108 protein-coding genes, 2 tRNA genes and 2 pseudogenes (2 of these 112 running past the window's edge) are annotated in these 112,971 nt (G+C 66.6%); 65 read left to right on the top strand and 47 right to left on the bottom strand.

Annotation, left to right across the window (positions count from 1 at the left end; genetic code table 11):
• On the top strand, positions 1-1,066 hold the 3' portion of the coding sequence (locus tag L1965_RS02240) for a pseudouridine synthase (RefSeq protein ID WP_235754769.1). The gene continues 419 nt to the left of window position 1, outside the view; the window shows 1,066 of its 1,485 coding nt (coding positions 420-1,485); its start codon lies off the left edge, out of view; the stop codon is at positions 1,064-1,066.
• Positions 1,067-1,118: 52 nt separating this feature from the next.
• Here the strand turns inward: L1965_RS02240 and hemP are convergent, their stop codons facing one another.
• Complete coding sequence (gene hemP / locus L1965_RS02235) at positions 1,119-1,295, bottom strand: hemin uptake protein HemP (protein ID WP_235754990.1); 177 nt, start codon at positions 1,293-1,295, stop codon at positions 1,119-1,121.
• A 414-nt stretch (positions 1,296-1,709) separates the two neighbouring features.
• On the opposite strand from hemP, the pseudogene L1965_RS16020 reads away from it, so the two are divergent.
• Positions 1,710-2,312: pseudogene (locus L1965_RS16020) on the top strand (metal ABC transporter permease); the annotation flags it as partial.
• An 85-nt stretch (positions 2,313-2,397) separates the two neighbouring features.
• A complete protein-coding gene (locus L1965_RS02220; RefSeq protein ID WP_439332033.1) occupies positions 2,398-2,601 on the top strand; it encodes a hypothetical protein in 204 nt (67 codons plus the stop codon).
• A gap of 191 nt (positions 2,602-2,792) precedes the next feature.
• On the opposite strand, the gene L1965_RS02215 is transcribed toward L1965_RS02220, so the two are convergent.
• The 4 genes from L1965_RS02215 to L1965_RS02200 all read right to left on the bottom strand — a co-directional run bounded on the left by L1965_RS02215 (position 2,793) and on the right by L1965_RS02200 (position 8,082).
• Positions 2,793-3,452, bottom strand: a complete 660-nt coding sequence (locus L1965_RS02215) for a YjbF family lipoprotein (RefSeq protein ID WP_235754767.1) — start codon at positions 3,450-3,452, stop codon at positions 2,793-2,795.
• The gene (locus L1965_RS02210) at positions 3,449-5,641 is read right to left on the bottom strand and encodes a YjbH domain-containing protein (RefSeq protein WP_235754766.1); all 2,193 of its coding nucleotides are present in this window, start codon (positions 5,639-5,641) and stop codon (positions 3,449-3,451) included. The genes L1965_RS02215 and L1965_RS02210 overlap by 4 nt, the downstream gene beginning before the upstream one ends.
• Positions 5,642-5,758: 117 nt before the next feature.
• Complete coding sequence (locus L1965_RS02205) at positions 5,759-6,592, bottom strand: COG3650 family protein (protein WP_235754765.1); 834 nt, start codon at positions 6,590-6,592, stop codon at positions 5,759-5,761.
• A 107-nt stretch (positions 6,593-6,699) separates the two neighbouring features.
• Entirely contained in the window at positions 6,700-8,082 is a 1,383-nt protein-coding gene (locus L1965_RS02200; RefSeq protein WP_235754764.1) for an L-serine ammonia-lyase, read from the bottom strand.
• A gap of 229 nt (positions 8,083-8,311) precedes the next feature.
• Between L1965_RS02200 and dusB the strand changes: the two genes are divergently transcribed.
• The 10 genes from dusB to L1965_RS02150 all read left to right on the top strand — a co-directional run bounded on the left by dusB (position 8,312) and on the right by L1965_RS02150 (position 21,601).
• Positions 8,312-9,313: a tRNA dihydrouridine synthase DusB gene (gene dusB, locus L1965_RS02195; RefSeq protein WP_235754763.1), complete on the top strand. Its 1,002-nt coding sequence runs from the start codon at positions 8,312-8,314 to the stop codon at positions 9,311-9,313.
• Entirely contained in the window at positions 9,310-10,428 is a 1,119-nt protein-coding gene (locus L1965_RS02190) for a two-component system sensor histidine kinase NtrB (protein ID WP_235754762.1), read from the top strand. Before dusB ends, L1965_RS02190 begins: the two co-directional genes overlap by 4 nt.
• A gap of 11 nt (positions 10,429-10,439) precedes the next feature.
• A complete protein-coding gene (locus tag L1965_RS02185) occupies positions 10,440-11,885 on the top strand; it encodes a response regulator (RefSeq protein ID WP_235754761.1) in 1,446 nt (481 codons plus the stop codon).
• A gap of 73 nt (positions 11,886-11,958) precedes the next feature.
• Complete coding sequence (locus L1965_RS02180; protein ID WP_235754760.1) at positions 11,959-14,223, top strand: sensor histidine kinase NtrY-like; 2,265 nt, start codon at positions 11,959-11,961, stop codon at positions 14,221-14,223.
• On the top strand, positions 14,220-15,611 hold the full coding sequence (gene ntrX / locus L1965_RS02175) for a nitrogen assimilation response regulator NtrX (RefSeq protein ID WP_235754759.1): 1,392 nt from the start codon (positions 14,220-14,222) through the stop codon (positions 15,609-15,611). Before L1965_RS02180 ends, ntrX begins: the two co-directional genes overlap by 4 nt.
• Before the next feature lie 579 nt (positions 15,612-16,190).
• The gene (trkA, locus tag L1965_RS02170) at positions 16,191-17,567 is read left to right on the top strand and encodes a Trk system potassium transporter TrkA (protein WP_235754758.1); all 1,377 of its coding nucleotides are present in this window, start codon (positions 16,191-16,193) and stop codon (positions 17,565-17,567) included.
• Positions 17,568-17,589: 22 nt separating this feature from the next.
• On the top strand, positions 17,590-19,206 hold the full coding sequence (locus L1965_RS02165; protein WP_235754757.1) for a potassium transporter TrkG: 1,617 nt from the start codon (positions 17,590-17,592) through the stop codon (positions 19,204-19,206).
• A 172-nt stretch (positions 19,207-19,378) separates the two neighbouring features.
• On the top strand, positions 19,379-19,612 hold the full coding sequence (gene hfq, locus L1965_RS02160) for an RNA chaperone Hfq (RefSeq protein WP_235754756.1): 234 nt from the start codon (positions 19,379-19,381) through the stop codon (positions 19,610-19,612).
• Entirely contained in the window at positions 19,613-20,944 is a 1,332-nt protein-coding gene (hflX, locus tag L1965_RS02155; protein ID WP_235754755.1) for a GTPase HflX, read from the top strand.
• Positions 20,945-21,001: 57 nt separating this feature from the next.
• Positions 21,002-21,601 (top strand): class I SAM-dependent methyltransferase, encoded by a 600-nt coding sequence (locus L1965_RS02150; RefSeq protein WP_235754754.1) that lies wholly within the window; start codon positions 21,002-21,004, stop codon positions 21,599-21,601.
• On the opposite strand, the gene L1965_RS02145 is transcribed toward L1965_RS02150, so the two are convergent.
• The 11 genes from L1965_RS02145 to L1965_RS02095 form a co-directional block, all read right to left on the bottom strand.
• Positions 21,598-22,509, bottom strand: coding sequence for a carbohydrate kinase family protein (locus tag L1965_RS02145; protein ID WP_235754753.1), 912 nt, complete (start codon positions 22,507-22,509; stop codon positions 21,598-21,600). The two genes, L1965_RS02150 and L1965_RS02145, sit on opposite strands and share 4 nt — an antisense overlap.
• 17 nt (positions 22,510-22,526) lie before the next feature.
• Positions 22,527-23,768: a TFIIB-type zinc ribbon-containing protein gene (locus L1965_RS02140; RefSeq protein ID WP_235754752.1), complete on the bottom strand. Its 1,242-nt coding sequence runs from the start codon at positions 23,766-23,768 to the stop codon at positions 22,527-22,529.
• Positions 23,769-23,770: 2 nt separating this feature from the next.
• On the bottom strand, positions 23,771-24,901 hold the full coding sequence (locus tag L1965_RS02135; RefSeq protein WP_235754751.1) for an SPFH domain-containing protein: 1,131 nt from the start codon (positions 24,899-24,901) through the stop codon (positions 23,771-23,773).
• Between the two features lie 102 nt (positions 24,902-25,003).
• The gene (locus tag L1965_RS02130; RefSeq protein WP_235754750.1) at positions 25,004-25,840 is read right to left on the bottom strand and encodes an alpha/beta fold hydrolase; all 837 of its coding nucleotides are present in this window, start codon (positions 25,838-25,840) and stop codon (positions 25,004-25,006) included.
• On the bottom strand, positions 25,837-26,142 hold the full coding sequence (locus L1965_RS02125) for a DUF421 domain-containing protein (protein WP_235754749.1): 306 nt from the start codon (positions 26,140-26,142) through the stop codon (positions 25,837-25,839). Before L1965_RS02125 ends, L1965_RS02130 begins: the two co-directional genes overlap by 4 nt.
• A gap of 15 nt (positions 26,143-26,157) precedes the next feature.
• The gene (locus L1965_RS02120; protein ID WP_235754748.1) at positions 26,158-26,958 is read right to left on the bottom strand and encodes an enoyl-ACP reductase FabI; all 801 of its coding nucleotides are present in this window, start codon (positions 26,956-26,958) and stop codon (positions 26,158-26,160) included.
• Between the two features lie 28 nt (positions 26,959-26,986).
• On the bottom strand, positions 26,987-28,216 hold the full coding sequence (gene fabB / locus L1965_RS02115; protein WP_235754747.1) for a beta-ketoacyl-ACP synthase I: 1,230 nt from the start codon (positions 28,214-28,216) through the stop codon (positions 26,987-26,989).
• A gap of 23 nt (positions 28,217-28,239) precedes the next feature.
• The gene (fabA, locus tag L1965_RS02110; RefSeq protein ID WP_235754746.1) at positions 28,240-28,749 is read right to left on the bottom strand and encodes a bifunctional 3-hydroxydecanoyl-ACP dehydratase/trans-2-decenoyl-ACP isomerase; all 510 of its coding nucleotides are present in this window, start codon (positions 28,747-28,749) and stop codon (positions 28,240-28,242) included.
• Positions 28,750-28,864: 115 nt separating this feature from the next.
• Complete coding sequence (locus L1965_RS02105) at positions 28,865-29,164, bottom strand: alkylphosphonate utilization protein (RefSeq protein ID WP_235754745.1); 300 nt, start codon at positions 29,162-29,164, stop codon at positions 28,865-28,867.
• Positions 29,165-29,258: 94 nt separating this feature from the next.
• The gene (locus L1965_RS02100) at positions 29,259-30,089 is read right to left on the bottom strand and encodes a glycosyltransferase family 2 protein (protein WP_235754744.1); all 831 of its coding nucleotides are present in this window, start codon (positions 30,087-30,089) and stop codon (positions 29,259-29,261) included.
• A gap of 38 nt (positions 30,090-30,127) precedes the next feature.
• Positions 30,128-30,856 (bottom strand): hypothetical protein, encoded by a 729-nt coding sequence (locus L1965_RS02095; RefSeq protein ID WP_235754743.1) that lies wholly within the window; start codon positions 30,854-30,856, stop codon positions 30,128-30,130.
• A 172-nt stretch (positions 30,857-31,028) separates the two neighbouring features.
• On the opposite strand from L1965_RS02095, the gene infC reads away from it, so the two are divergent.
• The 4 genes from infC (at position 31,029) to L1965_RS02075 (ending at position 35,418) form a co-directional block, all read left to right on the top strand.
• Positions 31,029-31,610: a translation initiation factor IF-3 gene (gene infC / locus L1965_RS16015; protein WP_338421461.1), complete on the top strand. Its 582-nt coding sequence runs from the start codon at positions 31,029-31,031 to the stop codon at positions 31,608-31,610.
• A gap of 70 nt (positions 31,611-31,680) precedes the next feature.
• Positions 31,681-32,154 (top strand): dUTP diphosphatase, encoded by a 474-nt coding sequence (gene dut, locus L1965_RS02085; RefSeq protein ID WP_235754741.1) that lies wholly within the window; start codon positions 31,681-31,683, stop codon positions 32,152-32,154.
• Positions 32,155-32,171: 17 nt separating this feature from the next.
• Positions 32,172-33,227, top strand: a complete 1,056-nt coding sequence (locus L1965_RS02080) for a HesA/MoeB/ThiF family protein (RefSeq protein ID WP_439332042.1) — start codon at positions 32,172-32,174, stop codon at positions 33,225-33,227.
• Positions 33,228-33,393: 166 nt separating this feature from the next.
• Complete coding sequence (locus tag L1965_RS02075) at positions 33,394-35,418, top strand: M3 family metallopeptidase (protein ID WP_235754739.1); 2,025 nt, start codon at positions 33,394-33,396, stop codon at positions 35,416-35,418.
• A 40-nt stretch (positions 35,419-35,458) separates the two neighbouring features.
• Here the strand turns inward: L1965_RS02075 and L1965_RS02070 are convergent, their stop codons facing one another.
• A complete protein-coding gene (locus tag L1965_RS02070) occupies positions 35,459-35,944 on the bottom strand; it encodes an SH3 domain-containing protein (RefSeq protein ID WP_235754989.1) in 486 nt (161 codons plus the stop codon).
• 355 nt (positions 35,945-36,299) lie between these two features.
• Between L1965_RS02070 and L1965_RS02065 the strand changes: the two genes are divergently transcribed.
• Entirely contained in the window at positions 36,300-37,301 is a 1,002-nt protein-coding gene (locus L1965_RS02065) for a 2-hydroxyacid dehydrogenase (protein ID WP_235754738.1), read from the top strand.
• 6 nt (positions 37,302-37,307) lie between these two features.
• Positions 37,308-38,483: an MFS transporter gene (locus L1965_RS02060; RefSeq protein WP_235754737.1), complete on the top strand. Its 1,176-nt coding sequence runs from the start codon at positions 37,308-37,310 to the stop codon at positions 38,481-38,483.
• 115 nt (positions 38,484-38,598) lie between these two features.
• On the opposite strand, the gene L1965_RS02055 is transcribed toward L1965_RS02060, so the two are convergent.
• From L1965_RS02055 to panC, 3 genes are all read right to left on the bottom strand, one after another.
• Positions 38,599-38,802, bottom strand: coding sequence for a hypothetical protein (locus L1965_RS02055; RefSeq protein WP_235754736.1), 204 nt, complete (start codon positions 38,800-38,802; stop codon positions 38,599-38,601).
• A gap of 178 nt (positions 38,803-38,980) precedes the next feature.
• Entirely contained in the window at positions 38,981-39,790 is an 810-nt protein-coding gene (gene panB, locus L1965_RS02050; protein WP_235754735.1) for a 3-methyl-2-oxobutanoate hydroxymethyltransferase, read from the bottom strand.
• 9 nt (positions 39,791-39,799) lie between these two features.
• Positions 39,800-40,657, bottom strand: a complete 858-nt coding sequence (gene panC, locus L1965_RS02045; protein WP_235754734.1) for a pantoate--beta-alanine ligase — start codon at positions 40,655-40,657, stop codon at positions 39,800-39,802.
• Positions 40,658-40,833: 176 nt separating this feature from the next.
• Here panC and L1965_RS02040 point away from each other — a divergent pair, with 176 nt between their 5' ends.
• Positions 40,834-43,335, top strand: a complete 2,502-nt coding sequence (locus L1965_RS02040; RefSeq protein ID WP_235754733.1) for a GcvT family protein — start codon at positions 40,834-40,836, stop codon at positions 43,333-43,335.
• Positions 43,336-43,756: 421 nt separating this feature from the next.
• Here L1965_RS02040 and L1965_RS02035 read toward each other — a convergent pair.
• The 3 genes from L1965_RS02035 to uvrA all read right to left on the bottom strand — a co-directional run bounded on the left by L1965_RS02035 (position 43,757) and on the right by uvrA (position 47,173).
• Positions 43,757-43,831 (bottom strand) — tRNA-Gly (locus tag L1965_RS02035).
• 121 nt (positions 43,832-43,952) lie between these two features.
• Positions 43,953-44,318, bottom strand: coding sequence for a DUF4260 domain-containing protein (locus L1965_RS02030; RefSeq protein WP_235754732.1), 366 nt, complete (start codon positions 44,316-44,318; stop codon positions 43,953-43,955).
• Positions 44,315-47,173 (bottom strand): excinuclease ABC subunit UvrA, encoded by a 2,859-nt coding sequence (gene uvrA, locus L1965_RS02025; RefSeq protein ID WP_235754731.1) that lies wholly within the window; start codon positions 47,171-47,173, stop codon positions 44,315-44,317. Before uvrA ends, L1965_RS02030 begins: the two co-directional genes overlap by 4 nt.
• Positions 47,174-47,548: 375 nt before the next feature.
• Between uvrA and L1965_RS02020 the strand changes: the two genes are divergently transcribed.
• Positions 47,549-50,983, top strand: coding sequence for a pyruvate carboxylase (locus L1965_RS02020; protein WP_235754730.1), 3,435 nt, complete (start codon positions 47,549-47,551; stop codon positions 50,981-50,983).
• Positions 50,984-51,053: 70 nt separating this feature from the next.
• Here L1965_RS02020 and L1965_RS02015 read toward each other — a convergent pair whose 3' ends face one another.
• Positions 51,054-51,668, bottom strand: coding sequence for a TetR/AcrR family transcriptional regulator (locus L1965_RS02015; RefSeq protein WP_235754729.1), 615 nt, complete (start codon positions 51,666-51,668; stop codon positions 51,054-51,056).
• Between the two features lie 91 nt (positions 51,669-51,759).
• Between L1965_RS02015 and L1965_RS02010 the strand changes: the two genes are divergently transcribed.
• The 27 genes from L1965_RS02010 to L1965_RS01880 all read left to right on the top strand — a co-directional run bounded on the left by L1965_RS02010 (position 51,760) and on the right by L1965_RS01880 (position 76,253).
• Positions 51,760-52,278 carry an anthrone oxygenase family protein gene (locus tag L1965_RS02010; RefSeq protein ID WP_235754728.1) on the top strand — a complete coding sequence of 173 codons (519 nt, stop codon included), beginning with the start codon at positions 51,760-51,762 and terminating at the stop codon, positions 52,276-52,278.
• Positions 52,279-52,448: 170 nt separating this feature from the next.
• Positions 52,449-52,814: an NADH-quinone oxidoreductase subunit A gene (locus L1965_RS02005; protein ID WP_235754727.1), complete on the top strand. Its 366-nt coding sequence runs from the start codon at positions 52,449-52,451 to the stop codon at positions 52,812-52,814.
• Complete coding sequence (locus tag L1965_RS02000) at positions 52,805-53,338, top strand: NuoB/complex I 20 kDa subunit family protein (RefSeq protein ID WP_235754726.1); 534 nt, start codon at positions 52,805-52,807, stop codon at positions 53,336-53,338. The genes L1965_RS02005 and L1965_RS02000 overlap by 10 nt, the downstream gene beginning before the upstream one ends.
• A gap of 3 nt (positions 53,339-53,341) precedes the next feature.
• Positions 53,342-53,962 carry an NADH-quinone oxidoreductase subunit C gene (locus L1965_RS01995; RefSeq protein WP_235754725.1) on the top strand — a complete coding sequence of 207 codons (621 nt, stop codon included), beginning with the start codon at positions 53,342-53,344 and terminating at the stop codon, positions 53,960-53,962.
• The gene (locus tag L1965_RS01990) at positions 53,959-55,203 is read left to right on the top strand and encodes an NADH-quinone oxidoreductase subunit D (protein WP_235754724.1); all 1,245 of its coding nucleotides are present in this window, start codon (positions 53,959-53,961) and stop codon (positions 55,201-55,203) included. The genes L1965_RS01995 and L1965_RS01990 overlap by 4 nt, the downstream gene beginning before the upstream one ends.
• Positions 55,203-55,553, top strand: coding sequence for a hypothetical protein (locus L1965_RS01985; RefSeq protein WP_235754723.1), 351 nt, complete (start codon positions 55,203-55,205; stop codon positions 55,551-55,553). Before L1965_RS01990 ends, L1965_RS01985 begins: the two co-directional genes overlap by 1 nt.
• A gap of 7 nt (positions 55,554-55,560) precedes the next feature.
• Positions 55,561-56,814, top strand: coding sequence for an NADH-quinone oxidoreductase subunit E (locus tag L1965_RS01980; RefSeq protein ID WP_235754722.1), 1,254 nt, complete (start codon positions 55,561-55,563; stop codon positions 56,812-56,814).
• A gap of 42 nt (positions 56,815-56,856) precedes the next feature.
• The gene (locus L1965_RS01975) at positions 56,857-57,576 is read left to right on the top strand and encodes a helix-hairpin-helix domain-containing protein (protein WP_235754721.1); all 720 of its coding nucleotides are present in this window, start codon (positions 56,857-56,859) and stop codon (positions 57,574-57,576) included.
• Positions 57,576-57,791, top strand: coding sequence for a DUF5337 family protein (locus L1965_RS01970; protein ID WP_235754720.1), 216 nt, complete (start codon positions 57,576-57,578; stop codon positions 57,789-57,791). The genes L1965_RS01975 and L1965_RS01970 overlap by 1 nt, the downstream gene beginning before the upstream one ends.
• A gap of 28 nt (positions 57,792-57,819) precedes the next feature.
• Positions 57,820-59,115 (top strand): NADH-quinone oxidoreductase subunit NuoF, encoded by a 1,296-nt coding sequence (gene nuoF / locus L1965_RS01965; protein ID WP_235754719.1) that lies wholly within the window; start codon positions 57,820-57,822, stop codon positions 59,113-59,115.
• 104 nt (positions 59,116-59,219) lie between these two features.
• Complete coding sequence (locus tag L1965_RS01960; RefSeq protein ID WP_235754718.1) at positions 59,220-59,648, top strand: DUF5333 domain-containing protein; 429 nt, start codon at positions 59,220-59,222, stop codon at positions 59,646-59,648.
• Positions 59,649-59,658: 10 nt separating this feature from the next.
• Positions 59,659-61,680, top strand: coding sequence for an NADH-quinone oxidoreductase subunit NuoG (gene nuoG / locus L1965_RS01955; RefSeq protein WP_235754988.1), 2,022 nt, complete (start codon positions 59,659-59,661; stop codon positions 61,678-61,680).
• A 4-nt stretch (positions 61,681-61,684) separates the two neighbouring features.
• Positions 61,685-62,455, top strand: coding sequence for a YNQ4 family lipoprotein (locus L1965_RS01950; protein ID WP_235754717.1), 771 nt, complete (start codon positions 61,685-61,687; stop codon positions 62,453-62,455).
• Positions 62,456-62,469: 14 nt separating this feature from the next.
• Entirely contained in the window at positions 62,470-63,501 is a 1,032-nt protein-coding gene (gene nuoH / locus L1965_RS01945) for an NADH-quinone oxidoreductase subunit NuoH (RefSeq protein ID WP_235754716.1), read from the top strand.
• Positions 63,502-63,504: 3 nt separating this feature from the next.
• Positions 63,505-63,996 (top strand): NADH-quinone oxidoreductase subunit NuoI, encoded by a 492-nt coding sequence (nuoI, locus tag L1965_RS01940; RefSeq protein ID WP_235754715.1) that lies wholly within the window; start codon positions 63,505-63,507, stop codon positions 63,994-63,996.
• Positions 63,993-64,406, top strand: coding sequence for a carboxymuconolactone decarboxylase family protein (locus tag L1965_RS01935; RefSeq protein WP_235754714.1), 414 nt, complete (start codon positions 63,993-63,995; stop codon positions 64,404-64,406). The genes nuoI and L1965_RS01935 overlap by 4 nt, the downstream gene beginning before the upstream one ends.
• On the top strand, positions 64,403-65,005 hold the full coding sequence (locus L1965_RS01930; protein WP_235754713.1) for an NADH-quinone oxidoreductase subunit J: 603 nt from the start codon (positions 64,403-64,405) through the stop codon (positions 65,003-65,005). Before L1965_RS01935 ends, L1965_RS01930 begins: the two co-directional genes overlap by 4 nt.
• 75 nt (positions 65,006-65,080) lie before the next feature.
• Complete coding sequence (gene nuoK / locus L1965_RS01925; protein WP_235754712.1) at positions 65,081-65,386, top strand: NADH-quinone oxidoreductase subunit NuoK; 306 nt, start codon at positions 65,081-65,083, stop codon at positions 65,384-65,386.
• Positions 65,387-65,392: 6 nt separating this feature from the next.
• Entirely contained in the window at positions 65,393-67,459 is a 2,067-nt protein-coding gene (gene nuoL / locus L1965_RS01920) for an NADH-quinone oxidoreductase subunit L (RefSeq protein ID WP_235754711.1), read from the top strand.
• 1 nt (position 67,460) lies between these two features.
• On the top strand, positions 67,461-69,029 hold the full coding sequence (locus L1965_RS01915) for an NADH-quinone oxidoreductase subunit M (RefSeq protein ID WP_235754710.1): 1,569 nt from the start codon (positions 67,461-67,463) through the stop codon (positions 69,027-69,029).
• A gap of 10 nt (positions 69,030-69,039) precedes the next feature.
• Positions 69,040-70,563, top strand: coding sequence for an NADH-quinone oxidoreductase subunit NuoN (gene nuoN / locus L1965_RS01910; protein WP_235754709.1), 1,524 nt, complete (start codon positions 69,040-69,042; stop codon positions 70,561-70,563).
• Positions 70,556-71,329 (top strand): biotin--[acetyl-CoA-carboxylase] ligase, encoded by a 774-nt coding sequence (locus L1965_RS01905; protein ID WP_235754708.1) that lies wholly within the window; start codon positions 70,556-70,558, stop codon positions 71,327-71,329. Before nuoN ends, L1965_RS01905 begins: the two co-directional genes overlap by 8 nt.
• A 5-nt stretch (positions 71,330-71,334) precedes the next feature.
• Positions 71,335-72,114: a type III pantothenate kinase gene (locus L1965_RS01900; RefSeq protein WP_235754707.1), complete on the top strand. Its 780-nt coding sequence runs from the start codon at positions 71,335-71,337 to the stop codon at positions 72,112-72,114.
• Complete coding sequence (locus L1965_RS01895) at positions 72,107-73,783, top strand: ribonuclease J (protein WP_235754706.1); 1,677 nt, start codon at positions 72,107-72,109, stop codon at positions 73,781-73,783. Before L1965_RS01900 ends, L1965_RS01895 begins: the two co-directional genes overlap by 8 nt.
• Positions 73,784-73,930: 147 nt before the next feature.
• Positions 73,931-74,665, top strand: coding sequence for a tRNA (guanine(46)-N(7))-methyltransferase TrmB (gene trmB, locus L1965_RS01890; RefSeq protein WP_439332032.1), 735 nt, complete (start codon positions 73,931-73,933; stop codon positions 74,663-74,665).
• A 92-nt stretch (positions 74,666-74,757) separates the two neighbouring features.
• A complete protein-coding gene (locus L1965_RS01885; RefSeq protein WP_235754705.1) occupies positions 74,758-75,654 on the top strand; it encodes a 2-dehydro-3-deoxygalactonokinase in 897 nt (298 codons plus the stop codon).
• Entirely contained in the window at positions 75,651-76,253 is a 603-nt protein-coding gene (locus L1965_RS01880; protein ID WP_235754704.1) for a 2-dehydro-3-deoxy-6-phosphogalactonate aldolase, read from the top strand. The genes L1965_RS01885 and L1965_RS01880 overlap by 4 nt, the downstream gene beginning before the upstream one ends.
• A gap of 16 nt (positions 76,254-76,269) precedes the next feature.
• Here the strand turns inward: L1965_RS01880 and L1965_RS01875 are convergent, their stop codons facing one another.
• From L1965_RS01875 to L1965_RS01820, 12 genes are all read right to left on the bottom strand, one after another.
• Positions 76,270-77,214, bottom strand: a complete 945-nt coding sequence (locus L1965_RS01875) for an AEC family transporter (RefSeq protein ID WP_235754703.1) — start codon at positions 77,212-77,214, stop codon at positions 76,270-76,272.
• A complete protein-coding gene (locus tag L1965_RS01870; protein ID WP_235754702.1) occupies positions 77,211-78,035 on the bottom strand; it encodes an MBL fold metallo-hydrolase in 825 nt (274 codons plus the stop codon). Before L1965_RS01870 ends, L1965_RS01875 begins: the two co-directional genes overlap by 4 nt.
• A complete protein-coding gene (locus L1965_RS01865; RefSeq protein ID WP_235754701.1) occupies positions 78,032-78,838 on the bottom strand; it encodes a TatD family hydrolase in 807 nt (268 codons plus the stop codon). Before L1965_RS01865 ends, L1965_RS01870 begins: the two co-directional genes overlap by 4 nt.
• A 3-nt stretch (positions 78,839-78,841) precedes the next feature.
• A complete protein-coding gene (locus L1965_RS01860) occupies positions 78,842-79,954 on the bottom strand; it encodes a DNA polymerase III subunit delta' (protein WP_338421459.1) in 1,113 nt (370 codons plus the stop codon).
• Positions 79,951-80,547: a dTMP kinase gene (tmk, locus tag L1965_RS01855; RefSeq protein WP_235754700.1), complete on the bottom strand. Its 597-nt coding sequence runs from the start codon at positions 80,545-80,547 to the stop codon at positions 79,951-79,953. The genes L1965_RS01860 and tmk overlap by 4 nt, the downstream gene beginning before the upstream one ends.
• Positions 80,547-81,692: a D-alanyl-D-alanine carboxypeptidase family protein gene (locus L1965_RS01850; protein WP_235754699.1), complete on the bottom strand. Its 1,146-nt coding sequence runs from the start codon at positions 81,690-81,692 to the stop codon at positions 80,547-80,549. The genes tmk and L1965_RS01850 overlap by 1 nt, the downstream gene beginning before the upstream one ends.
• 115 nt (positions 81,693-81,807) lie before the next feature.
• Positions 81,808-82,482 (bottom strand): DUF2270 domain-containing protein, encoded by a 675-nt coding sequence (locus tag L1965_RS01845; RefSeq protein ID WP_235754698.1) that lies wholly within the window; start codon positions 82,480-82,482, stop codon positions 81,808-81,810.
• Between the two features lie 330 nt (positions 82,483-82,812).
• A complete protein-coding gene (locus tag L1965_RS01840) occupies positions 82,813-84,063 on the bottom strand; it encodes a DEAD/DEAH box helicase (protein ID WP_235754985.1) in 1,251 nt (416 codons plus the stop codon).
• A gap of 362 nt (positions 84,064-84,425) precedes the next feature.
• Positions 84,426-84,875 carry a D-aminoacyl-tRNA deacylase gene (dtd, locus tag L1965_RS01835; protein WP_235754697.1) on the bottom strand — a complete coding sequence of 150 codons (450 nt, stop codon included), beginning with the start codon at positions 84,873-84,875 and terminating at the stop codon, positions 84,426-84,428.
• Positions 84,872-85,288, bottom strand: a complete 417-nt coding sequence (locus tag L1965_RS01830) for a DUF6691 family protein (protein WP_235754696.1) — start codon at positions 85,286-85,288, stop codon at positions 84,872-84,874. Before L1965_RS01830 ends, dtd begins: the two co-directional genes overlap by 4 nt.
• Positions 85,285-85,710, bottom strand: coding sequence for a YeeE/YedE family protein (locus L1965_RS01825; RefSeq protein ID WP_235754984.1), 426 nt, complete (start codon positions 85,708-85,710; stop codon positions 85,285-85,287). Before L1965_RS01825 ends, L1965_RS01830 begins: the two co-directional genes overlap by 4 nt.
• 70 nt (positions 85,711-85,780) lie before the next feature.
• Positions 85,781-86,008: a hypothetical protein gene (locus L1965_RS01820; protein WP_235754695.1), complete on the bottom strand. Its 228-nt coding sequence runs from the start codon at positions 86,006-86,008 to the stop codon at positions 85,781-85,783.
• 166 nt (positions 86,009-86,174) lie between these two features.
• Here L1965_RS01820 and L1965_RS01815 point away from each other — a divergent pair, with 166 nt between their 5' ends.
• A complete protein-coding gene (locus tag L1965_RS01815; protein ID WP_235754694.1) occupies positions 86,175-86,426 on the top strand; it encodes a DUF2312 domain-containing protein in 252 nt (83 codons plus the stop codon).
• Positions 86,427-86,538: 112 nt separating this feature from the next.
• On the opposite strand, the gene L1965_RS01810 is transcribed toward L1965_RS01815, so the two are convergent.
• A complete protein-coding gene (locus L1965_RS01810) occupies positions 86,539-87,411 on the bottom strand; it encodes a hypothetical protein (RefSeq protein ID WP_235754693.1) in 873 nt (290 codons plus the stop codon).
• A 216-nt stretch (positions 87,412-87,627) separates the two neighbouring features.
• On the opposite strand from L1965_RS01810, the gene L1965_RS01805 reads away from it, so the two are divergent.
• The 6 genes and pseudogenes from L1965_RS01805 to L1965_RS01775 all read left to right on the top strand — a co-directional run bounded on the left by L1965_RS01805 (position 87,628) and on the right by L1965_RS01775 (position 94,303).
• Entirely contained in the window at positions 87,628-89,235 is a 1,608-nt protein-coding gene (locus L1965_RS01805; RefSeq protein WP_235754983.1) for an ABC transporter permease, read from the top strand.
• Positions 89,236-89,309: 74 nt separating this feature from the next.
• Positions 89,310-89,382, top strand: a tRNA-Thr gene (locus L1965_RS01800).
• A gap of 117 nt (positions 89,383-89,499) precedes the next feature.
• Entirely contained in the window at positions 89,500-90,321 is an 822-nt protein-coding gene (locus tag L1965_RS01795; protein WP_235754692.1) for a TIGR00282 family metallophosphoesterase, read from the top strand.
• 96 nt (positions 90,322-90,417) lie between these two features.
• On the top strand, positions 90,418-92,196 hold the full coding sequence (locus tag L1965_RS01790; RefSeq protein ID WP_235754691.1) for an SLC13 family permease: 1,779 nt from the start codon (positions 90,418-90,420) through the stop codon (positions 92,194-92,196).
• A 250-nt stretch (positions 92,197-92,446) separates the two neighbouring features.
• Positions 92,447-93,762 (top strand): annotated as a pseudogene (locus tag L1965_RS16150) (acetamidase/formamidase family protein).
• A 100-nt stretch (positions 93,763-93,862) separates the two neighbouring features.
• The gene (locus tag L1965_RS01775) at positions 93,863-94,303 is read left to right on the top strand and encodes a DUF1810 domain-containing protein (RefSeq protein ID WP_235754689.1); all 441 of its coding nucleotides are present in this window, start codon (positions 93,863-93,865) and stop codon (positions 94,301-94,303) included.
• Positions 94,304-94,401: 98 nt separating this feature from the next.
• Here L1965_RS01775 and L1965_RS01770 read toward each other — a convergent pair whose 3' ends face one another.
• The 7 genes from L1965_RS01770 to purC form a co-directional block, all read right to left on the bottom strand.
• Entirely contained in the window at positions 94,402-95,733 is a 1,332-nt protein-coding gene (locus tag L1965_RS01770; RefSeq protein WP_235754688.1) for a glutamine synthetase family protein, read from the bottom strand.
• Positions 95,734-96,558: an ABC transporter permease gene (locus L1965_RS01765; protein WP_235754687.1), complete on the bottom strand. Its 825-nt coding sequence runs from the start codon at positions 96,556-96,558 to the stop codon at positions 95,734-95,736.
• Positions 96,555-97,433: an ABC transporter permease gene (locus L1965_RS01760; RefSeq protein ID WP_235754686.1), complete on the bottom strand. Its 879-nt coding sequence runs from the start codon at positions 97,431-97,433 to the stop codon at positions 96,555-96,557. The genes L1965_RS01765 and L1965_RS01760 overlap by 4 nt, the downstream gene beginning before the upstream one ends.
• A 57-nt stretch (positions 97,434-97,490) precedes the next feature.
• Entirely contained in the window at positions 97,491-98,216 is a 726-nt protein-coding gene (locus L1965_RS01755; protein WP_235754685.1) for a transporter substrate-binding domain-containing protein, read from the bottom strand.
• 37 nt (positions 98,217-98,253) lie between these two features.
• A complete protein-coding gene (locus L1965_RS01750; protein ID WP_235754684.1) occupies positions 98,254-99,084 on the bottom strand; it encodes an ABC transporter ATP-binding protein in 831 nt (276 codons plus the stop codon).
• An 80-nt stretch (positions 99,085-99,164) separates the two neighbouring features.
• Complete coding sequence (gene purS, locus L1965_RS01745) at positions 99,165-99,404, bottom strand: phosphoribosylformylglycinamidine synthase subunit PurS (RefSeq protein WP_235754683.1); 240 nt, start codon at positions 99,402-99,404, stop codon at positions 99,165-99,167.
• A gap of 14 nt (positions 99,405-99,418) precedes the next feature.
• Positions 99,419-100,180, bottom strand: coding sequence for a phosphoribosylaminoimidazolesuccinocarboxamide synthase (purC, locus tag L1965_RS01740; protein ID WP_235754682.1), 762 nt, complete (start codon positions 100,178-100,180; stop codon positions 99,419-99,421).
• Positions 100,181-100,308: 128 nt separating this feature from the next.
• On the opposite strand from purC, the gene L1965_RS01735 reads away from it, so the two are divergent.
• Positions 100,309-100,626 carry a DUF1476 domain-containing protein gene (locus L1965_RS01735; RefSeq protein ID WP_235754681.1) on the top strand — a complete coding sequence of 106 codons (318 nt, stop codon included), beginning with the start codon at positions 100,309-100,311 and terminating at the stop codon, positions 100,624-100,626.
• Positions 100,627-100,770: 144 nt separating this feature from the next.
• Here the strand turns inward: L1965_RS01735 and L1965_RS01730 are convergent, their stop codons facing one another.
• Together L1965_RS01730 and L1965_RS01725 are read right to left on the bottom strand one after the other, a co-directional pair.
• Positions 100,771-101,667 (bottom strand): DMT family transporter, encoded by an 897-nt coding sequence (locus L1965_RS01730; RefSeq protein WP_235754680.1) that lies wholly within the window; start codon positions 101,665-101,667, stop codon positions 100,771-100,773.
• A 53-nt stretch (positions 101,668-101,720) separates the two neighbouring features.
• Entirely contained in the window at positions 101,721-102,314 is a 594-nt protein-coding gene (locus L1965_RS01725) for a LysE/ArgO family amino acid transporter (protein ID WP_235754679.1), read from the bottom strand.
• A gap of 80 nt (positions 102,315-102,394) precedes the next feature.
• Between L1965_RS01725 and L1965_RS01720 the strand changes: the two genes are divergently transcribed.
• A complete protein-coding gene (locus L1965_RS01720; protein ID WP_235754678.1) occupies positions 102,395-103,258 on the top strand; it encodes a LysR family transcriptional regulator ArgP in 864 nt (287 codons plus the stop codon).
• Positions 103,259-103,435: 177 nt separating this feature from the next.
• Here the strand turns inward: L1965_RS01720 and L1965_RS01715 are convergent, their stop codons facing one another.
• Entirely contained in the window at positions 103,436-104,179 is a 744-nt protein-coding gene (locus L1965_RS01715; RefSeq protein ID WP_235754677.1) for a YebC/PmpR family DNA-binding transcriptional regulator, read from the bottom strand.
• 138 nt (positions 104,180-104,317) lie between these two features.
• Between L1965_RS01715 and L1965_RS01710 the strand changes: the two genes are divergently transcribed.
• The 8 genes from L1965_RS01710 to murB form a co-directional block, all read left to right on the top strand.
• The gene (locus L1965_RS01710; protein ID WP_235754676.1) at positions 104,318-106,093 is read left to right on the top strand and encodes an SLC13 family permease; all 1,776 of its coding nucleotides are present in this window, start codon (positions 104,318-104,320) and stop codon (positions 106,091-106,093) included.
• A 159-nt stretch (positions 106,094-106,252) separates the two neighbouring features.
• The gene (ftsW, locus tag L1965_RS01705; RefSeq protein WP_235754675.1) at positions 106,253-107,416 is read left to right on the top strand and encodes a putative lipid II flippase FtsW; all 1,164 of its coding nucleotides are present in this window, start codon (positions 106,253-106,255) and stop codon (positions 107,414-107,416) included.
• Positions 107,416-108,501 carry a UDP-N-acetylglucosamine--N-acetylmuramyl-(pentapeptide) pyrophosphoryl-undecaprenol N-acetylglucosamine transferase gene (locus L1965_RS01700; RefSeq protein ID WP_235754674.1) on the top strand — a complete coding sequence of 362 codons (1,086 nt, stop codon included), beginning with the start codon at positions 107,416-107,418 and terminating at the stop codon, positions 108,499-108,501. Before ftsW ends, L1965_RS01700 begins: the two co-directional genes overlap by 1 nt.
• Positions 108,498-109,925 carry a UDP-N-acetylmuramate--L-alanine ligase gene (gene murC, locus L1965_RS01695; RefSeq protein ID WP_235754673.1) on the top strand — a complete coding sequence of 476 codons (1,428 nt, stop codon included), beginning with the start codon at positions 108,498-108,500 and terminating at the stop codon, positions 109,923-109,925. The genes L1965_RS01700 and murC overlap by 4 nt, the downstream gene beginning before the upstream one ends.
• A complete protein-coding gene (locus L1965_RS01690) occupies positions 109,922-110,182 on the top strand; it encodes a DUF2484 family protein (RefSeq protein ID WP_235754672.1) in 261 nt (86 codons plus the stop codon). Before murC ends, L1965_RS01690 begins: the two co-directional genes overlap by 4 nt.
• A gap of 9 nt (positions 110,183-110,191) precedes the next feature.
• The gene (locus tag L1965_RS01685; RefSeq protein WP_235754671.1) at positions 110,192-110,539 is read left to right on the top strand and encodes a hypothetical protein; all 348 of its coding nucleotides are present in this window, start codon (positions 110,192-110,194) and stop codon (positions 110,537-110,539) included.
• A 49-nt stretch (positions 110,540-110,588) separates the two neighbouring features.
• A complete protein-coding gene (locus L1965_RS01680; protein ID WP_235754670.1) occupies positions 110,589-112,085 on the top strand; it encodes a hypothetical protein in 1,497 nt (498 codons plus the stop codon).
• A 233-nt stretch (positions 112,086-112,318) separates the two neighbouring features.
• Positions 112,319-112,971: the 5' portion of a UDP-N-acetylmuramate dehydrogenase gene (gene murB / locus L1965_RS01675; protein ID WP_235754669.1), read on the top strand. The gene runs 292 nt beyond the window's last position; only the first 653 of its 945 coding nucleotides appear in the window; its start codon is at positions 112,319-112,321; its stop codon lies beyond the right edge, outside the window.

Here is a 112,971-nt window from a genome sequence, read left to right as displayed (position 1 = left end):
GCTGGAACTGCCCGCGACCGGCTGGTTGCGTCGCTATCGCGTGCGTGTGAACGGCAACCCCAGCGACATGACCTTCGCGCCCTTGCGCCGTGGCGTAGCCATCGATGGCGAGGATTTCGCACCGATGGAGATCAAGCTGGACAGCCAGCAGGGGGCGAACGCCTGGCTGACCGTCGGCATCCGCGAGGGCCGGAACCGAGAGATCCGGCGCGCGATGACGCATGTGGGGCTGCAGGTGAACCGGCTCATCCGCATCGGCTACGGTCCCTTCAAGCTGACCGGGCTGGAAAAGAATCAGGTTTCCGAGGTCAAGCGCCGCGTCTTGCGTGACCAGCTGGGCGGGCTGCTGACCGGCGAGGTGACCGAGAAGGACCGCGAGCTGCGTCCGCATGGCGCCGAGGGGGCCCGCAAACCCCGCGGGGCCGGCGACGAGCGCGGCGGGCCGCGTCAGCCCTTCCGCAAGTCGGAAGACGGAGCAGAGCGGCCGCGCCGCCATGATGATGCTGGCGGACGCCCGGCCGGCCCGAGGCCGGATCGTGCGCCCCGCTGGAGCAAGGATGGCGATGCGCCGCGCGGCCCGCGCCGCGATGACCGGGATGGCCAGAAGCCGCGCAGTTTCCGCGGCGGGGCCAAGCCCGCAGGCGAAGAGCCGCGCGGCGGCAAGCCCTGGGAAAAGGCGGATCGCCCGCGTGGCCCGCGTGCCGAGACCGGCGACCAGGCCGAGCGTCCGCGCCGCAGCTTTGCCGCGCGCACGGGCGGTGGGCAGGGCGACGAGCGTGCGGCGCCGCGCTATGACAAGCCGGCAGGCAAACCGGCAGGCAAACCGGCAGGCAAGCCCGGGACAGGTGGCAGCGGCTTTGCCAAGCCGGGCCGGCGCCCCGAGGGCGGCAAGCCGGCGTTCAAGGGGCCGCGCCCTGCGGGTCAGGGCGACGACACGTCGCGCACTGCCGGACCCAAGCCGGCGGGGCGGCCGGGAGGGTTCAAGCGATCGGGCCGCCCGGGGACGAATCCGGCCGGCAAGCCCGGCGGTCGCCCCACGGGAAAGCCGCGCAGCCCGCGTTCGTGACGCGGATGCGGTCTGGCCCTCTGTCTGCACCGGGCGCCTTTGCGCCCGGTCTTCATTTCGTCAGGATCAGTTTTCCGGCGCGCGTGATCCTGAGCTGATAGATCTGATCCTCCAGCACGATCAGGGCCTGATTGCCGCCGCGCGTCAGTTGATTCGCGTCATGCTGGGGGAGGCGCGCCAAGGCGCTGGTCGCGGAGGGTGAGAAATCGGCAGGGCGGGCGGCGGTCATGGTCAGCCTCTCTTGAATGTCGGACAGCAACACCCGAAAGCTGACAAATACCGTCAGAAATGTCAAAGTAAAATAGTCGGGATTTTCGCCGCGCCGCGCCGCAACCCGATCGCTCAACTCCTGGAAAGGCAATCTGTCAGCGCGTCGGCAAGCGCCTGCCGCGTATCGCGGTAGAGGTCGGGGCCCGGGTTCAGCGTTGCCCCGGTCGCGGCATCCGTGCCCTCGATCGCCGTCGCAATCAGCCGGGGATCGTGAGCATGTTCGGGAAAGGCGCAACGGGGCCCAGGCCGCGCGATCTTTTCCCGGACCAGGTTCAGCCGTGCCGCCGAGGGGGTGGTCGCATCTCCAGTGAGACCGCGATCGCTGGCCGCAGCCTGCCGTGCCGGGTGACCCCTTGCCTGCCAGTCCCATGCTCTTGATGCCGCCGAGGAGCGCTTGGCCGCACAGGGCGCAAGGCTGACACCCGTGCGCCGCCGCACGTTGGAAATCCTTCTGGAGGCGCACCGGGCGATGCGGGCCTGCGAGATGCTGGACCGACTGGCGGCCGAAGGTTTCGGGTGGCAGCCGCACGTCGCCTGTCGGGCGTTTGATTTTCGGGTCCAGTATGGTCTGGCGCACCGGCCGCAGCGACTGGTCCTGTCGGTCGCCCTTGCGGTGGTGGTCGCGCGGTCGATTCGCGTGGTCGGATCCCTGCCGATTTCGGCGATGCTGATCGTGCCCGCGGCGGCCGCGCGCGGATTTGCGCCGACGCCCGAAAGAATGGCGGTCGTTGCCGCCGCGATCGCGTCGGCATCCGTGCCTGGAGGGCTGGCGGCAAGCCTGTATCTGGACAGTCCGGCGGGCTCGTCCATCGTCACCGCCGCGGCGCTATCTTTCGTCCCCGGACAGTTTTTCGTCGCAATTAGTGCAATGCTGACGCAGGTTTACGCAGCGTCACACGCAGGTGAAGCCGAACCGTCGCCGATGTGCTGGCCAATATGCAACAGTGGACCCAAGCCGGTGGTGGAATTGATTTAATGCTGCTTTTCAACCGTCCGGTATTGTGTAACTGTCTCATCGATGTTGCCGGAGACGGCAGCTTTCAACGAAACGGAGCATGATCATGACCAAATTCGCTACATTCGCTGCCGCACTCGGCCTGACCGCAACTTCGGCTCTGGCCGGTGGCTACGTTGCCCCGATCGTCGACGTCGAGCCCGTCGTGGTGGAAGAACAGGCCGCCTCGTCGAACGCAGGCCTGGTTGTTCCCGCCCTGCTTCTGCTGGGCGTGATCGCCGCCATCGCCTCGGATGACGACGACAGCTGATTTCTGAACCGATCGGATCTTCCGATCTGTTCAAGGGGGCTGACCTTCGGGTCGGCCCCCTTTTCTTTGCCTCTGACGCCCGGGCCGCTGCGTGCCACCGGCGACCGCGCATGACGGGAAACCGGGCCCAGATGAAAGAACCGGCCCTCGACGGGGCCGGTTCTTTCCTGGATGCAACGACCGGGGCTTTCTCAGGGTCGCAGGGTCTGTACCGTCACATAGCCAAGCGCGGGTCCGATCCACTGGCGCGAGACGACGATCTGTCCGCCCTGCACCAGATAGCTGTTCTGGAAATCGGCGCCATGTCCCCGGCAGCTTTCGACGATCACGCCTGGCTTGCCGCCCGCACCCACCGTGCAGTTGAATTGCAACGGGCGTTCCAGCCCGTCGCCGCTGAAATAGCGCATCACGCGCTGGCCGTTGCCCGACGCGCCCGACCGGATCAGAGCTTCGGTTTCCGGTTCGGCCACCGAAAGGTCGTTGCCCAGTCCTCGCGTGCCGACCAGCATGCCGCCGCGCAGGATCAACGCCTCTTCCGCCGGCGTCATGTAGGTGCGCGTTCCACCGTTCTGCCCGGTCATCGCCATGATCTGGGTCTTTCCAAGCGATTCAAAGCCGGCCAGGATCAGCGGGCCGGGATTCACGCGCAGCGCCTCGGCTGCGCGCTCATCCGGGGACTTTTCGGGCGCGGTCGGCTGGCCGGACGCCCGGCGCGCGGCAACCGCCTGCTGCGCGGTCTGTGCCAGAACGCCAAGGGGGCCGGAGCCGGTTTCGTCCTCACTGCCGTTGCCGCAGGCGGACAGCGAGGCCAGCGCAACCGCCGCCAGCGTCATCTTGCGTGCAGGTTTCATCGCCAGAACCTCCCCCAGCCTTCATAAAGTTTGACGGAATGGCTGTCGCGCACGCGGTCATAGAGGCGGCCGTTCACGTTCAACTGCGCGCCACCGTCGCGCGACAGGGATCTCAGCGTGGTCGTCGTGCGCTCACGCGAGGGCTGTCCGGTGGCCCAGCTCAGCGGGATCGACAGGGTTATGCCCTTGTCGAAGCTGCCCTCGCCGAATTCCTCGGCCGAAAGGTCGGTCTTGGTCACGAAGGCCCCGATCTGCCAGCCATTCGCGAACTCGCGGGTCAGCGTCAGCGTGGCCCCCTTGTCGCCGGCCAGATACTTGCCAAGATCAAGCTGCGCCGTGAACCCTTGGGTCAATTCGTAGTAGGCCGAGACATGGCCCATCGTCACCTCGTAGTCGCGGAAGTCCACCAGCTGATCGAAGTCACGCTTGCGGACCCGGTTGACCTCGGCCCCGAACGCCAGCGGCGAGTCGGCGGGCTTCCACAACACCTCGGCCGAGACGCCGCCATAGGCGCGCTCCAGCAGGCCGCCGGTCACCCGGGTGTAGATGTTTCTCGCAGGCTTGGCATACCAGGCCAGGGTCAGTTCCGGGATCACCGGATCGCTGTTGCCGGTATACATCCGCGTGTCCGAGCGGACGCGCGGCACGCCCTCGGGCGTGGTCTCGAGGGCGGGATCGGCGAGATACTCTTCGGGCGTGTAATACTGGCCACGCGTGCCGGGCAGCCCGATGGCGGGCCCGCGCTGGTCGATATTGCCGAAAGCGCGCTGGCGCAGGGCGCCGGTTGCCACCAGCCCCGGCAAGATCTCGTAGCTGGCGCGGGCCTCGCCGCCGACTTCGTAGGTCAGTCCGTCCTCGGCGCTGAAGATGCCCAGGTCCAGATAGGGTTTCAGGCTCCAGCGGAAACGCGGATACACGCCCTCGCTGCGGACCAGATCGCCCGGAAAGGGGTCCGCGTCGGTGACGGCCGAGGCGGCCGCGATCCGACCCGCCTCGGTATTCTCAAGCCGTTCGACATCCGATCGGCGCAGCGTGACCGACGAGGTCGGCACCCCATCCGAGGTCGATGTGATCACCAGCGTCTCGACCGAGGCTGGCAGCGCGCGGGTCATCAGCCGCGCGGTGCGGCCCACCGCCTCGGCCTGGTTGATATAGCGCTGGTTGCGGATCCGAACCTCGGCGCGGTTCGCGGACAGCGCCATGGACTGCAGGATCTGACCTTCCTTGGCCAGCGCATCGCCAAGCGCCTTCTGGATCGCGGGCTGGGCCGTCGGGTCCTGGGACCATTGGCCCGACCATCCTTCGGGATCGGCTGCGGGTGACGGCCTCGGACGCACGGGCGCCGGCGCCTTCTCCAGCCCTGACGGGTACGGAGCATCGCGCGGATTCAGCAGAACCGAGAACTGCGCCCCGAACGTCTTGCCGCCAATGGTGTAAAGGCCCAGCTCGTAATTGCGGCCCGGGCGGTAATAGGCCGCGAGGTTGACGTTGCTGTCCGGCGCCTCGCCTTGCTGGAATTCCCGGCCATTGCTGTAGGTGGCGACGTAGTTGTCGTTGGAGTATTCGGCCACCAGGCTGAGCCTGTCATTGACCTGCCAGCTGATCGAGCCGAACGGCTTGGCACCGCCCGTGAACAGTTGATCCAGGTTCGGTGTCCCGCCCTCATCGTTCACGTCGATGGTCCGGTTCCTGCCGGCCAGAGTGCCCCAGCCCAGCCCGGCCGAGGCGCGGACGGTCGGCGTGATGTTCCGGGTCGCGACAATATACTCGCCCGAATAGACGCCGGTCCCGAGAAAGTCGCGCAGCCCGACCGCGACCGCCGGTCGCCAGCCCTGCTCATCCACGATCTGGTAGCGCAGGTCGAGCGAGCGATCCGAGATATAGCCTTCGCGTCGAAAGTCGTTGATGCCGTCGATCCGGGAATAGCGAAGCACGGTGGTCAGACCGGGCAGTGCCTGGAAGGTGACATTGCCCCGCCGACCGTAATCGGACCACGACACGGTCGCGCCAAGCGTCCCGTCGGGCAGCGTTTCGGCGGTGGGGGTGTCGATGCCGCCTGGCAGGCCATAGGTCGACATGTTGCGCCCAAGCATCGGGTCGGCGACTGCGACAGAGGATACCGAGCCAGCAAGCATCGCGGCGGGAAGAACCGTTGCCATCAGGCGTCTGACAAGAAGGGATCGGCGCATCGGATATCCTCGTTCAGCGTTTGTCAGCATCATAGTCGCAAAGCCCGGCCGATGCAGCCCGCCGGCGTATCTTGGCCGGCAGAGTGCGTCATCTGCGCCGCATGGGTTGCAACGCCATCATTCGTCCGTCGTCTCGGCCTCCGCCGGCGCCGACGGCTGGGCCGGAATGGTCGGCGGGGTCGAGGGCAGCCGCATCGGAAGGTCCGGCAGGGGCGTCATGCCGCCATCCGTCGCGGGCGCGCTGGTTCCGGTCGCCGGTGCCGTGCTGGCCGGCCCGGTCGTGCTGTCGGGTGCGGTCACGGCGGGTGCTTCGGGGGCCGGGGTTTCGGCGGGTGCAGAGGTCGGCACCGGTGCGGCGGTCGGGCGGGTGGCGGCCGGTTTCGGCGCGGCTGTGCGGGTCGTGCGCGGCGCGGCCGGGGCGGGCGCCGTCGTCGCCGAAACGGCCGCCGCGACCTCGGCCGAAGCCGGACCCGCGCAGCCGCGATTGGTGCGGCCCGAAACCTTCAGTTCGGCCGACATCGGGAATCGCTCGCCGGACATGCTGTCCTGGCAGGGGGTGCCGCGAACCGTGAGGGCAAAGGGCCGACCATTCAGCACGCCAATATATTCGACGCCTTCGGCGAAGGCCAGGCGCGAGACACGCACCGCGCGCCCCCGCTGGTTGTCGGGTGTCTTGTAGATCGCCGTGCTGCCTGCGGCATCCACCGCCCAGAACGGCTCGTTGCCACGGGCGCTGAAGGCCGCGGTGTTGTAGGTCATGGCCTCTGCCGTCGAGAGAGGCCGTGCTTCGGCGCCGGTCTCGATCGGCTGGTCCAGAGGCGACACGCCCGGTGGTCCCTTGTGGCCTTCGGCCTGGGGCTCTTCCTGTTGGCCCAGTCCGGGAAGGCCGGTGCCTTCGCAGGCGGCGACGGACAGGGTCAGAAGGGCAATGAGTGCAAGACGCGAGGACATCGGGCGGCCTTTTCGGTATGGATCACTGTTCGCCAAGCGTTAGCAACCGCCGGTCTCAGGGGCAAGCGCCGCGCCCTGACAATGGCGACAGATCGCCGCAACCGGGCTCAGCAGTTCGGTACGTTCACCGCAAGCCCGCCAAGTGAGGTTTCCTTGTACTTCTCGCTCATGTCGCGGCCGGTCTGGCGCATCGTCTCGATCGCGGCGTCCAGCGGCACGAAATGCGTGCCGTCGCCGCGCATGGCCAGGCTGGCCGCGCTGACAGCCTTGATGGCGCCCAGTCCGTTGCGTTCGATGCACGGCACCTGCACCAGGCCCCTCACCGGATCGCAGGTCATTCCCAGATGGTGCTCCAGCGCGATCTCTGCTGCGTTCTCGACCTGCTGGGGCGTGCCCCCCAGCACCGCGGCCAGTCCGGCCGCGGCCATGGCGGCCGCACTGCCCACCTCGGCCTGACAGCCGCATTCCGCGCCCGAGATCGAGGCGTTGTGCTTGATGAGCCCGCCGACGGCCGCTGCCGTCAGCAGGAAGTCCGGCAATTCGCGCTCGGTCGCGCCGGGCACATGGTCCAGCCAGTAGCGGATGACGGACGGAAGGGTGCCGGCGGCGCCATTGGTCGGGGCGGTCACGACCTGGCCGCCGGCGGCATTCTCCTCGTTGACGGCCATCGCATAGGTCGACATCCAGTCGTTGATGACGTGCGGAGCCGTCAGGTTCATGCCGCGCTCTGCCATCAGCTTTTCGTGGATCGCGCGGGCACGCCGACGCACGTTCAGACCGCCGGGCAGGGTGCCGCCGGTCGTCAGCCCGCGATCCATGCAGTCGCGCATCACTTGCCAGATCCGCGCAATCCCGTCGCGCAGCTCGGCCTCGCTGCGGAAGACCAGCTCGTTGGCGCGCTTCATCTGGGCGATGGACAGGCCCGATCTTTCAGCCATCGCCAGCATCTCTTCGGCGCTGGCGAACGGGTAGGGAACGCTGGACGACGCATCGCTGCGGTCCTCGTCACCCTTGCGGGCCAGTTCCTCTTCGGTCAGCACGAAGCCACCGCCGACCGAATAATAGACCTGACGAAAGATCACGTCGCCCTGCGCGTCGGTCGCCGAAAGCGTCATGCCGTTCGCGTGACCGGGCAGCGCGTGGTCATAGTCGAAGCGCAGGTCGGTGTCGGGGTCGAACTGCATCGGGCCCAGGCCTTCGGGGGTCAGCAGATGCGTCTCGCGATTGGCGGCCAGCGCGGCCTCGGCGGCCTCGGCATCCATGCTGTCGGGCACGAATCCCGCAAGACCGAGAATGGTCGCGCGGTCGGTGGCGTGTCCCTTTCCGGTAAAGGCAAGGCTGCCGTGCAGGCTGGCCTTCAGCCCGTGGGCCCGGAACGGCTGCTGGCGAAGCGCGTCCAGAAACCGCGCTCCCGCGACCATCGGCCCCATGGTGTGGGAAGACGACGGACCGACGCCCACCTTGAACAGATCAAACACCGACAGAAACATGCGGCCCCCTTGCGACTTCGCTGGCATCTAATCAGCAGCGGGGCGGCGATACCACCACGGATGCGACGCTTGCACGGGATAGTTGCGACATGGGCGAGGGCTCGCCACTGCCTGAAAAAGTTGCTAACTGTCTAATTAATGTGCAATAGCGGTCGGGCCGCAGGCGGCCGGGGCCGGGGCCGGGGTGCGGTCCTTGCGGCGCGGCCGAGCCAGGGTGAAGGAACATATCATGCATTTGCCCGCCCCGATCATCCTTGGCGACACGCGACTGGGACCGCCGGTGTTTCTGGCACCGATGGCGGGGATTACCGACCTGCCGTTCCGGCGGGCCGTGGCGCGCCATGGGGCCGGATTGATGGTCAGCGAAATGGTCACCTCGACCGAGATCGTGACGCACCGACCCTCGACGCGGGCTTCGGTGCGCGCCAAGGCCCTGACCGAGGGCGCCCTGCCCGTCAGTGTCCAGATCGCCGGCCGCGAGGCCGGGGCCATGGCCGAGACCGCGCGCATCGTCGAGGCAATGGGCGCGCGGATCATCGACATCAACATGGGCTGCCCGGCCAGGAAGGTGACCGGCGGCTTGTCGGGGGCGGCGCTGATGCGCGATCTGGACCATGCGCTTGGTCTGATCGACGCGGTGGTCGGCGCGGTCAGCGTACCGGTGACGCTGAAGATGCGGCTTGGCTGGGACGATGACAGCCTGAACGCTCCCGAACTGGCGCGGCGCGCGACCGACGCCGGGGTGCGGATGCTGACCGTCCATGGCCGGACGCGCGCGCAGTTCTACAAGGGTCGCGCCGACTGGTCGCGGATTGCCGAGGTCGCGAATATTCCCAACCGACCGCCGCTGGTCGCCAACGGCGATATCGTGGACGCGCAGGCGGCGCTGGCGGCAATCGCTGCCTCGGGCGCCGAAGCGGTCATGGTGGGGCGGGGCGCGCAGGGTGCGCCCTGGCGGCTGGCGAGGATCGCCCACCAGATCTGGGGCACGCCGGCACCCGACATTCCCACCGGCGCGGCCTTGGCCGATGCGGTCCAGGAGCATTACGAGGATATCCTCGCTTTCTATGGCGCCCAGCTTGGGCTGCGCGTCGCCCGCAAGCATCTTGGCTGGTATGCCGAAGCCAACGGCGCCCCCTTGCGCGCCGAGATGCTGCGCGCCGACAGCCCCGCGGCGGCGATCGCGCTGATCCGGCGGGGATTCGCAGATGCCGGGGGGATGGCGGCATGACCTGCCCGCGGCCGGCCGATTTCCGCGAGGCTCGCCCCGGTCCCGGCTGGGAGGCGCTGCCGCTGCCGACGCTGATCCTTGACCAGAAGGGGCGCGTCGCGGCCATGAACGATGCGGCCGAGATCTGGCTGAACCTCTCGCGCAATTCGACCATCGGCAAGGCGTTCGAGGGGGACCCCATCGCCAAGCGGCTGAGGGTCAGCCCCTCGCTTCGCCCGCTGATCGGCCGGGTCCTGAGCAGCGACGAGGCCCTGTATCAGGCCGATGTCCGCTTCGAGATCGGCGACCGTGCGGGTGGCCACCAGGACCGGCACGCCGCCGTCCATGCGGGACCGGCGGGCGATTCCGGAGGCGCGGTGATCTTGCTTCTGGTGCCTCTGGAGGATGCCGGGCTGCACCATCAAAGCCGCGCCGTCCGGACCGCGGCCCGCAGCGCCATCGGCATGGCCGAAATGCTGGCACATGAGATCAAGAACCCGCTGGCGGGCATCCGCGGCGCCGCGCAGGTGATGGCCATGAACGCCTCGCCCGACGACCGCGAGATGGCCGAGATGATCGTCAGCGAAACGCGCCGCATCGTGACTCTGCTGGAGCAGGTGGAACGATTCGGGGACACCTCGGCGCCCAGGCTGGTGCCGGTCAATATCCACGACGTTCTGGAGAAGGTCCGCCGTTCGGCGCAGGTCGGATTTGCCAAGCGCGTCCGGATCCTGGCCGATTACGACCCCTCGCTGCCGCCCGCCCTGGCCGATCCCGACCAGCTGACACAGGTCTGCCTGAACCTTGTGAAGAATGCGGCCGAGGCGCTGGCAGGCGTCGCAAGGCCGACCATCCGGCTGCACAGCGCATATGACCACACGCTGCGCCTGCCACCGGAGGACGGCGATCCGGGCGGCCGGCCGTTGCCCTTGCAGATCGTGATCGAGGATAACGGCCCCGGGCTGCCCCCGGCGATCGCAGACCAGATCTTCGAACCTTTCGTGTCGGGGCGCGAGAACGGCACCGGGCTGGGGCTTGCTCTGGTCAGCAAGATCATCACCGACCACGGGGCGCTGATCCGGGTGGACAGCCGACCGGGACGCACCGCATTTCGCATTTCCCTGCCCAAGGCATAAGGACCCAGACCATGGACGGAACCGTTCTGATCGCTGACGATGATCGCACCATCCGCACCGTGCTGACACAGGCGCTGACGCGTGCCGGTTGCCGGGTCCACGCGACAGGCAGCCTGGCGCAGCTGTCGAAATGGGTGGAGGAGGGGCGCGGCGATCTGGTCATCACCGACGTGATGATGCCCGACGGCAACGGCATCGATCGTATCCCCGCCATCCGAGAGGCGCGGCCCGATCTGCCGGTGATCGTGATCTCGGCCCAGAACACCATCGTCACCGCCATCCGCGCGACCGAGGCAGAGGCGTTCGAATACCTGCCCAAGCCCTTCGACCTGCCCGACCTGATGAGCAAGGCCAATCAGGCCCTGTCGCGCAAGCCGCGCAAGTCCGATCCTGTCCCGGACGCCGCGCCGGCCCCGCGCGTCGCCGCCGATCCCGCGATGCCGCTGATCGGACATGCGCCGGCGATGCAGGCGCTGTTCCGGATGGTCGCCCGGGTGCTGAACGCCGACCTGCCGGTTCTGATCGCCGGCGAACCGGGGGTCGGCAAGTCCACCATCGCGCGGTCTTTCCACGAATTGTCGGATCGGCGCGAGGCGGGTCTGGCGTTCCTGACCTCGGCCGATGCCGGCGAGGACGCCGTCAGCCGTGCCGCCGAGAAGGCGCGTGCCGGGACCCTGGTGATCGAGAACCCGGCCGGGTTCGACACGGCTGCCCAGGCGCGGCTGATCGGTCTGATCGAGGCGATGGAATCAAGCCCTGAACGGACCAGCGCGCCGCGCATCGTGGCGACGACCGGTCCCGATCCGCAGGCCGATGTGTCGTCCGGGCGCCTGCGCTCGGATCTTTATTACCGGCTGGCCGGGGTGACGGTGGCGGTGCCGCCGCTGCGGGCCCGCGTCGATGACATCCTGCCGCTGGCCTCGCATCTGCTGGCACGCGCCGTGGCACAAGGCCTTCCGGACCGAAGCCTTGCTGACGAGGCGTCGGCCCTGCTGCGCGCCCATCCCTTTCCGGGCAATGTCCGCGAACTGGAAAACATGATGCGCCGTCTGGCCCTGACCGCAAGCGGCCAGGTCATTACCGCTGCCGAGATGCGCGAGGCGCTGAGCCAGCAGTCGGTGCCGCACGCCCCGGCATTGTCCTCGGTGCCTGCGGCGCCGGTCGATACCGGCGCCGCAGGCACCACGCCTCTGGCGTCGGGCCATGGCCGGCTGTCCGATTCGGTCGAGGCCCATCTGCAACGCTATTTCGACCTGCACGGCGACGCGCTGCCGCCGCCGGGCCTCTACGACCGGATCCTGCGCGAGGTCGAACGCCCGTTGTTGCAGGTCGCGCTGGACGCAACCGGCGGGAATCAGCTGCGTTGCGCCGATTTGCTGGGGATAAACCGCAATACCCTGCGCAAAAAGCTGACCGAGCTGAATATCGAGGTGACACGCCGCCGCAAACTGATGTAAAACCGCCACAGGTGGCAGGGCCGGAGTTACGGCGCTGCAACAGCAAAGCCGCGCAAGACGGCGAGTGGGGAATATGGCAGCGTCCGCATCAGGGCTGAGCTGGGACAGGCTGGCACGCATCAGGCTGCCACGGCGATGGCGGGGCGTCCTGGCCTGGGGCGTGCTGGTCATCGGCGCTATCCTGGTCGCCGCGACCATGACGGTGCTGGGGCCGCTCAGCCACGGCGTGGAAAGCCGCATGCTGCGGCTGATCCTGCTGTTGGACCTTCTTTATCTGATCTGCCTGATCGGTCTTGTGGTCGCGCGGATGGCGCGGCTGATAACGGCGCGTCGAGCCTCGGCGGCGGGGTCGCGCCTGCACGCCCGGCTGGTCACCGTCTTTGTCGGCCTGGCGCTGGTGCCAACCGTCCTGGTGGCATTGTTCGCGGGGCTTCTGGTCAATATCGGCCTGGAAGGCTGGTTCTCGGACCGGGTCCAGCAGGTCGTCATGACATCGCAGGCCGCCGCGGAAGCCTATCAGGAAGAGCATCGCCACGACCTGACCGAGGATGCCCGCGCCCTTGCGGGCGTGCTGACGCAGGCAGGCCGCGCCAACCCGATGATCGACGATGGCGAAATGCGACAGCTTCTGGTGCAGGGGCAGGCGCTGATCCAGCGTGGCCTGCGCGAGGCCTATATCATCAACGGTGCCGGACAGATCCGGGCGCGCGGCGAACGCAGCTACCTGTTCTGGTACGAGGCGCCGGCAAGCGATCAGTTCGACGAGGCGCAAACCGACGGGCTGGTGCTGATCGAGGACTGGCAGAACAACGAATTCCGCGCCTTGGTCGCGTTGCCGCCACTGGCTGACCGCTACCTGTACGTCACCCGCGATGTGGATGGAAATCTGCTGGGGTTGCTGGACGATACGCGCGCAACGGTCGGCGACTACCGGCGGCTCGAGGAAACCCGAGGCCAGGTCCTGTTCGAGTTCTCGCTGGTCTATCTGGGATTTGCCCTGCTGCTGGTCGCGGCCGCCGTCTGGCTGGGTCTGTGGTTCGCGTCGCGACTGTCCCGGCCGATCGGCGCGCTGGCGGTGGCCAGCGAGCAGGTCGGTCGCGGCGATCTGGATGTCCAGGTCCCCGAACCGGACACCGGCGACGAGATCCAGACGCTTGGCGAAAGCTTCAACCGCATGACCCGGCAGTTGAAGGCGCAGCGCGAGGAACTGATCGAAAGCTATCGCGCCAGCGACGAGCAGCGCCGTCTGTTCGTCAACGTGCTGACCTCGGTCACCTCCGGCGTGATCGGACTGGATGCGGCGGGCGAGATCGACTTTGTCAACCGTTCCGCGACCCGGCTGCTGGGGCTGGACCCCAAAAGCGACATCGACGCGCTGCTGTCCGAAGTCGTGCCGGAATTCGCCCCGCTTTTCGAGAAGTTGTCGGCTTCGGTCGCCGAAGCGGTGCAGGACGAGGTGCGATTGTCGCGCGAAGGGCGGGTCGAAAGCCTGCTGGTCCGCATGGCAGTGCGGCGCGGTGCCGCCGGCGGTCTGGAAGGCTATGTCGTGGCCTTCGACGACGTGACCGAACTGGTCAGCGCGCAGCGCATGGCCGCGTGGGGCGACGTCGCCCGCAGGGTCGCGCACGAGATCAAGAATCCGCTGACGCCGATCCAGCTTTCGGCGGAAAGACTGCGCCGGAAATTCGGCCCGCTGGCCGGGCCCGAGGACAAGGCTTCGCTGGATCAGTATGTCGATGTGATCATCCGCCAGACCAGCGATCTGCGCAGGATCGTCGACGAGTTCAGCCGCTTTGCGCGCATGCCGGAGCCGGACCGGGCCGAAACCGATCTTGCCGCCCTGCTGCACGAGACAGTGCTGCTGCAGCAGGACGCGCTGAAAGGCGCCCTCGACGCGCGCATCCCCGATCAGCCGGTGATCGTGGATTGCGACGCCGGAATGCTGCGGCAGGCATTCACCAACCTCATCAAGAACGCCGGCGAGGCGGTCGAGGAACGCGCACAGGACAGTCCCGAGGGCTGGGTGCCGCATATCCAGGTCGAGCTGGCCGCCGACCATGACAGCGTGACCATCCGCATCACCGATAACGGAGCGGGGCTGCCGGCCGACCGGTCACGCCTGTTCGAGCCCTATGTGACCCTGAAGTCCCAGGGCACCGGGCTTGGGCTGCCCATCGTCAAGAAGATCGTCGAGGAACACGGCGGCAGCCTGTCGCTGACCGACGCGCCCGGCCGTGACGGCGCCATGGCCGAGATCCGATTGCCGCGCGAGCGCCACCCGGTGCGCGGCGCCACACGCAGGACCAGACAAGAAAAAGACGAGGCGGGAACGACATGAACGACATTCTGATCGTCGATGACGAGCGCGACATCCGCGAACTGATCGCGGACATCCTGAAGGACGAGGGGTTCGATATCCGGCTGGCGTCCAATTCCGACGAGGCCGTGGCGGCGCTGAACGAGAAGGAACCGGCCCTCATGGTGCTGGATATCTGGCTGAAGGACAGCCGGATGGACGGCATCGACATCCTCAAGCAGGTCAAGCGCAACAATCCGGATGTGCCGGTGATCATCATCTCGGGTCACGGCAACATAGAGATCGCGGTCGCCGCGATCCGGCAGGGTGCCTATGACTTCATCGAGAAGCCTTTCAACATCGACCAGCTGATGGTGGTGGTGAACCGTGCGATGGAGACCAGCCGCCTGCGACGCGAGAACAGCAGCTTGCGTCGTGGCGGGGACCGAGCGACCGAAATGCTGGGCCAGTCGGCCGCGTTCAAGCGGCTGCGCGACAATCTTGACAAGGTGGCCAAGTCGAATGGCCGGGTGATGCTGACCGGCGAGCCCGGATCAGGCAAGGAACTGGCAGCGCGCTATATCCACGCGCACAGCCCGCGTGCCTCGGCGGCCTTCATCACCGTGCCCTGCGCCAGCATCGAACCCGAGCGCATGGAAGAGGTGCTGTTCGGACGCGAAAGCGCCGAGCGTGGCATCGAGCCTGGCCTGCTGGAACAGGCGCATGGCGGGGTGATCTATTTCGACGAGGTCGGCGACATGCCGCTGGGGACCCAGCCCAAGATCCTGCGGGTGCTGACCGAACAGCAGTTCAGCCGCGCCGGAGGCAGCGACAAGGTGCGGGTGGATCTGCGGGTGATCTCATCCACCAACCGGATCCTGACGGCCGAGATCGCGGCCGGCCGGTTCCGGCAGGAACTGTATGACAGGCTGAACGTCGTGCCGGTCGCGGTGCCCTCGCTGGCCGAGCGGCGTGAGGACATCGCGCTGCTGGCCCGGCACTTCATCGAACAGTTCAACAGCACCCAGGGCCTGCCGGCGCGCGAGCTGCCCGAGGAAAGCGTCGCCGCGCTGCAGGCGATGCGATGGCCGGGCAATGTGCGGCAGCTTCGCAACGTGATCGAGCGGGTCCTGATCCTGGCCGAGGAAAGCGGCCCGATCCAGCCGACCGAGCTGGAGCCGCAGGGGACGACGCCCGAGAATGGCGACACGCTGAGTCTGGGGCCGCAGATCACGGCAATGGCGCTGCGCGAGGCGCGCGAGATGTTCGAGCGCGAATACCTGCTGGCTCAGATAAACCGCTTCGGCGGAAATATCAGCCGAACGGCCCAGTTCGTGGGAATGGAACGCAGCGCCCTGCATCGCAAGCTCAAGTCGCTTGGGGTCGTCGGCGGCCTGCGCACTGACGAGGAGATGTTGACCGGCAAGTGACGGGGCCGCTTCCGGCGTCAAGGCGACGCGTATCGGACGGGGAAAATCGAACGTGGTCGGCGACGCACTGCCAATCTAGCGCCGCCGACCACGCCCAAGCCAGCCTGACTGGTGACGGCGTTCGGGGGAAACAAACATGATGCTAGGCGGTGAACGGCGGCGGGAGCAGACGAAACCGCGGCCGGTCACCCTTGGCATTCTCCATCTCCGTTCTGACGGCTGTCTTGGCCCGGGTTGTTTTAAGCGGCAAGGACTCGACATGCGGTCGAGACGAAGCGGCGCGGATTGCCTGATATCAGGATCGCGCGTGACCGGATGCATCTGTGCGATCTGGCGGACAGGATATCGGCATTCGCATTCGGTCGTCTGCCTCATCTCTTTCTGGCTTGGGTCAAGTTTACCCATGGTTAACTATTAAGCGCTAGCTGGTCACGTTTCAAGGGTCGCAGAGCGGACGCCATGATGCTCGGTCGTGACCGCTGCGTGGCCGTGGCGGTGCATGCGAGGATGGTTGCGCGAGACGACGGCGCGCCTTAGGCAAGGATCAAGGCGGTTCGCCGCATCGGCACGAGGGCTGGGATGAAGATCATCATCTGCGGGACGGGACAGGTCGGCTGGCAGATCGCCCGGCATCTGTCAGGCGAACGAAACGACGTGACGGTCATCGACAACAACAGCGAGCTGGTCCGCCGGGCGACCGATGCTCTGGATGTGCAGGGAGTCACCGGATTTGCCAGCCATCCAGACGTGCTGGACAGGGCCGGGGCGCGCGACGCGGACCTGATCATCGCCGCGACCTATTCGGATGAGGTGAACATGGTCACCTGCCAGGTCGCGCATTCGGTCTTCCAGATCCCCCGCAAGATCGCCCGACTGCGCAGCAGCGCCTATCTGGACGCGATCTATTCCGATCTCTACCGCACCGATCACCTGCCTATCGACGTGGTCATCAGCCCCGAACGCGAGGTCGCCAAGGCCGCGCTGCAACGCCTGTCAGCCCCCTCGACCTTCGATGTCGAGACGTTTCTGGGCGGCAAGATGCATCTGCTGGGCATCCTGCTGGAAGAGGATTGCCCGGCGCTGAACACCCCGCTGCGGCAACTGAACGAGATTTTCTCCAGCCTGCGCGCGATCGTGACGGGCGTGCGGCGCGACCGGCGGCTGTTCGCACCCGAGGCGGGCGATCAGTTGTTCGCGGGCGACCAGATCTATATCTTCAGTCATGCCGAGGATGTGAACCGGACGCTCGAGATCTTCGGCAAGCCGCCGCAAAAACAGGAACGCGTGGTCATTATCGGTGCAGGCAATGTGGGCCTGGCCGTTGCGCGGACGCTGGAAGCTCGGGCTGACCGGATCCGGGCCAAGCTGATCGAACGCGACAGGGCGCGCGCAGAATACGCCGCCGACCGGCTGGAACGGACCATCGTGCTGAACGGTGACGGATTGTCGGCGGAACTGCTGGAAGAGGCCGCCGTGCCTAGCGCCGATGCGGTGCTTGCCGTGACCGACGACGACAAGACGAATATCCTTGCAGCGGTCCGGGCCAAGCAGGCCGGCGCCAAGATGGCCATCTCGCTCATCAACGACCCGACGCTGGTGCCACTGATGGGGGCGCTGGATATCGATGCCTACATCAATCCGCGCGCCACCACGGTTTCGACCATTCTGCGCCATATCCGGCATGGCCGCGTGCGCGACATCTACTCGATCGGGGACGCCGAGGCCGAGGTGATGGAGGCGCAGGTGCTGTCGACCTCGCCGATGTCGGGGCGGGCGATCCGCGATATCGAGTTTCCCGAGGGCGTGCTGATCGGCGCGGTGCAGAAGGGCGACCGCATCATCAAGCCGTCGTCCGACACCCGCATCGAAGAGGGCGATCTCGTGCTGATCTTCGCGCTGACCAAGGACGTGCCGGAGGTCGAGCGCCTTCTGCAGGTCTCGATCGACTTCTTCTGAGGCCGCGCCGTTGTCGCCGCTCATGCGCCAACCCTTCCTGGTCCAGCTGTCCGTCATCGCGGCGCTGTCGATGCTGGTTCCCGCAGCCTATGCCTCGGTGGTGAACGAGAACGCGATCGCGCGCCATTTCTTCTATTCGGCGCTGATGATCCTGATCCTCTCGGGGATGATCGGGCTGGCGACGATTGCCAATCCGCGCCGCGGCCGGGCCCGCGACACGTTGCTGAGCATGCTGGCGGCCATGGCGTTGCTGCCGCTGATCCTTGCGGTGCCCTTTGCCGAAAGTCTGCCCGATACCGGGATGTTCAACGCCTGGTGGGAGATGGTGTCGTCGCTGACCACCACCGGCGCGTCGCTGTATTCCGCAGATCTGCTGCCCGCGCCGCTGCATCTGTGGCGCGCGCTGGTCGGCTGGATGGGCGGGTTCTTCATGCTGGTGTCGGCCATTGCCGTCCTCGCGCCTCTTCGGGTGGGCGGGTTCGAGATCATGTCCAGTCCCTATGGTCGCGATGAGCGGTTCCAGAAGCTTCCCGAATCGTCCGACCCGCGCGCGTTGCAGCCGCATCTGTCCGCGCCGGAATTCCGCACCGAACTGAACGATCCCGCCTTTCGACTGCTGCGCAGCGCCCAGAAAGTGCTGCCCGTCTATGCCGGTCTGACCCTGCTGATGTGGCTTGTCCTGCTGCTGCTTGGCGACGACTCGCTGGTGGCGCTGTGCCGCGCGATGGGCACGCTGGCGACCAGCGGGATTTCGCCGGTCATCGGGCCGGCCGGCGAAAGCTCGGGTGTGGCCGGCGAGATGGTGGTGTTCCTGTTCCTGATCCCGGCCCTGTCGCGACGCTTCTGGCCGGGCGGCGGAGAACTGCGCGCGACCGAGCGCATGATCGAGGATCCCGAACTGAAGATGGCGGCCGGACTGGTGACGCTGGTCACCCTCGTGCTGTTCATGCGGCATTTCCTGGGCGCGATCGAGGCTGCCGGCGAGGGTCCGGCCGCGCCCCTCATCATGGCCGATCTGCGGAACGCGCTGTCGGCTTTCTGGGGCGGGCTTTTCAATGCCCTCAGCTATCTGACCACGACGGGCTGGAACTCGGTGGATTGGCAGGGTTCGCGCGCATGGTCCGGGCTGACCTCTCCCGGCCTGATCCTGGCGGGGCTGGCGATGATGGGCGGCGGGGTCGCCACCACCGCGGGCGGCGTCAAGCTGCTGCGGGTCTATGCGCTGGCCCGGCACGGAGAGCGCGAGATGGAGCGGATCATCCATCCCAGTTCGGTCGCAGGCGGCGGGCGGATTGCGCGTCGGCTGCGCCGCGAAGGCGCTTATCTGGCGTTCATCTTCTTCATGCTGTTTGCCATGTCCATCGCGGTCACCGTCGCGCTGGTGTCGATCAAGCAGATCGAGTTCGAAACGGCGACGATCCTGTCGATCGCCGCGCTGACCAATACCGGCCCGCTTGCCGCCGCGATCCCGCTGACTCCGGCCTTTGACGGCACCGCCGGAATCGCCTCGGCGCCGTGGCAGGGCTGGTCGGGCCTGCCGGCGATGACCAAGACGATCCTGGCCTTCGCGATGATCGTGGGGCGGCTGGAAACGCTGGCCATCATCGCGCTGTTCTCGCCGGATTTCTGGCGCCGCTAGGCTGCGTCGACGGGGATCCTGTTCCGGGCGCGATACGGCACGGCACTTTCAGCGACAGCCGCAGCCGGGCCCGTGCGATTGATTTTTCCCTGGTCCGCCCGATCTTGCATGGCCCCGTTGGCTGACATAGATGTTGGGAAAGCCTCAGGAAACCACCAGCAGGACAGTGCGTATGGCCAATGACAAGCAGAATTTGCAGGATGCCTTTCTGAACCACGTCCGCAAGGCGAAAGTGCCGGTGACGATTTTCCTTATAAATGGCGTCAAGCTTCAGGGCGTGATCACCTGGTTCGACAATTTCTGCGTCCTTCTGCGTCGGGACGGCCAGTCGCAGCTGGTCTACAAGCACGCGATCAGCACGATCATGCCGGGCCAGCCGATTTCGCTTTACGAAAGCGAGGACTGATTGGCCGAACCGACCGCGACCGAGGCGCGTCCCACGCGCGCCTTCGTGATCCATCCCGATCTGGGTCATTCCCGCACCCAGCGACGGCTGCCCGAAAACGCGCTGGACGAAGCCGTTGCCCTGGCTCGGGCGCTGCCGGGAACCGAGATCGTCGGCGCCGAGGTCGCACGGCTGCGCGATCCCAATCCTGGCACGCTGTTCGGCAAGGGCAAGCTGGCCGAGATCGGTGACAGGCTGCGCGATGCAGAGGCCGAGCTTGTGCTGGTCGATGGTCCCGTCACGCCCGTTCAGCAGCGCAATCTGGAGAAGGACTGGGACGTCAAGCTTCTGGACCGGACCGGCCTGATCCTCGAGATCTTCGCCGACAGGGCGCGCACCCGCGAAGGTGTGTTGCAGGTCGAACTGGCCGCGCTGTCCTATCAGCGCACGAGGCTGGTTCGCGCGTGGACCCATCTTGAACGCCAGCGCGGCGGGTTGGGCTTCGTTGGCGGACCCGGCGAGACGCAGATCGAGGCCGACCGCCGGGCTATCGACGACCAGATGACGCGACTGCGGCGGCAGCTTGAGCGAGTGGTCAAGACGCGCACGCTGCACCGTGCCGCCCGCGCCCGGGTTCCTTACCCGATCGTGGCACTGGTCGGATATACCAACGCAGGCAAGTCGACGCTGTTCAACCGCATGACCGGCGCCGAGGTGATGGCCAAGGACATGCTGTTCGCGACCCTGGACCCGACCATGCGCGCCGTGCGCCTGCCCGATGCCGGTGGCGGCGGCGGCGGTCGCAAGATCATTCTTTCCGATACCGTCGGCTTCATCAGCGACCTGCCGACCGAACTGGTCGCGGCGTTCCGCGCCACGCTTGAGGAAGTTCTCGAGGCCGACCTGATCCTGCATGTGCGCGACATCAGCCACCCGGAAACCGAGGAACAGGCGGCCGACGTGGCCGAGATCCTGGACAGCCTGGGCGTGGATGAAGACGTCGAACTGATCGAGGTCTGGAACAAGATCGACGCGCTGAGCGCCGACACCCGGGCCGCCTTGCGCCGCACCGATGCCCGTACCGAAGGCGTCCAGGCCGTCAGCGCCCTGACGGGCGAGGGCATGGAGGATCTTGTCCGGGCCATCGACGCGCATCTGTCCAGAGCCCTCGACGAGCCGCGACATGCGGCCGCCGTGACCCTTGATTTCGCGGACGGGCGCCGTCGCGCCTGGCTTCACGAGGCCGGCGTGGTCGAGCGCGAGGAGGCGGGGGAAAACGGGCTGGTCCTGCACCTGAACTGGACGGCGCGGCAGCAGGCGGGCTTCGAGGCACTGGAGCAGCCCGAAGACTGACGGCCTCCCCGGGAACCGGTTCCGGGATATGTGGCGCAACGCAAAGGCTGGCAAGGCATGGACTGGAACGAGAGGTTCGGCGACGAAAGCTATCATTACGGCGAAGCCCCGGCGACGTTCGTAAAAACCCATATGAGGCATCTGGGCGACGCGGCGCGGGTGCTGACCATCGCCGAGGGAGAGGGGCGCAACGCCGTCTGGCTGGCCGCCCAGGGCTATCGGGTGACGGCTGTCGAACCGACAGAGGCAGGCCGCAGGAAGGCGCTGGACCTGGCTGCGCGGCACGCTGTGTCGATCGAGTGGCGGGCAGAGGACCTGGCCGAATTTGCCTGGCCGGACGAAGCCTTCGACGCCGCTCTTGGTTGCTTCTTCCAGTTCGCCGGGCCCGAATTCAGGGCGCGTATTCTCGTCGGCCTGGGCCGTTCCGTGCGGCCCGGGGGGCAGGTGTTTCTGCACGGCTTCAGCACGCGACAAATGGCCAACAGTTCGGGAGGGCCCAGGGTCGAGGCCCAGTTGTGGACCGTGCCGATGATCCTTGCGTCGTTTCCCGGCTGGCAGGTGATCCGCGCCGAAGACCATGACGCGATTCTGGATGAGGGGCAGGGCCATGCCGGGCTTGCAGCCCTGATCGACGTGATCGTGAAAAAACCGGCCTAGGCAGGCATTTCATGCGCCCAGGGCGGGTTGGCGCCGGGCCGCGAGACCGTGATTGCGGCGGCCTGTGCGCCAAGCGTCAAGGCGGCACGGATCTGATCAGCGGTGATCGCGCCGAGCCCGTCCTTTGACAGCACGCCCTGGCGGCGCAGGCTGGCCAGCACGCCCGCATTGAAGGTATCGCCCGCCCCGATCGTGTCGGCCACGCTGGTTCTGACGGCGGGGGCGATGACTGTCTCTCCGGACCAGTATGCGCGCGCGCCCGACGCCCCGCCGGTCTGGAGGACGAGTTTCGGCCCGGCCTCATGCAGCCTCTTCGCGGCCTCGTCATGGGCCAGGTCCGGATAGAGCCAGTCCAGATCGTCCCCCGACAGCTTGACGATGTCGGTCATCGGCAGCAGGCGATCAAGCCGGGCGCGAAAGGCGTCGGCGTCCGTGATGAAGAACGGCCGGATGTTGGGGTCGATCATCACCGGCAGCCGTTCGCGGTTCTGCGCGGTCAGCGCTTCGATCGCCGCGCCGCACGGATCGGGCACAAGGCTGATCCCCCCGATGAACAGCGCTTCGATGTCGTCGGGCAACGGGGGCAGATCCTCGGGCGACAGCATCCGGCCGGCGGACCCCTCGTCGTAGAAGGAATAGCGTGCGTCACCGTCGTTGAGCGTCACCACCGCCAGCGTGGTCAACCGATCCGAGCGCGGGCAAAGGCTGGTGTCGACGCCAGCCTCGACGAGCGGTTCCAGCAAGACATCGCCAAAGGCATCGCGGCTGATCGGCCACAAATAGGCCGTCGGTTCGCCCAGGCGCCCCAGCGCGACGGTCGTGTTATAGACCGCGCCGCCCGCAAGGGGCCGGAACATGCCATCTGACGGCACCATGTCGATCAGCGATTCGCCCGCGCACAGGATCATGACTCGTCCCTTTCACCCTAATAGCCCTGGATCACATGGTCCGCGCCCGGTATGCCCGCGCCCGGTGGCACGCCAGCGTCCAGCTGGATGTAACCCGCTGCATGGGCGAAATACAGGAAAACCGCTAGCGCAACCAGCGCCACGGCAATCGCGGCCGCGATTTTCCAGACAGACCACGGACGATCGCCCAGCACGCGCCCGGACTGTCCGTTGACCAGGAAGCGATAGCTTTTCCCGTTATAGCGATATGCGGCCGTCCAGACGGGCAGAAGAACATGCTTGAAGGTTTCGTTGCTGTATTCCGTGCGGATCTGCGCGACGCGCTGTTCGTCGCCGCCGATATCGCGGCGCGCGTCGTTGTGGATCACGGCTGCCATATGCTGGCGCGCGGTGCCATGACCGTCAGAGAGCGGGATGGTGTAGCCCTCGGCCTCGAACCCGGACAGATAGCCGGGACGATAGGGGCGCAGATGCGACAGGTCCCACGGCGTCAGACCATCGGAGAAACGTCGCGGCAGCGAGGCAGACGCCAGCACCAGGACATCATTGAAGTCACGCGCGACATGGCCCGATGCTGCGCGCCAGCGAATCCGGCGCACCTGCTGTGCGACACGCTGGCTGCGGCCGTTGACCTGCCGCGTCACGTAGACGGTTTCGTGATACGCATCGCCGCGCTGGCCTGAATACGCCGATCGCGTTCGCGCGTCGAACGTCCAGTAAGGCGTATAGATGCCGCGCATCTTGCGCCCGCGCCGTGCATAGGCAACGAGGCCGGATGGCGCAAACCATAGCCGACCCAGCCAGTCCTCCATCGCCGCATGAGCCTGCGCCTCGCTCAGCAGGAATGGCAGCAGGCCTTGCGGCTTGATGCGTCGCGCGGCCCCGGTGTCGGCGACGACGGGCGTGGCGCAGAAGGGGCAGGCGCTGGCGTGGCTGGCACCCGCCATCTGGATGCGCGCGCCGCAATTGGGGCAGGCGAGGCTGCGCGTTTCCTCGGCCAGATCGGATGTGGAATCCAGATGCAAGCCCTGTTCCAGCGGCAATTCGACCAGTTCCGGCGATTTGTGCCCGGCGTCCCATTGCAGCGCCCGTCCCGCCGGGGGGGCGATGACGATCGCCGCATCGCCGACCGCGCCCTCGCCGATGCGCTGCCGATGTCCGCAATAGTCGCAGATCAGCGCCTGCTGACCCGGGCGGAAACGCAGGCTGGCCCCACAGTTCTCGCAGGGGTAGCGGTACTCGGTCGGCGGCGAGCTCATGGTCAGCCGGGCAAGGGCGGCGGCATGGTGGTGAACAACTGCGCCAGCTCCGGGACGTCATCCGCCTGCATCCAGCCGTCCTGACCTGGCGTCCAGACCAGCGTCTCGCGCGCGAACCTGCCCTCGGTCGCCATGCGGCCCAGATGTCCGCGACCGTAAGGCCCCTGTGCCGCGCCGTCCAGCGCGACATGCCAGACCGTCTCGACCTGCTTGCCGGGCAAGGGGGGCGGCGCCCCGGCCGTGACCGTTGCGGGCTGGCCCTGGGAAACAGCCTGGGGACCCCAGGGGCCGGGGCGCGCCATGCCCATGCCCATCGCGGCCCCCATCGCCGCGCCCATGCCGGCCCCGGCGCCGCCGGTGTTCTGGCTGGCGTTCAACATCGCTTCGCTGGCGGCGTATTGGCCGAAGCGGTCAAGATCGCCGATGATCCCCATGGAGGTCCGCTTGTCCAGCGCCTTCTCGACCGCTTCGGGCATGCTGATATTCTCGATATAGAATTCGGGGATCGTCAGCCCGTATGCGGCGATCACCGGCTCGATCGCCTTGGCGACCATCCTGCCCAACTGGTCGGTGTTCGCCGCCATGTCCAGCACCGGGATGCCGGACCCCGCGATCATGCGCGAGAATTCCTGCGTGATCACGTTGCGGATTTGGAAACTGATCTCGTCGCGGGTGAATTCGCCGTCGGTGCCGACAATTTCGGACATGAACCGCGCCGGCTGGGTCACGCGCATCGAATAGGTTCCGAAGGCGCGCAGGCGGACGGGACCGAATTCAGGGTCGCGCGCGATCACCGGGTTCTTGGTGCCCCATTTCAGGTCGGTGAATCGCGTCGTGTTGACGTAGTAGATTTCCGACTTGAACGGGCTGCGGAACCCGTGATCCCAGTGCTGCAGCCGCGTCAGGATCGGCATGTTGTTGGTTTCCAGCAGATAGAGGCCGGGGCCGAACACATCCGCCAGTTGTCCCTCATGGACGAAGACGGCAGCCTGTCCTTCGCGGACGGTCAGCTTGGCGCCATATTTGATCGCCTTGCCGACGGTGGGGAAGCGGTAGACCATCGTGTCGCGGCTGTCATCTGTCCATTCGATGATCTCGATGAACTCGCCGCCGAGAATGTCGAAGATGCTCATGCGATGAGCCTTTCCTGCCTGGGCCGTGCCGAGGGCATTCAGGGCCGGGACGGGCGGATTGTCAATCGCCGCGGGCCGATCGTCGGGTCGCGCATGCGCGCCTCAGCCCTGCGGTGCGGACAGCGCAGCGAGCCAGCTTCGCAACGCCGCCAGGCTTTCCGGCTCGTCCAGCCAGGGCACATGGGCGCGGCCCGGGATCTCGGCATGGATCAGGTCCGGGCGGCGGCGCTGCATCTCGAGCGCGACCTCTGGCGACAGCAGGTCGGAATTCGCGCCGCGGATCAGCGCGACCGGCAGGCCGGCCGTGGCGTCCCAGAGTGGCCAGAGATCGGGGGACTCGTCCGCGAATGCGGCAAGGAATGCCTCGCGCAGGGCGGGATCATAGCGGATCCGCAGCCCGTCGGGCGTTTCGGCATAGTGCCTCTGTGCGTCGGCCAGCCAGCGGCCTTCCGGCACATCGGCAAAGCCCGGCATCGCAGCGGGCAGTTTCGCGGCCAGCTCTGCATGCGTCGCCGCTTTCGGATTGCGGCCGACATAGTCCATGATCCGCTCAAGCCCGCCGCGATCGATCACCGGACCGACATCGTTGAGGCACAACCCCAGCAGGCGGTCATGAGCCACCGCCGCCAGCAGAAGCCCGATCAGTCCGCCGCGCGATGTGCCCAGCACCGCGGCCTGGCCGATCCCCAGATGATCCAGCAGGGCCAGCGCGTCGCGCCCTTCCTGAGGGACGTTGTAGGTGTCGGGGCCGGTCCAGTCCGACTGCCCGCGCCCACGATAATCCATGCGGATCAAACGCAGATCGGGCAGATGCGGGGCGAGATAGTCGAAATCCGCCATGTTGCGCGTCAGACCGGCCAGGCACAGCACGGGCAGGCCTGCGCCCTGGTCGCGATAGGCGATGCGTGCGCCATCCTCGGTGGTGAAGAACCGTGTCATGAAACTCTCCCTGGATTGCGCGGCGGTTCTGTTTCGGCAGCCTGTGGGACCTCGCTGATCCCCGGTCTTGCACTGTGCGCCAGCGTTGCGCTGACGGACAGGGAAAGCGACGCCAGGAACGAGCCGATGGCGACCGTCACGACAACGTCGAAGACTTGCCGTCGGGACAGTGTCCGCCTGCCACTGACCCGCGGCAACAGGATCAACGGGGCATGGGCCAGCCCGGCCGACAGCAGCGTCTCGGCCAGCCCGGGCCGGTTCCTCATCGCGGCGGCGGACAGCGTTTCGATGGCGAACTCCAAGCGACGGTCGGGAGGTTACAGGTTCTCGCTTTGCGGCATGCCCAGCACGTGGTAGCCGCCATCGACCGTCACGATCTCGCCGGTGGTGCAGGCGCCCCAGTCAGAAAGCAGCCAGCAGGCGGTACCGCCGATCGCCTCGAGCGTGGCGTTGGCGCGCAGTGGCGCGTTCGCCTCGGTATGGCGAAACGTCTTGCGCGCGCCGCCGATCGCTGCGCCGGCCAGCGTCTTCATTGGGCCCGGAGAGATCGCATTGACGCGGATGCCGTCGGGACCCAGATCATTGGCCAGATAGCGGACGCTGGATTCAAGGGCCGCCTTGGCCACGCCCATGACGTTGTAGAAAGGTGTTACCCGGTTCGACCCGCCATAGGTCAGCGTGATGATCGATCCGCCCCCCTGATCGTTGGCGGTCATCATCGGATGTGCGCGCCGCGCGACTTCGATCAGCGAATAGCAGCTGATGTCCAGGCTGCGCTTGAAGTTGGCGCGGCTGGTGTTCATGAACCGGCCCGTCAGCTCATCCTTGCTGGAAAAGGCGATGGCATGGATCAGGAAATCCAGCCGGCCCCAGCGCTTGGCGATGGTTGCGAACGCGGCGTCCAGCGAGGCGTCGTCGCCGACATCCACATCGACAAGCAGATCCGATCCGACCGAAGCAGCCAGAGGCTCTACCCGCTTGCCGAAGGCCTCGCCCTGATAGCTGAAGGCCAATTCCGCACCCTCGGCGGCGGCGGCCCGTGCGATGCCCCACGCGATGGAGCGCTCATTGGCGACCCCCATCACAAGCCCGCGCTTGTTCTTCAGAAGATCGCCCATGTTCTGCCCTCTGCGTCGTTTTATTATGTTATTCCAGATATCTGGACATCAACAGCGTGGCGTTGGTGCCACCGAAGCCAAAGCTGTTCGACAGCACCGAATCCAGACCCGCGTCGTCCACCCGGCTGGTGGCAATCTCGCTTGGCTGCAACTCGGGGTCCAGTGTCTGCACATTCGCCGAGGCGGCGATGAAGTCATGCTGCAACATCAGCAGGCAATAGATCGCCTCGTGGACGCCGGTCGCGCCAAGGCTGTGACCGGTCAGCGATTTGGTGGAACTGACCGGCGGCGTGCTTCCTTCGCCAAAGACGCGGCGCAGGGCCTTGATCTCGCCCAGATCGCCGACCGGGGTCGAGGTGCCGTGGGCGTTGACATAGCTGACCTTGCGCCCCTCGGGCAGCGTCGCCAGCGCGACCCGCATCGACCGTTCGCCACCCTCGCCGGACGGCGCGACCATGTCATAGCCGTCGCTGGTGGCGCCGTAGCCGGTCACCTCGGCATAGATCTTGGCGCCGCGCGCCTTGGCGTGTTCCAGTTCTTCCAGCACGACGACACCGCCGCCGCCCGCGATCACGAACCCGTCGCGGGTCGCGTCATAGGGGCGCGAGGCTGTTTCGGGCGTATCGTTGTATTTCGACGACATCGCACCCATCGCGTCGAACAGGCAGGACAGGGTCCAGTCCAGCTCCTCGCCGCCGCCGGCAAAGACGATGTCCTGCTTGCCCATCTGGATCTGCTCGACGCCGTTGCCGATGCAATGCGCGCTGGTCGAACAGGCCGAGGTGATCGAATAGTTCACGCCCTTGATCTTGAACGGCGTGGCCAGGCAGGCCGAGTTGGTCGAGGACATGCAGCGCGTGACCATGAACGGGCCCATGCGCTTGGGCGCGCCCTTTTCGATGACGATCTGATGGGCTTCGAAGAAGTTCGACGTGGAGGGTCCGCCCGATCCCATGATCAGCCCGCTGCGCGGGTTCGACACGTCGCTGTCCTCGAGCCCGCTATCCTTGATCGCCTGTTCCATGGCGATGAAGTTGTAGGCCGCACCCGGCCCCATGAAGCGCAGGTTGCGCTTGTCGATATGATCCTCGAGCACGATCTGCGGCATGCCGTGGATCTGGCTGCGGAAGCCGTGTTCGGCATATTCGGGCGCAAAGACGATGCCCGAGCGTCCGGTGCGCAGGCTGTCGGTTACCTCGGCTGCGTTGTTGCCGATGGGCGAAACGATGCCGAGCCCGGTGATGACGACGCGTCGCATGGGAAGGCCTCCTCCAAAAAATGTCAATTGGCCGACAGCGCGACCTTCATGTCCTTGACCTGATAGATGATCTCGCCATCGGCCTCGACCCGGCCGTCGGCAACGCCCATCGTCAGCCGGCGGGTCTGAACGGCCTTGGTGAAATCGACGAAGTAGCGAAGCAGCGTGCGGTCCGGGCGGACCATGCCGGTCAGCTTGACCTCACCCACGCCAAGCGCATAGCCGCGCCCCTGCCAGCCACGCCAGCCCAGGTTGAAGCCGGTCAGCTGCCACAGCCCGTCCAGACCAAGACAGCCCGGCATGATGGGATTGCCGGGGAAATGGCATGCGAAGAACCACAGATCGGGCTTTATGTCGAACTCGGCGACGACATGGCCCTTGCCGTGCGGCCCGCCGTCGCCGGAAATCTCGGTGATGCGGTCCATCATCAGCATGGGCGGCTCGGGCAGTTGGGCGTTGCCTTCTCCGAACAGCTCGCCGCGCGCGCAGGCAAGCAGATCGTCGCGGTCAAAGCTGGTCTGGGTCATTGCCATGCAGTCTTGCCTTCCATCCGGGCACAGTGCCGTCCCGTTTCCAAGTTCAGGTTGGTCTATCATTCGCCGCAAAGCCCGTGCAAGTCAAAGCGATGCGGGCCCGCCGCCGGGTCCCTCAGCGTTTGCGGACGAACTCTGCCCGCAGCACCAGCCCCCGGATCGAGTCGTGGCGGCCCTCGATGTGGCGCGGATCGTCGGTCAGCCGGATCGACTTGATGACGGTTCCCTGTTTCAGCGTCTGGCCTGCGCCCTTGACCTTCAGGTCCTTGATCAGCACGACCGCGTCGCCGTCCGCCAGAAAGTTGCCGGCGGCGTCCCGCACCTCGACCGCAGCGGCCGGTTGGGCATCGGTGGCCGCGGCCGGTCGCCATTCGCCGGTCGCCTCGTCGTAGATATAGTCGTCGTCACCGGTCATTGTCCCGCCCCCGTTGCCAGCCTGGTCGCGGGGGGATCCGGCCAGCTGGCACGGGCGCTGCTACAGCGCCGCGGTCCCGGGCGCAACGCGGGGCTCAGAACCACTGGCCCGGCTCCATCAGGCCAAGATCCATGAATTGCTGCGCGCTCCAGTCGAACCGGTGGGAATTGCGCCAGGTGAAGCTGCGGATCGAATCGCGCGATCCGGGATTCGTCGCCAGCGCCTTGGCGACCCGGAACGAGGCGATGGCCGATGTCGGGTTGTGGTGCCAGGGGCAGGAATAGGTATTGTATTCTGGGATGTTGAAATGATGATCCGCACCGATTGTCAGCCCCTTCCGGGCCCGGAACAGCGCGATGCGGTCGATCCGACGTCGGTCAGCGGGCAGATGTTCCTCGAACCGCCAGCGCAACCCGCCGTGAAAGGCAAGCTGGCGATCGAGGGGCCGACCATCGGGTCCGGACAGGCCAAGCGCGTAATAACCGGTGCGGTCGAACATCGGCTCTTGCAGATCGACCGAGTCGGGGCATCTTTCCAGATCGGGAGTATAGAGATCGATCACATAGCTCAGCATCGCATCGCGACGTTCCTCGCCGTGGAATGCCAGCATTTCCCCGATCCGCCGATGTTCACAGAACGGAAAGAACAGGAATTCGGCGTTGAAGCAGTAATAGAGCCATGTGCCGACCGGCACCGCGCCGATCACCGCGTTGACGGCCTCGAGATGGGCCGCCGGCTGGCGCGTGTCCCAGCCCAGATTGGTGATTCGGCCCGCGCCATCCTCGGGCAGGATGATGGGCTCGGGCGAAAGCGCCAGGATATGGCGGAAACCAAGCTCAAGATGGTGCTGCAACGTCTCGCGGATCGCGGCTTCGTCCTCGATGAGGATGATCGCAAGAGGGCCAGCTCCGATCGCTTCGGGCATGCGGCGAAGAAAATCCTTCAACGCCGGAAACGCGGGCGTCACTTCATCACCGCCTTGACCTGATCCAGAGCCGCGCGCAGCAGTTCGGGATTCGTCGCCGCCGTCTCGACCAGCCGGCGCAGTGTCGCCTTTTGCGGTTCGCTGATCTGGGCGTCGTTGATGATCCTCGTGACCTGTGCGGCATCAAATCCTTCGGGCGTCAGCAGCGCCTCGATCTGGGCCGCGGCCGCGGTCGCGTCGGCAGCCCTTGCGGTGGCCTCGGCGGCATCCTCGGCGGCGTCGGCGGTTTCGGCGGCAGCATCCTGTTCCGCAATCGTGCCGGTGGCCGCGTCCGCGGCGGCATCGGCGGCCCGGGCGGCGGCGGCGATCGCAGCCTCGGCCGCGGCCTCGGCCTCGGTCGCGGCGGCGCCGGCCGAGGGGACGCGTGCGTCCTGAGAGGCGCGGACGGCCTCGGCTGCCGCGTCCGCCGCGATGGCCGCCGCGTCCGCCGCCGCGTCCGCGGCATCGCCGACCTCGTCTGCGGGCACCGGTTTGCCGCCCGGAACCCGTGCGACCGTCTCCGAGACCGCGTCGGCCGTCGCCTGGGTTTCGCGGGCGGTGATCCCGGCAATCCCGGCCGCCTCGCCGGCCGCCGTGTCGGGCGTGGTCAGGTCGGATTGCTGCCGGTCAGCCTGCGGGACGTCCGGAACCTGATGGCTCGCGGACCACCACCACCAGCCGCCAAGCGCCACAAAGAGAATCAGGATCAGGGGCAAGAGCGTTCGCATGGCAGAGTTGTCCTTTCGCCCGGCCGAAGCCGCGTTGAGGGCGCTTATCGCACAGGGTGAAAACGCCGAAAAGCCATCAGCGGTCCGCGAAAGCCGCCGATTTCCCGCCTCAAGCCGTCATAAGCGCGGCCTGGCCGTTCAAATCCGGTTGAATCGCCGCGTCCGTGGGCTTATTTTCCATCCATTCCGCCATGGCCATAAAAGGAGTTCCGCCATAGCTCGTCGACCTCATAACGCACCGCCCACCCGCGATACCGGACCCCGCATCAATGAACGGATCCGTGTGTCCGAGATCCGCCTGATCGGCCCCGAGGGCGAAAATGTCGGCGTCGTGCCGCCTTCGGTCGGCCTTGATATGGCAAGGGACAGCGGGCTGGACCTGGTCGAGATCTCGCCCAACGCGACGCCGCCGGTCTGCAAGGTCATGGACCTTGGCAAGTTCAAGTACGAACAGCAGAAGCGCGAGGCCGAAGCGCGCAAGAAGCAGAAGGTCATCGACATCAAGGAGGTGAAGTTCCGTCCCGGAACCGACACCCATGATTACGACGTCAAGATGCGCAACGTGATGAAGTTCCTGGAAGGTGGCGACAAGGTGAAGGTCACCTTGCGGTTTCGGGGTCGCGAGATGGCCCACCAGGATCTTGGGCTGGACCTGCTGAACCGTGTCCGCGACGATGTCGGCGAGGCCGGCAAGGTCGAGGCGATGCCGAAGCTGGAAGGCCGCCAGATGGTGATGATGATCGCGCCACGCTGACCGCGTGCGGGACAATCGATACCGGGCCGCGCAGGCATCGCCGCGCGGCCTTTTTCTTGAGGGGACCGGGATGACGACGCAGGCACCCGTGATCGGGATGAAGCGGACCGGCGACGCGGATGCGGGGATCGCGCTGCCGTGCTATGCGACGGCCGGTGCCGCCGGCGCGGATCTGCGGGCCAATTTTCCCGCCGGACAGCGCGACGGGGTCGAGATTGCGCCCGGCCAGCGCGCCCTGATCCCGACCGGGCTTGTGCTGGCGATCCCGCCTGGCTGGGAGGTGCAGGTCCGGCCACGGTCGGGGCTTGCACTCAAGCACGGCGTGACGGTGACCAATGCGCCGGGCACGATCGACAGCGACTATCGCGGTCCGCTTGGGGTGATCCTGATCAATCTGGGCCAGCAACCGTATCGCGTCGCGCATGGTGATCGCATCGCCCAGATCGTCGCGGCACCGGCCCCTCGGGCGGAATTCGCCGAGGTCGAAGCCGTCACCGGGACCGCGCGCGGTTCGGGCGGCTTCGGCTCGACCGGGACCGTCTGATGCTGGGCTTGTGGCTCATGGCCGGCCTCGTCTTGCTGGCGCTGGTGCTGCGCCAGCCAAGGCGGCTGATCCTGCTGATCCTGGGATGTCTCTGGCTGATCTATGTGTTGCTGCTTGCCACGCTGCCGCAGTCGGAGTTGGCCCGGGCCATCGGCGGAAGCGCCGCCCAGTGGCTGGTGGCCGGAGGCGTCGTCGCGCTGATCCTTGCCTATCGCGGGATCCTGTCCCGCCTGCGTCTGCGCGCGCCACAGCCGGTCGGGCCAGCGCCGCGTCCGGATCCGCGGGGCAACGATATGGCGATGTCGGATGCCGAACTGGACCGCTATGCCCGCCATCTTGTCCTGCGCGAGATCGGCGGACCGGGCCAGATGCGCCTGCGCGGCGCGCGCGTGCTGGTCGCGGGTGCCGGCGGGTTGGGCGCCCCGGTCTGCCTCTATCTGGCGGCGGCGGGGGTCGGGCGGATCACGCTGGCCGATGATGATGTCGTCAGCTTGTCGAACTTGCAGCGTCAGGTCATCTTTCGGGCCGACCAGCGGGGCGAGGCGAAGGCGCTTGCGGCCGCGCAGGCCCTGGACGCGTTGAATCCGCATGTGACGGTAAGGCCGATCCTGCGCCGGATCGATGCGGCGGATGTCGCGCTGATCGGGGACCACGATCTGGTCATCGACGGCACCGACAGCTTTGCCGCGCGCGAGGCGATCAACCGGGCATGCGTCACGGCGGGGGTGCCGCTGATTGCGGGGGCCATCGCCCAGTGGGAAGGCCAGGTCACCCTTTACGACCCGGCTCAAGGCGGGCCTTGCCTGTCCTGTCTGTTCCCCCTCGCGCCTGCGCCGGGGCTGGCGCCGGCCTGCGCCGAGGCCGGCGTGGTGGGCGCATTGCCGGGCGTCGTCGGCAGCCTGATGGCGCTTGAGGCGATCAAGCACCTGACCGGCGCAGGGCAGGGGCTTCGCGGGCGGATGCTGATCTTCGACGGCCTCCATGGCGAAACCAGGATGATCCGGACCGCGCGGCGTGAAGGCTGCGATGTCTGTGGCCAGCCGTCGGCTGCCGCCATGGCGCCGGGCAGTTGAGACCTGGCTTGGAATTGCCGGCGCGGCGGCGCAGGCCGGGGCCCGTGCTGGCCTGGTCGATGGGTGACTGCATCTTCGCGACGCCGCTTCGGCTGTGGATTCCGGCCGGGTCTGGAAACTGGCAGGGTCGCGGCATAGGGTCAGCCTCAACGACAGGAGGTTTGCGATGAATCCCGAACTCACCGAGTGGACCGGCCCCGAGGGGCTGCCCCGTTTCGACCTGATCTCGGACGAGGATTTCGCACCCGGCTTCGATCACTGGCTTGCGGATGCCGAGGCGGCGATGGAGGCGATCGCGGCCAGCCCCGAGCCCGCAACCTTTCGCAACACCGTGGCCGCGATCGAGACGGCCGAGGTCCGGCTGAACCGGGTGCTGTCGATCTTCTACACGCTCGCTGCGGTGGATTCGAATCCGGTCCGGCAGGCCCTTCAACGCGACTTCGCGCCGCGCCTGGCCGATTACGGAAGCAGGACCAGCATGGACCCGCGCCTTTACGCGCGTGTGAAGACCGTCGCCGAAGGGGCCGCGTCGCTGGCGCCCGAGGATCGCCGCATCACCGAACTGGCGCTGCGCGACCTGACGCGCGCCGGCGCCGGGCTGGAGGGCGAGGCGCGCCGGCGGATGGGCGAGATCCGCAGCCGGATGGCGGTGCTGACAACCGAATTCGCCCAGAACGTGCTGACGGACGAACGCGAATACGTGCTGCCGGTGCCGGATGACCGGCTTGATGGCCTGCCCGACTGGCTGATCGCGTCGATGCGGACCGCGGCGCGGGAACGCGGACGGGACGGGCAGGTGCTGACGCTGAACCGGTCGCTGATCGTGCCGTTCCTGGAACATGCCGGCGACCGGGCCCTGCGCGAGGTGGCCTTCAGGGCGTGGGCGGCGCGGGGCTCGGGCGAGGGCGCGGGCGGCGCGGACAGCGACAACCTGCCGATCGTGGCCGAGATCCTGTCGCTGCGCCATGAGCGCGCGCGGCTGCTGGGATACCAGGATTTCGCAGCCTGGAAGCTGGAACCCGAGATGGCGGGCAATGCCGACCGCGTGCAGCAATTGCTGGGGAAGGTCTGGGGACCCGCCACGACACGCGCGGCCGAGGACGAGGCCAGTCTGACCGCGATGGCCCGCGAGGATGGTGTGAACGGCGCGCTGGAAGCCTGGGACTGGCGACTTTACGCGGAACGCCTGCGTCGGCGCGAACACGAGGTCGATCCCTCGGCGGTGAAGCCGTATCTGACGCTGGATGCGATGCTGGGCGCGGTGTTCGACGTGGCACAACGCCTGTTCGGGCTGGAGTTCCAGCCGCTGAGCGCACCCCTTTGGTCGCCCGATGTCAGGGCGTGGAAGGTGACGCGGGACGGCCGGCTGATGGCCATCTTTCTGGGCGATTTCTTCGCGCGCCCGTCAAAGCGTTCGGGGGCATGGTGCTCGTCGCTTCAGGTGCAGCACAAGATCGGCCAGGGGCAGCGCGCGATCGTCGTCAATGTCTGCAACTTCACCCCTCCCGAAGCGCCCGGCCAGCCCGCCTTCCTGTCATGGGACGACGCGCATACGCTGTTTCACGAATTCGGGCATGCGACCCATCATATCCTGTCGGATGTGACATGGCCCTCGATCTCGGGGACATCGGTGGCGCAGGATTTCGTGGAACTTCCCAGCCAGCTTTACGAACACTGGCTGGAACAGCCGCAGGTGCTGGACGCCCATGCCCGGCATGTCCACACCGGCGCGCCGATGCCCGCCGATCTGCGGGACCGGGTGATCGCGGCGGGAAAGGCGGATGCGGGCTTCGCGACCACCGAATATCTTGAAAGCGCGCTGGTCGATCTGGAATTTCATCGCCGCGTGCCGCCTGCCGATCCGATCGCGCTGCAGGCCGAGATCCTGGAGCAGCTGGGCGCCCCGCGAGCCATCCCGATGCGGCACGCGACGCCGCATTTCGCCCATGTCTTCGCCGGCGACAGCTATGCCAGCGGGTATTACAGCTACATGTGGTCCGAGGTGATGGACGCCGACGCCTTCGCGGCCTTCGAGGAAACCGGCGACATCTTCGACCCCGCCACCGCGCGGCGGCTGGAACGGACCATCCTGTCGCGCGGAGGCTCGGCTCCGGCGGAGGAATTGTGGATGGCGTTCCGGCAGCGGATGCCCGGCGTCGATGCCTTGCTGAAAGGTCGCGGACTGGGATGACCGCACGGGGAAATGGCGAACGGCCGCGCCAGCGGCCGGGTCAATCGCGGATTTCGATACGGTCGACGCCCCAGATCGCGGATTTCGGCACCCAGCCGCGCTGACCGCCGCCGGAGATGCGACACCAGTCGCGATTGCACTCTCCCAGCCGGACGATCGCGCCGGATTCGGCCACGGCGGCCACATCCGCATCCTCACTGGGCCGGGTGCGCAATTCCGTCATGTCCTGCGTCACCAGCGCGGTGCGGACGCCCGACAGCAGCGCGTAATGCACCCATCCGCCTGCGCCGTCCTTGTCCTCGACCCGCCGCCAATGGCCGAATTCGGCGACGACGCGCAGCGGCATACCGGCATGGCGGAACACCCAGTCGATCCGGTGCGACAGGCTGGGACCGCGCCGGGCATTGCCCTCGTTGCCCTTCAGGCTGACATAGCGCGGCAGCGGCAGATTGGTGACCGGCCCGCGCATTTGGTCATCATCGCTGGCCTGGACACGCACCACCCGCGCATTCGCCGAAGGTCCCATCGGCGTCAGTGTGACGACCGCGCCAGCCGAATCGCCGCCATCACGTCCCGCCGCCCCGGCAGCAGCGGGCGGCGACATCCCGAGAATGAGCAAAGCAACCGCCGCCACGATCATCGCATGGAGTCTGCCAAGCGCCCGTCTGTCCATATGCCGTCCGTTCCTGCCTGGCCGGTTGCCCGACTTGCCCCACATCCATTCAGCAGACGCGGATCCGGGCATGCCGCCATATCGGTAGCCGTTTGCCGGACGCGCCCGTGTGGGGTCTTGTGCCTGCCCCATATCGCGGGCAGTTTGCCAAAAGCCGCCCGGCAATGGAAGTGTGCCACCCACACGACTTCGAGAAAGTGAGGTTCCCATGCACAGCACCCAGCCTTCGCGCCAGAAGTTGCGCGTTTCGGTCACCCGCCGCCTGCCCGAGCCTGTCGAGACCCGCATGAAGGAGTTGTTCGACGTCGTGCTGCGCGAGGATGACCGCAAGATGTCGCGCGAGGAACTGGTGTCCGCCATGCAGGGCAGTGATGTGCTGGTCCCGACACTCACCGACCATATCGACGCCAACATGCTGGCGCAGGCGGGCGAGCGGCTGAAGCTGATCGCGAATTACGGTGCCGGTGTGGATCATATCGATGTGCTTTCGGCACGCCAGCGCGGGGTGCTGGTATCGAACACGCCCGGCGTCGTGACCGAGGACACCGCCGACATGACCATCGCGCTGATCCTGGCGGTGACCCGAAAGATCCCCGAGGGCCTTGCCGAGATGCAGGCCGGTCGCTGGGGCGGGTGGGCCCCGACGGCGCATCTGGGCGGTCGGGTCGGGGGCCGCCGGCTGGGCATCCTGGGTATGGGCCGGATCGGGCAGGCCGTGGCGCGGCGTGCGAACGCCTTCGGCATGCAGGTCCACTACCACAACCGCAAGCGGCTGCGCCCCGAGGTCGAGGAAGAATTGCACGCGACCTATTGGGAAAGCCTTGACCAGATGCTGGCACGAATGGATGTGATCAGCGTCAACGCGCCCCACACGCCATCGACCTTTCACCTGCTGAACGCGCGGCGGCTGAAGCTGCTGAAACCGTCGGCGGTGGTCGTGAATACCTCGCGGGGCGAGGTGATCGACGAGAACGCGCTGACCCGGATGCTGCGCGCGGGCGAGATCTCGGGCGCGGGGCTGGATGTGTTCGAGCACGGGCACGAGATCAACCCGCGCTTGCGCGAACTGCCCAATGTCGTGCTGCTGCCGCATATGAGCAGCGCAACGGTCGAGGGGCGGACCGAAATGGGTGAGAAGGTCATCATCAACATCAAGACCTTTGCCGACGGACACCGGCCCCCCGATCTTGTCGTGCCGTCAATGCTGTAGGCAGCCATGGTGCCACGAACGCCGGCGCGGCTTGCCGTTTCGGGCCTGTTCTTCCTGAACGGTCTGATGGTCGGAAGCTGGGCGCCCAAGCTGCCGGTGCTGATGCAGCGGCTCGAGATTTCCGAAGCCGTGGCCGGGGTGATCGTGCTGATGCTCGGGCTTGGCGCGATCACGATCATGCCGGTCTTCGGCGCGCTGACGGCCAGCCGAGGCTCGGCCTGGGCTTTGCGGTTGGCGGCCATGCTTGCGACACCCACGCTGGCGCTGATCTCGCTGGCTCCGACCCTGCCGACGGTGATCGGGGCGGTGTTCCTGTTCGGCGGCATGATCGGCGGGATGGACATCGCGATGAACGCCAACGCGGTCGCGGTCGAGCGGGCAAGGCAGCGCGCGATCATGTCGTCCTGCCACGGCTTCTGGAGCCTGGGCGGGCTGGCCGGGGCGGGCGCCGGAGGGATCGCGATCACCTGGCTGGGCGATGTCGGCCATGCGCTGGTGGTGACGCTGCTGCTGGCGGGCGCGTTGGCGCTGGCGCTGCCCAGGGTGCTGCGGGACGCGCCATCGCCCACCGAGCCGGCGGCCGTCCGCCTGCGGCTGCCGCGATCACCCCTGCCTTATGTGATCGGCCTGATGGCGCTGTGCTGCATGGTGCCCGAGGGCGCGATCCTCGACTGGGCCGCCGTCTATCTGCGACGCGAGATGGGCGTGTCGCTGTCGCTGGCCGGGTGGGGCTTTGCGGCCTGCGCGGGCACGATGGCGGTGATGCGCTTTCTGGGCGACCTTCTGCGCCGGCGCTGGGGCGCTGTGCGGACGCTGCGTTTCAGTGCGCTGATCGCTATGGCCGGGCTGATCCTGGCGGGGCTGGCGACGGGGCCGGCGCTGGCGATCGCGGGATTCGCGCTGGCCGGACTGGGGATCGCCAACCTGGTGCCGATCGCCTTTTCGGCGGCCGGGAACCTGCCGGGCATGGCGCGGGGCATCGGCCTGTCGGTCGTGACCACGATGGGCTATTCGGGCATCCTGCTGGCCCCGGGAACGATCGGCTGGATGGCCGAGAGAACCAGCTTTGCCTCCATCTATCTGGGTCTTGCGGTGCTGCTGGCGGTGCCGCTTCTGCTGGCCCCGCTGGTGGGTTCGGCCGATTTCGAGAAGGAGGGCGCCCCGACCCCGAGCCCCGTCTGAGGCGCAGCGCAAGGCCGACGCCGGCGCCGACCCCGGTCGCGACGGCGAGGGCGATCCGAACCGTCAGGGCCGGGGTCGCAGCAACATCGCCCGGCCGCGGCGTGGACGGGGCCCGTCACGGGATATCGCCGTCGGCGCGAAGATGGGTGGCGGTCCGGGCGATGGCGCCGGCCGCCGGCCGCCCCGCAAACCGTGCCGAACCGATATGCGCGACGCGCTGGGCAGCCGGTTGCGCCTTCGGGCGATGCCGTCCCGCAATCATCCGGTCGGCGACCAGTCCCGAAACCAGCGATTCGATGCCCGCGAGACGGGCGATCATGAGAGCGGAGACACCAGGCCCACGGCGTGATCCGCGGCGGGGCGAAAGAGGGCAGAGTCGAACACGGCGTACCGAAATGCGAGGTGATCCCGTCAACCGGCAGGTCAAGAAAGGCGTCTGTGGGAATGCTGCGGCCTGGTCGCCTTGAAGGCTTCAGGCGATGGTTTTCGGGGATGTCTCAGCGATAGGTCTGGTCGGGCGCCGGAAAGCTGCGGTCGCGGACAGCGGCGGCGTAGGCTGCGATGGCGTCTTCGGCGCGCGGGCCGAGATCGCCGAACTTCCTGACGAAGCGCGGGACGCGGCCGGACAGGCCCAGCATGTCGTCCAGCACCAGGATCTGACCGTCGCAGCCCGCCGAGGCGCCGATGCCGATGGTCGGGATCGCCACGGCTTCGGTGATCTGGTCGGCGAGTCCCTCCATCACCCCCTCGACCACCAGGCTGAAGGCCCCGGCACTGGCCACCGCCTGCGCATCGCCGATATGGGCCGGCCAGCTGGCCTGATCGCGGCCCTGGGTCTTGAAGCCGCCCATGGTGTTGGTCGCCTGGGGCGTCAGGCCGACATGACCCATGACCGGGATGCCGCGTTCGACGAGGAAGCGGATGGTTTCGGCCATCCGCGCCCCGCCTTCCAGCTTGACCGCGCCGCAGCCGGTTTCGGCCATGAGCCGGGCTGCGTTGTGAAAAGCCTGCCGGGGGCTTTCCTCGTAGCTGCCGAAGGGCATGTCGATCACGACCATCGCGCGGGCGCTGCCGCGCATCACTGCCTGCCCGTGCAGGATCATCATGTCCAGCGTGACGCCGATGGTGGATGGCAGGCCGTGGACCACCATGCCGAGGCTGTCGCCGACCAGGATAAGGTCTGCGTGGGCATCGACCATCGCGGCCATCGGGGCGGTATAGGCGGTCAGTGCCACGATCGGCGTGCCGCCCTTTCGCGCGGCAATCCGCGGCGCGGTGATGCGGGTGATCGGGGCCTGTGCGGACATCGGCGGCTCCTATGGATGGGCGACGCGCTGGTCGATCAGCAACACGTCGCCGAAGCGGACGGCCAGCAGTATGACGACCGGCCGGACGATGGCGGCTATGCGGGACAGGTCGTCGGCATCGCGAACGTCGATCGAGCCGATGGTGGCACGCGGTTCGGCCCGCAGGATGCGCCGGATCGCGGTCCGGACGGCGGCGGGGGTGGCGCCCCGGGCGACCAGTTGCTGGCCGTGATCCAGCGCCTTGTTCAGCACCGGCGCGGCGGCGCGGTCCGCGGGTGTCAGGCGGCGGTTGCGCGAGGACATCGCAAGACCGTCGGGTTCGCGCACCGTGGGCACGGCGATGACCCGTACCGGAATGTCCAGATCCGCCACCAGCCGCCGCACGATGGTCAGCTGTTGATAATCCTTCTCGCCGAAGGCCGTGGCGTCGGGCCCGACGATGTTCAGCAGCTTGGTGACGATTGTCGTCATGCCGCGGAAATGGCCCGGCCGCAGCCGGCCCATCAGGATGCGCGACAGGCCGGTGACCTCGACCACGGTCTGGGCGCCGGGCCGGTAGATGTCTCGGACGCCTGGCAGGAAGGCCGCGTCACAGCCCGCCCGGCGCAGCATGGCCAGGTCGGTTTCCTCGTCCCGCGGATATGTCTCGAGGTCGGCCGGCTGGTTGAACTGCATCGGGTTGACGAAGATCGAGGTGACGATGCGGCCACCGCCATGCGCGTCCAGCCAGTCGCGGGCCTGCGCCAGCAGATGCAGATGCCCTTCATGCAGCGCGCCCATCGTGGCCACCAGAGCCACGCGCTGGCCGTCGGCCCGCCATGCGGCAACGCAGTCCCGGATCGTCTGCGTGCTGCGGCAGATCTGCATCGAGTCGTCCTCCTCCGCCCTTTGGGTGAGGCGCAAGTTACAGGGCTCGCGCGGATTCGCACAAGCGCTGCGTTGCAGCATGTCGTTTTTCGCCGCCAAAGGTCGGGGCGATGGGACCGGCGCGCGGTGGCTCTGTCAGATACGGGGCTGGAACAGGCCAGAGGAGTCGCCCGGGAATGAAAACGCATGTGAAGGTACTTGTCGTCGGGGGTGGCGCGGTCGGATGTGGCATCGCCTATCATCTGGCGAAGGCGGGATGGGAAACGTTGCTGGTCGAACGCGACGAGCTGACCGCGGGCTCGACCTGGCATGCGGCCGGGCTGCTGCCGCTGTTCAACATGGGTTATGCGACCAGCCATATCCACGATTATTCGGTCAGACTGTATGCCGGACTTGAGGCCGAGACCGGGCTGAACGCCGGGTTCACGCGCTGCGGCAACCTGCGCATGGCGCAGACCGATGCGCGAATGGACGAATACATGCTGTATTCCGCCACCGCCGAGACGATCGGGATCGAGCACGAGTTCCTCACCCCGCAGCAGATCAAGGACCGCTGGCCGCTGGTCAATATCGACGGGCTGAAAGGGGCGCTGTTCCACCCGACCGACGGCTATATCAACCCCGCCGACGTGACCCAGGCGATGGCCAAGGGCGCGCGCATGGCCGGCTGCTCGATCGAACGCAAGGTGCAGGTCAACGGTTATGCCTGGACCGGGTCGGAATGGATCGTCACCTGCGAGAAGATGACCGAGAGGGGCGGCAACCTGATCCCTTCGGGCGAGACCTTCGAGATCCGGGCCGAGCATGTGGTGACCGCGACCGGAAACCACGCGCAGCGCACCGCGCGGCTGCTGGGCATCAAGATCCCGGCGATCCCGGTCGAGCATCAGTTCATCGTGACCGAGCCCGATCCCGCGCTGCTGAAATGGCGCGCCGAGGGCAACCCGGAACACCCGGTGCTGCGTGACGCCGACGCCAAGTGGTATGTCCGCGAAGAGCGCGGCGGCTGGATCCTTGGACCCTACGAGGAAGGCGCGCCCGCGCGGTTCCCCTATGAGGTTCCCGACAGTTTCCGCGCCGATCTGTTCCCGCTGGACCTGGAGCGGATCGAAGAGGAATACATGTCGATGATCCATCGGCTGCCGACCACCGAAGAGGTCGGTCTGAAGGACGACTTCAACGGCCCGATCTGCTATACGCCCGACGGCAACCCGCTGGTCGGCCCGGCGCCCGGTCTGCGCAACATGTGGCTGGCCGAGGGCTTCAGCTTCGGCATCACGGCCGCGGGCGGCGTGGGCCACTACCTGACCCAGATGATGACCCAGGGCGAGGCCGAGATCGATATGGCCAGCCTTGATCCGCGCCGTTACGGGTCCTGGATGACGACCGAATATGCGGTCAAGAAGAACGAGGAAAGCTACGCCCACGTCTTCGTGCTGCATCACCCCGACGAAGAGCGCGAGGCGGCCCGGCCGCTGCGGACCTCGCCGGCCTATGACCGGCAGAAGGCACGGGGCGCGCAGTTCGGCCATGTCAACGGCTGGGATCGCCCGAACTATTACGGCCCGGTCGATGCGCCTGCCGATTTCGACCACAACGCGCGCAGCTTCCGGCGCGGCGGCTGGTGGCAATATGCCAAGGCCGAGGCCGATGCGATCCGCAACGCCGCCGGGCTGATCGACGCCACGGCCTTTGCCAAGCACATGGTGACCGGACCGGGCGCGACGGCGTTCCTCGACTGGCTGACCACCAACAAGCTGCCCAAGGTCGGGCGCATCAACCTGACCTACGCGCTGACAGAAACCGGCACGACGCGCACGGAATACACGATCGTGCGGCTGGAGGAGGACAGATACTACCTCGTCTCGGCTGGCGCGTGGGAGGATTACGACGCCGACAACCTGATCAAGTCGGCCGAGGATTTCATGGCTGCGGGCGGGGCCTATGTCGCGATCCAGAACGTCACCACGCAATGGGGCGTCTTCGCCCTTGCCGGACCGAAATCGCGCGAGATCCTGGCGGGCCTGATCCGCGACGCGCAGCCCGAAACGGCCCTGTCGAACAAGCGCTTCCCGTGGTTGTCGGCGCGCCGGATCGAGCTGGGGATGGTGCCGGTGAACGCGATCCGCGTCGCCTATACCGGCGAGCTGGGTTGGGAACTGCACCACCCGATCGAGATGCAGAACCACCTGTTCGACCGGCTGATGGAGGCCGGCGAGCCGCTGGGCATGAAGCTGGTCGGCGGTCGCGCGCAGAACTGGTTGCGGCAGGAGAAATCCTATCGCGCCTTCGGCACCGAGCTGGGCCGCGATGCGACGCCGCTGGAGGCCGGGCTGGACCGTTTCGTGGACCTCTCCAAGGACTTCCGGGGCAAGGCCGCGATGGAAGCGACCGGCATCCGCAGCAAATGCGTCACCCTGCTGATCGACGGGCCGGCGGATGCCGATCCCTGGGGCCGCGAGGCGCTGTTCCTGGACGGCGAGAAGGTCGGGCGGCTGACCTCGGGCGGCTATTCCGTCGCCTTCGGCAAGCAGATCGGCATGGGCTATGTCCGCCCTGACCTGACCGAGCCCGGCACCAGGCTGGAGCTGCGGATGTTCCGTGAATTGTGGGACGCCGAGGTGACCGAGGACAGCCCCTATGATCCGCAGAACGCCCGCATCCGGGTCGACGGCTAGAGCCCCGCGGATCAGCAAGACGGACATTTTCGCATGGCGCGCAACGTGGGCGCCATGCGAAGAAAAGACCCGATCCACCACGTCGGCATGTGGCTGGCCATGGCGACCAGCGCCTCTCGCTACGCGGCCGCAACCGGCGCGTCGGACAGATCGGTCGCCGGATCGCGCGACCCGACGGCTCGGCCGATTCAGGCGCGCGGAACAGATGGTCCCGATGCGCCAGATCGACCGGGATCATGATCTCGCCAGACATCGGTCCTGTCTTGCCACGTCGTCCGGGCGCCTGGCAGGGTGCGGATGTTCGCGGCTGTCCCGGCAGGCCGCTTGCGCCTTGCGACGGATTCGCTAATCCGTCCGGTCTGGTCTGCAATCGGGAACGCAACGCAAAAGGCCGGACGCAAGGGTCCGGCCTTTTTGTATCTGGAGCGGGCGATGAGATTCGAACTCACGACCCTAACCTTGGCAAGGTTATGCTCTACCCCTGAGCTACGCCCGCATCCGATCCCGAAGAACTGCGCCTTCGGTGAGCGGTGATTTATGGGACCGGGCCGGAGGGTGCAAGGGGGATTCTTGTGTCAGCGCAGATTTTTTGTCTCCGAGAAACCCCGGGGCGTGGCTCAGTCGGGGCCGATGCGGCCCAGATGGGTGACGCGAAATCCGGCGCTGGTTTTCAGCCCATAGCCAAGCGCCCGGTCGAAGCCGACATGCGCCATCCAGATGCCGCCGGCGGCGATCAGTGTCGGCTGGCCCGTCAGCAGGCCCAGCAGCGCCAGGATCAGCCCGTTGGCATAAAGATGCGCGGCATTGTAGATCACGGCGCCGATCCGGGCTCCGCCCAGATAGCCCAGCATCGAGATATCGGGCGCCAGCAGCGCCAGCGGCCAGACCCAGAGCGGCCAGCCCGGCTGGGTAACGCCGGTCAGCGCGATTGCGCCGGCGAAGACCAGCGCACCCTCGATCCGCTGCCACAGCACGGGGTTCATTCGGCAGCGCGCAGGCGGGCGGGTTGCAGCATGTCGGCCAGGTAGTGGCCGGTATGGCTGTCCTCGATCCTGGCGACCTGTTCCGGGGTGCCGGTGGCGACGATCCGGCCGCCGCCGTCGCCGCCTTCGGGACCGATGTCGATGATCCAGTCGGCGGTCTTGATGACATCGAGGTTGTGTTCGATGACCACGACCGTGTTGCCCTGATCGACCAGGCTGTGCAGCACCTCGAGCAGCTTGCGCACATCCTCGAAATGCAGCCCGGTGGTCGGCTCGTCCAAGATATACAGGGTGCGCCCGGTGGCGCGGCGCGACAATTCCTTGGACAGCTTGACCCGCTGCGCCTCGCCGCCCGACAGCGTGGTGGCCTGCTGGCCGACCTTGATGTAGCCAAGCCCCACCTGCATGAGCGCGTCCATCTTTTCGCGGATCGAAGGCACGGCGGCGAAGAAGGTCTGCGCATCCTCGACCGTCATGTCCAGCACGTCGGCGATGGATTTGCCCTTGAACCTGATCTCGAGCGTTTCGCGATTGTAGCGCTTGCCCTTGCAGGTCTCGCATTCGACATAGACGTCCGGAAGGAAATGCATCTCGATCTTGATGACGCCGTCGCCCTGGCAGGCCTCGCAGCGCCCGCCCTTGACGTTGAAGCTGAAGCGCCCGGGCTTGTAGCCGCGCGCCTTCGCCTCGGGCAGGCCGGCGAACCAGTCGCGGATCGGCGTGAAGGCGCCGGTATAGGTCGCGGGGTTGCTGCGCGGCGTGCGGCCGATCGGGCGCTGGTCGATGTCGATGACCTTGTCCAGATGTTCCAGCCCCTTGATCGTCTCGCAGGGCGCGGGCGTCTGGCGGGCGCCGTTCAGGCGCAGGGACGCGGTCTTGAACAGCGTCTCGATGGTCAGGGTGGACTTGCCGCCGCCCGAGACGCCGGTGACGCAGACGAATTTCCCCAGCGGGAAATCGGCGGTGACGTCCTTGAGGTTGTTTCCGGTCGCCTTGACCACGCTGACCGACTTGCCGCTGCCCTTGCGGCGTTCGGCCGGCACCGGGATCTGGCGCAGGCCCGACAGGTACTGCCCAGTCAGGCTGGCGGGATCGGCGGCAATCTGGTCGGGCGTGCCCTGGCTGACCACCGTGCCGCCATGGACGCCCGCGCCGGGCCCCATGTCAAAGACATAGTCGGCGTGGCGGATCGCGTCCTCGTCATGTTCGACCACGATGACCGAATTGCCCTGATCGCGCAGGTTCATCAGCGTTCGCAGAAGCCGGTCATTGTCGCGCTGGTGCAGCCCGATCGAGGGTTCGTCCAGCACATAAAGGACGCCGGTCAAGCCGCTGCCGATCTGGCTTGCCAGCCGGATGCGCTGGCTTTCGCCACCCGACAACGTCCCTGCCGCCCGGCTGAGCGTCAGGTAGTTCAGGCCGACATTCACAAGGAAACCAAGGCGTTCTCGGATCTCCTTCAGAATCGCGACGGCGATTTCGTTCTTTTGCCTCGACAGGTGGTTGGGGGCATCCTTGACCCAGTCAAGCGCGTCCTGGATGGACAGTTGCACGACCTGGCCCACGTGGTTCCCGGCGATCCGGACGGCCAGCGCCTCGGGTTTCAGGCGGTAGCCGGCGCAGGCACCGCAGGGACGGTTGTTCTGGTATCTTTCGAATTCCTCGCGGACCCACTGGCTGTCGGATTCGCGCAGCCGGCGTTCCATGTTGGGGATCACGCCCTCGAAGACGCGGCTGATCTCGTAGACGCGGCCGGCATCATCGAAGCGGAACCTGATCTCGTCCGTGCCCGACCCGCGCAGGAACATCTGCCGGACATGGTCCGGCAGGTCCTTCCACGGGGTCTTCTTGTCAAAGCCGTAATGCCTGGCCAGCGCGTTGACGGTCTGGGTCATATAGGCCGACTTGGACTTGGCCCAGGGCAGGATCGCGCCCTTGTCCACCGACAGCGCGGCGTCAGGCACCACAAGGCGTTCGTCGAAGAACAGCTCGACGCCCAGCCCGTCGCAGACCGGGCAGGCCCCGAAGGGCGCGTTGAACGAAAACAGCCGCGGCTCGATTTCGGGTATGGTGAAACCGCTGACCGGGCAGGCGAAGTTCTCGCTGAAGGTGATGCGCTCGGGATCGCCTTCGGCCGGCGCGGTTTCCAGCACGGCGATACCGTCGGCCAGATCCAGTGCGGTGCGCAGACTGTCGGCCAGTCGCGTCTCCAGCCCTTCGCGGACCACGATGCGGTCCACGACCACGTCGATATTGTGGCGGAACTTCTTGTCCAGGGTCGGCGGCTCGTCCAGGTCGTGGAATACGCCGTTCACCTTGATGCGCTGGAATCCCTGCTTCCGCAGCTCGAGGAACTCCTTGCGGTATTCGCCCTTGCGGTCGCGGACGATGGGGGCCAGCAGATAGGCGCGGCTGCCCTCCTCCATGGCCATGATCCGGTCGACCATGTCCTGCACCTGCTGCGCCTCGATCGGCAGGCCGGTGGCGGGACTGTAGGGGGTGCCGGCGCGGGCGAAAAGCAGTCGCAGGTAATCGTAGATTTCCGTGACGGTTCCGACGGTCGAACGGGGATTCTTCGACGTCGTCTTCTGTTCGATGCTGATGGCCGGCGACAGGCCGCTGATGTGGTCGACGTCGGGCTTGCCCATCATGTCAAGGAACTGGCGCGCATAGGCCGACAGGCTTTCGACATAGCGACGCTGGCCCTCGGCATAGATCGTGTCGAAGGCCAGGCTGGACTTGCCGCTGCCCGACAGGCCGGTGATGACGACCAGACTGTCGCGCGGAATGTCCATGTCCACGCTTTTCAGATTGTGCTCGCGCGCGCCGCGAACCTCGATGAACTTCTGTTCCATGAGCGAGCCCTTGACCGACCAAGGGCATCACATAGTCAGGCCGGGTGGAAAAGCAACCGCTGAATAGGAACGGAAACAGAACCGACCGGCAAGCGAGCGGGGTAAAGTCGATCCGCGCCGATTCCGCCCGGCTCGCCACGACCGCGGCTTCGCGACGCGCCCGCCCCGTCGCCGATGGCGTTCGACGGCGCCAGCCAGTCTGCGGCCGCGTCGCAGCGCGCGGCACGAATGCCGCGAATTCGCCTTTTTCGGGGCTCGTCTTCGGCTAGACATCCTGTATCGTCCCGCGCGACAGGACGCGGCGCGCAATTTGCTAGCGCTTGCGCTGCGATGCGGCATGGCTAGGATGCGGCAGGCGGAATTAGGGGGACCAGCATGTTCAAGAAGATCCTTGTGGCGAACCGTGGCGAGATCGCGATCCGTGTGATGCGGGCGGCCAACGAGTTGGGCAAACGAACCGTTGCGGTGTTTGCCGAGGAGGACAAGCTGGGCCTTCACCGGTTCAAGGCCGACGAGGCCTACCGGATCGGCGAGGGGCTGGGCCCGGTGGCGGCCTATCTGTCGATCCCCGAGATCATTCGCGTGGCCAGGGAATGCGGCGCCGACGCGATCCATCCGGGCTATGGCCTGCTGTCCGAGAATCCGGATTTCGTCGATGCCTGCACCCGTGCCGGGATCACCTTCATCGGTCCCAAGGCCGAGACGATGCGCGCCCTGGGTGACAAGGCCAGCGCGCGGCAGGTGGCGATCGCCGCCGGCGTGCCGGTCATTCCGGCGACAGAGGTCATGGGCGAGGATTTCGACGCCATCAAGAAAGAGGCCGCCGAGATCGGCTATCCGCTGATGCTGAAGGCCAGCTGGGGCGGCGGCGGGCGCGGCATGCGTCCGATCAACTCTGAATCCGAACTGGTCGAGAAGGTGCGCGAAGGTCGGCGCGAGGCCGAGGCCGCGTTCGGCAATGGCGAGGGCTATCTGGAAAAGATGATCCTGCGTGCACGCCATGTCGAGGTGCAGTTGCTGGGCGACACGCATGGCGGGCTGTATCACCTCTATGAACGCGACTGCACCGTGCAGCGCCGCAACCAGAAGGTCGTCGAGCGCGCGCCCGCCCCCTACCTGACCGAGGAACAGCGGGCCGAGGTCTGTGCGCTGGCGCTGAAGATCGGGCAGGCGGTCGGCTATCAGAACGCCGGCACCGTCGAGTTCCTGATGGATATGGACGACGACCAGTTCTATTTCATCGAGGTCAATCCGCGTGTGCAGGTCGAACATACCGTGACCGAAGAGGTGACGGGCATCGACATCGTGCAGGCCCAGATCAGGATTGCCGAGGGCGCGACGCTGGCGCAGGCGACCGGCGCCCCCAGCCAGGCCGAGATCACCCTGTCGGGGCACGCGCTGCAATGCCGGGTCACGACCGAGGATCCGCAGAACAACTTCATTCCGGATTATGGCCGGATCACCGCCTATCGCAGCGCGACCGGCATGGGGATCCGCCTCGATGGGGGCACGGCCTATGCGGGCGGCGTCATCACCCGCTACTACGATTCGCTGCTGGTCAAGGTCACCGCCTGGGCGCAGACGCCCGATCAGGCGATCAAGCGGATGGACCGGGCGCTGCGCGAGTTCCGGGTGCGCGGGGTCAGCACGAATATCGACTTCGTCATCAACCTGCTGAAACACCCCACCTTCCTGAACGACACCTACACGACCAAGTTCATCGACACGACGGACGACCTGTTCACCTTCAGGAAGCGGCGCGACCGGGCCACCAAGATCCTGACCTATCTGGCCGACATCTCCGTGAACGGTCATCCCGAGACGGCGGGCCGGCCGCTGCCGCCGGCACAGGCCCGGCCGCCGGTGCCGCCCAGACCGAAGGCCGACCCGGCCCCTGGCACAAGGCAGATGCTGGAAGAGAAGGGCGCGCAGGCGGTGGCCGACTGGATGGCCGCGCAGAAGCAATTGCTGATCACCGACACGACGATGCGCGACGGGCACCAGTCCTTGCTGGCCACGCGGATGCGGTCGATCGACATGATCCGGGTTGCGCCCAGCTATGCCGCGAATCTTCCGCAGCTGTTCAGCGTCGAATGCTGGGGCGGGGCGACCTTCGACGTCGCCTACCGGTTCTTGCAGGAATGCCCATGGCAGCGCCTGCGCGACATCCGTGCCAAGATGCCGAACCTGATGACGCAGATGCTGCTGCGGGCCAGCAACGGTGTTGGCTACACCAACTATCCCGACAACGTGGTGCAGTCCTTCGTGGGGCAGGCCGCGGCATCGGGCGTCGATGTGTTCCGGGTCTTCGACAGTCTCAACTGGGTCGAGAACATGCGCGTCGCGATGGACGCGGTGATCGAATCGGGCAAGATCTGCGAGGGCACGGTCTGCTATACCGGCAACATGCTGGATCCGGATCGGTCCAAGTACGACCTGAACTATTATGTCCGGACGGCGCAGGATCTGAAAGCCGCCGGTGCCCATGTGCTGGGGCTGAAGGACATGGCGGGGCTGTTGAAGCCCGCCGCCGCCTTGATCCTGATCAGGGCGCTGAAGGAAGAGGTCGGGCTTCCCGTCCATTTCCACACCCACGACACCAGCGGCATGGGCGGCGCGACGATCCTTGCCGCCGCCGCGGCGGGCGTCGATGCGGTCGATTGCGCGATGGATGCGCTGTCGGGGAACACCTCGCAGCCGACGATGGGCAGCGTGGTCGAGGCGCTGGCCCAGACCGACCGCGCGACCGGTCTGGATATCGCCGCGATCCGGGCGATCAGCAATTACTGGGAACGCGTCCGCGAAAACTACGCGGCGTTCGAATCCGGCCTGCAATCGCCGGCATCCGAGGTCTATCTGCACGAAATGCCGGGCGGGCAGTTCACCAACCTGAAATCGCAGGCCCGCAGCATGGGCCTTGAGGATCGCTGGCACGAGGTCGCGCAGGCCTATGCCGATGTGAACCAGATGTTCGGCGATATCGTGAAGGTCACACCGTCCTCCAAGGTGGTGGGCGACATGGCGCTGATGATGGTGTCGCAGAACCTGACGCCCGAAGATGTCATGAATCCCGACAAGGAGATGTCGTTCCCGGATTCGGTTGTGGACATGATGCGCGGCAATCTGGGACAGCCCCCCGGTGGCTGGCCCGACGCGATCCAGAAGAAGGTCCTGAAGGGCGAGACGCCGATCACCGACAGGCCCGGCGCGCATCTGGAGCCCGTCGATCTGGCGCAAGCCCGCGCCGATCTGCAGAAACAGCTTGAGGGCAAGGCGGTCGATGACGAGGACCTGAACGGGTATCTGATGTATCCCAAGGTTTTCCTCGATTACATGGGCCGCCACCGCATCTATGGTCCGGTCCGCACGCTGCCGACGCGCAACTTTTTCTATGGCATGGAACCGGGGCAGGAGATCACGGCAGAGATCGACCCCGGCAAGATCCTCGAGATCCGCCTGCAGGCGCTCAGCGAGACCGACGAGAAGGGCGAGGTGAAGGTCTTTTTCGAACTGAACGGTCAGCCGCGCAGCATCCGCGTGCCGAACCGCAAGGTTGCGGCGACGGCGGCGGCACGTCCCAAGGCCGATCCGGGGAACGAGCGCCATGTCGGCGCGCCGATGCCCGGCGTCGTGGCCTCGGTCGCGGTCAGTCAGGGGCAGGCGGTCAAGCAGGGCGACATGCTTCTGACCATCGAGGCGATGAAGATGGAAACCGGCATTCACGCCGACCGCGACGGCACGATCAAGGCGGTCCATGTCGCGGCCGGTCAGCAGATCGACGCCAAGGAACTGATGGTCGAATTCGAGTGACCTGGCGCGCCCTGCGGGGCGGCCGAAGGGTCCGGCGCCGCCCGTTCGCGGGCGGCGTCCTTTCATGCGGTCACGGGCGTGTGGCCGGATCGGCGCAGAGCGCATGCAGACGCGCCAGCGCCAGGGTTGCGCGGGATCGGCAACTCTGTGCGCCGGGCGCGGGGATCAACCCGATCACGCGGCGATGCTGCAGGTCCCCGGCCAGCAGGTCCAGATACAGCGCCAATGCCGCTTCGGCGTCGTCGAAATCCAGTTCGCCCCGGTTGCGCGCCTCCAGCAGAAGCTGTGCGATCAGGGGTCCGACCGTCTGGCGTCCGGCCTGGGCGATGGCTTGCGCCAGTTCGCCGCCCGGGTCGGCCGCGGCTGCGCGGTTCAGGGCGACGGCGCGGGGATGGGTCAGCAAGGCCAGCAGGTCCGGCCCGACCGCCGCCAGTGCCTCCAGCGGCGGCGCCTGCAACGCGATGCGGGTCTGCAGCGCCTCGCGCACGGCCTGAGCGTTGCGCGCCACCAGCGAATGAAACAACCCGGTCTTGTCGCCATACCAGTTGTAAAGCGTCTCGTTCGAGGCCCTGGCCTCGCGGGCGATCGCCTGGACGGTGGCGCCGGCAAACCCCTTGCGTTCCAGGACCCGATACGCGGCCAATTCGATCTGCTCCTGCCGCCTGCCGCGCCTTTCGTCGTCCATCGGGTGCCTCCTGAACAGCTTGACCGAATCCGTAACTGGCATTACGGATGGCCGCAAGCGTAACGATAATTACGGATGCGGAGGCGGTGAGATGATCGGGATTCAGTGGTGCTGCGCTTTCCTGTCCCTGCTGCTGGCGGGGGCGTTGTTCGGGTTTTTTTATGCGTGGGTGTGTTCGACGATGTGGGGCTTGGACAACGCCACCCCCGGCGTGGCGATCGCGGCCATGCAGGCGATGAACGAGTCGGTGCGCAACGCCGTCTTTGCGCCAGCCTTCTTTGGCACCGGCCCGGCGCTGCTGGTCACCGCCGCGCTGTTCGCGGCGGCGCAGGACGGGCGGGCTGCGCTGTTCTTCGCCGCGGCAGGGCTGATCTGCCTTCTGGGGGCGTTTCTGCCGACGATGGCGGTCAACGTGCCGATGAATGAGGCATTGGCGCGGATCGCCCTGCCGCTGCCCGAGGTCGAGGCGGCACGCATCTGGGCCGCGTATTCGCCGCGCTGGCAGATCTGGAACACGATCCGATGCGTGGCGATGGGTGCCAGTCTGTTGCTGACGGGGCTGGGGATCGCCGTCGCGGCGCGGCACGGCGTCGCGCCCCGCATCGCTTGAAGCTGCGTGCGCTGCCGCAAACCGCGTGCATCGGGCATTAAGCCCTGCCTTTCGAGGGCTTGTGCCGATCTGCCGACCGTTGACCCGGCTGGCCGTCGGGTCTAAACCGACCCTAGCCAACCCGTCGCGGGCAGCCACTGACCCCCGCGACCCACAAGGGGATCTTGCCCGTGGAAACTCTGCTGCAGGAATATCTGCCCATTCTTGTCTTCGCGGCAATGGCCGGCGCGCTTGCCTTGGTGCTGATCCTGGCCGCGCTGGTGATCGCGATCCGCAATCCGGACCCTGAAAAGGTCAGCGCCTATGAGTGCGGGTTCAACGCTTTCGACGATGCGCGGATGAAATTCGACGTCCGGTTCTACCTGGTGTCGATCCTGTTCATCATCTTCGACCTGGAAGTGGCCTTCCTGTTCCCGTGGGCGACCAGCTTCGCCGGGCTCAGCGACGCGGCCTTCTGGTCGATGATGGTCTTCCTTGGCGTGCTGACGGTTGGCTTTGCCTATGAATGGAAGAAGGGGGCACTGGAATGGGCGTGATGGCCGGGGCCAACACCGCGGGCGCGGACCGCGAATTCGCCACCAAGGCGCTGAATTCGCAATTGCAGGACAAGGGTTTCCTGCTGACCACGACCGAGGACATCATAAACTGGGCCCGAAACGGCAGCCTTCACTGGATGACCTTTGGCCTGGCCTGCTGCGCGGTCGAGATGATGCAGGCGTCGATGCCGCGCTATGACGTGGAGCGCTTCGGCACCGCGCCGCGCGCCTCGCCGCGCCAGTCGGACCTGATGATCGTGGCGGGCACGTTGACCAACAAGATGGCGCCGGCGCTGCGCAAGGTCTATGACCAGATGCCCGAGCCGCGCTATGTGATCTCGATGGGCAGCTGCGCCAATGGCGGCGGCTACTATCACTACAGCTATTCCGTGGTGCGTGGTTGCGACCGGATCGTGCCGGTGGACATCTATGTGCCCGGCTGCCCGCCCACCGCCGAGGCGTTGCTATACGGCATCCTGCAACTTCAGCGCCGGATCCGCCGTACCGGCACGCTGGTGAGGTAAGCCATGTCAGTCTATCCTGATCTCGTCGCGCTTGAACAGTTGGGCGAACACATCAAGATGCGGCGCAGCGCCGAGGTGCTGAACGCGCATGTCGCCTTCGACGAACTGACCGTCACCTCGACCGTCAGCGGAATCGTCGACCTGGTCGAGTTCCTTCGCACGGATTCAAGCTGCCGTTTCTCGACCCTGGTGGACATCACCGCGGTCGATTACCCGCAGAGGTCGCAGCGCTTCGACGTGGTCTGGCATTTCCTGTCGATGTATCAGAACCACCGCGTGCGCCTGAAGGTCGCGATCCGCGAGGACGAGATCGTGCCGTCGCTGATCAAGATCCACCCCTCGGCCAACTGGTTCGAGCGCGAGATCTTCGACATGTACGGCATCCTGTTCTCGGGCCATCCCGATCTGCGCCGCATCCTGACCGATTACGGCTTTCGCGGTCATCCGCTGCGCAAGGATTTCCCGACGACCGGCTATGTCGAGGTGCGCTATGACGACGCCGAAAAGCGCGTTGTCTATGAGCCGGTGAACCTTGTTCAGGAGTACCGGCAGTTCGATTTCCTCTCGCCCTGGGAGGGCGCGAAATACGTGCTGCCGGGCGACGAGAAGCAGGGGACGAAATGATGGACGGCGACATCCGCACCAACAGCTACGACGATGGCAGCCAGGATCTACTGACCGGCGAGCAGCGCATCCGCAACTTCAACATCAATTTCGGTCCGCAGCACCCCGCCGCGCATGGCGTGTTGAGGCTCGTCCTGGAACTGGACGGCGAGGTGGTCGAACGCTGCGATCCGCATATCGGCCTGCTGCATCGCGGCACCGAGAAGCTGATGGAAAGCCGGACCTATCTTCAGAACCTGCCCTATTTCGACCGGCTCGATTACGTCGCGCCGATGAACCAGGAACACGCCTGGTGCCTGGCCATCGAACGGCTGACGGGAACCGAGGTGCCGCGCCGCGGCAGCCTGATCCGGGTCCTCTATTCCGAGATCGGCCGCATCCTCAGCCATCTGCTGAACGTCACCACGCAGGCCATGGATGTGGGCGCGCTGACCCCGCCCCTGTGGGGCTTCGAGGAACGCGAGAAGCTGATGGTGTTCTATGAGCGCGCCTGCGGGGCGCGGCTGCACAGCGCCTATTTCCGTCCCGGAGGCGTCCACCAGGACCTGCCGCCCGAACTGCTCGACGATATCGAGGCCTGGTGCGATCCGTTTATCTCGGTGCTGGATGATCTGGACGGGCTGTTGACCGAGAACCGGATCTTCAAGCAGCGCAATGTCGATATCGGTGTCGTGCAGCAGCAGGATGCGCTGGACTGGGGCTATTCCGGCGTCATGGTCCGCGGCTCGGGCATGGCATGGGATCTGCGCCGCAGCCAGCCCTACGAGTGCTATGACGAATTCGAATTCCAGATCCCCGTCGGCAAGAACGGCGATTGTTACGACCGTTACCTGTGCCGCATGGAAGAGATGCGGCAGTCCGTCCTCATCATGCGACAGGCCATCACCAAGCTGCGCGAGCCTGACGGGCAGGGCGACGTTGTGACCCGTGGCAAGCTGTCCCCGCCCAAGCGGGGCGAGATGAAGCGCGACATGGAAAGCCTGATCCACCACTTCAAGCTGTACACCGAGGGATTTCGCGTCCCGGCTGGCGAGGTTTATGCGGCGGTCGAGGCGCCGAAGGGCGAATTCGGCGTCTATCTGGTCAGCGACGGCACCAACAGGCCTTATCGCGCCAAGATCCGCGCACCCGGTTTCCTGCATCTTCAGTCGATCGACTGGATGGCCAAGGGGCACATGCTGGCCGATGTCTCGGCGATCATCGGGACCATGGATATCGTCTTCGGTGAGGTCGATCGCTGATGCTGCAGGGGCTGGTTCAGATCATCGGCTGGGTCGCGGCGATCGGCCTGGGCCTTGTCACGCTGCTTCTGGCGACAAACCGGAAGTCGGGGCTGCGGATGATCGGGCATCGGGTCGAGATGCTGCCGCAGGCCATGCTGGTCCGCTATGGCGGCATGACGCTGCTGGCCGCGATCGCTGCCTGGCTGGGCCTGCCGACCGTCCTGTTCGCCATCCTGCTTGCCTTCGCGGTGATCGGATTTGGCGACGCCTATATTTACCGTCGGGTCGGTCATCCGTTCCGGCTTCACCTGTTCGCTGGAGGCATCGCACTGGTCGGTGCGCTGCTGGCCCTGATCGTCAAGAGCTGAGGACTTCATGCTGCGCCGCCTTTCCCCCGTTCAGCCCGACAGCTTCGAATTCACGCCCGCCAATCTGGACTGGGCCAAGGCCCAGATAAGCAAGTATCCCGAGGGTCGCCAGCAATCGGCGATCATTCCGGTGCTGTGGCGCGCGCAGGAACAGGAGGGCTGGCTGTCTCGGCCGGCCATCGAATATTGCGCGACCTTGCTGGGCATGGCCTATATCCGGGCCCTGGAAGTTGCGACATTCTACTTCATGTTCCAGCTGCAACCCGTTGGCAGCGTGGCAAATATCCAGATATGCGGCACCACGAGCTGCATGATCTGCGGCGCCGAGGACCTGATCGAGGTTTGCAAGCGCAAGATTGCGCCTTCGCCGCACACCGTCTCGGCCGATGGCAAGTTCAGTTGGGAAGAGGTGGAATGCCTCGGCGCCTGTGCCAATGCGCCCATGGCCCAGATCGGCAAGGACTATTACGAGGACCTGACGCCGCAGAAGCTGGAATCGCTGATCGATGCGTTCTCGGCCGGGCAGGTTCCGCTGCCGGGGCCGCAGAATGGCCGCTTCTCCTCCGAGCCGATGGCCGGACTGACCAGCCTGACGGATCAGAAGGGCAGTGAGCTGAATGCCAGCGCCGCGCTGGCGCGTCGGCATGGCGAGACGGTCAAGCGCATCGACGGGACCGAGGTGCCGATCCTGACCAAATGGTTGCGTCGCGAGCGCCCCGAGGCCGCGGCCGACGATCAGAGCGGCGTGGATACAGCGCCCCAGATCGAACCGCTCCCCTCGGATGGAGAGTTGAGCGACAAGACCGGCGTGACGCGACAGCAGGCGCAGGCCGCCTCGGCCGCGCGCCCGCGATCGGACCGCGAACCGGCCGGAGTGCGTGGTCAGGAGGCGGATGTGTCTGACGCATCGGGGAGCGGGGCCCGCGAGGCCGGCGTCGCCACCGATGCTGCCGACGACGCGGGCCGCCGGCCCGAGGGGCTCGATGCCCCGAGGGGCGGCAGCGCCGATGACCTGAAGCAGATCCGGGGCGTGGCACCCAAGCTCGAGGCGCTGCTGAACGAGATGGGCTTCTGGCATTTCAGCCAGATCGCGGCCTGGGATCACGAAGAGCTTGCCTGGGTCGACTCCAACCTGGAAGGATTCAAGGGACGGGCCACCCGCGACGACTGGGTCGGGCAGGCGTCGGCCCTTGTCCGGGGCGGCGATGGCGAATCGGCGCAGGCTGCGGCCGAGGATGGCCGCACCGAAGGCGAGGAGTGACGCGAGGCGCGCCCGAGGGGGCTTCTGAACGGGGATAGGATCATGTCGACCGCGAACTGTACCAGAACCTGCTGGATCGCCGGAGCCGGGCTTGGGCTTCTGGTCTGGATCTTCACATCCGGGATCGGCCCGCTGCGGTGGTTCGAGGGGCTTTTTCTGGGCCTGTTGACCGTCGGGCTGTTCGGCGTGTTCCTGATCTGGTTCCTGTGTCGGGGCGTCGCCGCGATCGATAGCGCGGACTGGTCTCCCGAAGATCACCCGACGACAGCCGGACAGGATCAGCCCATGCGCCCGCGCGGCGTCGCATCCGAGGCGGCGGGCGGTTTCCTAGGTTCGCCCGAGGGCGATCAGGAAGATCCCGTCGCGCCATCGGGCGATGCACAGGCGCCTTCGGTCCGTCATGCGCCTGCGGGATCGGATCGCAACGACATCTATGGTGCGACATCCAGGACACGGCCTGACGACCAAAGCTCTGGCGACAGGGGTGCGGTCGCCGTCGGCGGGAGCAGCTCAAGCCCGGATGATCTGAAGGAAATCAAGGGTATAGGCGACAAGATCGAAGAGGCGCTGCACCAGCACGGGGTCACCGGGTTCGCCCAGATCGCCGACTGGGACGAGGCCGAGATCGACCGCATGGGCGAATTGCTGGGACGCTCGGCCGGGCGCATACGCAGTGAGGACTGGGTCGCGCAGGCCCGCATGCTGGCCGAGCGCGGCACGACGGGATTTCCAAGGCGCGTCGAAGAGGGCAAGGTCTACTGATGGCAGGACCGCGAGACCACGATTCAGGGCAGATGCGGCTTGCGGCCGTGGTCATCGCGGTCGCGATGGTCACGTGGATCGCGGTGCAGTGGCTTGGCAGCCATTATGGCCTGGCGTCGAAATGGGCCTATCTGGCCGATCTTGCCGCCATCGGCGCTTTTGTCTGGTCGCTCGTCGTGACCTGGCGTATCTGGCGGCGCAGAAACAATGCGTAACGCCCGGATGATAAGGATCGTAAGTTAGATGCTGAAAGACCAGGATCGCATTTTCACCAACCTATACGGCATGGGCGACCGCAGCCTGAATGGCGCCAAGAAGCGCGGCCACTGGGACGGCACGGCCGCCATCATCGCGCGCGGCCGCGACAAGATCATCGACGAGATGAAGGCGTCCGGATTGCGCGGGCGGGGCGGGGCGGGCTTTCCGACCGGCCTCAAATGGTCCTTCATGCCCAAGGAATCCGATGGACGACCGGCCTATCTGGTCATCAATGCCGACGAATCCGAACCCGCGACCTGCAAGGATCGCGAGATCATGCGCCACGATCCGCACACGCTGATCGAAGGTGCGCTGATCGCCAGTTTCGCGATGAACGCCCATGCCTGCTATATCTACCTGCGCGGCGAATATATCCGCGAGCGCGAGGAGCTTCAGGCCGCCATCGACGAATGCTATGACGCGGGCCTTCTGGGCGCGAACGCGGCCGGTTCCGGCTGGGATTTCGACCTTTACCTGCATCACGGCGCCGGCGCTTATATCTGCGGCGAGGAAACCGCCCTGCTGGAAAGCCTCGAGGGCAAGAAGGGCATGCCGCGGATGAAGCCTCCGTTCCCGGCGGGGGCGGGCCTCTATGGCTGCCCGACCACGGTGAACAACGTCGAATCGATCGCTGTGGTGCCGACGATCCTGCGCCGCGGTGCCGAGTGGTTCGCAGGCTTCGGGCGACCCAACAATGCCGGCATCAAGCTGTATGGCCTGACCGGTCATGTCGCCAATCCCTGTGTGGTCGAAGAGGCCATGTCGATCCCGCTGAAGGAACTGATCGAGAAGCATGGCGGCGGCGTGCGCGGCGGCTGGAAAAACCTCAAGGCGGTGATTCCCGGTGGCGCGTCCTGCCCGGTCATCACGGCCGAACAGGCCGAATCGGCGATCATGGATTACGATGGCATGCGCGAGGTGAAATCCAGTTTCGGCACCGCCTGCATGATCGTGATGGACAAGGATACCGATGTCATCAAGGCGGTCTGGCGGCTGTCGAAATTCTTCAAGCATGAAAGCTGCGGGCAGTGTACGCCATGTCGCGAGGGCACCGGCTGGATGATGCGTGTGATGCAGCGCCTGGTCACGGGCGAGGCCGAGATCGAAGAGATCGACATGCTTCTGGACGTCACGAAGCAGGTCGAGGGTCACACGATCTGTGCGCTGGGTGATGCGGCGGCCTGGCCGATCCAGGGGCTGATCCGCAATTTCCGCGAGGAAATCGAGGATCGCATCAAGGCGAAGCGCACCGGACGCACGGGGGCATTGGCGGCTGAATGACGGCGGGGCGCAACATCGCCGGCAACGCGCGCACGGGGTCGTGTGGGGCCATGCATGGCCGGGGCTGTTATGACTGGCGTCATGGCAGAACAGAGAGACATGTGATGACCCGACCGACTCACGTCGCCCGCAACCGCATGGTGGCCGCGCTGGCCGCGACCATGACCCTGGCCGCGACGCCGGCCGCCGCGCTGGAACCGCTGGCCCAGGAAAGATACATCAACGACCGTCTGGTCGCGGCGCGGATCGCGGACCGGATACGGCGCGAATGTCCCACGATCGACGGGCGGATCGTCTATGCCTTCATGCAGGCCCGTGAATTGAAGTCCTATGCCCGCGGCAAGGGCTATTCCGAGGCCGAGATCGAGGCGTTCCTGGACAGCCGCGCCGACAAGGACCGCATCTATGCCGTGGCCGAGAAATACATGGCCGGCAAGGGCGTCGTGGCGGGCGACGCCGAAAGCTATTGCCGCCTCGGGCGGGACGAAATCGCACGGAATACGGTCACCGGATCGCTTCTGAGTGCCAAGTAAGGATGGAATGATGGCCGAATTGCGGACAATCAAGATCGACGGCAAGGAAATCGAGGTCGATCCCAACCTGACGCTCATCCAGGCCTGCGAGCAGGCCGGGGTCGAAATTCCGCGCTTCTGCTATCACGAACGCCTGTCGATCGCCGGCAACTGCCGGATGTGTCTGGTCGAGGTCGTGGGCGGCCCGCCCAAGCCGGCCGCCTCGTGTGCGATGCAGGTCAAGGATCTGCGGCCGGGGCCCGAGGGCGCACCGTCCGAGATCCGCACGAACAGCCCGATGGTCAAGAAGGCCCGCGAGGGCGTGATGGAGTTCTTGCTGATCAACCACCCGCTGGATTGCCCGATCTGCGACCAGGGCGGTGAATGCGATCTGCAGGATCAGGCCATGGCCTATGGCGTGGATTTCAGCCGCTACCGGGAACCCAAGCGGGCCTCGGAGGAACTGGATCTGGGTCCGCTGGTCGAAACCCACATGACGCGCTGCATCTCGTGCACGCGCTGTGTCCGGTTCACCACCGAGGTCGCCGGCATCAGCCAGATGGGCCAGACCGGGCGCGGCGAAGACAGCGAGATCACCAGCTATCTGAACCAGACGCTGGCCTCGAACATTCAGGGAAACATCATCGATCTGTGCCCGGTCGGCGCTCTGGTCAGCAAGCCCTATGCGTTCACCGCGCGGCCCTGGGAACTGACCAAGACCGAAACCATCGACGTGATGGACGCGCTGTGCAGCAATATTCGCGTCGATACCAAGGGCCGCGAGGTCATGCGGATCCTGCCTCGCAATCATGACGGGGTGAACGAGGAATGGATCAGCGACAAGACCCGGTTTGTCTGGGACGGTCTGCGCCGCCAGCGGCTTGACCGGCCCTATATCCGCGAGAACGGGAAGTTGCGCCCGGCAAGCTGGCCCGAGGCGCTGTCCGCCACCGCCCGCGCGATGACCGGCAAGAAGTTGGCCGCCCTGGTCGGCGATCTGGCCCCGGTCGAAGCGGTCTTCAGCCTGAAGACGCTGGTCGAGGGGCTGGGTGGCAATGTGGAATGCCGCACCGACGGCGCGCGGTTGCCGGCCGGCAACCGCTCGGCCTATGTGGGCACCGCCCGGATCGAGGATATCGACAGCGCCCGGATGATCCAGCTGATCGGCACCAACCCGCGCGACGAGGCGCCGGTGCTGAATGCGCGCATCCGCAAGGCCTGGGCGCATGGCGCGCAGATCGGGCTGATCGGCGAGGCGGTCGACCTGACCTATGACTACCACCATCTCGGCAATGACCGCGCGGCGCTGGAAAGCCTGTGCTCGAAGACGGTCAGCGACGAGACGCGCGAGACGCCCTCGCTGGTGATCGTCGGACAGGGTGCGATCCGCGAGGCCGATGGCGAAGCCGTGCTGGCCCATGCGATGAAGCTGGCCGAGAATTCGAACGCGAAGCTGCTGATCCTGCATATGGCGGCCGCGCGTGTGGGTGCCATGGATGTCGGCGCGGTGACCGAGGGCGGACTGGCCGCCGCGATCGACGGGGCCGAGGTGATCTTCAATCTGGGTGCCGATGAGGTCGAAATCGCGGATGGCGCCTTCGTCATCTATCAGGGCAGCCACGGCGACCGTGGTGCCCATCGCGCCGACATCATCCTGCCGGCCGCCTGCTACACCGAGGAAAACGGCCTGTTCGTGAACACCGAGGGCCGCCCGCAGCTTGCCATGCGCGCGAATTTCGCGCCGGGCGAGGCCAAGGAAAACTGGGCGATCCTGCGTGCATTGTCGGCGGAGCTGGGCCAGCAACTGCCCTGGGACAGCCTGGCGCAGTTGCGCCGCGCGCTGATCGAGGCCGTGCCGCATCTTGGCAAGATCGACGTGGTGCCGGACAACGAATGGCAGCAAGTGGCGATGGCGGATCTTGGCAAGGCCGGCTTCGTCTATCCGGTGAAGGATTTCTACCTCACCAACCCCATCGCGCGCAGCTCGCCCCTGATGGCCGAGTTGTCGCGCATGGCCATGGCGCGCAGGGCGCCCGCCATGGCGGCAGAGTAGCGCCATGCGAGCCGTTCTTCGCAAGCCCCTGATGATCGGTGTCGCGGCTGTGGCGGTCACGGCGCTGGCTGGCTGCCTTGCCGACAGCAAGGATGATGGCCGGCCAAGGTCCAAGCCCGCCCAGATGACTGCGAAGATCGCCACGCCCGATCGTGGCACGGGCGAGGCCAGGCTGACATCGGCGCGGATCTCGACCAAGTCGGGGGAAATCCTGATTCTGGAACCCGATGGCAGCGTCACCACGATGGAGCTGGACAGCGCCGAAGGCCGCGACGCCTTTGCCCTGACCGAGGCGGATCTTGCGGCGTTGAACGCGAATCTGGATCTGAATCTGGGTGGGTTGGTGGCCAGGAACCTGCCGCGCACGAAGACCGCGCAGGAAAAAGCCATCGAGGAGTTCGCCAAGCGGACGCAGCCCGCGCTGCCCGAATGGAAGAACGGCGCCGTGATCGATCCCGCCCTGTTCATCGGCACGCGGGTGGTGACGCTGAACAAGGGTGGCAAGGGCGATCTGGTCGAGGTGACGGCGAATCTGCGCGAAGGGGTGGACGGCGATATCGCCTTTTCGTATGCCACATGCGCGTTGGCCGGTTGGGCCAAGGCCGAGGGCGCGCGATATGGTCGCCACATCCGTACGCTGCAACAAGAGCGTAACGGCAAGTTGCTGGTCGGTGCGGCGTTCACGATCTCGGACGACAAGCCGCTGGGTTTGCGGGTGATGGAAACGAATGAGACCTTGCGCGAATGCAAGGCACGCGGCATTCCCGCGGCGTAGAAGGGACGGGCGACATGTCTGAATTCTGGGGATCCACTCTGGGCATCGCGATCATCCTGCTGGCGCAGGGTCTTGCGCTGATTGCCTTCGTGATGCTGTCGCTGATCTATCTCGTCTATGGCGATCGCAAGGTCTGGGCGGCCGTGCAGATGCGGCGCGGACCGAACGTCGTCGGACCGTGGGGCCTGTTGCAGACCTTTGCGGACGCGCTGAAATACGTCGTCAAGGAAATCGTCGTGCCTGCCGGCGCGGACAAGTTCGTGTTCTTCCTGGCGCCGTTCCTGTCGATGACGCTGGCGCTGACCGCCTTCGTCGCGATTCCGTTCGCGCCGGGCTGGGTGATGGCCGACATCAATGTCGGCATCCTGTTCATCTTTGCCGTCTCGTCGCTTGAGGTATACGGCGTCATCATGGGAGGCTGGGCCTCGAACTCGAAATACCCTTTCCTGGGCTCGCTGCGTTCCGCGGCGCAGATGATCTCGTATGAGGTGAGCCTGGGCCTGATCATCATCGGCATCATCATCTCGGCCGGATCGATGAACCTGACCGCCATCGTCGAGGCGCAGAGCGGGGCAGGGCTGCTGTCGTGGTTCTGGTTGCCGCACCTGCCGATGCTGGTTCTGTTCTTCGTGAGCTGCCTGGCCGAAACGAACCGCCCGCCCTTCGACCTGCCAGAGGCCGAGTCGGAACTGGTCGCGGGGTTCATGGTCGAATATTCCTCGACCCCGTATCTGCTGTTCATGGCCGGCGAGTACATCGCCATGTGGTTGATGTGCGCGCTGATCAGCCTGCTGTTCTTCGGCGGCTGGCTGTCGCCGATCCCCGGCATCCCGGACGGGGCGCTGTGGATGTTCCTGAAGATGGTCTTCTGGTTCTTCATGTTCGCCATGGTGAAGGCGATCGTGCCGCGCTATCGCTATGATCAGCTGATGCGCATCGGCTGGAAGGTGTTCCTGCCGCTGTCGCTTGGCTGGGTCGTGGTCGTGGCATTCCTTGCGAAATTCGAAGTCTTCGGGACCTTCTGGGCCCGGTGGGCAGGAGTATAAGACATGGCATTCGACATCGCGCGCGCCACCAAGTATTTCCTGATGATGGACTTCATCAAGGGCTTTGGTCTGGGGATGAAGTACTTCTTCGCCCCCAAGGCGACGCTGAACTATCCGCATGAAAAGGGCCCGCTTTCGCCGCGGTTTCGTGGCGAGCACGCCTTGCGGCGCTATCCCAACGGCGAAGAGCGCTGCATCGCCTGCAAGCTGTGCGAGGCGATCTGTCCCGCGCAGGCTATCACCATCGACGCCGAACCGCGCGAGGATGGCAGCCGGCGCACCACGCGCTATGACATCGACATGACGAAATGCATCTATTGCGGCTTCTGCCAGGAGGCCTGCCCGGTCGATGCCATCGTCGAGGGCCCGAATTTCGAATTCTCGACCGAAACCCGCGAGGAACTGTTCTACGACAAGCAGAAGCTTCTGGATAACGGCGCCCGTTGGGAGGCCGAGATCGCCCGCAACCTCGCCATCGACGCGCCCTACCGATGACCGACGCCTTCCAGAAGATGTTCCAGCAGATGCTGCAGTCCGGGCAGGAAATGGCGCGTGCCTTCAATCCCGCGCTTGAGCACATGGACACGCAAGCCTACGAAAAGCTGTTCCCGACCATGTCGTCGGACATGCTGGAAATGTGGTTCGGAAAGACCTTCAACCGCGATGGCCTTGACGCGCGCACGCGGCTTCTGGTGACGGTCGCCGCCATGACGGTGCAGGGCGCACACGCCGAGCCGCAGCTGCGGCTGACCATCCGCCACGCGGTCCAGGCCGGCGCCACCCCGCGCGAAATCGCCGAAGTGATCTATCAGATGGGGATGTTCGGCGGTATTCCGGCCATGCAGAAGGCGCTGGAAATCGCTCAGGGCGTGTTTTCCGAATCCGAAGGGAGCCAGACCGAATGATCACCTTTGCATTCTACCTGTTCGCGATCTCGGTCTGCATTGCCGGCTTCATGGTGGTGCTGGCGCGCAACCCCGTCCATTCGGTGTTGTGGCTGATCCTGGCGTTCCTGTCGGCGGCGGGGCTGTTCGTTCTGCTGGGCGCCGAGTTCGTGGCCATGCTGCTGGTCATCGTCTATGTCGGCGCGGTCGCGGTGCTGTTCCTTTTCGTCGTGATGATGCTGGACGTGGACTTCGCCGAGCTGAAAGGCGAATTCGCCCGCTACCTGCCGCTTGGCGGGTTGATCGCGCTGGTGCTCCTCGCGCAGCTGGCGATCGGGTTCGGGGCCTGGCAGACCTCGGATCAGGCCGAGGCGCTGCGCGCCGCGCCGATCACCGACGCGGCCCAGAACACCAACATGATCGGGCTGGTGCTTTACGATCGCTACATCCTGCCATTTCAGCTGGCCGGCCTGATCCTGCTGGTTGCCATGATCGGTGCGATCACGCTGACCATGCGGCACCGTCGCGACATCAAGCGTCAGGACGTCGTCGCGCAGATGCACCGCGACCCGGCCAAGGCGATGGAATTGCGTGACGTCAAGCCGGGGCAGGGCCTCTAGAACGCGCACACTCCGCTTCGCGGGGGTGACGCCAAAAGATTTTCAACGGGTGAACGGCCCGGAGGGACAGAAACGATGATCGGATTGACACATTTCCTGGTCGTGGGGGCGATATTGTTCGTCGCCGGCATCTTCGGCATCTTCGTGAACCGCAAGAATGTCATCGTCATCCTGATGTCGATCGAACTGATGCTGCTTGCGGTGAACATCAACTTCGTCGCCTTCTCTGCTTATCTGGGCGATCTGGCGGGGCAGGTATTCACGATGTTCGTCCTGACCGTCGCCGCGGCCGAGGCCGCGATCGGGCTTGCGATCCTGGTGGTGTTCTTCCGCAACCGTGGCTCGATCGCGGTCGAAGACGTCAACGTGATGAAGGGGTAAGGGATCATGGCGCAATTCATCCTCTTTGCCCCGCTTCTGGCTGCCATCATCGCCGGCTTCGGCTGGCGCGTGATCGGCGAGCAGGCCGCGCAATACCTGACGACCGGCGTTCTCTTCGCCGCCTGTTTCTTCAGCTGGATCATTTTCCTGACCTTCGACGGCGAGACCTATGTCGTCCCGGTCCTGGACTGGATCGTGTCAGGCGACTTCGTCAGCGAGTGGTCGATCCGCGTCGACCGGCTGACAGCGATCATGCTGATCGTTGTCACCACGGTTTCGGCCCTGGTTCACCTCTATTCGGTGGGCTACATGGCCCATGACGAGAATTTCGGTCACGACCAGCACTACAAGGCGCGGTTCTTCGCCTACCTGTCGTTCTTCACCTTTGCGATGCTGATGCTGGTGACGGCCGACAACCTGTTGCAGATGTTCTTCGGCTGGGAAGGGGTGGGCGTCGCCTCCTACCTGCTGATCGGCTTCTATTACAGGAAGCAGTCGGCAGGCGCCGCCGCGATGAAGGCCTTCATCGTGAACCGGGTCGGCGATTTCGGCTTCCTGCTGGGGATCTTCGGGCTGTTCTGGATGACCGGCACGATCCAGTTCGACGCGATCTTCGAACAGATGCCTGATCTGGCCCAGACTCAGATGCATTTCCTCTGGCGTGACTGGTCCACCGTCGAGGTTCTGGCGGTGCTGCTGTTCATCGGCGCGATGGGCAAGTCCGCGCAGCTGTTCCTGCATACCTGGCTGCCCGACGCGATGGAGGGCCCGACCCCGGTCTCGGCCCTGATCCATGCCGCGACGATGGTGACCGCCGGTGTCTTCCTGGTCTGCCGGATGTCGCCGCTGTTCGAATTCGCGCCCGACGCCAAGCTGTTCGTGACGGTCGTGGGGGCCAGCACCGCGTTCTTTGCCGCGACGGTGGGTCTGGTGCAGAACGACATCAAGCGCGTGATCGCCTATTCGACCTGTTCGCAGCTTGGCTACATGTTCGTGGCCGCCGGCGTCGGCGTCTATTCGGTCGCGATGTTCCATCTGCTGACCCACGCGTTCTTCAAGGCGATGCTGTTCCTTGGCGCCGGTTCGGTCATCCACGCGATGCATCACGAGCAGGACATGCGGAACTATGGCGGGCTGAAGGACAAGATCCCGCTGACCTTCTGGGCCATGCTGATCGGCACGCTGGCGATCACCGGGGTGGGCATTCCGCTGACGCATATCGGCTTCGCGGGTTTCCTGTCGAAGGACGCCGTGATCGAAAGCGCCTATGCGGGGAACAGCTATGCGTTCTGGCTGCTGGTCGTGTCGGCTGCCTTCACCAGCTTCTACAGCTGGCGGCTGATGTTCATGACCTTCTGGGGCAAGCCGCGCGGCGATCACCATGCGCATGATCATGCGCATGAAAGCCCGCGCGTCATGACGGTGCCCCTGGGCGTGCTGGCGGTCGGCGCGGTCTTCGCAGGAATGGTCTGGTACGGTCCGTTCTTCGGCAGCCATGACAAGGTCGCGGAGTATTTCCACATCGGCCACGGCGAGGCCGTTGCCAGCGCCGAGGGCGAGCATGGCGAGGACGCGGCCGCAGGCGGCGAGGCGCATGGCGTCAGAACCGATGTTCCCCCACCGGTCGGAGGAGCGATCTACATGCACCCCGACAACCACGTTCTCGACGAGGCGCACCACGTCCCGACCTGGGTCAAGGTCTCGCCCTTCCTTGCGATGCTGGGCGGACTTCTGCTCGCATGGATCTTCTACATCCGCAGCCCGGATGCGCCGCGCAAGCTGGCCGAAAGCCAACCCGCGCTTTACCAGTTCCTTCTGAACAAGTGGTATTTCGACGAGATCTACGACGTCGTTTTCGTTCGCCCGGCCCGATGGTTCGGCCGCAAGCTGTGGACGGGCGGCGACGGAGCGATTATCGACGGCGCGATCAACGGGATCGCGATGGGAATCATCCCGCGCCTGACGCGCTTCGCCGGTCGGGTGCAGTCGGGTTACCTGTTCCACTACGCGTTCGCGATGGTTCTGGGCATCGTGGGCTTGCTGATCTGGGTGATGATGCGGGGCGCGCAATAACATGACGAACCTTCTTTCGATCATCACCTTCCTGCCGATCGTCGCGGCTGCGATCCTCGCGCTGTTCCTGCGCGGCGATGATGTCGCGGCGCAGAAGAACGCGAAATGGCTGGCGCTGATCGCCACCAGCGCGACCTTCCTGATCTCGCTGTTCCTTCTGGCCGGCTTCAATCCGGCCGATACGAACTTCCAGTTTGTCGAGGATCACGCCTGGATCATGGGCCTGCGCTACAAGATGGGCGTTGATGGAATCTCGATCCTGTTCGTGCTGCTGACCACGTTCCTGATGCCGCTGACCATCCTCTCGACCTGGGACATCTCGACCCGTGTCAAGGAATACATGATCGCGTTCCTCGTGCTGGAGGGGCTGATGATCGGCGTCTTCACGGCGCTTGACCTGATCCTGTTCTACCTGTTCTTCGAGGCCGGCCTGATCCCGATGTTCCTGATCATCGGAATCTGGGGCGGCGCGAACCGCATCTATGCGGCCTTCAAGTTCTTTCTCTACACCTTCCTTGGCTCGGTTCTGATGCTGGTGGCGATGATCGCCATGGCGCGGACTGCGGGCACGACCGACATCGCGCAGCTGCTGCAATTCGATTTCCCCTCCGAAACGATGCGCCTGCTGGGCTTCACCATCGTCGGCGGCATGCAGACGCTGCTGTTCCTTGCGTTCTTCGCCAGCTTCGCGGTCAAGATGCCGATGTGGCCGGTCCATACCTGGCTGCCCGATGCCCACGTTCAGGCCCCGACCGCCGGTTCGGTCGTGCTGGCCGCCGTGCTGCTGAAGATGGGCGGCTATGGTTTCCTGCGGTTCTCGCTGCCGATGTTCCCGGTGGCCAGCGACATGTTGCAGGGGCTGGTCTTCTGGATGTCGGCCATTGCGATCGTCTATACCTCGCTGGTGGCGCTGGCGCAGACCGACATGAAGAAGCTGATCGCGTATTCCTCGGTCGCGCATATGGGCTATGTCACATTGGGGATCTTCGCCGCCAATCAGCAGGGTCTGGACGGGGCGATCTTCCAGATGCTGTCGCACGGCTTCATCTCGGGTGCGCTGTTCCTGTGCGTGGGCGTCATCTATGACCGCATGCACACGCGCGAGATCGACGCCTATGGCGGGCTGGTGAACCGGATGCCGGTCTATGCGCTGGTCTTCATGTTCTTCACCCTGGCCAATGTCGGCCTGCCCGGCACATCCGGCTTCGTGGGCGAGTTCCTGACTCTGATGGGGACGTTCAAGGCCAATACCTGGGTCGCCGTCGTGGCCGCGAGCGGGGTGATCCTGTCGGCGGGCTATGCGCTGTGGCTGTATCGCCGCGTCACCTTCGGCGCACTGATCAAGGAAAGCCTGAAGACCATCTCCGACATGACCCCGCGTGAGAAGTGGGTCTTCGCGCCACTGATCGCGATGACGCTGCTGCTGGGCGTCTATCCGCGGCTGGTCACCGACATCACCGGCCCCGCCGTTCAGGCGCTGCTGGTCAGCTATAACGACGCGTTGCCGCACGAGCCCGCGGACGGACTTGCCGTCACCGCCTCTGCCGACACCGCCGAAGACAGCCATTGAGGAAAGCCAGATGACCGCGCTCGATTTCTCGACGATCCTGCCCGAGCTTCTGCTGGCCGTCTACGCGATGGCCGCGCTGATGGCCGGCGCGTATTTCGGCAAGGACGGCATCGCCAAGCCGATCCTGTGGGCAACCGTGGCGATCCTGCTGATCGGCGGGATGTATGTGGGTTTTGCGGACCGACCGGATCAGACGGCCTTCTTCGGCATGTTCAATGACGACGCCTTCGCGCGCTTCGCGAAAGTGACGATCCTGGTCTCGGCCGCCGCAGTCCTCGCGATGAGCGCCGACTACATGGACCGCCAGGGGCTGATGCGGTTCGAATATCCCATCCTGATCGCGCTGGCCTCTATCGGAATGATGATGATGGTATCGGCCGGCGACCTGCTGAGCCTTTACATGGGTCTGGAACTGCAATCGCTTTCGCTCTACGTCATCGCCGCGATGCGCCGGGAAAGCGCCAAGTCCGCGGAAGCCGGGCTGAAATACTTCGTGCTGGGTGCGCTGTCGTCGGGGATGCTGCTTTATGGCGCGTCGTTGGTCTATGGCTTTGCCGGGACCACGAATTTCGAGGGCATCTTCTCGACCATCGGTGGCGGGCAGATGCCGCTGGGGCTGCTGTTCGGGCTTGTCTTCCTGCTTGTCGGTCTGGCCTTCAAGGTTTCGGCCGTGCCCTTCCACATGTGGACACCCGATGTCTATGAAGGCGCGCCGACCCCGGTGACGGCCTTCCTGGCCACCGCGCCCAAGGTTGCGGCGATGGCGCTGATCGCGCGTCTGATGTTCGACGCGTTCGGGAATGTGCCGGGCGACTGGGGCCAGATCATCGCGGCGCTTGCGGTGCTGTCGATGTTCCTGGGTTCCATCGCCGGGATCGGGCAGCGCAACATCAAGCGGCTGATGGCCTATTCATCGATCGCCCATATGGGCTTCGCGCTGGTCGGGCTGGCCGCCGGGACGGCCTATGGCGTTCAGGCGATGCTGCTTTACATGGCGATCTATGCGGTGATGAATGTCGGCACCTTCGCCTTCATCCTGTCGATGGAACGCGACGGTCGTCCGGTCACCGACCTGGACAGCCTGAACCGCTTTTCCACGACCGAGCCGCTGAAATCCTTTGCCGTGCTGTTCCTGATGTTCAGTCTTGCGGGGGTGCCGCCGTTTCTGGGCTTCTTCGCCAAGTTCGGTGTGCTGTCCGCTGCCGTTCAGGCCGGGATGAGCTGGCTTGCGGTCGCCGGCGTCGTCGCCTCGGTCATCGGCGCCTTCTACTATCTTCGCATCGTCTACTACATGTTCTTCGGTGCCGAATCCGATGGCGTCGAAAGCCGCATGGGGCTGGCGCAATATCTGGCTCTGGTCGTTCCCGCCGCGGCGCTGCTTCTGGGTGCCGTGACCATGCTGGGCATCGATGATGCCGCGGCCACCGCTGCGCAATCCCTGGTCGGCCCCGAGGCGACCTTGTCCGATGCCGGAGTCGAGGGTGCCGGTCCGGAGGTCTCGGGCGTGGCACCGGCCGAGACCGTCGTTGAGTGACCGCAGGGCGCTGACCTGGCCCGAAGGTTTCGCGCGGCACGTCCTGGATCGTGTGGACAGCACGAACGCCGAGGCCATACGGATGGTGCCCCGGCTGGGCGGGCCCACCTGGATCATGGCACGCCGGCAAGAGGCCGGGCGCGGCCGTCGCGGCCGGGGCTGGACCGATCCGCCCGGGAACTTTGCCGCGACGCTGGTCCTGCGGCCCGGCGGCAGCCCCGCTGACGCGGCGCGGCTTTCCTTTGTCGCCGCGCTGGCGATGCACGACGCGCTGGTGCATCTGTGCGGACCGCATCTGAACCTGGCGCTGAAATGGCCCAATGACGTTCTGCTGAATGGCGGCAAGCTGGCCGGGATCCTGCTGGAAAGCGTCGGCTCCGGCGGGGAGGTGACGGCGCTTGCGATCGGCATCGGCGTCAACCTCGAGGCTGCGCCCAGCCCCGACCTGCTGGAACCGGGCGCGATGCGCCCGGTCAGCCTTCGAGGCGAGACCGGGCTGATCGTCACTCCCGACGATGTGCTGGACGCGCTGGCCCGGTCCTTCGATCATTGGTGGCGCCAGACGCGCGCCTATGGGTTTGCACCGATCCGGGCCGCCTGGCTTGCCCGGGCCGCGAGGCTGGGCGAAACGATCACGGCCCGCGCTGGCGCGGTGGAAACGACCGGCCGATTCGAGGGCATCGACGAGACCGGCGCGCTGCTTCTGGTCACGGCGCGCGGCAGGCAGGCCATCCCGGCCGCCGACATCTATTTCAGCGGGGGATAGCGCCCATGCTGCTGTGCATCGATACCGGCAACACGAATACCGTGTTCTCGATCTGGGACGGGGCGAAGTTCCTGGCGCATTGGCGTATCTCGACGGATCATCGCCGGACCGCGGACGAGTATTTCGTCTGGCTCAGCACGCTGATCGAGGTGCAGAAATTCGATCTTCAGATCGACGCCTGCATCATCAGCGCGACCGCGCCGCGGGTGATGTTCAACCTGCGCGTCCTGTGCAGCCGCTATTTCAACACACGGCCGCTGGTGGTGGGCAAGCCGGACTGCCTGCTGCCGGTGCCGCCGCGGGTCGACACCGGAACGACCGTCGGTCCGGACCGACTGGTCAATACCCTGGCGGGCTTCGATCGTCACGGTCCCGATCTGATCGTGGTCGATTTCGGCACCGCCACGACCTTCGACGTGGTCGATATCGACGGCGCCTATATTGGCGGCGCGATCGCGCCTGGCGTGAACCTGTCGCTCGAGGCGTTGCACATGGGCGCGGCCAGCCTGCCGCATGTCGATGTGACGATGCCGGCCAAGGTGATCGGGACGAACACGGTTGCCTGTATCCAGTCCGGGATCTTCTGGGGCTATATCGGGCTTGTCCAGGGGGTGGTGACGCAGATAAGGGCGGAACGCGGCCGCCCGATGAAGGTGATCGCGACGGGCGGGCTTGCGCCTTTGTTCGATCAGGGGTTTGACCTGTTCGACGCGATAGAAGACGATCTGACGGTTCACGGACTACGCTTGATTCACGATTACAACAAGGAGATGGGCAATGGCTGACCGCCTGATATATCTGCCGCTTGGAGGCGCGGGCGAAATCGGCATGAACGCCTATGTCTACGGATATGGCCCGCCGGGCAGGGAGCGGCTGATTCTCGTGGATCTGGGGGTGACCTTCGGCGACATGGACGGCAGCCCGGGCATCGATCTGATCCTGCCCGACATCACCTGGCTGGAGCAGAACCGTGATCGGCTTGAGGGGATCTTCATCACCCATGGCCACGAGGATCATCTGGGCGCCGTCGGGCATCTGTATTCCCGGCTTCGCGTGCCGATCTATGCGCGGCAGTTCACCGGCACGCTGTGCCGCCTCAAGCTGGATGAGCAGGGCCATCCCGCCGACACGGTACGGATCACCGGACCGCGCCCCGAGGTGACGCAGCTTGGACCGTTCAATGTGCAGTTCGTTCCAGTCAGTCACTCGATTCCCGAAAGCGCCGCACTGATCATCGACACGCCCGGCGGGCGGATCGTCCACACCGGCGATTTCAAGCTGGATGGAACGCCCGTGGTGGGCGATGCCTTCGACGCGATCATGTGGCACGACATCGCCAGCGAGGGGCGTGGCATCAAGGTTCTGGCCTGCGATTCGACCAATGTCTTCACGACCCATCCGGGCCGGTCCGAGGCGTTGCTGGCGAACCCGATCCTGGAATGGGTCATGGCGCAGAAGAACATGGTCGTGGCCACAACCTTCGCCAGCAATGTCGCCCGGCTGAAGACGCTGTCCGACGCCGCGATCGCGTCCGGCCGCAAGGTCTGCCTGCTGGGCCGGGCGATGCGGCGGATGGTCGGTGTCGGTCTGGAGACCGGGGTGCTGACCGATTTCCCTGACACGATCGGGCCCGACGAGGCGGCGAGCCTGCCGCGTGGCAAGGTGATGCTGCTTGTGACAGGCAGCCAGGGCGAACGGCGTGCCGCCAGCGCGCAGTTGTCGCGCGGCCGGTATCTGGGCCTGTCGCTGAAAGAGGGCGACAGTTTCCTGTTCAGTTCGAAAACGATCCCCGGCAACGAACGATCGGTCGGCCGGATCATGAACGCGCTGAGCGAGATCGGCGTGGATGTGTTCGACGCCGACGACGGTCTGTTTCACGTTTCGGGTCACGCCAACCGTCCCGACATCGAGGCGCTGCACGACTTGCTGAAGCCCGAGATCGTGATCCCGATGCATGGCGAGCATCTGCATCTGCGCGAGCACATGCTGCTGGCGCGGAGCAAGGGCATCGCCTCGGACATCGCGCCCAACGGCACCATGCTGGACCTGACCGGCGACGCGCCAAGGGTCGTCGACCAGGTCGAGACCGGGCGCCTCTATCTGGATGGCACCGTGCTTGTCGGCGCCATGGACGGGATCGTGCGCGACCGCATCCGGATGGCGCTGAACGGCCATGCCCTGGTCAGCGTGATCGTGGACGAGGAGGACAAGGTCCTGCCGGATGCCTGGGTCGAACTGCTGGGCCTGCCGGCACGCACCCGTGGCGGCGACGATCTTGCCCGTCATATCGAGGGCGAACTGGCGGAGTTCCTGGAGGGCGCCGACGACCGGACCGTCCGCAACGACAAGAAGATGGACGAGGCGATCCGCAAGATCACGCGCCAGGTCTCGATGGAGGAGATCGGCAAGAAGCCGGAGGTGACGGTCATCATCAGCCGGTTGATGGCCGACTGAGACGGCGGGAGGGCCTCCCTGCGTCCCGCGACGGCCGGGGGGCCAGCCCCCCGGACCCCCCCCGCAGGGATATGTGGCGATGGCAACGACGATCTTCGACGGCAGGCAGGCAAGGACAGGTCTTGCGGTCTTGACCTGAAACTGGCGATGCGGCAATCCCACGCCATGAGTGACCCGCAAAGACCCGCCTTCGATCCCCATCCGCCGCGCCGCAATTTCTATGGAAGGCGGCACGGCAAGACCTTGCGCCCCAGCCAGAAGGGCTATCTGAGCGAGGATCTTGGCGATCTGCGTCCGCGCGGGATCAGCGTCCAGGAAAACCCCGGTCGCGCGCCGGTCGACCCGGCCCGGATCTTCGGCGACGCCCGCCCGGTGTGGCTGGAAATCGGCTTTGGCGGGGGCGAGCACATGGTCCACATGGCCGCCAGATATCCCGGGATCGGGATCATCGGCTGCGAGCCTTTCATCAATGGCGTGGCGATGCTGCTGGGCAAGATCAGGACCGCCGGGATCGGCAATGTCAGCGTCCACCCCGGCGATGCGCGCGATCTGATGGATGTGCTGCCCGATGCCAGCATCGAGCGTGCGTTCCTGATGTATCCGGACCCCTGGCCGAAGGCACGGCACCACCGGCGCCGCTTCGTGACGCCCGAGCATCTGCTGCCTCTGGCGCGGGTCATGCGGCCCGGCGGCGAGTTTCGTGTCGCAAGTGATATCCCCGACTACATCCGCCAGACACGCGAAGAGGTGCCGTCGGCCGGGTTCGAGACCGTCGCCGACACGGACCAGCCATGGCAGGACTGGATCAGCACGCGCTACGAGCAGAAGGCCCTGCGCGAGGGACGCGTACCGCATTACGTCACGTTTCGCCGCACGGGCTGAGCAGCGATCGGGGCAAGCTTCAACGCCGTGCCGGGGTCGCGATTGCGATGCAGCTTTACACCAAGAATCCGGATGATCGAAGGAAGAACGCCATGAAAGGACCCGAGCGGATCGCCGCGGACCGGATCGCGGCCGACTGGATCGCGATCGACTGGGGTACGACCAATCTGCGCCTGTGGGCGATGCACGGCGCCCGGATGCAGGCGCGTCGCGAATCGCGCCAGGGCGGGCTATGTCGTGACGATTTCGCCAGCGTGCTTGCGCAGGCGACGCAGGGCTGGGGCGAACTGCCGGTGGTTGCCTGCGGCATGGTCGGCTCTCGCGAGGGGTGGGTCGAGGCGCCCTATGCGGCCGTTCCGACCCAGGCGGTGCCGCGACTTGTCAGGGTTCCGGGCCAGCGCGTCTGGATCGCCTGCGGGATCCGTCAGCAGGAGCCGCCCGATGTGATGCGCGGCGAAGAAACCCAGATTGCGGGGTTGCTGGCGGCGCGGCCCGATTTCGACGGCGTGGCCTGCATGCCCGGCACCCACACGAAATGGGCCCGGATCTCGGCTGGCGAACTGTGTCATTTTCAAAGCTTCATGACCGGCGAGTTGTTCGCGTTGCTGTCGCAGAAATCGGTCCTGCGCCACACGCTTGGCACGGCTTCGGGGAATGCCGCGTTCGACGAGGCGGTGGCCGAGGCCTTGTCCCAGCCGCACCGCGCCTATGGCCGCCTGTTCCAGTTGCGTGCCGCCGCGCTGGTCGGCGATCAGGACCCGGACAACGCCGCCTCGCGGCTGTCGGGCCTGCTGATCGGATGCGAGCTGGCCGGCGCCAAGGCCTATTGGCTGGGGCAAGAGATCGCCATCGTCGGGGCAGAGGCGTTGTCTGCCCTCTACGCCCGCGCGCTGGCCGCGCAGGGGGTCACCGTGCACCAGGCCGATGGCGAGGCCTCGACCCTCGCCGGGCTGCATCGCGCCTGGCAAAGCATCAGGGAAACGCCATGAACAGGAACATCGTCGCCATCCTGCGCGGCATCACCCCTGCCCAAGCGCCCGCGATCGGTGTGGCGCTGGTCGAGGCGGGCGTCACGATGATCGAGGTGCCGCTGAACTCGCCCGATGCGCTGGACAGCATCGCGGCCTTGCAGGCGCGATTTGGTGGCATCGCCCGGATCGGTGCGGGCACCGTGCTGAGGGTGGACCAGGTGCAGGCGGTGGCCCGGACCGGCGCATGTCTCATCGTGTCACCGAACTGCGATGCCGCCGTCATCGGCGCCAGCAAGGCGGCAGGCTTGCTCAGCTTTCCCGGCGTCATGACCCCCACCGAGGCGTTCGCCGCCATTGCCGCCGGGGCCGACGCGCTGAAGCTGTTCCCGGGTGAACTGGTCGGGCCGGCGGGCCTGCGCGCGATGCGCGCCGTGCTGCCGCCGCATCTGCCGCTTTACGCGGTGGGCGGGGTCTCGACCGGGAACATGGCCGAGTGGTGCGCGGCGGGGGCGACCGGATTCGGGATCGGTTCCGCGCTTTACAAGCCGGGCGACACGGCGGCGGTGGTGGCTGACAAGGCCCGCGCGGTCATCGCGGCGTGGGACGCATTGGCCTGAACACCCGGTTTCGCCGTCAGGGCAGGACCGCCAGCCATAACCATGTGCTCAGCACCGAAGCCGCGGTCCCGATCAGGACCGACGAGGCCGCCACACGCCGTGCCGTGCCGTAGATACTGGCAAAGACATAGGCGTTGATGCCTGGCGCCATCGCGGCGGTCACGACCGCCGATCGTGTGCCCGCCACGTCCAGCGACAGCAGGTGCGCCATGCCGAAGGTGATCGCCGGGTGCAGGAGCAGCGAGCAGGCGCAACACATCGCGATGGTCGCCATGTCGCCCTCCGGGCGATAGCGGTAGAGCACGCCGCCCAGACCGAACAGCGCGGCGGGCAGGGCCGACCGCGCGATCATGTCCACCGCCGCCCAGAACCCCTCGGGCATGACAAGCCCGGCCAGCATCGACAGGTTCATCGCCAGCCCGAGCGCGATGCCGATGACCAGAGGTGTGCGCAGAACTCCCGACAGGGCCCGCAGCGTGACATGCCCCACCGCAAGGCCGCTGCCACGCGCGCGGGTGAATTCCATGGCCGTGATGCCGAAGGTGTAAAGCGCCGGGGAATGCAGCGCGATGATGGCCCAGTTGCCGTCCAGCGCGGCAGACCCGAAGGCGCGTTCGGTGATCGGCACGCCCAGCAGGAGGGTGTTGGAGAACAGGCAGACAAACCCGATCGCCACGCAGTCGGCGGGCGGGCGGTCGAAGAGGAAACGCGCACCCGCCCAGCCGACCGCATAGCTGGCCATTGCGCCACTGTAGAAGGCGACCAGCAGGGTCGGCCGGAACTCGGTGCCCAGATCCAGCCGCGCCATCGATGCGAACAGCAACGTCGGCACGGCGAAGTTCTGGGCAAAGCGCATCAGCCCGTCAACGGCGCCCTCGGAAAACCAGCCGCGCCAGCTGACGAAATAGCCAAATCCGATCACCAGAAAGACCGGCAGGATGATCGTGAAAAGCGCGCTCAAATCGGCGGCGCCGCAACCGCGGGCGGGCCGTCCGGCGTGACTTCGACCACCATCCCGTCATGGGCCGGAACGATATGGTCGGGTGTTTGGGCCAGCACCTCGTCATAGTCCATGTCAATATGCATGTTGGTCAGCACGCCGCGCGGGGTCCCGGCGCGTGCCAGCCATTCCAGCGCCTGCGCCAGATGGGCGTGGCTTGGATGCGGCTCGGGACGCAGCGCGTCGCATATGAAGATCTCGGCGCCCTCGATCAGCGGCCAGGCCAGGTCGGGGATCTGCGATACGTCGGGCAGATAGACCAGCCCGCCGATTCGAAACCCAAGTGCGGTGATCTCGCCATGCGCGACGCGAAACGGATGGAAAATGATCGCGCCGCCCGGCCCCTCGATCGTGACCGGCCCGACAAGCGGATGAAGTTCGGCGACCGGAGGATAAAAACTGCCGGGAGGCGTGTCGAAGATATAGGCGAAGCGTTCGACCAGCGCGGCGGCGGTCGGCGCGTCCGCCCAGACCGGGATCTTGCGCCGTGAATTGTAGACCAGCTGGCGCAGATCATCGATTCCGTGGACGTGATCGGCATGGGCGTGCGAATAGATGACCGCATCCAGCGTGGCGACACCGGCATCCAGAAGCTGCGGCACCATGTCGGGACCGGTGTCGATCAGCACCTGCGTCGTGCCATCCGCCCCGTCCCGTTCGACCAGCAGGGCGCAGCGCCGGCGGCGGTTGCGGGGATTGGCGGGGTCGCATGCCCCCCAGCGGCCGCCCAGTCTGGGAACGCCACCCGACGAGCCGCATCCGAGGATCGTGGCGCGGATCACGCCCGCTCTCCTGCGGCCTTCCAGAACAGGCGGTCGAAATTGGCCGAGGTCTGGCGGGCGAATTCGGCATAGTCCATGTCGAAAAGCCGGGCCCCGACCGCCGCCGTCCCGGTGACATAGGCAGGCTCGTTTCGCCGCCCGCGATGCGGGGGCGGGGCGAGATACGGGCTGTCGGTCTCGACGAGGATGCGGTCGATCGGGGCGGCCGCGAAGATCTCGCGCAACGCGGTCGAACGTGGAAAGGCCGCGATCCCCGACATCGACAGGTAAAAGCCCAGATCCAGCGCGGCACCCGCCAGCCCTGCGCCGGAACTGAAACAATGCATCACGCAGGAATAGCCGCCCGCACGGTGTTCGTCGGTCAGGATGCGCGCCATGTCGTCATCGGCGTCGCGGGCGTGGATGATCAGCGGCAGCCCCGTGCGCCGCGCCGCCTCGATATGGACACGCAGGCTTTCCTGCTGCGCTGCCGCGCTGTCGGCGGTGTAATGATAGTCGAGGCCGGTCTCGCCAATGCCCACGAATTTCGGGTGATCGGCCAGCGCCGTCAGCTCATCGAGGCCGGCCATCGGTTCGCTGGCGACGCTCATCGGGTGGGTCCCGGCCGCGTAGAAGACACCCGCGTGTGCCTCGGCCAGCGCGCGCACCCGCGGTTCGAGGCGCAGCTTGGTGCAGATCGTGACCATTCGCGTCACCCCGGCCTCGCGTGCCCGGGCGATCAGCGCATCGTGTTCGCCATCGAAATCGGGGAAGTCCAGGTGGCAATGGCTGTCGACAATCGGCGTGGTGGCCGCTTGGGTCATGGGTCAACTCTTGGCTGGCAGGGCGGATTGCGCCGGCGGCAGATGCGCCAGTTCGGTCAGCATATCCATCACCAGCGCCGCAGGGTCAAGGTTGACGGCCCGCCCTGTCCGGGCGCGGGCCGACAGCCGGGCCTGGGCGCCGGCCCAGTCGCGGGCGGCGCGGTCGTCGGGCGACAGTCGGGCCAGCAGCGCGCCCTCGCCTCGCGCGGCCTGCGGCAAGGGCGCGCCGACAAGCCCCGCGCGTGCGGTGCGGGTCAGGAAACGGTCCAGCAGCGTGACGGTCAGATCGAAGGGATCGCCATCGGCATTCGCGCGCCCGGCAGCCGCCTCCGACAGTTTGGCCGCGGCCATGCGGTCGAGGCGGGGCAGGGTCGCAAACAGGTTCACGATCTGCTGATACCGTGCCAGCCCGTCCTGTCCGGACAGACGCAGCGCCTCGCCGACCGATCCGTCCGACAGCGCGGCCAGGGCCTCGGCATCCTCGTTGACGCCGAGGCCGGCCAGCGCCTGCGCCATCAGTTCGGGATCCAGCGGGCTCAGCCGCAGCGTCCGGCAGCGCGAGCGGATGGTCGGGAGAAGCCGTGCGGGTTGATGCGCCACCAAAAGGATCAGGCCATCCTTCGGCGGTTCCTCGAGGATCTTCAGCAGCGCGTTCGAGGCGGGGATGTTCATCTCGTCGGCGGCGTCGATGATGACGATCCGCCGCCCGCCTTCGGCTGCCGAGAGGTGAAAGAAGGACAGCAGGCGGCGGATCTCGTCCACGGTGATTTCGGCACGCAACCGTCCTGCCTTGTCGTCCCAGGGCCTGCGGATCAATTGCAGGCCGGGATCGGACAGCGCCGCCAGACGACGGGCCGCAGGGTCGTCGGCAGCGACGGACAGATCGTCGCTGGCCGCGCCGGACAGCAGCCAGCGGGCGATGGACCATGCCAGCGTCGCCTTGCCGACGCCGCGCGGGCCGGTCAGCATCCACGCGTGATGCAGCCGATGGCTACGTGCGGCATCGACGAACTCCCGGATCGCGGCGTCCTGCCCGATCACACGCGGCGTCATCCGGGGATGCGGCGCGCCGGGAACCCGGTCGGGTTCGGGAATGTCGTCGAGCGCGGTCTTCACAAGGCGGCCTTTACCCTTGCTGCGACATCCTCGGGCGCGCCGTTGCCGTCGATCAGCCGCACACGGTCGGGATATTCCAGGGCCAGTGCGCGAAATCCCCGCGCAAGCCGTTCCTGAAAGCCCAGCCCCAGGCTTTCGAACCGGTCCTCGACCCCGCCCCGCGCATGGCCCCGCGCAAGTGCCGTGGCCGCGTCGAGATCGATGACGAAGGTCCGGTCGGGCTCGGTCGCGATCATCAGCGCGTGCAGGCGGTCCACCATGTCCCGCAGGTCGCCGCGGGCCGCGCCCTGATAGACGCGCGTGGAATCCGCGAAACGGTCGGTCACGACGGTGCCGCCGCGGGCAAGGGCGGGACGAATGGTGCGCTCGAGGTGGTCGCGGCGGGCGGCGGTGAACAGCAGACATTCCGTTTCCGCCGACCAGCGTTCGCCGTGGCCCTCGACCAGAAGTCGCCGGATCTCTTCGGCGCCCTGACTTCCGCCGGGCTCGCGGGTCAGGACGACATCATGGCCCGCGGACCGCAGGGCCTCGGCCAGAAGCCCGGCCTGGGTGGACTTGCCGCAGCCATCGATGCCCTCGAAGCTGATGAACATCACAGCCCCGAAGCTGCGATCGCCTTCTGGCCAAGCCGCATCACCGCGCTTTTCATGCGACCGGCGAAGCCGGCCTCCGGCACGTCCTGCGCGGCGATCAGCGGCGTCACGGCGTCCTTGACGCCAGGCACCGTCACCACCAGGTGCCCCAGCCTGTCGCCCTTGGCGATCGGTGCGGAAACCGGCGAATCATAGACCGCCTCGGCCTTGACCTGATCCCGGCCGCCGGCTGGGATCAGCACGTTCGCGCCGTCCCTCGTGGTCAGCCCGATCCGAGACTGGGCTCCCAGCCAGACGGGCACTTCGACGACGGTCTGGCCGGCCGGCACCAGGGTCTCCATCGTGAACTGACGAAACGCCCAGCTGACGAGGCGTTCGGCCTCTTCCGCGCGTGCGGTGGAAGAGGGCAGGCCAGTGATGACAAAGATCACCCGCCGCCCGTCCTGCACGGCCGAGCCAGCCAGACCGTAGCCCGCCTCCTCGGTGTGGCCGGTCTTCAGCCCGTCGGCGCCGATACCCAGGCTCAGCAGCGGATTGCGGTTGAACCGGTTGGCCGGCGCGCGATCGTCGAAGCGAAACTCGGTCATGGCGAAATTCTTGTAGAGCTCCGGGAAATCCTCGATCAGATGCAGCGACAGGATTCCCAGGTCATGGGCGGTCATCCGGTGGCGCGGGTCCGGCCAGCCCGAAGCGTTGGCGAAGGTCGAGTTGGTCAGCCCCAGCTCTTTTCCCCGTTCCGTCATCTGCCGTGAGAATGCCTCTTCGGTGCCCGACAGACCCTCGGCCACGACGACGCAGGCGTCGTTGCCCGACAGCACGATGATCCCCTTGATCAGTTCATCGACGGTCGGCCGGTCCAGTTCGTTCAGAAACATGGTCGAGCCGGTCATCTGCCGCGCCTTGGTCGAGACCGGCAGCTGCGTGTCCATCTGCACCCGCCCTTCCTGCAGGGCCTCAAACAGCATGTAGACGGTCATCAGCTTGGACATCGAGGCGGGCGGCACCAACTGGTCGGCGTTCTTTTCCATCAACACGGTGCCGGTGGCCACGTCATAGACCCAGGCCGTCTGCGCGTTGGTGTCGAAGGCCTGCACCGGGGCAGCCAGCAAGACCAAGGCGGCAAGCCTCAGCAGAAATGCGCGCATGGGAATTCCTTTGCCTGTTTGGGCATGATGGTTACATCAAGCCCGACCGCCCCGCAACGCGCGCGCGCTGCCCGACCCCCGAATTTTGATCGTCAGGGTTGCATGAGACGGGCCGCTAACCCATCCCCAGCGGATCGCGCCGCTTCCTGGCGCGTTCCGCGTCCTGCCTTTCGCTGATATAGGCGATCAGGCCCCAGCTGACGCAGTAGCAGCCACCCACAGACAGGATCAGCCAGCCCGGCAACGGTCCGATTGCCGAGCGTTCCAGAAGCTGCGCGGTCGATTCCAGCGGGGTCGGGTGCACGATCAGCTTCCCCATATAGGCGACGGCCTGGATCAGCAGGATCCAGAAATAGTTGCGCCGGATGCGCCGCCCGATCGCGGTCCACATGCTGACATGGTATTTCGGGTGCAGATAGTCGTCGGCCAGCCGGTCCTGCCAGTGTTCCTCAAGATGCAGGTCGCCATCCTTCAGCATCGGCGACAGGAAATGCAGCTCAAGCCACCGGCACCGCGCGCGCCAGACATTGAAATAGCGATAGCGCCGCGCTTCCAGCATCAGGAAGAAGATGATCAGGATCCCGACCAGCACCAGCGGCAGGGGGGACGCCTGAGGCGAGGCATAGGTGATCGACAGCGCGACCCCCAGCGTCACCACTGCCCAGTTGGTCGTCGTGTCCAGTCGCGTCCGCCAGATGGTCGAGCGATAGACTTCGCCACGATAGAGATGCGCCAGGACGCCCATCTCGGCCGCATCCAGATTCTTGCGGGGTTGCGCGTTCCCGTCCATCCGTTTTCTCCCTGCCTGCCAGAGTGGCAGCGCAGGATGGTTTCGGCAAGCGTTACTGCGGCGGCATGTCGGACAGCGCCGCTGTCGGGGCAGGGTCGCCGAGCGCCTCGTCTTGCGGCCTCGTCTTGCGGCCTCGTCTTGCGGCCTCGTCTTGCGGCCGCGTCGCCTGGCGGCACGATCCGGTTGCCGAACCGCGTGACGGTATTCGCGCGGACCGGGCCGTTCGTGACCGCGCCGGCACGACTGCACATCCTGCATGAAAGAAGCCGCCGGACCCTGGGTCCTGCGGCTTCCCTGATCTTCGCCTGCCCTGACCGGGCAGCGCGTCGCTCAGCCTTTGGCTTGATGGCTTCTGGGCTGTCGCGACGGGCGGCGCGACGGGCGCTTCTGCCCACCGGCAGCGGGCTTGCCCGCCATCATCGGCTTGCCGCGTCCACGCTGGCCACCGCGCGCCGAGGGCGGCGGCGCCGCCGGAACCTCGCCGCCGATCACCGGGATCGAGGATTTCATCGCGCGTTCGATGGCCTGCAGTTCGCCCAGTTCGGCCGGCGCGCACAGCGCCACGGCACGGCCGTCACGGCCGGCGCGGGCGGTGCGACCGATCCGGTGCACATAGTTTTCCGGCACGTTCGGCAGGTCATAGTTGTAGACATGCGCCACCTCGGGGATATCAAGCCCGCGCGCGGCCACATCGGTCGCGACCAGCACCTGCGTGTCACCCTTGCGGAATGCGGCAAGGGCGCGCTCGCGCTGGCCCTGCGACTTGTTGCCGTGGATCGCGGCGACCGAGAAGCCCCATTTCTCCAGCAGCTTGGACAGCTTTTCGCAGCCATGCTTGGTGCGGCCAAAGACCATCGACAACTCTCCCGGATGCTTGGCCAGATATTCGGCCAGCAGCGTCGCCTTGTCGCCCTGGGTGACGAAATGCACACCCTGTTCGATCTTGTCGGCGGCCTTGCCGGGCGGGTTGACGGCGACCTTGACAGGATCGGTCAGATAGGTGTCCGCCAGCTCCGACATCAGCTTCGGCATGGTGGCCGAGAACAGCAGCGTCTGCCGTTCCTTGGGCAGCATGCGCGCGATCTTGCGCAGCGTGTGGATGAAGCCGATATCCAGCATCTGGTCGGCCTCGTCCAGCACCAGGTAAGTGGTGGCCGACAGGTCGATGGCGCGACGCTCGATCAGGTCCATCAGGCGGCCCGGCGTGGCGATCAGGACGTCGACGCCGCGCGACATGCGCTCGACCTGGACGTTGATCGACGCGCCGCCGACCACGCGAAAGCTGCGGATCGGGGTGCCTTCGGCATAGGAATCGATATGGGCTGCGATCTGGGTGGCCAGTTCGCGCGTCGGCGCCAGGATCAGGGCGCGGCAGGTCCTGGGGTCCGGCTTCTTGCCGAACCTGATGAGCCGGGTCAGCATCGGCAGGCCGAAGGCCGCCGTCTTGCCGGTGCCGGTCTGGGCGAGGCCCAGCACGTCGCGACCCTCGACCACTGCAGGAATGCCCTGCGCCTGGATCGGGGTCGGCTGGGTCAGCCCCATCGCCGCGATATTGGCGTTGATGCGGTGATCGATGCCCATCTCGGCGAAGGCGCCGGTGGCCAGCGGCTCGCGTGACGGGGCGCGTCGGCCCTCGTTCGAGGCGGCGTGCGGCGGTGCGGTGCGGGTCTTGGCCTTGCCGCCACGAAGGGGGCGGCGACGGTCGTTGTTCTGTTCCATGAATTACTTTCGTCCCTGCATCCCCCGTATCGGACGCAAGGCAGGGGCCACGCCATCAGGGCGAGGCTTCAGCAGGGGTGCAGGCGCGATACGAGGATGCCTGCAAGCCTCCCCGCGTGAATGGGAAACTGGATTTCTTGTCGTGCCGTCAAGCGAATGGATCGCGGCTGCTCACGCGGCAGCGGGCGGCGACTGGGGACAGATGGGGCAGGGCGGGCGAGAAGTCAAGCGCGGTCTGCGCTGTCCAGCCATATCGTCACCGGCCCGTCGTTCAAAAGCCGCAGCTTCATGTCCGCGCCGAACACGCCGGTTTCGACCGCCACGCCGTGCCCGCGCAGGCTGGCGGCGAAGGTTTCGTAAAGCCGCCGCCCGTCTTCGGGCGCCGCGGCGGCCGAAAAGCCGGGCCGGTTGCCGGTGCGCGTGTCGGCGGCCAGCGTGAACTGGCTGACGACCAGCGCACCGCCCGAGACATCCAGCAGCGATCTGTTCATCTTGCCACGGTCATCCTGGAATATCCGCAGCTTGGCGACCCGCGCCGCCAGCTTGTCGGCCGCCGTCGCATCATCGTCCTGCATCGCGCAGACCAGCACCAGCAGCCCCGGCCCGGTCTCGCCGACGATCCGGCCCTCGACCTCGACCGAGGCTTCGCTGACGCGCTGGACCAGCGCCCTCATGCCCGGCGGTTCCAGACGGCAAACAGCCACATCCCGGCGACCATCGCCGCGAAGAAGATCAGGAAAGGCGTGCCGCCAAAGCCGATCGAGGCCATTGCGGGACCGGGGCAAAGCCCGGCAAAGCCCCAGCCAAGCCCGAACAGCGCCGCGCCGGCGATCAGCCGGGCGTCGATCATCTGCGGCGGTGGCGGCGGCATTTGCGTCCCGGTCAGCGCCGTGCGGCGGCGGGCGGCGACGCGCCAGGCGACCAGCATCGGAAGGATGGCGCCGGTCAGCACGAAGCCGAGCGTCGGGTCCCACCGACCGAACACGTCCAGCCAGCCCTGCACCTTTGCCGGGTTGGTCATCCCCGAAATCAGCAGCCCCGCTCCGAACAGCGCACCCGACAGCGCCGCGATCATCAGCCGCTTCATGCCGTCCACCCCAGCGCCCGCGACAGCACCACGGCGATGCCGCCCGCCAGCAGATAGACCACCGTCGCCACGATCCCGCGACGCGACAGGCGCGAGATGCCGCACACGCCATGTCCCGAGGTGCAGCCGTTCCCCAGCCGCGTGCCGAACCCGACCATCAGGCCGGCCAGCACCAGAACCCCGCTGCCCGCGATCGGGGCCGAGCGTTCGGCGACCCCACCCGCCACCAGCAGCGCTGGCAGAAGAACAAGTCCGCCGATGAAGGCCGCGCGCTCGGTCCAGTTGGACCGGCCGGTGCCATCGACCAGCCCGCCCAGCAGCCCGCTGGCCCCCATGATCCGGCCATTGCCCAGAAGATACAGCGCCGCAGCGCCGCCGATCATCATCCCGCCGATCAGCCCGGCTATCCAGTCAGGGTTCATCATCCGCTCCGCGTTTCGTTGTGGCGGTGATATATTCCATGCACGGAATGTTTCAAGCGCTTCTTCCGGGTCACCGGCCCAGGAAGATGCCCAGGACCACCATCATCAGTCCGATACTGGACGCGGCCAGCGCGCCCATGTTCACCGCGATGACGCCGCGCATCTTCGTCCGAAGCGCGGCGTCGTCCAGCCCTGCCCGGCGCGCTCGGGCCACCGTCACGATGCACCAGATCAGTGCCGCAAGCCCCGCCAGCGTCAGTGCCGCGCCTGTCCAGATGATGACTTCGAAGATGTCCATGATCGTCCTTCCCCGTGCTCGGCCCGCGCTTGCGAGCGATGCGCTGACATCGCGCGGATGCCGCCCTAGCGGCGATTGCACCCCGGAACAAGAGGGCCTAACAGTCTGGCCCCAGGGCGGGGCCGAACGCGGCAACCCCGAGGCAGGACAGGAAGGACATATCCGCATGCAGGACGATCAAGCCTACGGCGTCGCCGCCGATGAGCTGCGCCAGTTCATCGAGCAGTTCGAACAGCTCGAGGCCGAAAAGAAGGATGTCGCCGAGCGACAGAAGGAGATCATGGCCGAGGCGAAGGCGCGCGGCTACGACACCAAGGTGATGAAAAAGATCGTCGCCATGCGCAAGCGCGACCGCGATGATCTGGCCGAGGAAGAGGCGATCCTCGACATGTACAAGAAGGCGCTGGGCATGGTGTGACGCCGCAAGCCGCCGCTGCTGCCGCGCCGCCGGCAGGGCCTGGCGCGCGCGGCAGCACCCGCCTGCGGCAGCACCCCGCCCGTGGCAGCGCCATGACGGTGCCGCGTGTCCGTCAGGGCAGGACGAACTCGACGCCCGGCAGGACCGCGATCTCGGCCACGTCGGCGCGGAAGGTTTCGGTGGTTTCGTCCACCAGTTCCTGCGTCCAGCCGGGCAGGTTGACATCTTCCTCGGCGATATCGGGCAGAATGTCGGTTTGCAGGATCTCGGCGCAGATCTGGCGGCGCTGCCGGATCGTCAACTGATCGTGGCCCCCAAGCGCGGTGCGCAGCTTGTCCAGGCCGTCGTCCCCAAGAAGCTCGTGCATGTAAAGCAGCGCACCCGACAGGGGCGACTCGGGCGGCATGTCGCCTGCCAGCCGCACCAGCTCGGGCCAGATCAGCGGAACATCCTCGTGGCACCAGACGACCACCCTCCGGCCCTGCGCAGCCGAGGCCAGCCGGCGGATCGTGTCGCGCCAGCGAAGATTGCCCGGCGCGCAGCCCTGCATCAGCGATTCGTAGTCCCCCGATGTCAGATGCATCAGCTTGGGCAGAAGCACGGCGGGGTTGCGGATCGCGACAAAGAACTCGCTTTGCGCCTGCGGGAACAGATTGGCCAGCGCGGCGGCGCGGTTGCCGATATGGGGATAGAGCCCTTCGGGACCGATCGCGCGTCCGGGCGTGCCCAGCAGGGTCGGGCTGGACATCACCACCCGCTGCGGCGCATCGCTTTCCAGCATCGCGTCCAGCATGATCTGCTGCATCCCGGGCGTTGCCGGGCCGCCATTCAGCGCCATAATCGCCTCTTCGAACAGGCCGCGATGGCGGGCCGGCGAGATCACCTCGGTCCGGTTGCGCAACAGCCAGGCGCGGTTGTTCAGCAGCGTCTTCAGCAGCCTGTCGCCGTCGGTGCCGTGCACCCCGAGGTGGAAAACCATCTGCATCTGTGCTGCCCCGTCGTTTCTTCTTGCAACTCTTAGGTGTGGCGCGCGCAGATTAACCAGCATTCGTGGACAGTCAAACCGCTTTGCAGTATCGCCCGGGACATGAGCGTTCCCGACACCGTTCCGCCGCGCCGCCGCAGTCACGACCACGCCCTCCGGCAGGGCGGCGGTCGGGGCTGGTCGATCGCGGCGGTGGTGATTGCGGCGCTGGTGCTGATGCCGGTCGCGGCGGTGGCGTGGCTGGCGCTGAACCCGACCGAGAATATCTGGCCGCATCTGCTGGCCACGGTGATGCCACGCTATGTCCTGAATACCGTGATCCTGTCGGCTGGCACCGGCGCGCTGGCGGCGGCGATGGGTGCGGGCTCGGCGTGGCTGGTCAGCATGTATGATTTCCGCGGCCGCCGTGCGCTTGAGTGGCTGCTGCTGCTGCCGCTGGCGGTGCCGGCCTATATCGGCGCCTATGCGCTGGCCGATTTCCTGGACTACAGCGGGCCGGTGCAGACCGCGCTGCGCGGATGGTTCGGGTTCGCCGATTCCCGTGACTACTGGTTTCCCGACATCCGTTCGATCGAGGCGGCGATCCTGGTGCTGGCCTCGGCGCTGTATCCCTATGTCTATCTGCTGACCCGGGCCGCGCTGCACGAACAATCGGGCAGCGCCTACGAGGTCGCGCGCGCCCTGGGAACAGGCCCTTGGGGGCTGTTCCGCCGGGTGGGGCTGCCGCTGGCCCGGCCCGCAATCGTCGCCGGCTCGGCCATCGCGATGATGGAGGCGGTCGCGGATTACGGGGTGGTCAGCTATTTCGGCGTCCAGACCCTGAACACCGGAATCTTCACCACATGGCTGGAACGGCGCAACGCTGGCGGCGCCGCGCAGATCGCCTGTGTCATCCTGCTGGTGGTGGTCGTGCTGGCCTTGTGGGAGCGATTTGGCCGGCGCAACGCCCGCTATCATCAAAGCGCCCGCCAGCCGCGACCGATCGTGCGACAGCGCCTCGGCGGAATTTCCGGGCTGGCGGCGGCATTTGCCTGCGCCCTGCCCTTTGCGTTGGGCTTTGTCCTGCCGGTCGCGGTGATCCTGAACTACGCGCTGGCCTATCCGCAAGGCTGGATCACGCCGGGACTTGCCAGCGCCGCATGGCACACGGTCAGCCTGGGCGGGCTGGCGGCCATCGCGACGGTCGTCCTGGCACTGGTCATGGTCTACGGGGTGCGCCTGTCGGGACGGGCGTTGCCACGCCTGCTGATGCCGGTGACGACGGTTGGCTATGCCGCCCCGGGCGCGGTGCTGGCGGTCGGCATCCTGATCCCGCTCGCCGCGCTGGATCATCGGGTCGCGGATGGCTGGCAGGCGCTGACGGGCAGCGATCCGGGGATGATCCTGACCGGCAGCGGCGCGGCGATCGTCTTTGCCTATGTGGTGCGCTTCTTCGCGATCGGCCAGGGTGCGATCGACGGCGCCTTCACGCGCGTTCCGCCCTCGCTGCCGATGGCGGCGCGGTCGCTGGGGCGCGACAACGCGGGTGTGCTGCGCGATGTCTTCCTGCCGCTGATGCGCGGATCGGTCGGTTCGGCGCTGCTGCTGGTGTTCGTCGATTGCTGCAAGGAGTTGCCAGCCACGCTGCTGCTGCGACCCTTCAACTATGAAACGCTGGCGACCCGGGTGCATGAAAAGGCAAGCCTCGAGGATCTGGGCAATGCCGCCCCGGCCGCGATTCTGGTGATGGCGGTCGGCATCCTGGCGGTCGCGCTGCTGGCGCGGACCAATCTGGGCCGGCGCAAGACCGCAGCGCGCAGCATCGGCCCGGCCGCCGCACTCTGAGCCCGGAACGGGCGGCGCGGAATGTTCGGATGCTTGCCCAGCCGCGGGCGGCCTGCTAGAGAACGTCGCGCGTGGCCCCCATAGCTCAGCTGGTAGAGCAGCGGTTTTGTAAACCGAAGGTCGGCGGTTCGATCCCGTCTGGGGGCACGCGGCAACCGGATACGACGACCCGTCCGCCCCTTCCTTCGCATCCTGCGCTTTTCTCGGGCAGAACGACTCCGATCCCGCTTGAGCGCGTCATGGCTTTGTCATAGTCCTGCCGCCATGCGTATTCTGTTTCTGGGCGATGTAATGGGCCGGGCCGGGCGGCGGGCGATCACCGAAAGGCTGGCCACGCTTCGAATCCGGCTGAAGGCCGACTTCGTGATCGTCAACGCCGAGAACGCCAGCGGCGGGCGCGGGATCACGGCTGGCCACGCGCAACTGCTGCTGGAATCGGGCGCCGACTGCCTGACGCTGGGGGATCATGCCTTCGACCAGAAGGACATGCTGGCCTTCATCGACCGCGAGCCGCGCATCATCCGGCCGCTGAACTTCGCCAAGGATGCGCCCGGGCGCGGCGCGGGGGTGTTCAGCGATCCGCGCGGCCGCAAGATCCTGGTGACCCAGGCGCTGGGGCAGGTGTTCATGTCACGGCCCTATGACGACCCGTTCTCGGCGCTGGACGCCGTGCTGCGTGCCCATCCGCCCGGCGGGATGGTGCAGGCCGCCGTGGTGGATATCCACGCCGAGGCGACCAGCGAGAAGATGGCGACCGGGCATTTCTGCGACGGCCGGTCCAGCCTCGTGGTCGGGACCCACACCCATGTTCCCACCGCCGATGCCCAGATCCTGACGCGCGGCACGGCCTATCTGTCGGACGCGGGGATGTGCGGCGATTACGACAGCGTCATCGGCATGGACAAGGCCGAACCGCTGCGCCGTTTCGTCACCGGCATGGCGCGGGATCGCTTCACCCCGGCCGAGGGCGACGCCACGCTGGCCGGCGTGCTGGTCGAGACCGACGACCGCAGCGGACTTGCCCGCCGGATCGAGCCGGTCCGCGAAGGCGGCCGGCTGACCCCCAGCCACCCGGCCGGCGGCTGACTGCGGGATGTCGTCTTGACGCCTTGCAGCATGTCCCGAAATCGGCGCAAGATGCGCGCGATGGCGCGTGGAACCGGCCGCAACGGCGAGATTTGAATGTTCGGAATTGAACTGACCGGCTCTCTGTCCGCGGTCACCACGATCTTCATCGTCATCGGCATGCTGACGCTGTTCATCCGCGAAACCTATCCGCCCGAAGTCACCGCCATCCTCGGCGCGATGGTCTTGCTGGGCCTGGGGATCCTCGATGTCGATCATATCGCGGGCGTGCTGTCGAACCCGGCGCCCTGGACGATTGCCTTCATGTTCATCATCGTCGGCGGGCTGGTCCGCACCGGCGCGCTGGACTGGATCGGCCAGCGCGCGACCCGCCATGCAGGTGCGCGCCCACTGCTGACGCTGGGGCTGGTGTCGCTGGTGGTGTGCGCGATGTCTGCCTTTGTCAACAACACGCCGCTGGTCGTGGTCATGATGCCGATCTTCATGCAGCTTGCGAAAGAGATGGGCAGTTCGCCGTCCAAGCTGCTGATCCCGCTGTCCTATCTGTCGATCATGGGCGGCACGATGACGATGATCGGCACCTCGACCAACCTGCTGGTGGACGGGGTGGCGCGCGGTGCCGGGCTTGCGCCCTTCGGCATCTTCGAGATCACGAAGGTCGGGCTGCCGATGGCGATCGTGGGCATCATCTATCTGCTGCTCCTCGCGCCGAAGCTGCTGCCGGACCGGGATTCGATGTCGCAGCTGATGTCCAGCCGCTCGAAGATGAAATTCTTCACCGAGGTCGCCATACCCGAGGAATCCGCCCTCATCGGCAGGGCACTGGACGAGGTGGATATCTTCGCCCGCGACAGCGCCCGGGTGATCGACGTGCTGCGCGGCGATGCCTCGCTGCGGCGCGACCTGCCGTCGGTGCGGCTGGAGGCCGGCGATCGCGTCGTGCTGCGGACGCCGATGTCCGAAGTGCTGGGCCTGCAAGGCCACAAGGACCTGCGGATGGTCGACAAGCTCAGCTCGGTTCAGACCTCGACGGTCGAGGTGCTGATCACGCCGGGCTGCCACATGGTCGGCCGTAGCCTGGGCTCGATGCGCTTGCGGCGGCGCTATGGCGTCTATGTGCTGGCGGCGCATCGCAAGAACCAGAATATCGGCCGGCAGCTTGACGATCTGGTGGTCCGGGTGGGCGACACCTTGCTGCTGGAGGGGGCGTCTGGCGACATCCAGCGGCTGGCCAGCGACATGGAGATGGTCGAGGTCAACGCGCCATCGGACCGCGCCTATCGCCGCAAGCATGCGCCGATCGTGGTGGGGGCGCTTGCCGGCGTGGTGATCCTGTCCGCATTCCATATCGCACCGATCCAGCTGCTGGCCTTTCTTGGCGTGGGCGTCGTGCTGGGGACGCGCTGCATCGATGCAGACGAGGCGCTGGGCTTCGTCGATGGCCGTCTGATGGCGCTGATCTTCGCGATGCTCGCGGTCGGCGCAGGGCTGGAGAATTCCGGCGCAGTCCAGTTGATCGTGCAGTATGTCGCGCCATACCTGGCCGAGCTTCCGGCCTGGGGCCTTGTTCTGGCGGTCTATCTGCTGGCAACGGCCTTGACCGAGACAGTGACGAACAACGCCGTCGCGGTCATCGTCACGCCGGTCGCCATCTCGCTTGCGCTGCAGCTTGGGGTCGAGCCGCGGCCGCTGGTGATCGCGGTGATGATGGGGGCTTCGGCCAGCTTCGCCACACCGATCGGATATCAGACAAACACGCTGGTCTACGGGCCGGGGGGATACCGGTTCTCGGACTTCATTCGGGTGGGCCTGCCGTTGAATTTCCTGATGGCCGTGGTGGCATCGCTGGTCATTCCGATCTTCTGGCCGCTCTAGGCGTTCGGGCAAGCCGCCGGCATCGGGACAGTGGCTGCAATCCCGTCACGCAGGGCGCGCGCCTGACCATCTGTCCTCCGCGGACGGCGCAGAGCGGGCAGCCGGTGACCTGACCCTGGCGGAAACCAGCCGATCGGCCGATCTCGGCCGCAAGCCCCCGCGCGGTTCGGGCGCATGGGGTTAATGCTTGCGGATTGGCCTGTGCGATCTACTCTCGACCCATCAGGTCAGATCGCGAGGGAGAAAGGTCATGCCGGATGGAAGCAACGCGCCGTCGCGCCGCAGCGTGGTGGTGTCCGAGTTCACAAACAGCGTTCTGGATCCCGACATGCCGATGCTGGGCCCGGTCGAGAATGGCGGGACCATCATCGCGAACACGGCGCCGGGCTGCTGGGGCCCGATGATCACTCCGCGGCTGCGCGGCGGGCACGAGGTCACGACGCCGGTTTTCGTCGAGGGGGCCGAGATCGGCGACGCTGTCGCGATCCGGATCCGCGACATCACCGTCACCTCGATGGCCACCGCATCGGGGCATGACAGCTCGCCCGAGGGTTACTGCCTTGGCGATCCGTATGTGGCTGCCCGCTGCCCGGTCTGCGATACGGTCTGGCCGGAAACGCATGTCGAGGGCATCGGACAGGATGCGGTCAAGTGCGACAGATGCGGGAACGCCGTCACGCCCTTCGAGATCGTTCACGGCTATACGGTCACCTTCGACGACACTCGCGCCGTCGGCCTGACCCTGCCAAGGGATGCGGCCGAAACCATTGCGCGCGACGCGGATCACTTTTCGGCGCTGCCCGATCGAAGCCGCCAGCATTCGATCCTGAACTTCGCGCCCTCCGACATGCCGGGCACGCTGGTCCGGATGCGGCCGTTCATGGGCCAGCTTGGCAGCTGTCCCTCGATGGCGATGCCCGACAGCCACAACGCCGGCGATTTCGGCGCCTTCCTGGTCGGCGCCCCGCATGAGTATGCAATCACCGCCGAGCAGCTCTTGCAGCACAAGACCGATGGCCACATGGACATCGACGCGGTCCGCGCGGGCTCGATCCTGGTCGTGCCGGTGAAGGTGCGGGGGCGGGGATCTATCTTGGCGACATGCATGCCGGTCAGGGCGATGGCGAGATCGCCGGCCACACCATGGATGTCGCGGGCAGCGTCACGCTGCAGGTCGAGGTGGTCAGGAACTATCCGATCGACGGCCCGGTCCTGTTCCCGCTGGAGGAAGACCTGCCGCCGCTGGCGAAGCCCTTTACCGAGGTCGAGAGGGCGAAGGGACGCAGGCTTGCCTCCCGATGGGGCGTCGCGATGGTCGAGTCCTTGGCGCCGGTTTCGGTGATCGGAACGGCCGCCAATCTCAATGCCGCGATCGAGAACGGGCTGGAGCGCGCCGCCAGGCTGCTTGACATGACGGTGGCCGAGGTCCGCAATCGCGCCACCATCAACGGCGCGATCGAGATCGGCCGCGCGCCGGGCGTGATTCAGGTCACCTTTCTCGCACCGCTGGCAAAGCTGGACGCGGTCGGGCTTGGCGATTACGCGCGCGAACAATACGGGCTGTGACGACCCGCTTGCCGGACAGGCTGGGGCCGCGCGTGGAAGGCGGCAGGCAGGCGTTCACCTGCCCCGCAATCCGGCGCGGGGCCGAAGGAAAGCCGCCGCGATGTCTCGTGTGACCCTGTCCGACGAATCCGGCATGCTGGAACGCTTTGTTTCGGCCCAGGCCGACATCTACGATACGGCGCTGTCCGAACTGAGGCAGGGCCGCAAGCAGAGCCACTGGATGTGGTTCATCTTTCCGCAGCTGCGCGGTCTCGGCCAGTCGCCGGCGTCCCGGCATTACGGGATCGTCGATCTTGACGAGGCCCGCCGCTATCTTGCGCATCGGGTTCTGAGGCCCCGGCTGGTGACCTGTGCCGAGGCGGTGCTTGCCCATGAGGGCGTCCCGGCCGATTCGATCCTGGGCAAGGTCGATGCCGGCAAGCTGCGCTCGTCGGCCACGCTTTTCGCGGCCGCCGGCGGCTCCTCGGCCGTGTTCGACCGGATCCTGACGCAATTCTTCGACGGCCGCCCCTGTCCGCGGACCCTGGAAAGGCTCGGCTGAGCCCGCCGGATGACACAGGGCGTCCAGCGCCGCCCCGGTCGCGACGGATCGCGCCGTCGATGCTGATCTCGTGATCCGTTGCGGCGGATTCCGGGCGTCTACACGGTATCCAGATACAGCTCGACCGTTTCCTCGTCGGACAGTTCGGCCATGTAGTGCAGCTCCTGTCGCTTGGTCATCAGGTAGTTGGCGATCAGGTGATCGGGAAAGATCCGGCGGATCTCGGGGCAGGTGTCGAACGCCTCGATGGCCGCGCCCCAGTCGCCCGGCAACTGGGCAAGGTTCTGGTCATAGGCGTTGCCCTTGAACGGGGCAGGCGGCTCCAGCCGGTCCTCGATGCCGTCAAGCGCCGCGCCCAGGATGGCTGCGACGGTCAGATAGGGGTTCACGTCGCCCCCGGCGACCCGATGCTCGATCCGGCGCGCCTTGGGACCGGACGAGGGGATGCGAATCGCCGCGGTGCGGTTTTCATAGGCCCAGCCGATCCCCGTGGGCGCATGCGCGTTCGGGACCAGCCGGTCATAGGAGTTCTCGTGCGGGGCGAACAGCAGCGTCGATCCTGGCATCGCCCGCAGGCAGCCACCGACCGCGTGGCGCAGCGCCTCGGTGCCCTCTTCGCCGCCATTGTCGAAGATGTTGACGCCTTGCTGCGTCAGGATCGAGAAATGCATGTGCATGCCGTTGCCGGGCCATGTCTCGTAGGGCTTGGCCATGAAGCTGGCGGCAAAGCCATAGCTGCGCGCCACGCCCTTGACCAGCATCTTGAACAGCCAGGTGTCGTCGGCCGCCTTCATCGGATCGGCCTGATGCATCAGGTTGATCTCGAACTGGCCGGGGCCGGCTTCCGAGATCGAGGTATCGGCCGGGATGTCCATCATCTCGCAGGCGTCGTAAAGCGTCGTGAAGAACTGGTCGAACGCGTCCAGCGCGCGCAGGCTCAGCACCTCGCCGCCGGTGCGGCGCTTGCCCGAACGCGGGCTGGGCGGCACGCGCAAGGTCCGGCCGGAATCGTCGATCAGGAAGAACTCCAGCTCGGTCGCCACGACAGGGACCAGCCCGGCCGCCTTGTAGCGGTTCACCACATGGGCCAGGGCCTGGCGCGGATCGCCCTCATAGGGACGGCCATCGGGATGGAACATCCACAGCGGCAGCAGCCCGGTCGGCGCCTCCAGCCACGGCATCGGCAGGAAACCACGCTCGGTCGGCATCAGCAGCCCGTCGGGATCGCCGGATTCGAACACCAGCGGGCTGTCCTCGATATCCTCGCCCCAGATGTCCAGGTTCATGACCGAGAACGGGAACTTGGTGCCCTCCTCGATCAGCTTGTAGGCGAAGCGCGCGGGAACCCGCTTGCCGCGGGCGACGCCGTTCAGGTCGGCGGCCGCAACGCGGATCGTCTTGACCTCGGGATGCTCTCTCAGCCAGTCCATCTATCTCACCAGTTCTGGTCGGTATTTCAGCCGCGTGACGGCACCCGGCAGATGCCGGTTCAGGCGACGGTTCACCATGCCGAACAGTCCGATCAGGATCAATGTGCATATGATGAAATAGGTCGCGACGATCGGGTAGGCGACGAACGGGTTGAAGGTCCGGTCGGCGAAGTAGGTTGCGTAATACAGGGCGTCGCCGCGCTGCTGGAAGGCCGGGAAACCCGAGAAATAGACCAGCGTGGTGGCGTGGAACAGGAAGATCGCCTCGTTGGTGTAGGACGGCCATGCCAGCCGCAGCATCGTGGGCCACATCACCCGCCGGAACTTGTGCCAGCCGGTCAGGCCATAGGCGTCGGCGGCCTCGATATCGCCCTTGGGCACCGATTGCAGCGCGCCGTGAAAGATCTGCGCGGAATAGGCGGTGGTGTTCAGGATCAGAACGATCAGCGCGCCGGCCCAGGCCTTGGTCAGCCAGCTGGTTTCGACGGTGAAGCCGAAGATCTCGATTCCCGCGCGCGGCAGCAGCACCAGCGTCTCGTAGGCGAGGAAGAACTGGATGAACAGCGGACTGCCGCGAAACAGGAAGACAAAGCCATCCGCGGGCTTTCGCAGCCAGGGATTGCCACTGGTCTTGGCCATCGCCAGCGCGGTCGCCAGGAAGAACCCGACGAGCAGCGCGAAGAAGGCGAAATACAGGTTCCAGATCAGACCCGAGCCGATCAGCGTGATCTGCTTGCACAGATCGAAATCGGTCCGCGGCAGCAGCCTTTCTCCGATCCCGATGGATCGCAGCGCATAGTCCGTGATTGTCTGCGCGCAACTCATGCGGGGCCCTTTCGCAGGGCTTCGCCGCCCATCGTGGCCTGACCCGCGGACAGGCGCCGCGTCAGCCGCCCGAGGATGCGTTCCGAGACCCAGGTCATCAGCAGATAGAACACCAGGATGGCCAGGAAATAGTAAAGCCGCCAGTCTGGATGCGGGTAGGTGAAGGCACTGGTCTTGGTGCCGCCCAGTTCGCGGGCCCAGTAGACGATGTCCTCGACCCCCAGAAGAAACAGCAGCGGTGTGGCCTTGATCAGGATCATCCACAGATTGGAAAGCCCGGGAACCGCATAGGTCCACATCTGCGGGATCAGCACCCGGCGGCTGACCTGACGCGGGCTCATCCCGAAGGCTTCCGCGGTTTCAAGCTGGGCGCGCGGCACCGCCTGCATCGCGCCATGCAGGACATTCGCGGCGAAGGCGCCGAAGACCACCGAGAAGGCCACCACCGCCAGCGTGAAGCCATAGACGTCGTGCACCCAGGGCGGACTGGACGAGAGGGGCAGCTTGGCGGCCGCGCAGACCACGAAATCATTGCCCTGCCGGACCGGCGCATCGGTGTCGCACAGAACCTGATGGCGCAGCCATTCCAGGCCCTGATCCAGCGCGATCGGCACGAACAGGAAGAAGATGATGTCGGGCACGCCGCGCACCATCGAGGTGTAGAGCTTGCCGAACCAGCGCAGCGGCGCGATCCGCGACCGCGAGGCCAGCGCGCCGCCAAAGCCGAACAGCAGGGCGATCGGCGCGGTGATCGCCAGCAGCAGCAGCACCGTGCCGAAGCTGGCATAGAACAGCATGTGCTTGCCGGATGTGAGGTAACACATCAGCCATGCAAGCCCCTCCAGCGAGGCGGGATCGGCGCATTGCGCAAACATCGGCGGCACCCTCTGGCGGCCGCCCGCCCTCTGGCGGGCGCGCGGCCGGGTTTCAGATCATTCGTAGGTCTGCGCTTCCTCGCCGAACCATTTCCTGATCATCGCGTTCAGGCTGCCATCTTCCTTCATGGCGGTGATGACCCCGTCCAGCGTCTCGCGCAGCTCGGTGTCGGATTGCCGCAGCCCGACGCCGATGCCCTCGCCCAGCACCACGTCCTCGCCGACCCAGACCAGTTCACCGCCCGACTCGGCGACGAACGGTGCCAGGAAGTCCTTGTCGGCCAGCGCCGCGTCGGCCTCGCCGTTGCGGACGGCGGCGATGGTCTCGTCCGGGGTCGCGTATTCCAGCAGCGTCGCGCCAGTTTGCGCGACATGCCCGGCATGGATGGTGCCGGTCTGCGCGGCGACGATGCCGCCCTCAAGCTCGACCTCCTCGGACAGGCCGATATAGGCCGAAGGCACGGGCGGAAGGTAGTTCTGGGTGAACGCGATCACCTGCTCACGCTCGGGCGTGATGCTCATTCCGGCCATGATCGTATCGTAGTTGCCCGATACCAGGTTGGGGATGATCGAATCCCAGTCGGTCGTGACCCAGGCACAGTCCAGCTCGGCGCGCCTGCACATCTCGTCGCCCAGCTCGCGCTCGAACCCGTCAACCTCGCCCGAATCGTTGATGAAATTGTAGGGAGGATAGGCGCCCTCGGTGCCCAGCCGAATGGTCTGCGCGCTGGCCATGCCCATGCCGAAGGCCAGCACGGCCGCGGTCAGAATCAGTTTCTTCATGATGATCTTCTCCTGTTGGTCGTCTTGATCGTTTGTGTCATGCCGCCATCGTGGCGCTGAGGAACTGGCGCAGGCGATCGGTCTGCGGCGCGCCGAACAGGCTGTCGGGCGGGCCTTCCTCGCAGACCAGGCCCTGATGCAGGAACACGACGTGATCGCTGACATCGGCCGCCAGCCGCATGTCGTGGGTGACGAGCAGCATCGTGCGGTGCTCGCCTGCCAGGTCCTTGATGACCTTGACCACCTCCTGCTGCAATTCGGGGTCCAGCGCGCTGGTCGGTTCGTCGAACAGCAGCGCGCGCGGCTGCATGCACAGCGCCCTGGCGATCGCCGCCCGCTGCTGCTGGCCGCCGGAAAGCTGCGCCGGCCAGGCGTCGCATTTGTCGCCGATGCCGACCTTGTCCAGCAGCGCGCGGGCGCGGGACTCGACCTCGGCGCGGTTCTCTCCCAGCACGGTGAGCGGGGCTTCCATCACGTTCTGCAGGATCGTCATGTGGGCCCACAGGTTGAACTGCTGGAAGACCATGGACAGGTTGGTGCGGAACCGGGTGACCTGGGCGCGGTCGGCCGGCACGCGGTTCGCCCCCTTGCCTTTCCAGCGCACCGGTTCGCCGTCGAACACGATCTCGCCCTGCTGGCTGTTTTCCAGCAGGTTGCAGCAGCGCAGCAAGGTGGACTTGCCCGACCCCGACGAACCGATCAGGCTGACGACGTGACCGCGCGGCGCGGTCAGCGACACGCCCTTCAGCACCTCAAGCTGGCCATAGGCCTTGTACAGCCCGGTGATCCGGATGACCGGTTCCGCGTTGCCGCGGCCGTCAGCCGGATCGGGGCGCGTGTCCGAAATGGTGTGGTTCTGGCTTTCCATCGCGGCATTGGGCGACAATTGCGCGACGATTGCAACGGGTTCGCGACATGTCCGCGCCGCAACGCCGCGCTGACCCGGCGTCAGGCGATCTCGATCGAGTATTTTTCAATCACCGTGTTGGCCAGCAGACCTTCGCACATCCGGGTGACCTGGGCCTTGGCGGCCTCGGGATCGGTGGCGGCCAGTTCCAGCTCGATCAGCTTGCCCTGCCGGACACCCGCGACGCCGGTATGGCCCAACCCGCCAAGCGCGTGGCGGATCGCCTCGCCTTGCGGGTCCAGAACGCCGTCCTTCAGCATGATGGTGACTCGGGCTTTCATGGCGGGGCGTCCTTTCAGTTGATCGCGGTCGGCTTGAGGCTGGTGGTGTTGGCGGGCATCAATCCCAGGCGGCGCGCGACCTCGGTATAGGCATCGGTCAGGTTGCCCAGATCGCGGCGGAACACGTCCTTGTCAAGCTTCTGCCCGGTCTTCACGTCCCACAGGCGGCAGCTGTCGGGGCTGATCTCGTCAGCCACGATCAGGCGCATGAAGTCGTTGTCCCAGACCCGGCCGACCTCGATCTTGAAATCGATCAGCTTGATGCCGGCGCCATAGAACACGCCCGACAGGAAGTCGTTGACGCGCAGCGCAAGGCTGATGATGTCGTCCAGATCCTGCTGCGTGGCCCAGCCGAAGGCGATGATGTATTCCTCGCTCACCATCGGGTCGCCCAGCTCGTCGTTCTTGAAGCTGTATTCCACGATCGGGCGCGGCAGCAGCGTGCCTTCCTCCAGCCCCAGCCGCTTGGAAAGCGAGCCGGCGGCAAAGTTCCGCACGATCACTTCCAGCGGGATGATCTCGACCTGGCGGATCAGCTGCTCGCGCATGTTGATGCGGCGGATGAAGTGGTTCGGCACGCCGATATTCGTCAGCCCGTTCATGAAGAACTCGGACAGCCGGTTGTTCAGCACGCCCTTGCCTTCGATGGTCGCCTTCTTCTGGGCATTGAACGCGGTGGCGTCGTCCTTGAAGTACTGGACCAGCGTCCCCGGCTCGGTGCCTTCATACAGGATCTTCGCCTTGCCTTCGTAAACCTTCTTGCGCCGCGGAGCCATGTGGGGGCCGTCCTTTCGCATCTGACTGTCCCGCGACATATCGCAGAACCGTGTTACTGGGCAATACAGGGTTGCGGCAAAGCCGCGCAATGGGCATACCGAAATGCAACTGCAACAGGAGGCGATGCATGTCCACCTTTGACGACCGCGAACGCGCTTACGAAGCAAAATTCGCCCATGACGCCGATCTGCGCTTCCGGGCCGAAGCCCGGCGCAACCGCCTGCTGGGCGAATGGGCGGCCGGATTGCTGGGCAAGACCGGCGAGGCCGCTCGCACCTATGCGATGACCGTCGTGACCTCGGATTTCGAGGAGCCGGGCGACGAGGACGTGTATCGCAAGCTGGCAGGCGATCTGGAAGGCGTCGCCGACGCGGCGACCATCCGCAAGAAGATGGCCGAGATGATGACCGAAGCCCGCCGCCAGGTGGTCGACGAGGCGAAATAGCGGCCTCGCCACAGCGGACAGGACTGCGGACAGGACTGCGGACAGGACTGCGGACAGGACTGCGGACAGGACTGCGGACAGGACTGCGGACAGGACTGCGGGAACAGGACCGGGGGGCGTCGCGGCCCCCTGTTGCATGTCGTCTCAGGCCTTGGTGGCGCTGACCGGCGGGGTCGGGGTGGCGACACGCTTCTGCGCCTCGCGCCAGGTGATGTAGGTGATCGCCCCGATCATCAGCCCGCCGCCAAGAATGACCCATCCATCCAGCGGCTCGTGGAACACGAACACGCCCAGCATGCTGGCCCAGATCAGTTGCAGGAAGGTCACCGGCTGGGTGACGGTCAGCGGCGCGGCCGAGAAGGCCCGCGTCATCGTGTAATGCCCCAGCGTCGCGAACAGCGCCACCAGACCCAGCCACCCCGTCTGGGCCAGCGTCGGCGGTATCCACGCCGCCCATGCCAGCGGCGCCAGGCCGATGGCGACGGTCAGCGACATCATCGCGACGACGACCGAGGCGGGCACCAGGCCGGACAGCCGCTTGGCCATCAGATAGGAGGCGCCGAAGGCCAGCGCGGCGGCGATCTGCGACAGGTGGCCGGGGTCCAGCGGTCGCAGGCCGGGGCGCAGCACGATCAGCGCCCCCAGCAAGGCCGCGCCGATGGCCGCGACCCGGCGGGCGGCCAGTTTCTCGCCCAGGAACAGCGCGGCGCCGACCGTCACCACGATCGGGTTGAGAAAGCCGATGGCGGTGACCTCGGCCACGGTGATCCGCGACATCGCATAGAACCACGCGACGACGGCCACCACATGCAGGGCGCCGCGCATCGCGAACAGCGCCCAGATCCGCGCCGGGAATCCGCGGCGCAGGGCAGGCATCAGCACCGGCATCAGGAAGGCAAGGCCGAACAGGAAACGGATGAACGCGGCCTGCGGCGCGGGCAGCGCACCCTCCAGCCCGCGGACGATGCCGTTCACCGCGACGAAGCACAGGCCGGTCGCCAGCATCCATCCGATGCCGATCAGGTCGCGGCGGGTGTCCATCTCGATTTGCATGAACTGCAAATGCCGCGTTTCACCCCCCGCCGCAAGCCCTCTCAGCCAAGCGCAAGCCGCGCGGCGATCGCCCACATCACGCTGCCCACGCCGACCTCAAGCCATTGCCAGGCGCGCGGCCGCGCGAAGACCGGCGCCAGCATCCGTGCGCCATAGCCGAGGCCGAAGAAGAAGACGAACGACCCGCTGATCGCGCCGGCCGCGAAACCGACCCGGTCAGGCCATTGCGCCGAGATCGCGCCCAGCAGCACGACCGTGTCCAGCCAGACATGCGGGTTGAGCCAGGTCAGCGCGGCGATGGTCAGAAGCGTCGCTCTCAGCCCGTCGCCCGGCCCCGCGGGCCGCAGCGCCTCGCCGCCGCGCCACGCGGCGCGGAAGGATCGGGCGCCATACCATATCAGGAACGCCACGCCGCCCCAGCGCATCGCCGGCATCAGCCAGGGCAGCCGCGCGCCGGCCGCCGCCATGCCGCCCACGCCCAGGGCGATCAGCAGCGCGTCCGAGAACGCGCAGAACAGGCAGACCGCCAGCACATGCCGACGCATCAAACCCTGCTTCAGGACGAAGGCGTTCTGCGCCCCGATCGCCAGGATCAGCGACAAGCCTGTTCCCAGACCCGCAAGATATGACGTCATGGCGCACCTCCGGGCTTGCTGATGGCAGGCGTCGCGATTTAAGGAAAGTGAAATGAACTGACGCGGATGAAGCGGAACTGATGCTGGACTATCGCGCCCTGGCGGCGTTGGCAGAGATCCTGCGGCGCGGATCGTTCGAGGCGGCGGCGCATGCGCTGTCGGTCACGCCCTCGGCGGTCTCGCAGCGCATCCGCGCGCTGGAGGATCGCTGCGGAGCGGTGCTGATCGACCGGGGCCCGCCACTGCGGGGCACGGCCGAGGGGGTGCGTCTGGCCGCGCATCTGGACCGCGTGCGGCTGCTGGAAGCCACGCTTGGCGCAGCGACCACGGGCGACGCGCCGCCGGTGATCCGGGTTGCCGTCAACGCCGACAGCCTCGCCACCTGGGCGATGCCGCCGCTGGCCGCGGTGCCCGGGCTTCTGGATCTGGTCATCGACGATCAGGATCACGCGCAGCACTGGCTGAAGACCGGTCACGTCGTGGCGGCGCTGACCGGCGACGCCCGCCCCGTCACCGGCTGCGACAGCATCGCGCTGGGCCGGATGCGTTATCGGGCGACAGCCAGCCCGGGGCTTGCGGCGCGGCATTTCGCGGCCGGCGTGGACGCGGACAGCCTGTCGCGCGCGCCGTCGCTGCGCTTCAACGACAAGGACGGGCTTCAGGACCGCTGGGTGATGGCCCGGACCGGTTGCCGGATCGCGCTGCCGTTCCATCGCATCGGATCGTCGCAGGCCTTTGCCGAGGCAACCCGGCTGGGGCTGGGCTGGGGTGTGAACCCCGAGTCGATGGTGGCCGCCGATCTGGCTGCCGGGCGGCTGGTCGATCTTGGTCCGGACCTGCCGCTTGACGTGACGCTGTGCTGGCAGGTCAGCCGGACGACCGCGGCGGGCATCCGCGACCTGACCGACAGGATCATCGCGGCGGCCCGAGCGGCGCTGCTGTGAAGGCGCGGGGCGCGGGGCGCGGGCGAGGGGCGCGGTGCGGGCAGGGCCCGCCCCGGTCGCTGCCGCTGGGCCGGGGGCGCGCTGCGCGCGCGGTCGGTGCCGGGTCCGGCGCCGGAGCCGGGCGGCGGCGCAGCCGGCTGCGTGATACCGGCTTCGGGTGGCGTCTCGCCGGGCGGTTCAGAGTTGCGCGGCCACGGCCTCGGACAGGTCGAAATTGCCCGTGACGTTCTGCACGTCGTCGTCGTCCTCGAGCGTGTCGATCAGCTTCATCAGCTTTTGCGCGGTGTCGAGGTCGGTGATCTCGGTCGGCGCCTGCGGCTTCCAGATCAGCCGGGCCGCTTCCGACTCGCCGAGGCTTGCCTCGAGCGCGGTCGAGACCTCGTTCAGATCGGTATCCGCGCAATAGATCCAGTGCCCGTCCGCGTCGCTTTCGACATCGCTGGCCCCGGCCTCGATCGCGGCCAGCATGACCGTGTCGGCGTCCCCTGCCGAGGCCGGATAGACGATCTCGCCCACCCGGTCGAACATGAAGCTGACCGATCCGGTCTGGCCCAGATCACCGCCCGACTTGGTGAAATAGCTGCGCACATTCGATGCCGTGCGGTTGCGATTGTCGGTCATCGCCTCGACGACCAGCGCGATGCCGTTCGGGCCATAGCCTTCGTAGCGGATCTCTTCGTAGCTCTCGGCGTCGCCGCCCTGCGATTTCTTGATCGCCCGGTCGATCACGTCCTTGGGAACCGAGTTCGACTTGGCCTCCTTGACCGCCAGCCGCAGGCGCGGGTTCTTGTCGGGGTCGGGATCGCCCATCTTCGCCGCGACCGTGATCTCCTTGGAAAGCTTGGAGAACAGCTTCGAGCGGGCGGCGTCCTGCCGCCCCTTGCGATGCTGGATATTGGCCCATTTGGAATGACCTGCCATGATCGGTCGTCCTTCGATGTCTTGAAATCCGGATTCGGGCGCTTTTAGTCCAGCCCGACGGGCCATCGCAAGACGAACCCGAACTCCCACCTCCGCGTTGGCGTCTGGCGCGATGCGTCGCGACCATGAGGGAAGACGATGACACTCGACCAGATCACGCTGTTCACGATCTTCGCGCTGATGATGGTGCTGATGTTCTGGGGGCGCTGGCGGCATGACCTGGTGGCCTTTGGCGCGCTGATGCTGTCGGTCCTGATCGGGCTGGTGCCGGCGGATCAGGCCTTCTCGGGCTTTGGCAATCCCGCAACCATGGTCGTGGCGCTGGTGCTGATCGCGACGGCCGGCTTGACACGGTCGGGCGCGGTCTCGCGCCTGACCCGGGTGCTGGCCCATGACGGACGCTCGCTGACCGGCCACATCCTGCTGTTCGGCGGCGTGGGCGGCCTGCTTTCGGGCTTCATGAACAACATCGCCGCCCTTGCGGTGCTGATGCCGGTCGATCTGCAGGCCGCGCGCAAGGCGGGCCGCGCCGCCGGCCTGACGCTGATGCCGCTGGCCTTCGCGACGATCCTGGGCGGGATGCTGACGCTGATCGGCACGCCGCCGAACCTGATCGTCTCGGGCGTTCGCGCCGAGGTTCTGGGCGAGCCCTACCAGATGTTCGACTTTCTGCCCGTCGGCGCTGCGGTCGGCGCCGCGGGCATCGCCTTTGTCGCGCTGATCGGCTGGCGGCTGATCCCGGTGCGGCGTCAACCCGACAGCGTCAGCGGCGAACAGCGCCGCCGCTACCTGGCCCGTCTGGTCGTGACCAAGGCAAGCGCGCTGGACGGCGAGAACCTTGCCCAGGCGCGCGACGCCGCGCTGAAGGCCGGTCTGCGGCTGATCGGCGTCATGCGCCACGGCCACCCGCTTGAAACCAAGCCGGCCGAACAGGCGCTTGAACAGGGCGATGTGCTGATGCTGCGCGCCGACCCCGCCACGCTGGACGAATACCGCTCGACGGAAAAGCTGGCCTTTCCCGATGGCCGGGTCGAGCCGCGCGCCCGCAAGGACGCCGAGGGCCAGAGCCTGATCGAATGTCTGGTTCCGGCAGGCGCGGGGATCATCGGCCAGAACGCCCAGTCCTTCGGCCTCGTGAACCGCTATGACAGCGTGCTGATCGGCATGCGTCGCCGCGGCATCGCCCTGCGCGAGTCGCTGCCCCGGCAGGAGATCGCGGCCGGCGACATGCTGCTGATGCTGGTGCCCGAAAGCCGGGCCAACGACGTGCTGGCCGCGTCGGGCGTGCTGCGCCTGGATGGCGGCAGCGTGCCGGTGCAGCGCGAGGGGCACATGCGCGCCGCCATCGTCCTGTTCGCGGCGGCGCTGCTGGCCACCAGCCTGGGCTGGATCAGCATGCCGATCGCGCTTGGCTGCGTCGTCGTCGCCTATGTGCTGTTCGGGGTGCTGTCGATCAACGAGATCTACCGGCACGTGGACTGGCCGGTGGTCGTGCTTCTGGGCTCGATGATTCCGCTCGGCGTTGCGCTGGACAGCAGTGGCGGGACGGCGCTGATCGCCGGGCTGCTGGCCGGTGCCACCGAGGGCTATCCGGCCTGGGTCGCGCTGCTGCTGCTGATGGCGGCGACGATGTTCCTGTCCGATGTGCTGAACAACAACGCCACCACGATCATCGCCGCCCCGGTCAGCATCCGCCTGGCCCAGCAGCTGGAGGTGCAGCCGGATGCGTTCCTGATGGGCGTCGCGGTGTCGGCCGCCTGCGCCTTCCTGACCCCGATCGGCCACCAGAACAACACGCTGATCCTGGGGCCGGGCGATTATCGCTTCGGGGATTACTGGCGGATGGGCCTGCCGCTCGAGATCATCGTGCTGTCCGTGTCGATCCCGATGCTGCTGATCGTCTGGCCGCTCTAGACGCGCCTTGCAGCGGCCGCGCCGCGGATCCCGACCGGCCCCGGCGATTCAGGCGCCGCAAGCCCGATTCCGCTGTAGCCTGGCGGGAAAAATCGCGCTATCCTGTCCCGCAGATCCGGACCAACCGGACAAGGCAGAGGCAGTGACGGCGGTATTTCCATGACCGAGATGGTCTTTGGCGCCACGCCCGTTCGGGCGGGCGACCCGATTCTTCCACGCTGGTGGCGAACCCTGGACAAATGGTCGCTGGCCTGCGTCCTGGGGCTGTTCGCGATCGGATTGCTGCTTGGGCTGGCCGCCTCGGTGCCGCTGGCGGAAAAGAACAACCTGCCGCGCTTCTACTATGTCCAGCGTCAGGCGCTTTTCGGCGGGGTGGCGCTGTGCGTCCTGCTGGTGATGTCGATGCTGACGCCACGCCAGATCCGCAGGATCGGCGTGCTGGGCTTTCTGGCCGCCTTCGTGCTGATCCTTGCGCTGCCCTTCATCGGCACCGATTTCGGCAAGGGCGCGACCCGCTGGCTGTCGCTGGGTTTCCTGTCGATCCAGCCATCCGAATTCCTCAAGCCCGGCTTCGTGGCGCTGTGCGCGTGGTTCATGGCCTCGGCGCAAGAGGTCGGCGGTCCGCCGGGGCGGATGTACTCGTTTGTCGCGGCGCTGGTGATCGTGGTCCTGCTGGCCCTGCAGCCCGATTTCGGGCAGGCCTCGCTGGTGCTGTTTTCCTGGCTGGTGATGTATTTCGTCGCCGGCGCCCCCTTCATCCTGCTGATGGTGGTCGCCGGCCTTGCCGTGGCGGGCGGCGTCTTCGCCTATGGCGCGTCCGAGCATTTCGCCCGGCGCATCAACGGCTTTCTCAATCCCGATGTCGATCCGCGCACCCAGATCGGCTATGCCACCAACGCCATCCAGGAGGGCGGCTTCTTCGGCGTGGGCGTCGGCGAGGGCACGGTGAAATGGTCGCTGCCGGACGCGCATACCGACTTCATCATCGCCGTCGCGGCCGAGGAATACGGCACCATCCTGGTGCTGGCGATCATCGCGCTTTACTGCACCATCGTGCTGCGTTCGCTGCTGCGACTGCTGAAGGAACGCGATCCCTTCACCCGGATCGCGGCCACCGGGCTGGCCTGTGCCTTCGGCGTGCAGGCGCTGATCAACATGGGCGTGGCGGTGCGGTTGCTGCCCGCCAAAGGGATGACGCTGCCCTTCGTCAGCTATGGCGGCAGTTCGGTGATCGCCTCGGGCATCGCCTTGGGAATGCTGCTGGCGCTGACCCGGACCCGTCCGCAGGGCGAGATGGCCGAGATCCTGCGGCGGGCGCGCTGATGGCGGCGCCGCTTGCCCTGATCGCGGCCGGTGGAACCGGCGGTCACATGTTTCCCGCCCAGGCGCTGGCCGAGCTGCTGCTGTCGGAAGGCTGGCGGGTCACGCTGTCGACCGACGACCGCGGCGCGCGCTATGCGGGCGGTTTTCCCGACGCGGTGCAGCGCGCGGTGGTGCGGTCCGCGACCACCGCGCGGGGCGGCCTGCTGGGAAAGCTGACCGCGCCCCTCAAGATTGCCGCGGGTGTCCTTGCCGCGCGCGCCGATTTCCGGCGCGACCGCCCTTCCGTCGTGATCGGCTTTGGCGGCTATCCGACCATTCCGGCCCTGTCGGCAGCGCGGACGATGCGCCTGCCGCGCATGATCCACGAACAGAACGGCGTGATGGGCCGCGTCAACCGGATCTTCGCCCCGCGCGTGGACCGCGTGGCCTGCGGAACATGGCCCACGACCCTGCCCGCGGGGGTCGATGGCATCCACACCGGCAACCCGGTTCGCGCGGCGGTGCTGACGCGCGCGGGCGCGCCCTATGTCGCGCCGGGGCAGGGCGATCTGCACCTGCTGGTGATCGGCGGCAGCCAGGGCGCGCGCGTGTTGTCGGATGTCGTGCCCGCGGCCATCGCCGCGCTGCCCGCCGAACTTCGCGCCCGGCTGCGCGTCAGCCATCAGGCCCGTGCCGAGGACGGCGAACGTGTCACCCGCGCCTATGCCGAAGCCGGCGTCACGGCCGATGTCCAGGCCTTCTTCACCGATGTGCCGGACCGCCTTGCCCAGGCCCAGATCGTCGTCAGCCGCTCGGGCGCCTCGTCGATCGCCGACATCACGGTGATCGGCCGCCCGTCGATCCTGATCCCCTATGCCGCCGCCACCGGCGATCATCAGACCGCCAATGCGCAGGCTCTTGCCCGATCCGGTGCCGCCTTGCTGCGCCCGGAATCCGGGCTGGACGCCGAAAGCCTGGCGCGCGACATCCGCGCGATCCTCACAGACCCCGCGCGTGCGACCGGCATGGCCGCCGCAGCCCTGAAACTCGGCCGCCCTGACGCGGCCCGTCGCCTGTTCGACCTCGTCACGGAGATAGTGCCATGAACGCCGCCACCAAACTGCCCGGAGAGCTTGGCCCGATCCACTTCATCGGCATCGGCGGCATCGGCATGTCTGGCATCGCCGAGGTGCTGCTGACCCTGGGCTACCAGGTCCAGGGCAGCGACCTCAAGCGCAGCAAGATCACCGACCGCCTCGAATCCCTGGGCGCGACCGTGTTCGAGGGCCAGCGCGCCGAGAACATCGGCGCGGCGGGCGTGGTGGTGATCTCGACCGCCATCAAGAAGGACAACCCCGAACTGCAAGAGGCGCGTCGCCGCGGCATGCCCGTCGTCCGCCGCGCCGAGATGCTGGCCGAACTGATGCGGATGAAATCCAATATCTGCGTCGCCGGCACGCACGGCAAGACCACCACCACCACCATGGTCGCCACGTTGCTGGACGCCGGCAACCTCGACGCCACCGTCATCAATGGCGGCGTCATCCACGCCTATGGCAGCAACGCCCGGGCTGGCGAGGGCGAATGGATGGTGGTCGAGGCCGACGAATCCGACGGCAGCTTCAACCGCCTGCCCACCGACATCGCCATCATCACCAATATCGACCCCGAGCATATGGAGCACTGGGGCGATTTCGACGCGCTGCGGCAGGGTTTCTACAATTTCGCCTCCTCGATCCCGTTCTACGGCCTGGCGGTCTGCTGCACCGACCACCCCGAGGTGCAGGCGCTGGTGGGCAAGCTGACCGAACGCCGCGTCGTCACCTTCGGCTTCAACGCCCAGGCCGATGTGCGCGCCATGAACCTGACCTATGACAAGGGCATCGCGCATTTCGACATCGCGCTGCAGGGCGAGAGCCCCGCCGACAGCGGCGAGCTTGAGATGATCGAGGGCTGCACCCTGCCGATGCCCGGCGATCACAACGTCTCGAACTGCCTCGCCGCCGTGGCCGTCGCCCGCCACCTGGGCGTGAAGAAGGCCGAGATCCGCGAGGCGCTGGCCCGGTTCGGCGGCGTCGGCCGCCGCTTCACCCGCGTGGGCGAGGTGGACGGCGTCACCATCATCGACGATTACGGCCATCACCCGGTGGAAATCGCCGCCGTGCTCAGGGCCGCGAGGCAGTCCACCAATGGCCGCGTCATCGCCGTCCACCAGCCGCACCGCTATTCGCGCCTCTCCTCGCTGTTCGACGATTTCTGCACCTGCTTCAACGAGGCCGACGTGGTCGCCATCGCCGAGGTCTATTCCGCCGGCGAGGACCCGATCCCGGGCGCCTCGCGCGACGATCTGGTCGCCGGGCTGATCGCCCACGGCCACCGCCACGCCCGCGCGATCCTGTCCGAGGACGACCTCGAACGCCTGGTGCGCGAACAGGCAAGGCCCGGCGACATGGTCGTGTGCCTGGGCGCCGGCACCATCTCGACCTGGGCCAACGCGCTGCCCGCCCGGCTGCAAGGAAAGGCCGCGTGAGCCCCGCTTTCCTGATCACGCTCGCCGTCTCGGGCGGCTGGCTGGCCCTGGCCTGCATGCTGCCCATGCTGCGCGCGCAGCAGCGGCCGCGCGCCCTCTGGGCGCTGGTCGCCATCGGCGTGCCGGTGCTGGGCTGGCTGACGCTGAACTGGGGTCCGGTGGCCGGCGTAGCGGGCTTTGCCATGGGACTGGCGGCGCTGTTCTGGCCGCCCCGCCGGCAGCAATCGCGCCGCCGCGCCCTGCCGCCGCTGGACTAGGGCCAGCCGATGTCGGTCTGGCTGGTCGCGGCGGCGTGTTTTCTCGGCGCGGGCTTCATCACCCTCACCGCCATCTGGCTGCGCCTGCGCTGGCCGCTGGCCGCCCTGTCCATCCTGCTGGCCGCCATCGCCACGCAACTGTTCCTCGCCGCGCGCGGCCAGAACGGCTTTCACGACCTCGCCGCCTTCCGCGCCACAGGTTTCACCGTCATCCCCGCACTGGCCGGACTGGCCGCCGGCCTGATCGCCGCCGGAACCCGCACCCGCCGGTTCGACTGGCGCAGCCCGCCCGGGGCGCTGACGCTGCTGGGACTGGCCGTCGCGGGCGGCGCGGCGGGGTGGACGCTGCTGTTGTAGCGGCAGAACGGACTTGCGGTGATGGCCGTGGACCGTCAATCCTGCCCGGATGAGCGATCTGCCCATAATCGACAGTGAAGAGAACCTGCAGGTGTGGCTCGACACCCGCCCTTCTGTAGATGCCGCGCTTGTCGCACATCGCGCGGCGATGCGTGTTCTGCCAATCCTGCTCGCCTCGCTGAGTGAAGGCTTGGCACCCGATTGGAGTTCGTCCGCGCTGTCCGTCTTGCGGGTCAACATAGCATCTGAGGTTGCGCGCAAAGAGAAGTGCTTTGACGTCAGAAAGGTTGCCGGAAACTTCGACGATTTTGATAGCTCGGACCCTGCAGTTGATTATGTCGCCTACTCTGCTCTAGCGGCTCTCGTCGCCGACGCAGCCGCCGCCGCCGCCTACGCTGCCCTCGCCGCGGACGGCGGTCCAACTTCAAATCTCCTTTCGGGCGCTACCCTGGACGATTTCATGAATCGGGCAGGCTGGGGTACCCTCCTTTGGAAGACAGTCCAGGCGGATGTCCATGCCCTGATCGAAGGCGAGAGCCTTCCCGACGCCGCTCTGTGGATAAACGGCAATTTTCTGGCTGATCTTTGGCAACAGTCGATCCCGATCCTGCAGGCCGCGCCGGGCGGCGATTTCTGGTTCGGCTGGTATCAACGCGCCCTCGACGGCCGCCCGCAGAATTTGCCGCTGCTGCGCGACGTGGCGCTGATCGACAATGCGCTGTGGGAACAGGGCGGCGAGGCGCTGGACACGGCGATCACCACTCTGCGTCGTCAGCATGGCTTGGCTGCAACCGCCAACGCGGAACGCATCGAGCCGAACCCGGACACGGGACGCCTGCGCCTCGTCCCCGACTCGCAGCTGCCCCAAGAGATTGCCGCCTATGCGCGACGCAAGATCAGCAAGGCCACCGAGGTCTTTGATGACTACACCGGGCAGGCCTATGGCGCGCTGGCCCCCGATCTGGCCATGCTGCGCCGCGCGGTCGCGGATGCGGGAAATCTGCCGCTCGAACTTCTGGACGCCTGTGCCTCCGCCACTCGTCGTTTGGCCATCAGGATCGACAACGGTGACTGTCCGTCTGCGACACAAGACCCGTTGATCGCAGATTATCAGTCCCGCCTGCGCGAGGCGGGCGCGGATATCCTTGCCTCGGACCCCGAGGCGCAAAAGGTGCTGGCACGACGCGCCGCTATTGAGGGCGACCGTTCCCTGATCGACGCCCGGCAGGTCATCGAGGAAACGGTCGCGACGGTTGCGCCGGTGCTGGAGGGCAGGCTTGCCGATACCCTGCCGCTGGACGCACAGACGGCCAGCGACCCGGACGCAAACCCCGAAGACCGCGCCGCGGCGTCCTTTCGTCTGGCGGGGCGTCTTCTGCGGATCGAACGGGCGCTGCCATTCGCGGCTGATGTGCGCAAGGGGATCGTCGCCGTAAATGCCGCGCTGCTGCGCGGTGCGAAATATCTTCAAGCGATCGAGTTCTTTGCGACGTTGCCGGCTGTCAAGGCAGCATTTGCCGCGATCTATCGCTTTTTCGGGCTGTAGGCCGATCCCTCATTCCCTAACCATCCCTTAACGCCCGGTCCGCAAGCGGTGTACAGCCTGTGCACGCGCTGTGCCTCCCCGGTGCACGCCCTGTGCCATGAAAAATCCAGCAATTGCTGGCTCTGCCGCCGTCGCCGCCCGCAGTGCGTCACCCCGCAACGCGCGCCCTGTTGCGCACCCCGCGCAACACCCGCCATGTTGACGCCTTGCGCGGCTGTGGATACCAGCATCGCATGACCCTCGATCTTCCCACGCCCCGCGGCACGCTGACCGCGAACCGGCCTCTCGACAGCCTGACATGGCTGCGCGTCGGAGGCCCCGCCGACTGGCTGTTCCAGCCCGCCGACGGCGATGATCTGGCCGGTTTCCTGGCCGCGCTGGCCCCGTCCGTGCCGGTCTTTCCGATCGGTGTGGGCAGCAACCTGATCGTCCGCGACGGCGGCATCAGGGGCGTCGTGATCCGCCTGGGACGCGCCTTCAACGGCATTGAAATCACAGGTGAAACCGTCACCGCCGGGGCCGCCGCGCTGGACGGGCACGTGGCCCGGCGGGCCGCCGAGGCGGGGCTGGACCTGACCTTCCTGCGCACCATTCCAGGCAGTATCGGCGGGGCGGTGCGGATGAATGCCGGCTGCTATGGCAGCTATGTCTCCGATCATCTGGTCGAGGCCCGCGCGGTCACCCGCGACGGTCGCCGGATCACCCTGACGCCGCAGGATCTGAACTTCGCCTATCGCCATTCCGACCTGCCCGACGGCTGCATCATCACCGAGGCCGTGTTCCGCGCCGAACGCGGCGACCCCGACGCCCTGCACCTCAAGATGGCGCAACAGCTGGCCAGACGCGACGACACCCAGCCCACCCGGGACCGCAGCGCCGGCTCGAC

Origin of the sequence: Paracoccus salsus (assembly GCF_021556615.1) — a bacterium.
GTDB lineage: Bacteria > Pseudomonadota > Alphaproteobacteria > Rhodobacterales > Rhodobacteraceae > Paracoccus > Paracoccus salsus.
Note: the sequence above shows the minus strand (reverse complement) of the source record. Positions and strands in the feature narration are given on the sequence as shown.

Coding starts and splice junctions, on each gene's coding strand:
- hfq (WP_235754756.1), top strand. CDS start 19,379: ATGGCCAATGACAAGCAGAATTTGCAGGATGCCTTTCTGAACCACGTC.
- L1965_RS02145 (WP_235754753.1), bottom strand. CDS start 22,509: ATGATCCTGTGCGCGGGCGAATCGCTGATCGACATGGTGCCGTCAGAT.
- L1965_RS02100 (WP_235754744.1), bottom strand. CDS start 30,089: ATGCCCGAAGCGATCGGAGCTGGCCCTCTTGCGATCATCCTCATCGAG.
- L1965_RS02220 (WP_439332033.1), top strand. CDS start 2,398: ATGACCAAATTCGCTACATTCGCTGCCGCACTCGGCCTGACCGCAACT.
- purC (WP_235754682.1), bottom strand. CDS start 100,180: ATGGCTCCGCGGCGCAAGAAGGTTTACGAAGGCAAGGCGAAGATCCTG.
- L1965_RS02190 (WP_235754762.1), top strand. CDS start 9,310: ATGACCTGCCCGCGGCCGGCCGATTTCCGCGAGGCTCGCCCCGGTCCC.
- murC (WP_235754673.1), top strand. CDS start 108,498: ATGAACGCCGCCACCAAACTGCCCGGAGAGCTTGGCCCGATCCACTTC.
- L1965_RS01810 (WP_235754693.1), bottom strand. CDS start 87,411: ATGCAGATGGTTTTCCACCTCGGGGTGCACGGCACCGACGGCGACAGG.
- L1965_RS02205 (WP_235754765.1), bottom strand. CDS start 6,592: ATGTCCTCGCGTCTTGCACTCATTGCCCTTCTGACCCTGTCCGTCGCC.
- L1965_RS01815 (WP_235754694.1), top strand. CDS start 86,175: ATGCAGGACGATCAAGCCTACGGCGTCGCCGCCGATGAGCTGCGCCAG.
- L1965_RS01850 (WP_235754699.1), bottom strand. CDS start 81,692: ATGCGCGCATTTCTGCTGAGGCTTGCCGCCTTGGTCTTGCTGGCTGCC.
- L1965_RS01715 (WP_235754677.1), bottom strand. CDS start 104,179: ATGGCAGGTCATTCCAAATGGGCCAATATCCAGCATCGCAAGGGGCGG.
- L1965_RS01975 (WP_235754721.1), top strand. CDS start 56,857: ATGTCGACCGCGAACTGTACCAGAACCTGCTGGATCGCCGGAGCCGGG.
- L1965_RS02000 (WP_235754726.1), top strand. CDS start 52,805: ATGGGCGTGATGGCCGGGGCCAACACCGCGGGCGCGGACCGCGAATTC.
- L1965_RS01755 (WP_235754685.1), bottom strand. CDS start 98,216: ATGAAGAAACTGATTCTGACCGCGGCCGTGCTGGCCTTCGGCATGGGC.
- L1965_RS01790 (WP_235754691.1), top strand. CDS start 90,418: ATGTTCGGAATTGAACTGACCGGCTCTCTGTCCGCGGTCACCACGATC.
- L1965_RS01795 (WP_235754692.1), top strand. CDS start 89,500: ATGCGTATTCTGTTTCTGGGCGATGTAATGGGCCGGGCCGGGCGGCGG.
- L1965_RS02010 (WP_235754728.1), top strand. CDS start 51,760: ATGATCGGGATTCAGTGGTGCTGCGCTTTCCTGTCCCTGCTGCTGGCG.
- L1965_RS01725 (WP_235754679.1), bottom strand. CDS start 102,314: ATGACGTCATATCTTGCGGGTCTGGGAACAGGCTTGTCGCTGATCCTG.
- L1965_RS01760 (WP_235754686.1), bottom strand. CDS start 97,433: ATGTTTGCGCAATGCGCCGATCCCGCCTCGCTGGAGGGGCTTGCATGG.
- L1965_RS02140 (WP_235754752.1), bottom strand. CDS start 23,768: ATGAGCTCGCCGCCGACCGAGTACCGCTACCCCTGCGAGAACTGTGGG.
- L1965_RS01830 (WP_235754696.1), bottom strand. CDS start 85,288: ATGAAGCGGCTGATGATCGCGGCGCTGTCGGGTGCGCTGTTCGGAGCG.
- L1965_RS01895 (WP_235754706.1), top strand. CDS start 72,107: ATGGCTGACCGCCTGATATATCTGCCGCTTGGAGGCGCGGGCGAAATC.
- purS (WP_235754683.1), bottom strand. CDS start 99,404: ATGAAAGCCCGAGTCACCATCATGCTGAAGGACGGCGTTCTGGACCCG.
- L1965_RS01950 (WP_235754717.1), top strand. CDS start 61,685: ATGCGAGCCGTTCTTCGCAAGCCCCTGATGATCGGTGTCGCGGCTGTG.
- L1965_RS01765 (WP_235754687.1), bottom strand. CDS start 96,558: ATGAGTTGCGCGCAGACAATCACGGACTATGCGCTGCGATCCATCGGG.
- hemP (WP_235754990.1), bottom strand. CDS start 1,295: ATGACCGCCGCCCGCCCTGCCGATTTCTCACCCTCCGCGACCAGCGCC.
- L1965_RS02200 (WP_235754764.1), bottom strand. CDS start 8,082: ATGTTTCTGTCGGTGTTTGATCTGTTCAAGGTGGGCGTCGGTCCGTCG.
- nuoL (WP_235754711.1), top strand. CDS start 65,393: ATGGCGCAATTCATCCTCTTTGCCCCGCTTCTGGCTGCCATCATCGCC.
- ntrX (WP_235754759.1), top strand. CDS start 14,220: ATGAACGACATTCTGATCGTCGATGACGAGCGCGACATCCGCGAACTG.
- L1965_RS01735 (WP_235754681.1), top strand. CDS start 100,309: ATGTCCACCTTTGACGACCGCGAACGCGCTTACGAAGCAAAATTCGCC.
- nuoH (WP_235754716.1), top strand. CDS start 62,470: ATGTCTGAATTCTGGGGATCCACTCTGGGCATCGCGATCATCCTGCTG.
- L1965_RS01825 (WP_235754984.1), bottom strand. CDS start 85,710: ATGAACCCTGACTGGATAGCCGGGCTGATCGGCGGGATGATGATCGGC.
- L1965_RS02135 (WP_235754751.1), bottom strand. CDS start 24,901: ATGAGCATCTTCGACATTCTCGGCGGCGAGTTCATCGAGATCATCGAA.
- dusB (WP_235754763.1), top strand. CDS start 8,312: ATGCATTTGCCCGCCCCGATCATCCTTGGCGACACGCGACTGGGACCG.
- L1965_RS01770 (WP_235754688.1), bottom strand. CDS start 95,733: ATGGACTGGCTGAGAGAGCATCCCGAGGTCAAGACGATCCGCGTTGCG.
- tmk (WP_235754700.1), bottom strand. CDS start 80,547: ATGTTCATCAGCTTCGAGGGCATCGATGGCTGCGGCAAGTCCACCCAG.
- L1965_RS01915 (WP_235754710.1), top strand. CDS start 67,461: ATGACGAACCTTCTTTCGATCATCACCTTCCTGCCGATCGTCGCGGCT.
- dut (WP_235754741.1), top strand. CDS start 31,681: ATGACGACGCAGGCACCCGTGATCGGGATGAAGCGGACCGGCGACGCG.
- trkA (WP_235754758.1), top strand. CDS start 16,191: ATGAAGATCATCATCTGCGGGACGGGACAGGTCGGCTGGCAGATCGCC.
- L1965_RS01805 (WP_235754983.1), top strand. CDS start 87,628: ATGCCGGTCGCGGCGGTGGCGTGGCTGGCGCTGAACCCGACCGAGAAT.
- L1965_RS02130 (WP_235754750.1), bottom strand. CDS start 25,840: ATGACACGGTTCTTCACCACCGAGGATGGCGCACGCATCGCCTATCGC.
- L1965_RS02080 (WP_439332042.1), top strand. CDS start 32,172: ATGGCCGGCCTCGTCTTGCTGGCGCTGGTGCTGCGCCAGCCAAGGCGG.
- L1965_RS01960 (WP_235754718.1), top strand. CDS start 59,220: ATGACCCGACCGACTCACGTCGCCCGCAACCGCATGGTGGCCGCGCTG.
- L1965_RS01880 (WP_235754704.1), top strand. CDS start 75,651: ATGAACAGGAACATCGTCGCCATCCTGCGCGGCATCACCCCTGCCCAA.
- L1965_RS01730 (WP_235754680.1), bottom strand. CDS start 101,667: ATGGACACCCGCCGCGACCTGATCGGCATCGGATGGATGCTGGCGACC.
- trmB (WP_439332032.1), top strand. CDS start 73,931: ATGCGGCAATCCCACGCCATGAGTGACCCGCAAAGACCCGCCTTCGAT.
- nuoN (WP_235754709.1), top strand. CDS start 69,040: ATGACCGCGCTCGATTTCTCGACGATCCTGCCCGAGCTTCTGCTGGCC.
- uvrA (WP_235754731.1), bottom strand. CDS start 47,173: ATGGAACAGAAGTTCATCGAGGTTCGCGGCGCGCGCGAGCACAATCTG.
- L1965_RS01685 (WP_235754671.1), top strand. CDS start 110,192: ATGTCGGTCTGGCTGGTCGCGGCGGCGTGTTTTCTCGGCGCGGGCTTC.
- L1965_RS02020 (WP_235754730.1), top strand. CDS start 47,549: ATGTTCAAGAAGATCCTTGTGGCGAACCGTGGCGAGATCGCGATCCGT.
- L1965_RS01700 (WP_235754674.1), top strand. CDS start 107,416: ATGGCGGCGCCGCTTGCCCTGATCGCGGCCGGTGGAACCGGCGGTCAC.
- L1965_RS01820 (WP_235754695.1), bottom strand. CDS start 86,008: ATGGACATCTTCGAAGTCATCATCTGGACAGGCGCGGCACTGACGCTG.
- L1965_RS01710 (WP_235754676.1), top strand. CDS start 104,318: ATGACACTCGACCAGATCACGCTGTTCACGATCTTCGCGCTGATGATG.
- L1965_RS01865 (WP_235754701.1), bottom strand. CDS start 78,838: ATGACCCAAGCGGCCACCACGCCGATTGTCGACAGCCATTGCCACCTG.
- L1965_RS02060 (WP_235754737.1), top strand. CDS start 37,308: ATGGTGCCACGAACGCCGGCGCGGCTTGCCGTTTCGGGCCTGTTCTTC.
- L1965_RS01885 (WP_235754705.1), top strand. CDS start 74,758: ATGAAAGGACCCGAGCGGATCGCCGCGGACCGGATCGCGGCCGACTGG.
- L1965_RS02055 (WP_235754736.1), bottom strand. CDS start 38,802: ATGATCGCCCGTCTCGCGGGCATCGAATCGCTGGTTTCGGGACTGGTC.
- L1965_RS02075 (WP_235754739.1), top strand. CDS start 33,394: ATGAATCCCGAACTCACCGAGTGGACCGGCCCCGAGGGGCTGCCCCGT.
- nuoI (WP_235754715.1), top strand. CDS start 63,505: ATGGCATTCGACATCGCGCGCGCCACCAAGTATTTCCTGATGATGGAC.
- L1965_RS01750 (WP_235754684.1), bottom strand. CDS start 99,084: ATGGAAAGCCAGAACCACACCATTTCGGACACGCGCCCCGATCCGGCT.
- L1965_RS02150 (WP_235754754.1), top strand. CDS start 21,002: ATGGACTGGAACGAGAGGTTCGGCGACGAAAGCTATCATTACGGCGAA.
- L1965_RS01985 (WP_235754723.1), top strand. CDS start 55,203: ATGCTGCAGGGGCTGGTTCAGATCATCGGCTGGGTCGCGGCGATCGGC.
- L1965_RS01720 (WP_235754678.1), top strand. CDS start 102,395: ATGCTGGACTATCGCGCCCTGGCGGCGTTGGCAGAGATCCTGCGGCGC.
- L1965_RS02095 (WP_235754743.1), bottom strand. CDS start 30,856: ATGCGAACGCTCTTGCCCCTGATCCTGATTCTCTTTGTGGCGCTTGGC.
- L1965_RS01930 (WP_235754713.1), top strand. CDS start 64,403: ATGATCACCTTTGCATTCTACCTGTTCGCGATCTCGGTCTGCATTGCC.
- L1965_RS01935 (WP_235754714.1), top strand. CDS start 63,993: ATGACCGACGCCTTCCAGAAGATGTTCCAGCAGATGCTGCAGTCCGGG.
- L1965_RS02070 (WP_235754989.1), bottom strand. CDS start 35,944: ATGGGACCTTCGGCGAATGCGCGGGTGGTGCGTGTCCAGGCCAGCGAT.
- L1965_RS02210 (WP_235754766.1), bottom strand. CDS start 5,641: ATGCGCCGATCCCTTCTTGTCAGACGCCTGATGGCAACGGTTCTTCCC.
- L1965_RS02105 (WP_235754745.1), bottom strand. CDS start 29,164: ATGACCGGTGACGACGACTATATCTACGACGAGGCGACCGGCGAATGG.
- dtd (WP_235754697.1), bottom strand. CDS start 84,875: ATGAGGGCGCTGGTCCAGCGCGTCAGCGAAGCCTCGGTCGAGGTCGAG.
- L1965_RS02185 (WP_235754761.1), top strand. CDS start 10,440: ATGGACGGAACCGTTCTGATCGCTGACGATGATCGCACCATCCGCACC.
- L1965_RS02120 (WP_235754748.1), bottom strand. CDS start 26,958: ATGGGCGATCTTCTGAAGAACAAGCGCGGGCTTGTGATGGGGGTCGCC.
- fabA (WP_235754746.1), bottom strand. CDS start 28,749: ATGGCAATGACCCAGACCAGCTTTGACCGCGACGATCTGCTTGCCTGC.
- L1965_RS01775 (WP_235754689.1), top strand. CDS start 93,863: ATGTCTCGTGTGACCCTGTCCGACGAATCCGGCATGCTGGAACGCTTT.
- panB (WP_235754735.1), bottom strand. CDS start 39,790: ATGTCCGCACAGGCCCCGATCACCCGCATCACCGCGCCGCGGATTGCC.
- L1965_RS02180 (WP_235754760.1), top strand. CDS start 11,959: ATGGCAGCGTCCGCATCAGGGCTGAGCTGGGACAGGCTGGCACGCATC.
- nuoF (WP_235754719.1), top strand. CDS start 57,820: ATGCTGAAAGACCAGGATCGCATTTTCACCAACCTATACGGCATGGGC.
- L1965_RS02030 (WP_235754732.1), bottom strand. CDS start 44,318: ATGAACCCCGTGCTGTGGCAGCGGATCGAGGGTGCGCTGGTCTTCGCC.
- L1965_RS01840 (WP_235754985.1), bottom strand. CDS start 84,063: ATGGGCATCGATCACCGCATCAACGCCAATATCGCGGCGATGGGGCTG.
- L1965_RS02215 (WP_235754767.1), bottom strand. CDS start 3,452: ATGAAACCTGCACGCAAGATGACGCTGGCGGCGGTTGCGCTGGCCTCG.
- nuoG (WP_235754988.1), top strand. CDS start 59,659: ATGGCCGAATTGCGGACAATCAAGATCGACGGCAAGGAAATCGAGGTC.
- L1965_RS01845 (WP_235754698.1), bottom strand. CDS start 82,482: ATGGACGGGAACGCGCAACCCCGCAAGAATCTGGATGCGGCCGAGATG.
- ftsW (WP_235754675.1), top strand. CDS start 106,253: ATGACCGAGATGGTCTTTGGCGCCACGCCCGTTCGGGCGGGCGACCCG.
- L1965_RS01995 (WP_235754725.1), top strand. CDS start 53,342: ATGTCAGTCTATCCTGATCTCGTCGCGCTTGAACAGTTGGGCGAACAC.
- L1965_RS02040 (WP_235754733.1), top strand. CDS start 40,834: ATGAAAACGCATGTGAAGGTACTTGTCGTCGGGGGTGGCGCGGTCGGA.
- L1965_RS01680 (WP_235754670.1), top strand. CDS start 110,589: ATGAGCGATCTGCCCATAATCGACAGTGAAGAGAACCTGCAGGTGTGG.
- panC (WP_235754734.1), bottom strand. CDS start 40,657: ATGCAGATCTGCCGCAGCACGCAGACGATCCGGGACTGCGTTGCCGCA.
- L1965_RS01970 (WP_235754720.1), top strand. CDS start 57,576: ATGGCAGGACCGCGAGACCACGATTCAGGGCAGATGCGGCTTGCGGCC.
- nuoK (WP_235754712.1), top strand. CDS start 65,081: ATGATCGGATTGACACATTTCCTGGTCGTGGGGGCGATATTGTTCGTC.
- L1965_RS02165 (WP_235754757.1), top strand. CDS start 17,590: ATGCGCCAACCCTTCCTGGTCCAGCTGTCCGTCATCGCGGCGCTGTCG.
- L1965_RS02065 (WP_235754738.1), top strand. CDS start 36,300: ATGCACAGCACCCAGCCTTCGCGCCAGAAGTTGCGCGTTTCGGTCACC.
- L1965_RS01990 (WP_235754724.1), top strand. CDS start 53,959: ATGATGGACGGCGACATCCGCACCAACAGCTACGACGATGGCAGCCAG.
- fabB (WP_235754747.1), bottom strand. CDS start 28,216: ATGCGACGCGTCGTCATCACCGGGCTCGGCATCGTTTCGCCCATCGGC.
- L1965_RS01900 (WP_235754707.1), top strand. CDS start 71,335: ATGCTGCTGTGCATCGATACCGGCAACACGAATACCGTGTTCTCGATC.
- L1965_RS02015 (WP_235754729.1), bottom strand. CDS start 51,668: ATGGACGACGAAAGGCGCGGCAGGCGGCAGGAGCAGATCGAATTGGCC.
- L1965_RS01980 (WP_235754722.1), top strand. CDS start 55,561: ATGCTGCGCCGCCTTTCCCCCGTTCAGCCCGACAGCTTCGAATTCACG.